The 115,343-nt window shown below is 49.5% G+C and carries 95 protein-coding genes and 1 other RNA gene (2 of these 96 running past the window's edge); 31 read left to right on the top strand and 65 right to left on the bottom strand.

The window, feature by feature from the left end:
* The 3 genes in view from CCE91_RS11185 to CCE91_RS11175 are tightly spaced (at most 17 nt apart) and all read right to left on the bottom strand, a layout consistent with a single transcriptional unit that may run on beyond the window.
* Positions 1-384, bottom strand: partial view of an ABC transporter substrate-binding protein gene (locus tag CCE91_RS11185; protein WP_086435379.1) — the beginning only. It extends 753 nt beyond the left edge of the window; 384 of the gene's 1,137 nt are visible here — the first part of the coding sequence; the start codon lies at positions 382-384; its stop codon lies off the left edge, out of view.
* Complete coding sequence (lpdA, locus tag CCE91_RS11180; protein WP_086435378.1) at positions 384-2,525, bottom strand: dihydrolipoyl dehydrogenase; 2,142 nt, start codon at positions 2,523-2,525, stop codon at positions 384-386. Before lpdA ends, CCE91_RS11185 begins: the two co-directional genes overlap by 1 nt.
* A gap of 17 nt (positions 2,526-2,542) precedes the next feature.
* Entirely contained in the window at positions 2,543-4,948 is a 2,406-nt protein-coding gene (locus tag CCE91_RS11175; protein ID WP_407681285.1) for a TonB-dependent receptor, read from the bottom strand.
* Between the two features lie 209 nt (positions 4,949-5,157).
* Between CCE91_RS11175 and CCE91_RS11170 the strand changes: the two genes are divergently transcribed.
* The 3 genes from CCE91_RS11170 to CCE91_RS11160 all read left to right on the top strand — a co-directional run bounded on the left by CCE91_RS11170 (position 5,158) and on the right by CCE91_RS11160 (position 8,813).
* Positions 5,158-5,892, top strand: coding sequence for a DUF1499 domain-containing protein (locus tag CCE91_RS11170; RefSeq protein ID WP_086435377.1), 735 nt, complete (start codon positions 5,158-5,160; stop codon positions 5,890-5,892).
* A gap of 27 nt (positions 5,893-5,919) precedes the next feature.
* Positions 5,920-7,101 carry a peptide-methionine (R)-S-oxide reductase MsrB gene (gene msrB, locus CCE91_RS11165; protein WP_086435376.1) on the top strand — a complete coding sequence of 394 codons (1,182 nt, stop codon included), beginning with the start codon at positions 5,920-5,922 and terminating at the stop codon, positions 7,099-7,101.
* Between the two features lie 134 nt (positions 7,102-7,235).
* Positions 7,236-8,813, top strand: coding sequence for a GGDEF domain-containing protein (locus tag CCE91_RS11160; protein ID WP_159454943.1), 1,578 nt, complete (start codon positions 7,236-7,238; stop codon positions 8,811-8,813).
* 22 nt (positions 8,814-8,835) lie between these two features.
* On the opposite strand, the gene CCE91_RS11155 is transcribed toward CCE91_RS11160, so the two are convergent.
* The 3 genes from CCE91_RS11155 to CCE91_RS11145 all read right to left on the bottom strand — a co-directional run bounded on the left by CCE91_RS11155 (position 8,836) and on the right by CCE91_RS11145 (position 12,409).
* Entirely contained in the window at positions 8,836-9,261 is a 426-nt protein-coding gene (locus CCE91_RS11155; protein WP_086435374.1) for an MAPEG family protein, read from the bottom strand.
* Positions 9,262-9,279: 18 nt separating this feature from the next.
* Positions 9,280-11,052: a diguanylate cyclase gene (locus CCE91_RS11150; protein ID WP_086435373.1), complete on the bottom strand. Its 1,773-nt coding sequence runs from the start codon at positions 11,050-11,052 to the stop codon at positions 9,280-9,282.
* Positions 11,053-11,152: 100 nt separating this feature from the next.
* Complete coding sequence (locus CCE91_RS11145) at positions 11,153-12,409, bottom strand: APC family permease (protein ID WP_086435372.1); 1,257 nt, start codon at positions 12,407-12,409, stop codon at positions 11,153-11,155.
* A gap of 245 nt (positions 12,410-12,654) precedes the next feature.
* Here CCE91_RS11145 and CCE91_RS11140 point away from each other — a divergent pair, with 245 nt between their 5' ends.
* Together CCE91_RS11140 and CCE91_RS11135 are read left to right on the top strand one after the other, a co-directional pair.
* Entirely contained in the window at positions 12,655-13,914 is a 1,260-nt protein-coding gene (locus tag CCE91_RS11140; RefSeq protein ID WP_086435371.1) for an MFS transporter, read from the top strand.
* A 404-nt stretch (positions 13,915-14,318) separates the two neighbouring features.
* Complete coding sequence (locus CCE91_RS11135; RefSeq protein ID WP_086435370.1) at positions 14,319-15,335, top strand: alpha/beta hydrolase family protein; 1,017 nt, start codon at positions 14,319-14,321, stop codon at positions 15,333-15,335.
* 57 nt (positions 15,336-15,392) lie between these two features.
* Here the strand turns inward: CCE91_RS11135 and gcvP are convergent, their stop codons facing one another.
* From gcvP to gcvT, 3 genes are all read right to left on the bottom strand, one after another.
* A complete protein-coding gene (gcvP, locus tag CCE91_RS11130; RefSeq protein WP_086435369.1) occupies positions 15,393-18,278 on the bottom strand; it encodes an aminomethyl-transferring glycine dehydrogenase in 2,886 nt (961 codons plus the stop codon).
* A gap of 99 nt (positions 18,279-18,377) precedes the next feature.
* A complete protein-coding gene (gene gcvH, locus CCE91_RS11125; protein ID WP_086435368.1) occupies positions 18,378-18,767 on the bottom strand; it encodes a glycine cleavage system protein GcvH in 390 nt (129 codons plus the stop codon).
* A 66-nt stretch (positions 18,768-18,833) separates the two neighbouring features.
* Positions 18,834-19,913: a glycine cleavage system aminomethyltransferase GcvT gene (gene gcvT, locus CCE91_RS11120; RefSeq protein ID WP_086435367.1), complete on the bottom strand. Its 1,080-nt coding sequence runs from the start codon at positions 19,911-19,913 to the stop codon at positions 18,834-18,836.
* 239 nt (positions 19,914-20,152) lie between these two features.
* On the opposite strand from gcvT, the gene CCE91_RS11115 reads away from it, so the two are divergent.
* Positions 20,153-20,989: a LysR family transcriptional regulator gene (locus CCE91_RS11115; protein ID WP_086435366.1), complete on the top strand. Its 837-nt coding sequence runs from the start codon at positions 20,153-20,155 to the stop codon at positions 20,987-20,989.
* Here CCE91_RS11115 and CCE91_RS11110 read toward each other — a convergent pair.
* The 4 genes from CCE91_RS11110 to CCE91_RS11095 are packed head-to-tail and all read right to left on the bottom strand — an operon-like array spanning position 20,986 to position 25,303.
* On the bottom strand, positions 20,986-22,155 hold the full coding sequence (locus CCE91_RS11110) for a UbiH/UbiF/VisC/COQ6 family ubiquinone biosynthesis hydroxylase (RefSeq protein WP_086435365.1): 1,170 nt from the start codon (positions 22,153-22,155) through the stop codon (positions 20,986-20,988). The two genes, CCE91_RS11115 and CCE91_RS11110, sit on opposite strands and share 4 nt — an antisense overlap.
* A gap of 22 nt (positions 22,156-22,177) precedes the next feature.
* The gene (ubiH, locus tag CCE91_RS11105) at positions 22,178-23,368 is read right to left on the bottom strand and encodes a 2-octaprenyl-6-methoxyphenyl hydroxylase (RefSeq protein ID WP_086435364.1); all 1,191 of its coding nucleotides are present in this window, start codon (positions 23,366-23,368) and stop codon (positions 22,178-22,180) included.
* The gene (gene pepP, locus CCE91_RS11100) at positions 23,350-24,705 is read right to left on the bottom strand and encodes a Xaa-Pro aminopeptidase (RefSeq protein ID WP_086435363.1); all 1,356 of its coding nucleotides are present in this window, start codon (positions 24,703-24,705) and stop codon (positions 23,350-23,352) included. Before pepP ends, ubiH begins: the two co-directional genes overlap by 19 nt.
* A gap of 25 nt (positions 24,706-24,730) precedes the next feature.
* A complete protein-coding gene (locus tag CCE91_RS11095; RefSeq protein WP_086435362.1) occupies positions 24,731-25,303 on the bottom strand; it encodes a UPF0149 family protein in 573 nt (190 codons plus the stop codon).
* Between the two features lie 124 nt (positions 25,304-25,427).
* On the opposite strand from CCE91_RS11095, the gene zapA reads away from it, so the two are divergent.
* Together zapA and ssrS are read left to right on the top strand one after the other, a co-directional pair.
* Positions 25,428-25,736, top strand: coding sequence for a cell division protein ZapA (gene zapA, locus CCE91_RS11090; protein WP_086435361.1), 309 nt, complete (start codon positions 25,428-25,430; stop codon positions 25,734-25,736).
* Positions 25,737-25,744: 8 nt separating this feature from the next.
* Positions 25,745-25,926: non-coding RNA, 6S RNA (gene ssrS / locus CCE91_RS11085), on the top strand.
* Between the two features lie 12 nt (positions 25,927-25,938).
* Here ssrS and CCE91_RS11080 read toward each other — a convergent pair.
* Positions 25,939-27,510 carry an amidohydrolase family protein gene (locus CCE91_RS11080; RefSeq protein WP_086435360.1) on the bottom strand — a complete coding sequence of 524 codons (1,572 nt, stop codon included), beginning with the start codon at positions 27,508-27,510 and terminating at the stop codon, positions 25,939-25,941.
* Positions 27,511-27,568: 58 nt separating this feature from the next.
* Here CCE91_RS11080 and CCE91_RS11075 point away from each other — a divergent pair, with 58 nt between their 5' ends.
* From CCE91_RS11075 to serA, 3 genes are read left to right on the top strand one after another with little or no spacing between them, the layout of a single operon-like run.
* A complete protein-coding gene (locus CCE91_RS11075; protein WP_086435359.1) occupies positions 27,569-28,180 on the top strand; it encodes a 5-formyltetrahydrofolate cyclo-ligase in 612 nt (203 codons plus the stop codon).
* Between the two features lie 45 nt (positions 28,181-28,225).
* Positions 28,226-28,891 carry a ribose-5-phosphate isomerase RpiA gene (gene rpiA / locus CCE91_RS11070; protein WP_086435358.1) on the top strand — a complete coding sequence of 222 codons (666 nt, stop codon included), beginning with the start codon at positions 28,226-28,228 and terminating at the stop codon, positions 28,889-28,891.
* Positions 28,892-28,927: 36 nt separating this feature from the next.
* A complete protein-coding gene (gene serA, locus CCE91_RS11065; protein ID WP_086435357.1) occupies positions 28,928-30,169 on the top strand; it encodes a phosphoglycerate dehydrogenase in 1,242 nt (413 codons plus the stop codon).
* Here serA and phoU read toward each other — a convergent pair.
* From phoU to CCE91_RS11025, 8 genes are all read right to left on the bottom strand, one after another.
* Entirely contained in the window at positions 30,166-30,885 is a 720-nt protein-coding gene (gene phoU, locus CCE91_RS11060; protein WP_086435356.1) for a phosphate signaling complex protein PhoU, read from the bottom strand. The two genes, serA and phoU, sit on opposite strands and share 4 nt — an antisense overlap.
* A 17-nt stretch (positions 30,886-30,902) precedes the next feature.
* Positions 30,903-31,721, bottom strand: coding sequence for a phosphate ABC transporter ATP-binding protein PstB (gene pstB / locus CCE91_RS11055; protein WP_086435355.1), 819 nt, complete (start codon positions 31,719-31,721; stop codon positions 30,903-30,905).
* Between the two features lie 23 nt (positions 31,722-31,744).
* Positions 31,745-33,403 carry a phosphate ABC transporter permease PstA gene (pstA, locus tag CCE91_RS11050; protein WP_086435354.1) on the bottom strand — a complete coding sequence of 553 codons (1,659 nt, stop codon included), beginning with the start codon at positions 33,401-33,403 and terminating at the stop codon, positions 31,745-31,747.
* Between the two features lie 15 nt (positions 33,404-33,418).
* Positions 33,419-35,668, bottom strand: a complete 2,250-nt coding sequence (locus tag CCE91_RS11045) for an ABC transporter permease subunit (protein WP_086435353.1) — start codon at positions 35,666-35,668, stop codon at positions 33,419-33,421.
* Positions 35,669-35,873: 205 nt separating this feature from the next.
* Positions 35,874-36,836: a PstS family phosphate ABC transporter substrate-binding protein gene (locus tag CCE91_RS11040; RefSeq protein WP_086435352.1), complete on the bottom strand. Its 963-nt coding sequence runs from the start codon at positions 36,834-36,836 to the stop codon at positions 35,874-35,876.
* Positions 36,837-36,979: 143 nt separating this feature from the next.
* Entirely contained in the window at positions 36,980-38,317 is a 1,338-nt protein-coding gene (gene phoR / locus CCE91_RS11035) for a phosphate regulon sensor histidine kinase PhoR (RefSeq protein ID WP_086435351.1), read from the bottom strand.
* 15 nt (positions 38,318-38,332) lie between these two features.
* A complete protein-coding gene (gene phoB, locus CCE91_RS11030; RefSeq protein WP_086435350.1) occupies positions 38,333-39,019 on the bottom strand; it encodes a phosphate regulon transcriptional regulator PhoB in 687 nt (228 codons plus the stop codon).
* Between the two features lie 91 nt (positions 39,020-39,110).
* On the bottom strand, positions 39,111-40,277 hold the full coding sequence (locus CCE91_RS11025; protein ID WP_234996331.1) for an endonuclease/exonuclease/phosphatase family protein: 1,167 nt from the start codon (positions 40,275-40,277) through the stop codon (positions 39,111-39,113).
* 351 nt (positions 40,278-40,628) lie between these two features.
* On the opposite strand from CCE91_RS11025, the gene CCE91_RS11020 reads away from it, so the two are divergent.
* The 3 genes from CCE91_RS11020 to tadA all read left to right on the top strand — a co-directional run bounded on the left by CCE91_RS11020 (position 40,629) and on the right by tadA (position 44,703).
* Positions 40,629-43,778: a TonB-dependent receptor gene (locus CCE91_RS11020; protein ID WP_086435348.1), complete on the top strand. Its 3,150-nt coding sequence runs from the start codon at positions 40,629-40,631 to the stop codon at positions 43,776-43,778.
* A 189-nt stretch (positions 43,779-43,967) separates the two neighbouring features.
* Complete coding sequence (locus CCE91_RS11015; RefSeq protein WP_086435347.1) at positions 43,968-44,183, top strand: hypothetical protein; 216 nt, start codon at positions 43,968-43,970, stop codon at positions 44,181-44,183.
* Between the two features lie 34 nt (positions 44,184-44,217).
* Positions 44,218-44,703, top strand: a complete 486-nt coding sequence (gene tadA / locus CCE91_RS11010; RefSeq protein WP_086435346.1) for a tRNA adenosine(34) deaminase TadA — start codon at positions 44,218-44,220, stop codon at positions 44,701-44,703.
* 25 nt (positions 44,704-44,728) lie between these two features.
* On the opposite strand, the gene purL is transcribed toward tadA, so the two are convergent.
* The 4 genes from purL to guaB all read right to left on the bottom strand — a co-directional run bounded on the left by purL (position 44,729) and on the right by guaB (position 53,390).
* Complete coding sequence (purL, locus tag CCE91_RS11005) at positions 44,729-48,631, bottom strand: phosphoribosylformylglycinamidine synthase (RefSeq protein WP_086435345.1); 3,903 nt, start codon at positions 48,629-48,631, stop codon at positions 44,729-44,731.
* 219 nt (positions 48,632-48,850) lie between these two features.
* Positions 48,851-50,281, bottom strand: coding sequence for a membrane-bound lytic murein transglycosylase MltF (gene mltF, locus CCE91_RS11000; protein WP_086435344.1), 1,431 nt, complete (start codon positions 50,279-50,281; stop codon positions 48,851-48,853).
* Positions 50,282-50,336: 55 nt separating this feature from the next.
* A complete protein-coding gene (guaA, locus tag CCE91_RS10995) occupies positions 50,337-51,914 on the bottom strand; it encodes a glutamine-hydrolyzing GMP synthase (RefSeq protein ID WP_086435343.1) in 1,578 nt (525 codons plus the stop codon).
* A 6-nt stretch (positions 51,915-51,920) separates the two neighbouring features.
* Positions 51,921-53,390 (bottom strand): IMP dehydrogenase, encoded by a 1,470-nt coding sequence (guaB, locus tag CCE91_RS10990; protein WP_086435342.1) that lies wholly within the window; start codon positions 53,388-53,390, stop codon positions 51,921-51,923.
* Between the two features lie 96 nt (positions 53,391-53,486).
* On the opposite strand from guaB, the gene xseA reads away from it, so the two are divergent.
* Positions 53,487-54,824, top strand: coding sequence for an exodeoxyribonuclease VII large subunit (gene xseA, locus CCE91_RS10985; protein ID WP_086435467.1), 1,338 nt, complete (start codon positions 53,487-53,489; stop codon positions 54,822-54,824).
* Positions 54,825-54,828: 4 nt separating this feature from the next.
* Here the strand turns inward: xseA and CCE91_RS10980 are convergent, their stop codons facing one another.
* The 13 genes from CCE91_RS10980 to CCE91_RS10920 form a co-directional block, all read right to left on the bottom strand.
* Positions 54,829-55,758, bottom strand: a complete 930-nt coding sequence (locus CCE91_RS10980) for an AEC family transporter (protein WP_086435341.1) — start codon at positions 55,756-55,758, stop codon at positions 54,829-54,831.
* A gap of 106 nt (positions 55,759-55,864) precedes the next feature.
* Entirely contained in the window at positions 55,865-56,827 is a 963-nt protein-coding gene (locus CCE91_RS10975; RefSeq protein ID WP_086435340.1) for a porin, read from the bottom strand.
* A gap of 215 nt (positions 56,828-57,042) precedes the next feature.
* Entirely contained in the window at positions 57,043-58,308 is a 1,266-nt protein-coding gene (locus CCE91_RS10970) for a tetratricopeptide repeat protein (RefSeq protein WP_086435339.1), read from the bottom strand.
* Between the two features lie 6 nt (positions 58,309-58,314).
* Positions 58,315-58,923, bottom strand: a complete 609-nt coding sequence (locus CCE91_RS10965) for an energy transducer TonB (RefSeq protein ID WP_086435338.1) — start codon at positions 58,921-58,923, stop codon at positions 58,315-58,317.
* Between the two features lie 2 nt (positions 58,924-58,925).
* The gene (locus CCE91_RS10960) at positions 58,926-59,333 is read right to left on the bottom strand and encodes an ExbD/TolR family protein (RefSeq protein ID WP_086435337.1); all 408 of its coding nucleotides are present in this window, start codon (positions 59,331-59,333) and stop codon (positions 58,926-58,928) included.
* 28 nt (positions 59,334-59,361) lie between these two features.
* Positions 59,362-59,889: a MotA/TolQ/ExbB proton channel family protein gene (locus tag CCE91_RS10955; protein WP_086435336.1), complete on the bottom strand. Its 528-nt coding sequence runs from the start codon at positions 59,887-59,889 to the stop codon at positions 59,362-59,364.
* 2 nt (positions 59,890-59,891) lie between these two features.
* Positions 59,892-61,250: a MotA/TolQ/ExbB proton channel family protein gene (locus CCE91_RS10950; protein ID WP_086435335.1), complete on the bottom strand. Its 1,359-nt coding sequence runs from the start codon at positions 61,248-61,250 to the stop codon at positions 59,892-59,894.
* Between the two features lie 3 nt (positions 61,251-61,253).
* Complete coding sequence (locus CCE91_RS10945; RefSeq protein WP_086435334.1) at positions 61,254-62,045, bottom strand: DUF3450 domain-containing protein; 792 nt, start codon at positions 62,043-62,045, stop codon at positions 61,254-61,256.
* Between the two features lie 178 nt (positions 62,046-62,223).
* Positions 62,224-64,836, bottom strand: a complete 2,613-nt coding sequence (locus tag CCE91_RS10940; protein ID WP_086435333.1) for a TonB-dependent receptor domain-containing protein — start codon at positions 64,834-64,836, stop codon at positions 62,224-62,226.
* A 118-nt stretch (positions 64,837-64,954) separates the two neighbouring features.
* Complete coding sequence (locus tag CCE91_RS10935) at positions 64,955-66,445, bottom strand: hypothetical protein (RefSeq protein ID WP_086435332.1); 1,491 nt, start codon at positions 66,443-66,445, stop codon at positions 64,955-64,957.
* A 148-nt stretch (positions 66,446-66,593) separates the two neighbouring features.
* A complete protein-coding gene (gene arsJ / locus CCE91_RS10930; protein WP_086435331.1) occupies positions 66,594-67,820 on the bottom strand; it encodes an organoarsenical effux MFS transporter ArsJ in 1,227 nt (408 codons plus the stop codon).
* The gene (locus CCE91_RS10925; RefSeq protein ID WP_086435330.1) at positions 67,810-68,823 is read right to left on the bottom strand and encodes an ArsJ-associated glyceraldehyde-3-phosphate dehydrogenase; all 1,014 of its coding nucleotides are present in this window, start codon (positions 68,821-68,823) and stop codon (positions 67,810-67,812) included. The genes arsJ and CCE91_RS10925 overlap by 11 nt, the downstream gene beginning before the upstream one ends.
* A 45-nt stretch (positions 68,824-68,868) precedes the next feature.
* The gene (locus tag CCE91_RS10920; RefSeq protein WP_086435329.1) at positions 68,869-69,210 is read right to left on the bottom strand and encodes a metalloregulator ArsR/SmtB family transcription factor; all 342 of its coding nucleotides are present in this window, start codon (positions 69,208-69,210) and stop codon (positions 68,869-68,871) included.
* Positions 69,211-69,361: 151 nt separating this feature from the next.
* On the opposite strand from CCE91_RS10920, the gene CCE91_RS10915 reads away from it, so the two are divergent.
* Both CCE91_RS10915 and rdgC read left to right on the top strand, forming a co-directional pair.
* On the top strand, positions 69,362-71,092 hold the full coding sequence (locus tag CCE91_RS10915; RefSeq protein ID WP_086435328.1) for a sensor histidine kinase: 1,731 nt from the start codon (positions 69,362-69,364) through the stop codon (positions 71,090-71,092).
* Between the two features lie 48 nt (positions 71,093-71,140).
* Positions 71,141-72,034: a recombination-associated protein RdgC gene (gene rdgC / locus CCE91_RS10910; RefSeq protein ID WP_086435327.1), complete on the top strand. Its 894-nt coding sequence runs from the start codon at positions 71,141-71,143 to the stop codon at positions 72,032-72,034.
* Between the two features lie 12 nt (positions 72,035-72,046).
* Here the strand turns inward: rdgC and CCE91_RS10905 are convergent, their stop codons facing one another.
* Entirely contained in the window at positions 72,047-72,895 is an 849-nt protein-coding gene (locus CCE91_RS10905; RefSeq protein WP_086435326.1) for an HDOD domain-containing protein, read from the bottom strand.
* 123 nt (positions 72,896-73,018) lie between these two features.
* Here CCE91_RS10905 and CCE91_RS10900 point away from each other — a divergent pair, with 123 nt between their 5' ends.
* Positions 73,019-74,707, top strand: a complete 1,689-nt coding sequence (locus tag CCE91_RS10900; RefSeq protein WP_198678030.1) for a dipeptidyl-peptidase 3 family protein — start codon at positions 73,019-73,021, stop codon at positions 74,705-74,707.
* A 14-nt stretch (positions 74,708-74,721) separates the two neighbouring features.
* On the opposite strand, the gene CCE91_RS10895 is transcribed toward CCE91_RS10900, so the two are convergent.
* The gene (locus CCE91_RS10895) at positions 74,722-75,495 is read right to left on the bottom strand and encodes a tRNA1(Val) (adenine(37)-N6)-methyltransferase (RefSeq protein WP_086435325.1); all 774 of its coding nucleotides are present in this window, start codon (positions 75,493-75,495) and stop codon (positions 74,722-74,724) included.
* Between the two features lie 57 nt (positions 75,496-75,552).
* On the opposite strand from CCE91_RS10895, the gene srmB reads away from it, so the two are divergent.
* Positions 75,553-76,785 (top strand): ATP-dependent RNA helicase SrmB, encoded by a 1,233-nt coding sequence (gene srmB / locus CCE91_RS10890; protein WP_086435324.1) that lies wholly within the window; start codon positions 75,553-75,555, stop codon positions 76,783-76,785.
* A gap of 13 nt (positions 76,786-76,798) precedes the next feature.
* Here srmB and CCE91_RS10885 read toward each other — a convergent pair whose 3' ends face one another.
* The 4 genes from CCE91_RS10885 to pomA all read right to left on the bottom strand — a co-directional run bounded on the left by CCE91_RS10885 (position 76,799) and on the right by pomA (position 80,477).
* On the bottom strand, positions 76,799-77,155 hold the full coding sequence (locus tag CCE91_RS10885; RefSeq protein ID WP_086435323.1) for a VanZ family protein: 357 nt from the start codon (positions 77,153-77,155) through the stop codon (positions 76,799-76,801).
* Positions 77,152-78,627 carry a tRNA uracil 4-sulfurtransferase ThiI gene (gene thiI / locus CCE91_RS10880; RefSeq protein ID WP_086435322.1) on the bottom strand — a complete coding sequence of 492 codons (1,476 nt, stop codon included), beginning with the start codon at positions 78,625-78,627 and terminating at the stop codon, positions 77,152-77,154. Before thiI ends, CCE91_RS10885 begins: the two co-directional genes overlap by 4 nt.
* 102 nt (positions 78,628-78,729) lie before the next feature.
* Entirely contained in the window at positions 78,730-79,683 is a 954-nt protein-coding gene (locus CCE91_RS10875; protein WP_086435321.1) for a flagellar motor protein MotB, read from the bottom strand.
* A gap of 32 nt (positions 79,684-79,715) precedes the next feature.
* A complete protein-coding gene (gene pomA / locus CCE91_RS10870) occupies positions 79,716-80,477 on the bottom strand; it encodes a flagellar motor protein PomA (RefSeq protein ID WP_086435320.1) in 762 nt (253 codons plus the stop codon).
* A 226-nt stretch (positions 80,478-80,703) separates the two neighbouring features.
* On the opposite strand from pomA, the gene xseB reads away from it, so the two are divergent.
* The 3 genes from xseB to dxs are packed head-to-tail and all read left to right on the top strand — an operon-like array spanning position 80,704 to position 83,729.
* Positions 80,704-80,955, top strand: a complete 252-nt coding sequence (gene xseB, locus CCE91_RS10865) for an exodeoxyribonuclease VII small subunit (RefSeq protein ID WP_086435319.1) — start codon at positions 80,704-80,706, stop codon at positions 80,953-80,955.
* A gap of 1 nt (position 80,956) precedes the next feature.
* Positions 80,957-81,844: a (2E,6E)-farnesyl diphosphate synthase gene (ispA, locus tag CCE91_RS10860; RefSeq protein ID WP_086435318.1), complete on the top strand. Its 888-nt coding sequence runs from the start codon at positions 80,957-80,959 to the stop codon at positions 81,842-81,844.
* 4 nt (positions 81,845-81,848) lie between these two features.
* Complete coding sequence (gene dxs / locus CCE91_RS10855; RefSeq protein ID WP_086435317.1) at positions 81,849-83,729, top strand: 1-deoxy-D-xylulose-5-phosphate synthase; 1,881 nt, start codon at positions 81,849-81,851, stop codon at positions 83,727-83,729.
* Between the two features lie 16 nt (positions 83,730-83,745).
* On the opposite strand, the gene CCE91_RS10850 is transcribed toward dxs, so the two are convergent.
* From CCE91_RS10850 to yajC, 11 genes are all read right to left on the bottom strand, one after another.
* Positions 83,746-84,222: a phosphatidylglycerophosphatase A family protein gene (locus CCE91_RS10850; RefSeq protein ID WP_086435316.1), complete on the bottom strand. Its 477-nt coding sequence runs from the start codon at positions 84,220-84,222 to the stop codon at positions 83,746-83,748.
* Between the two features lie 29 nt (positions 84,223-84,251).
* The gene (gene thiL / locus CCE91_RS10845) at positions 84,252-85,229 is read right to left on the bottom strand and encodes a thiamine-phosphate kinase (protein ID WP_086435315.1); all 978 of its coding nucleotides are present in this window, start codon (positions 85,227-85,229) and stop codon (positions 84,252-84,254) included.
* A 2-nt stretch (positions 85,230-85,231) separates the two neighbouring features.
* On the bottom strand, positions 85,232-85,651 hold the full coding sequence (nusB, locus tag CCE91_RS10840) for a transcription antitermination factor NusB (protein WP_086435314.1): 420 nt from the start codon (positions 85,649-85,651) through the stop codon (positions 85,232-85,234).
* A gap of 12 nt (positions 85,652-85,663) precedes the next feature.
* Positions 85,664-86,128, bottom strand: a complete 465-nt coding sequence (ribH, locus tag CCE91_RS10835; RefSeq protein WP_086435313.1) for a 6,7-dimethyl-8-ribityllumazine synthase — start codon at positions 86,126-86,128, stop codon at positions 85,664-85,666.
* 63 nt (positions 86,129-86,191) lie between these two features.
* Entirely contained in the window at positions 86,192-86,863 is a 672-nt protein-coding gene (locus CCE91_RS10830; protein ID WP_086435312.1) for a GNAT family N-acetyltransferase, read from the bottom strand.
* Positions 86,863-87,456 (bottom strand): lysophospholipid acyltransferase family protein, encoded by a 594-nt coding sequence (locus CCE91_RS10825; protein WP_234996330.1) that lies wholly within the window; start codon positions 87,454-87,456, stop codon positions 86,863-86,865. Before CCE91_RS10825 ends, CCE91_RS10830 begins: the two co-directional genes overlap by 1 nt.
* A gap of 24 nt (positions 87,457-87,480) precedes the next feature.
* Positions 87,481-88,314, bottom strand: coding sequence for a DUF3014 domain-containing protein (locus tag CCE91_RS10820; protein ID WP_086435311.1), 834 nt, complete (start codon positions 88,312-88,314; stop codon positions 87,481-87,483).
* Between the two features lie 29 nt (positions 88,315-88,343).
* Positions 88,344-89,123: a peroxide stress protein YaaA gene (yaaA, locus tag CCE91_RS10815; RefSeq protein ID WP_086435310.1), complete on the bottom strand. Its 780-nt coding sequence runs from the start codon at positions 89,121-89,123 to the stop codon at positions 88,344-88,346.
* A 117-nt stretch (positions 89,124-89,240) separates the two neighbouring features.
* Positions 89,241-90,188: a protein translocase subunit SecF gene (secF, locus tag CCE91_RS10810; RefSeq protein WP_086435309.1), complete on the bottom strand. Its 948-nt coding sequence runs from the start codon at positions 90,186-90,188 to the stop codon at positions 89,241-89,243.
* An 8-nt stretch (positions 90,189-90,196) separates the two neighbouring features.
* Entirely contained in the window at positions 90,197-92,044 is a 1,848-nt protein-coding gene (secD, locus tag CCE91_RS10805) for a protein translocase subunit SecD (RefSeq protein WP_086435308.1), read from the bottom strand.
* 18 nt (positions 92,045-92,062) lie between these two features.
* On the bottom strand, positions 92,063-92,398 hold the full coding sequence (gene yajC / locus CCE91_RS10800; RefSeq protein WP_086435307.1) for a preprotein translocase subunit YajC: 336 nt from the start codon (positions 92,396-92,398) through the stop codon (positions 92,063-92,065).
* A gap of 237 nt (positions 92,399-92,635) precedes the next feature.
* Here yajC and CCE91_RS10795 point away from each other — a divergent pair, with 237 nt between their 5' ends.
* Both CCE91_RS10795 and CCE91_RS10790 read left to right on the top strand, forming a co-directional pair.
* Positions 92,636-93,250: a trimeric intracellular cation channel family protein gene (locus CCE91_RS10795; protein WP_086435306.1), complete on the top strand. Its 615-nt coding sequence runs from the start codon at positions 92,636-92,638 to the stop codon at positions 93,248-93,250.
* A 2-nt stretch (positions 93,251-93,252) separates the two neighbouring features.
* Positions 93,253-96,645 (top strand): PAS domain-containing hybrid sensor histidine kinase/response regulator, encoded by a 3,393-nt coding sequence (locus CCE91_RS10790; protein ID WP_086435305.1) that lies wholly within the window; start codon positions 93,253-93,255, stop codon positions 96,643-96,645.
* A 20-nt stretch (positions 96,646-96,665) separates the two neighbouring features.
* On the opposite strand, the gene CCE91_RS10785 is transcribed toward CCE91_RS10790, so the two are convergent.
* Both CCE91_RS10785 and CCE91_RS10780 read right to left on the bottom strand, forming a co-directional pair.
* Positions 96,666-97,349, bottom strand: a complete 684-nt coding sequence (locus CCE91_RS10785) for a response regulator (RefSeq protein ID WP_234996329.1) — start codon at positions 97,347-97,349, stop codon at positions 96,666-96,668.
* Between the two features lie 85 nt (positions 97,350-97,434).
* Positions 97,435-99,771, bottom strand: a complete 2,337-nt coding sequence (locus CCE91_RS10780; protein WP_086435304.1) for a TonB-dependent receptor domain-containing protein — start codon at positions 99,769-99,771, stop codon at positions 97,435-97,437.
* A 182-nt stretch (positions 99,772-99,953) separates the two neighbouring features.
* Here CCE91_RS10780 and CCE91_RS10775 point away from each other — a divergent pair, with 182 nt between their 5' ends.
* The 3 genes from CCE91_RS10775 (at position 99,954) to CCE91_RS10765 (ending at position 104,214) form a co-directional block, all read left to right on the top strand.
* Positions 99,954-101,249, top strand: a complete 1,296-nt coding sequence (locus tag CCE91_RS10775; RefSeq protein ID WP_086435303.1) for a GntP family permease — start codon at positions 99,954-99,956, stop codon at positions 101,247-101,249.
* Between the two features lie 63 nt (positions 101,250-101,312).
* Positions 101,313-102,989 (top strand): long-chain fatty acid--CoA ligase, encoded by a 1,677-nt coding sequence (locus CCE91_RS10770; RefSeq protein WP_234996328.1) that lies wholly within the window; start codon positions 101,313-101,315, stop codon positions 102,987-102,989.
* A 31-nt stretch (positions 102,990-103,020) separates the two neighbouring features.
* Positions 103,021-104,214 carry an E22 family MetX-like putative esterase gene (locus tag CCE91_RS10765; protein WP_086435302.1) on the top strand — a complete coding sequence of 398 codons (1,194 nt, stop codon included), beginning with the start codon at positions 103,021-103,023 and terminating at the stop codon, positions 104,212-104,214.
* A gap of 86 nt (positions 104,215-104,300) precedes the next feature.
* On the opposite strand, the gene CCE91_RS10760 is transcribed toward CCE91_RS10765, so the two are convergent.
* Entirely contained in the window at positions 104,301-106,073 is a 1,773-nt protein-coding gene (locus CCE91_RS10760; RefSeq protein ID WP_086435301.1) for a TIGR03545 family protein, read from the bottom strand.
* Between the two features lie 5 nt (positions 106,074-106,078).
* On the bottom strand, positions 106,079-106,585 hold the full coding sequence (locus tag CCE91_RS10755) for a TIGR03546 family protein (RefSeq protein WP_086435300.1): 507 nt from the start codon (positions 106,583-106,585) through the stop codon (positions 106,079-106,081).
* Between the two features lie 212 nt (positions 106,586-106,797).
* On the opposite strand from CCE91_RS10755, the gene CCE91_RS10750 reads away from it, so the two are divergent.
* Both CCE91_RS10750 and CCE91_RS10745 read left to right on the top strand, forming a co-directional pair.
* Positions 106,798-108,261, top strand: a complete 1,464-nt coding sequence (locus tag CCE91_RS10750) for a RimK family protein (RefSeq protein WP_086435299.1) — start codon at positions 106,798-106,800, stop codon at positions 108,259-108,261.
* Positions 108,251-108,727: a GNAT family N-acetyltransferase gene (locus CCE91_RS10745; RefSeq protein WP_086435298.1), complete on the top strand. Its 477-nt coding sequence runs from the start codon at positions 108,251-108,253 to the stop codon at positions 108,725-108,727. Before CCE91_RS10750 ends, CCE91_RS10745 begins: the two co-directional genes overlap by 11 nt.
* Here the strand turns inward: CCE91_RS10745 and CCE91_RS10740 are convergent.
* The 3 genes from CCE91_RS10740 to CCE91_RS10730 all read right to left on the bottom strand — a co-directional run bounded on the left by CCE91_RS10740 (position 108,724) and on the right by CCE91_RS10730 (position 111,662).
* The gene (locus CCE91_RS10740) at positions 108,724-110,091 is read right to left on the bottom strand and encodes a glycerophosphodiester phosphodiesterase family protein (protein ID WP_086435297.1); all 1,368 of its coding nucleotides are present in this window, start codon (positions 110,089-110,091) and stop codon (positions 108,724-108,726) included. The genes CCE91_RS10745 and CCE91_RS10740 overlap by 4 nt on opposite strands.
* 90 nt (positions 110,092-110,181) lie before the next feature.
* Positions 110,182-111,225: a cysteine synthase A gene (locus CCE91_RS10735; RefSeq protein WP_086435296.1), complete on the bottom strand. Its 1,044-nt coding sequence runs from the start codon at positions 111,223-111,225 to the stop codon at positions 110,182-110,184.
* Positions 111,226-111,251: 26 nt separating this feature from the next.
* Positions 111,252-111,662: a hypothetical protein gene (locus tag CCE91_RS10730; protein ID WP_086435295.1), complete on the bottom strand. Its 411-nt coding sequence runs from the start codon at positions 111,660-111,662 to the stop codon at positions 111,252-111,254.
* A gap of 307 nt (positions 111,663-111,969) precedes the next feature.
* Here CCE91_RS10730 and CCE91_RS10725 point away from each other — a divergent pair, with 307 nt between their 5' ends.
* The gene (locus CCE91_RS10725) at positions 111,970-112,308 is read left to right on the top strand and encodes a P-II family nitrogen regulator (RefSeq protein WP_086435294.1); all 339 of its coding nucleotides are present in this window, start codon (positions 111,970-111,972) and stop codon (positions 112,306-112,308) included.
* Between the two features lie 11 nt (positions 112,309-112,319).
* Positions 112,320-113,567 carry an ammonium transporter gene (locus tag CCE91_RS10720; RefSeq protein WP_086435293.1) on the top strand — a complete coding sequence of 416 codons (1,248 nt, stop codon included), beginning with the start codon at positions 112,320-112,322 and terminating at the stop codon, positions 113,565-113,567.
* A gap of 9 nt (positions 113,568-113,576) precedes the next feature.
* On the opposite strand, the gene CCE91_RS10715 is transcribed toward CCE91_RS10720, so the two are convergent.
* Together CCE91_RS10715 and CCE91_RS10710 are read right to left on the bottom strand one after the other, a co-directional pair.
* Positions 113,577-115,100 (bottom strand): methyl-accepting chemotaxis protein, encoded by a 1,524-nt coding sequence (locus tag CCE91_RS10715; protein WP_234996327.1) that lies wholly within the window; start codon positions 115,098-115,100, stop codon positions 113,577-113,579.
* Between the two features lie 168 nt (positions 115,101-115,268).
* A protein-coding gene (locus tag CCE91_RS10710; RefSeq protein ID WP_234996326.1) for an AI-2E family transporter crosses the window boundary here: on the bottom strand, positions 115,269-115,343 show its end. 1,008 nt of this gene lie beyond the right edge of the window; only the last 75 of its 1,083 coding nucleotides appear in the window; its start codon lies beyond the right edge, outside the window; it ends in the stop codon at positions 115,269-115,271.

The following is a 115,343-nucleotide window of genomic DNA, read 5'->3' as shown; positions in this document are numbered from 1 at the left end:
CTCGCTTACATTGGGAATGTTTGAGTCTAACTGGCCGCGCAGCAAACCTGCTTGTTTCAGGGTGCGAAAATTCTCGCCGTTTATCCATAGTAAATCTACCGCACCAGCGGCGTTCGATTGATTCAACACCACAGTTACAGCGGTGGCAATATCGTCTACTTTCACATGCTCTAACCGAATACCATACTGCTGACGCAGCTGCCGTCCAGCCCAGCGCAGGTAATTATTTACCCCTTGCGAGCCACCCCAGGCGTAAAAGTAAACGGTTTTGCCCTGCGCCGCAGTAACTTGCTGTTGCCAGGCCTTGTTCGAACTGTCAGAGCTGTCAGCCCCGGCCATAACCGGCACGCAGGCCATTACCAAGGCGACCAACCAGCGACGCATTAATTACGCCGCCAGCTGTGGAAGCGCTCTACCCATTGCAGCAGCTTTTCCGGTGCATTCGCCCGTTTCCAGTTGCCAGCCAGGTATTTATTGGCTTCCGCCATGGTTGGATAAATATGTATGGTGCCCAGGATTTTGTTCAGGCCAATATTGTGTTTCATGGCCAGCACAAATTCGGCAATTAACTCTCCCGCCTGCGCACCCACAATAGTGGCGCCAAGAATCTTGTCTTTGCCCGGTGCCGTTAGCACTTTCACCATACCAAAAGCCTGATCTTCGGTTAAAGCCCGATCCAGCTCGCCAATATCGTAACGGGTTACTTCGTATTCAATATCTTGCTCTTTGGCGGCCGCTTCCGTTAATCCAACGGTAGCTACTTCAGGGTCGGTAAAAGTGGCCCAGGGAATAACCCGGTAGTCGGCTTTAAAGGTTTTAAACGGACTAAACAAGGCATTCACCGCAGCATACCAGGCCTGATGGCTGGCAGTGTGGGTAAACTGATAAGGCCCGGCTACGTCACCGGCAGCGTATATATTCGGGAAATTGGTTTGCAGCAACTCGTTCGTTACTATGGTGCGGTCGGTTTTAACACCAATATTTTCCAGCCCGTAACCGGTTAAATTGGCTTTACGGCCTACAGCTACCAGTAATTGGTCAAACTCAACTTGCTTGCGCTGGCCATTACTTTCAACTTCAAGGTATTTGCGCGAACCTTCACTTCCCACAGCTACCGCTTTGTGATTAGTCAGCAAGTTAATATCTTCGGCTTCAAAGCGCTGTTGCACTAGGCTGGCAACGTCGCCGTCTTCTTTAATAAGCAAGCGCTCGGTTTGTTCAACAATAGTTACCTTGCTGCCCAGGCGTGAGAATGCCTGCGCCAGTTCACAGCCAATAGGGCCGCCCCCCATAACCACTAACTGTTTAGGTAACTCACGCAATTGCCAAAGGTTTTCAGCCGTCAAATAACCACTTTCAGACAACCCCGGTAAATCCGGAACAAAAGGACCGGCACCGGCTGCAACAATAATGTTTTTGGTGGCTACTTCGCGCTCGCCGTTGGCGTCGGTTACTTTTACTCGCCAGGGCGAAATAATTTCGGCACTGGCCGTAGCCACCTCAACGCCAAGCTTAGTGTAACGCTCTACTGAGTCATGCGGCTCAATGCTTTGAATAACGTTCTGCACCCGCTGCATAACCTTGGCAAAATCAACCTGCGGCTCGTTGCTGGTAATGCCAATGTGGTGCGCTGTGCGTTGCTGCTGCGCTACTTTACCGGCGTGCAACAAGGCTTTGGAAGGCACACAACCGGTATTTAAGCAGTCACCACCCATTTTGTGCTTCTCAACCAACAATACTTTGGCTTTTACCGCCGCTGCTATGTAAGCACTCACTAGCCCTGCAGAGCCAGCACCAATAACCACCAGGTTGTAGTCGAACTGCTTCGGCTGTTCATAGCCCTGGTAAACTTTACGGCGGCGCAAATAGCCAACAATAAACTTCGCAATCAGCGGGAAAATACCTAACAGCGCAAACGACAGCACCAGCTCGAACGAGAAAATACCGCCTAACGAATCCAACTGTGACAATTGGGTACCGGCATTAATATAAACCGCGGTGCCCAACAACATACCCACCTGACTGACCCAATAAAACGTCCAGGCCTTTATGGAAGTTAAGCCCATGGCCAGGTTGATAACGAAAAACGGAAACAGTGGCACCAACCGCAGGCTTAACAGATAAAACGCGCCGTCACGCTCCATGCCTTTGTTAATAGCTTTTAAGCGCTTGGAGAACTTGCTGTGCACCCAGTCTCGAAGAATAAAGCGGGCACTTAAGAATGCTAGGGTTGCACCTATAGTTGAGGCGAACGAGGCCAGTAATAAACCCCAGCCCAGCCCGAATAAGGCGCCAGCACCAAGAGTTAATACCACAGCTCCCGGCAGCGACAGGGCCGTTGCCACTACGTAAATAACGAAGTAGACCGCAAACACCGCCAGCCAGTTTTCCTGCTGGAAGTTCTGCAACTGCTGTTGTTGTTCCTGAAACCACGACAGGGTTAAGTACTGCCCCAGATCAAAGGCAAAAAATATCGCCAGTGCCGCAACAAAAACACCTGCCAGAGCTAGTTTTCGAACATCCAAGGTTGTTCTCCCTGCGTTTAGAATGTGTGCTTAAAGGTTAACTCAAGGTATCGCGGTAACGACGGAAACGCCAGCGTTGAGCCAAAGTAGCCACCTTCAAACACCGGCGACCAGTTATCCTGATCCGTCAGGTTAAATACGTCTAAACGTAAGGTGCTGCGTTGGTTGGCAAAGCTGTATTGAACGTTCGCATTTAACGTGTGCTGATCGCGAATACGCACTGTATTAAGGTAGTCTAATTTATAGTTACCGGTGTAAATGGCATCTAAGCCAAGTGACCACTGCTCGCTTAGCTCATAGCCAACAGCGAAGGACGCACTGTGATCAGGTAAGCCCTGAACCCGCACGCTCGACGGTGCGAAGCCGGCAAAGTTTGGTGCACCAACACCTGTGCCTTCAATAATATCTGGCCGCGAATCATCAAAAGCATCGGCTACCTGAGCTGAATCCTGAAAGCTGGCGCTATTGTCGTAGCGAGCGTCCAGATAACTATAACCTGCACTTACCCACCAACCATCTAAACCGTCGTAAACAACCTGGGTTTCAAAGCCGCGGGTTTTAATGCCACTGTTGCTGCCGTCACGGTTACGCAGGCTGCGGGTTTGATTAAATATAGCGGCATCGGCATACCAGGGGCTGGTGGCCGGCGCGTATTTAATACCCAATTCAACCAACTCATTCTCAGTAGCAAAGTTCAGCTCACTGATTTGGTTGTTGGCACCCAGCACGTTACCGCCGCCCATGCTATTGGAGGTAGATTCCAGATAGCTGACCGTACCGTACAACAACACTGAGTCTTGCAGGCGGTAATTCAAGCTTGCCGCAGCACTTCCCAGTACTTCGCTAATGCTGTCTTCAGCGGCTGCAAAGCCCTCCGGTGGCAAGGCGTCCCGCGCGGTCACGTCGTAATAGTCCAAACGCCCACCCAGGGTGAGCAACAAGCGCTCGGTTAACTGGCTTTCTTGCTGCCAGAACACACCAAGCTGCAAACTTTCAGAATCAGTGGTATCGGACAAGCTGTAGTCACCCACCCCGTCGCCATTGTTGTCATACTGCGCACCCGGTGACACATATACACCAGGGCGTAATTCAACTAGTCGCGCCTGTTGCTCAGCGGTTAATGGAATACGGCGATTACTTAGTGGCCCGGTTAAATCCGTTGGTAAATCAGCTTCAGTGGTGAACTGGCTATAACCCAGCACGTCGTTGTAGCGCACATTAAAACCAAAGGTGCTTTGCTGAGTCTCACTCCAGAACTTTTGCAATTCCAGCCGGTTTTCAAAGGTCGAAGCGCCGTCAATAATTTCCACAAAGCTGTTGGTCGCTACTTCGTCACGTTGCAGGTGCTGGAAATAAGTGCGGTTGGTTAACGCCAGCGAGTCATTCAGCTCAAGCTGATACACACTGTGAACTAAATAGGTTTGCGCATTGTTTGTGGTTAACGGATCGGTCAGCACTTGCGAGCGCGGGATTTCTACTTCACCGGTTGGGCTAACGACGCTAAAAGGGCCTGGCACGGTTGAACCGTTTGGCTGCACACCCTGGCCAGTGATATATAAATTATGGTCAATCAGGTTCTGCGTTGGACGGTTAATACCGGCGTTGTCGGTGTAATCAACATCAAAGAACTCAAAATTAAGACGCCATTCGCTCTTGCTGTTAGGTCGCAACCGGTAAGCCAGCATCAGATTCTCACTATCAAAATGCGCGTAGTCATAGAAGCTGCCCTGACGGCGCACTTCGGCACTCACCCGCACGCCCTGCTTACCTTCTTCCACGGCCGTACCGGCATCTACCTGCGCCGTGTAGCTGTCCCAGCGCCCGGCACTTACTTTCATGCTGGCTTCAGAACCCGTTAACGGGGCTTGCTTCGGCTGCAAATTCACAAAGCCACCCACGCGCTGGGTGCTGCCCAGAATCACTGAAGGCACGCCTTTCACTACATCAATTTGTTCCACGCCGTTGAACGACAACGGAATACCAAAACCGTTATTACCCGCCTGACGGCGCATGCCTGCTTCAAACAGCTCGCCCAACTGACCGCGAATGGTTGGCAGGCTTGGCGCACCAAAGCCACTGGCAGCATAAGTGTTAGGTGCTAACTTAAGAATATCGTGCAAATCATCAATGGCGTTGTCTTCCATCATGGCCGAGGTGATTGGTGTTACCGCCCGTGGAATTTCAAAAATACTTTTGTCGCCACCAAACAGACCACTCAGTTGGGCGTCTTTGGGCGAGGTTAACGCACGTTTGCGGTCACCAAAAACCTGAATTACTTCCACGTCCCTCTGCTCAGCTGAAGCTGTTTTTACATCCGCAGTAGTTGACTGCGCCATAACGAAAGCTGGTGTTGCCAGCAAAATGAGCGTATTTACTTTAAGGTAATTAACAGGCGTGACGCGCGGTCGACGTTTGAATGGCATTATTTTTTTCCTATGTATTATAGTTTTAGCTCAACAGTATACTGATTTTTAAGCCTATTCGTTCAGTCAGAACGCAAACTTTGTTGTTATTAATTCAGTAAACAAATACAAAAGTTGCGTTTTTACGTACTCATGCTTAGCTAGTAAAGCAAACACAGGGCTTTCTGCAGTAAAACCGCCCTTTTTATGATTCACAAGGACTAACAACAATGAAAAAAATTATCGGCTGGATATTAATCTTTGCAGGCTTACTGGCATTATTGGCACTGGCTTTAGCCGGGCCAGCCTACAAATACAATGTTGCTGACCTGTCGGCAGCGTTTTTAACCATGCGTTATGCCGCTTATGTTGGTGCTGGCGCCGCCGTGCTCATCATTCTTTATTTTATTTTTGCCCGCCCGCGCGCAGGCATGTCGGTACTGTTAATACTTTCCCTGGTAGCAGGTGGTATTAGCTTCTACTTGCCTTACGCGCAACTGCAAACGGCGCAAAGCGTACCGCCAATTCACGACATTAGCACCGACACTGAAAATCCGCCTGAGTTTATAACCATTGCACCACTGCGTGCCGATGCTCCAAACCCGGTTGAATACGCTGGCCCGGAAACCGCAGCGCAGCAACAAGAGGCTTATCCTGATCTTGAGCCTATGCGCCACGACTTGCCGGCCAACGAAATATTTGAAGAAGCACTAATGGTAGTTCAGGAAATGGGTTGGGAGCTGGTTGATAGCGACATCGTTTCTGGTCGTATTGAAGCCACCGACACCACCCGTTGGTTTGGCTTTAAAGACGACGTAGTGATTCGTATTAGTCAGGAAGCGACGGGTTCAGTGATTGACGTACGTAGTAAATCACGCGTCGGCCGCAGCGATGTGGGCGTGAATGCCAAACGTATTGAAGCCTTCCTGGATCGCTTAAAAACACGTTTGAAACAGAGTTCGTAACTAGAAGTAGTAACTAGAGGTGGCCTTATGAAAATACAGTCTCTTAAATTCGTTGTGCACTCGGCACGAACCGCATTGCTCGGCGCGGCATTAAGTATGCTCAGCATCGGCGCGGCTGTGGCCCAAAGTGATGATCAGGATGAGGCTGTAGCTACCTTTGCTGGTGGCTGCTTCTGGTGCGTTGAGAAAGCTTTCGAGGAAGTGCCAGGTGTAGCCCGCGTGATTTCGGGCTACAGCGGTGGTACCGAAGAAAACCCAACTTATGAGCAAGTGGCCTCCGGCCGTACCGGTCATACTGAAGCCGTGCAGGTGTATTACGATCCTGATGTGGTTGAGTACGCAGGGCTATTGCAAGCGCTGTGGCACATGATGGACCCAACCGACAATGATGGTCAGTTTGTTGACCGTGGTAAGCAGTATCGTCCGGCCATTTTCTATCATAACGCGCAACAGCAGCAGATTGCTGAGGCAGCGGTTGCCGAACTGGACGCTTCAAATACCTATTCTGATCCGGTCGTGATTCCGATAGAGCCATTTAAAACCTTTTACAAAGCGGAATCCTACCATCAGGATTATTATCGTAAGAATCCAATTCGCTATCGCGTTTATACCTTTAACTCAGGCCGTTTTCAGTTTGTTGAGTCGGTTTGGGGAGACACCAGCGATGTTGACTATACTTCATTTTCAAACGCGGCCTATCTGAACAGTGACGCTGATTCCGCAGTATCCAACCAGGAGAACAGCATGAGCAATGACGATCCGTACGCCAACTTCACCAAGCCATCGGACGCTGAGTTACAAGAAATGCTGACCGATGTGCAATACCGCGTGACTCAGAAAGACTCAACCGAGCGCGCGTTCAATAACCCCTACTGGGACGAAGAACGCGATGGTATTTATGTTGATGTTGTAAGTGGTGAACCGCTGTTTTCATCGGCGGACAAATTCGAGTCAGGCACAGGTTGGCCAAGCTTTACCAAACCTATTACCGAGTCTGCTGTAGTGACAAAAACTGACCGCTCCTGGTTTATGAAACGCATTGAGGCGCGCAGCACCCATGCCGACTCGCATTTAGGCCATGTATTTGAGGACGGCCCGAAACCTACCGGCCTACGTTATTGCATGAACTCAGCAGCAATGCGCTTTATTCCACTGGAAGATATGGCGGCCGAAGGTTACGAAAAATACATTCCATTGGTGAAGGACTAATCACTTTATACCAACTTTCTGTTGGTTTTTTGTGGAAATTTTAGACAAAAGCGTGTCTACTACGGCATTACTAAAAATAAAAATAACAACATAAGTATATGCGCTATTTTCTAATCACATTCAGCTTAGTGACTATGCTGCTTTGGCAAATGCCGTTTGCCAACGCTGCAACCCCAGTGACAGTGCAATTGCGCTGGCTACACCAGTTCCAGTTTGCCGGTTACTACCAGGCCGTTGAGCAAGGCTACTTTGCCGAAGCCGGGCTGGACGTGACTTTGCTGGAAGGCGGCCCCGACGCATTAGAACCTACCGATAAACTACTGCGCGGTGATATTGATTTCGCTATTACCGCCTCCGGCGTGGTAATGCGCAGATTAGAGGGTAAGCCGGTAGTTGCGGTTGCAGCACTAATGCAAACCTCGCCACTGGTTTGGATTACCTTAAAAGAATCAAACATCACCACCCCGCAAGACTTAGTTGGTAAGCGATTGATGATGATGCCACCTCCGGAAAGTGCCGAGTTGGTAACCATTTTGCGCAAAGAAGGACTGCCGGTTGATACCGTACAGTTAGTGCCAAACACCTATCGGCTGGACGACCTGATTGACGGCAAAGTAGATGCTTACGACGGTTATATCTCCAACGAACCCTATGTCCTGAATCAGCGTGGCGTTGACTACAACCTGATTAATCCGCGTGACTACGGGGTTAACTTTTACAGCGACGTATTGGTTACCACCGAAGATTTGGCAAACTCAGATCCTGAGCTGGTGAGCGCCATGAAAGAAGCAGTGGAGCGCGGTTGGGATTATGCATTTAAGAATGTCGACAGCACCATTGATTTAATTCAGGCGAACTATGCCCCGCAAAAATCCCGCGGTCATTTGCGCTACGAAGCCGAGAAAATACGCCAACTGGTGATGCCGGAACTAGTGCAACTTGGGCATATGAATCCGGGCCGCTGGCAAATGATTGCTGAAAGTTATCAGGATTTGAATATGACCCGCGGGAATGCATCGTTGGATGGTTTTATTTTCACCCCGCCGGAGCGAGCTGACTACAGCTATATAATTTACAGCCTGATAGGCGCACTTATTTTACTGGCGATTGTGATGTTTATAATGTGCCGGTTTATTTATCTGTCGCGCTTGCTGACCGAAGAAATTGCGCAACGCCGCGAAGCCGAGAAAGAGCTGCAAGAAGCGAATAAAGCACTACAAACGCTTTCCATTACCGACCCATTAACTAACCTATATAACCGCCGTGGTTTTACCGAGTTGGTGAATAAGGCCATGAGCCGCGCTGCCCGCGAGCGAACCGAGCTGGCTATTCTGGCGCTGGATTTAGACCACTTTAAGAAAATCAATGACGAGCATGGACACCTGGTAGGCGATCACGTACTGGTGCGCTTTGCCGAGCTGTTAACCACAGTGGCCCGCCCCTACGATACGGTTGCGCGGGTTGGCGGTGAAGAGTTTTCTATTCTGATTGAGCGGGTGGATATTGATACCGCCACTAAAATTGCCAAACGCATCAGAAAAGACACCGAGGCGCTGCAGATTATGCACCCCGATGTAGACGAGCCTATTCGAATGACGGTTAGTATTGGTTTAACCCTAAACACCACCAGCGTTATCGACATTTGGCGTGGTGCCGATGAAGCCCTGTATCAGGCCAAAAACTCTGGCCGGAACCGGGTGGTGGTTATTTAAGGCTGACCGTTACTTGGTAAAATTAGCTAAGCAAAGTTATAAATGACAATACTAATAACGCCAGATTTGCTATCCAACCCAGCATAAAGAAATAGCTGCGTGGGCTTGGGTTTTGTTCGGTGGCAATAGCGTAGTAAAGCACCATATGAATAATTCTGGATAGCGCCATAATGGCAATTAGCAGTGTTGTCCAACCCGCGTCAACGCCCACCAAAATAGCTAAAAAGCTGGCGCCAAGCATAGTGCCAAGGTTTTCGACTGAGTTCTGGTGCGTACGCCAGGCACGGAACACAAAATCGTGATGACTTAAGTCGGTAGGTGGTTTTCCCGGAATGGCGCCATTTTGTTTGGCTTTACGGCCGCTGGCAACTAGCCACTGAATTAAAACGGTGGCAATAATCACCGCAATCCAAAGAAAGGCCCCCTGGTAAATATTGGCAATATTCATAACTGGCTCCTGTATTTATTATTCTTGGTTTTGCGTGCCCGGACGATAAATAGTACATCGGTTACCACCCGCAGCACGCGCTTGTTTTAAAGCCGTTTCAGCTCGCACAATAGCTTCCTGCTGAGAAATAAACTTACCTCCTGCGGTTACCTCGGTAAGCCCCGCAGTAAAGGTATGTTTAATAAAGAGCCCACGATACTGAGTCGGCGTTTGTTCAAAATCCTCGCGAATCCGCTCAATCAATTCGTAAGCTGCCCGCAAGGATGGCGCCTGCAGTAACAATACAAATTCCTCGCCAGCGTACCTAACACTAACGTCTTCGTCACGACTTAAACCACGTAAAGTTGCACCAATGTCTTTTAATACCGTATCTGCGGCCTCGTGACCATGCTGTTCCAGCAAGTCATCAAAGCGATCTATCGCCAGCAAAGCCAGGAATTCAGGTGAGCCTTCGCCAGTGAAACGTTTACGCGCTTCCTGATAAGCGGCTTGCAGCTTACGGCGGTTGCCAAGCCCGGTAATTTCATCACTCAAGGCTTCTTTTAAGGCCTCGGTTCGGTCTTTTTCCCAACTAACCAGGCGTTCACCCAGCGCAATAAGCAGGAACACCGCCTCAATGATACTGCCTAGCTGAGCGTAACCCAGTGGGGCCATGCCCCAACCAAAAACATTGGTGCCGGCGCTAATAACGCTCAGCAATAATCCCACCGCATAGAACGACCAGGCAATGGAATACCAGCGCGCGTAAACCAACCCTTTGCGGTACGCACGCCAACCTAAAATAGGAAGCAGAATAAGTGTACACAAAGAGACATAAGATAATACCAAGACTTCTTCATACACACCCAGCAGCCGCAAACCAATACCGGCCAGCATGATGACCTGTAATACACTAATGGTTTTATCCCAGCGCGGCAGCAGCCTTGGCGTTTCAAGAAATACTCTGGAGAATTGCAACGCCGTAATACTAGTAAGCAAAAAGATGATATTGAAACCTTCGTTTTGCATAAACACCGACTGCGGCCATAAGTACTGGTAAGACAGCCCGGTTAGTTTGGCCCACATTAACCCGCTGGAAACAATAAAGAGCGCATAGTACCAATACACCCGCTGCCGCAGCATAACGCCAAATACCACCGCAACCACCAGCAACAATAGCATGACGCCAAAGTACAACCCTTGCTGCAACATGGTGTCCTGCGCCATTTTATTGAACTCAACCGGCGACGCTAAGAATAAACTTAAGCTCATGGTTTCATGGCCGCTGAACGACAATCGCACATATACATCGGTATGGCTTTGTGGCGGAGTTCGGTGGGCAACGGCAAGAGTACGGAAATCAATGGGTCTATCGGTAAAAGGACGGCGATCACTCAGCGAGTGCTGAATCAGATTGCCATCTTTGTTTTGCACGTAAACCGTCATGTAATCCATGTACGGGTGCTCGTGATACAACACCCATTGCCTGGAATTATTCAGGCGGTCGTTCTTCACTCGGAAACGAACCCAAAACGCTTGATCAGTTAGCCCCTGATTGAGGTTCTCTGTACGCAATGGCCGGAAACGATATAGGGGAAGCGAGTCAATGGAAACATTGCGATCGGCCATTAAGAACTCAGCGGGTTGCCGAACTGGCATTAAGCTAAGGTCAGAAATGTTGATAGCCGAAAGGTTGTCGTCTTGATAACCATTAAAATCGCCGGGAATGGTCTTAGCATGGCTTACATTTGCCAGCAGTAACGCAGCAATTAACCAAATAAAATGAACGGGTACAACAGTTTTTAAACCCATAAACTACGCCATCACGAGAAAGTATGCATAAATGTTTCAATCCTGATTTTTTATCAGGTCACTTAGTGAATAGCAAATGAATCACGTAAAAACTTATTGCTTATTTGTTAGCTACCAGATGCAACCGCCAGCGATGCCAAACTAACCCGGCAAGAATCAGTAGCCCGCCCGCCGCTAATACCCGCCATTCAATAAACAGCGTTAAGGCTAAACAGCTGATCAAACCTAACACCGATATTGCGCGTGGTACGAAACGCTGCTGCGCCGGAATCTGCAGGGCCGCCAGATTAGTAATGCCGTAGTACACCAGTACCGTGAATGCGCTGAATGACCAGGCCAGCTCCACACTTCCGGATAAAGCCAGCGCCATCATAACTACTGCCGTTAGCCAGGTTGCCGCTGGTGCTGAGGTCTGGCCTACATTCAGGCCGCCAAATACTGCAGGTAAATCACCACGACGCCCCATGGCCAGAATAACCCGCGACACACCTAAAATAAGATTCAGCATAACGCCCAGCAACGCCACTGCCGCACCTACCAGCACCACAGTAGCTACGGTGTCGTTACTGGCCAGTGCAACCAGCGCCAGCTCGCTCTCATTCACGCCCTGCTGCTGTAAATTGGTGTACTGCAATGCCCAACCCAATAACAGATATAACGCCGTGGTGACCAATACAGTAGCTATTATGGCCAGCGGGATATTACGTTTGGGTGAGGTAATTTCTTCGCCCATAGTGGCGATACGGCCGTAGCCTGTGTAGGCCACGAAGATTAGCGCGGCGGCGGCGAGGATATCGTGCGCAGAACCTGCGTTGGTAGGCGCTGCGACCAGAGTTGGTTCATATGCACTAAAAGTAGTAAACACAAACACCAGCAACGCACCAATGGCCACAGTAACAATAACCGCATTAGCCTGATTAGAGCGCCGCACACCGGCAAGTACCAGCAGCGTCATTATGGCAATGGTTAGCAGTGCCAACGGCACCTGCCAGCCGTGCGCAAGGCCCAATGCCGGCAGCACATACAAACTAAGTGCCAACGCAGCCGTTGCCGCCGAGGCACTCTTCGCCGCAACAAACAGCCAGCCAGCACTAAAACCAAACCAGTGATTCAGGAATTTATAGCCGTATTCATAAGTACCACCACTAACCGGATGCACCGCCGCCAGCTGCGCACTGGAAAGCCCGTTACAAGCCGCCACCAGCGCCGCAATCAAAATAGCAATCAGCACACCGCTGCCGGTAATGCTGGTTGCCATAGCAATACTCACATAAGCACCGGTACCAACAATGGCACCTAAGCCAAGCAAAATAGCACCGGGAAGTGATGTGCCGCGGATTAGTTGTGGTGTTGCCATGTGGTTGTTCCTTGTTGCAAGGTTTGCTGGGTATTGTGCATGATGATTAGCTTTGCGGGCAACCCTCGAGGTGAATCGCCACTAATTCATTAGACACCTCGTAGCCATAGTTGAGAACTCAGTTTTTTGGCGATGCATAAGTGTTATACAGATTAAACGGCCTCATATTTAGTATACTCAAAGGTTTCGTAACCCAAAAATGCGTCCTAAACTGGTAACACAAGTCATCAGTTTAAGACGCACTTATGGGACAAGTCTCAGGCATCCGCTTTGCACTCACAGGCGCTATACTTATTGCTATAAGCTTTGGTTTAGCTCGTTTCGCCTTTGGTTTGTTTGTCCCTCAAATACGAGCTGACCTAGAGATCAGCGCTAATACAATCGGTGTTATCGCCGCACTTCCCCTCATAAGTTTCGTTGTTATCAGTTTAGTGGCTCCTTTAGTCACGAAATATTTTGGTGCGCGTAACACGACAGTGCTATCTGCTTTGTTTAGTGTTTTCGGTCTAGCTTTAGTGAGTCAGGCAACTGGTCCTATTAGTCTCGCCGTGGGGGTATTCGCTTGTGGTATATGCACCGGCTTAATGATGCCAGCTTTAACTTCAGCCATGCAGGCTTTGGTCGACCGCTCCATTCATGGACGTGTCAGCTCAGTAATGAATGCTGGCACAAGCATTGGTGTCGCGCTCTCCGTTCCAGCTGTATTATTTTTAGTTGGGGCATGGCGCTACGCTTATTTATCATTCACGGTAATAGCTATTATCGGTGTTCTTCTTGCCTGGTTTTTAATTCCTTCGGTTTCCAGGCTTACACCCTCAAATGCAGCGCCACCCCCTAAAATCAAAGCTAGACAATGGTGGCGTTTGTTAAAACTGTCTTTATTTGCCTTCGCCATGGGCTTTATTGCTTCAGCTTATTGGACGTTTGGACCGGATTTAGTCACCACTTTGGGCTCATTGTCGTCTAAACAAAGTGGTTGGTTATGGTTAGCACTGGGTATTGCAGGTTTAGGTGGCGCTATTATTAGTGATTTGGCCGACAGAAATAACCCGGCCATCACTCACGCTCTAATGCTCATGATGCTGACAACCAGTTTAACTCTGTTGGCCGCCAGCCCAAGCCAAGTTTACCTTGCCGTGTTTTCAGCGTTGATCTTCGGCTTGGCCTACATGAGCCTAACCGGGCTGTATTTAATGACAGGCATCCGTTTATTGCCAGGACGCCTTTCTATGGGGCCTGTTTTGCCCTTTGTGGCTTGTGCTTTAGGCCAAGCAGCTGGGTCGCCTATTATTGGCTTATTAGTCGGTGAATTTGGCTACGCCGAGAGCTTTTCTATTTTTGCGGCTGTGGGCGTCTTTATCTCACTGATATCGCCATTTTATCCCGGCCATACTGAACATGAGGATGATATTCCTGAAGAGGAAACCGGCCTTCAAGCAGCATATAATTATCAGTTGCAGGATGAAGAAGGCGAGCCTTTAGAAAGTACTAGTACCGAACAGTGATTTACTTCGGTTGACCATTAGCAAGTCGTTATGAACATACAAGGAAGTAGCACATGAAGTGTCCACATTGTTCCGAATCAGTGAGCATATTCTCGAAAGAAATGAACAAATTTGGTAAATCTAAGGTTTGCCCAAAATGCTGCAATCCTATTAGGCTATATGTAAGCCTTAAGTGGGGAGCAATATTGCTTATTCCGGCTGTAGTAACCTCTCTTTTGCTCAAGCCGCTTTTTATTAATGCTGGTCTAAGCGGTTCTTTATCTACCGGTCTAATGTGTGGAATATTAGCCCTATTGTGCATGCGTCTGAAAGTGCCTAAGATTAAAGAAAGTGCATAACCAAGCAATTAAAAATCGCCCACAAATTTGAAGGGATGCTTATAGTTTTTTAAAAGGAACGTCACAATGGTTGTAAAAGGATTTACTATTGCCCTATTGCTCATTGGCCTAAGCGGTTGCGCTTCATTTGTCGCAAATAAAATAACCAGCCCCAAAAATATAAATGTAGAAGGGAATCTCGCAGATTTGATTGTTGAGAGGCAAATTTGTGATAACAGCCCTTACTGTATTAAAACAATGGGCTTGGGTGATTTGGAGGCAGGTGATCTCAGTCTGGCTTTTACATTTAAAATCAACGAGGGCCATAAGGTTTGGCGCTACGAGGCCAAAAGTGACGGTGCTGCAAAGGTCAAACCTCTTGAAAACCAGTTGATAGTGCTTTTCGCTGGATATAGTCAACCTACGCTACTGCTTTATATGCATCAAAGGTGGTTACAACACATAACAGGCGCTAACGTCATTGTTGTACCAAGCGCTGACAATTCAGAGAATTTCAAGTTCGGTCTTGATTATGCCTCCCCTCTTGTTGCTGAAATTCAACGGTTAAAACCTAAAAAGGTACACCTTATTGGTTTTTCAATGGGGGCTTTAGCAGCCAATGCCGTCGAGCAGGAAGTTGACAACGCTCGACTGTATTTATTTGCGCCAATGACAGACTTTGAACATTCAACCAAAGCTATTTACGACATTCTGTATCAAGACACGTTATATGCGAAGTTTGTCTCTAAAAATACGCTTGAGGACGCAATTCAAATTGTTTATGAAGAATCAGGAACAACATTAAAAGACACTGATTTGCTGGCAAAACTTAATGGAGTGAAATCACCTACTTTTATTTATGCTTCGAATACAGATAAAGTAACTGACTATTCTGCTTTAAATACTATTGATAATAAGAATATCAATGTAAGCATTTACGAGAAGTTAGGTCATATAGAAATGGTTGCACTAGCCAGTCAAAATTTACTAACAGAGTTCGTGTCTGATTTACTTGAAAGGCCAGTGTTACAGAGCGAAGTTGAAACCCTAGGTGTACTCTGCGATTTTGGTGACGATGACTGCCTAAATCAGTTACCAAATTAACTTACAAAAAAGCCCTCATTTTTGAGGGCTTTTGCTGTGCACAGTGGCTATTAGCCGCTACCGATAACTATCCACCGCAGGACAGCTACAAATCAAATTACGGTCGCCGTACACATCATCAATACGATTAACCGAAGGCCAGAATTTGTTCACTGCAACTGCTGGTACCGGGTAAGCTGCGGTTTGGCGATCGTAGCCACGCTCCCAGTTGTTATCAATAATATCAACCAGGGTGTGCGGTGCGTTGTGCAGTGGGTTGTCAGACTCACTCCACTCGCCGTCGGCAATTTTCTGCGCTTCTTTGCGAATTGAAATCATGGCTTCAATGAATCTGTCTAATTCGGCTTTAGACTCAGACTCGGTCGGTTCAACCATTAAGGTGCCCGCTACCGGGAAGCTCATGGTTGGTGAGTGGAAGCCGTAGTCCTGCAGGCGCTTGGCAACGTCCATTTCGGTTACGCCACAGCTGTCTTTCAGCGGGCGCAGGTCAATAATGCACTCGTGCGCAACGCGGTCGTTACGGCCTTTGTACAGAATGTCGAAGTGCGGGCTTAATTTTTTCGCAACGTAGTTGGCATTCATAATGGCCACTTCGGTTGCTTCACGTAAGCCGCGGCCGCCCATCATGGCAATGTACATCCATGAAATAGCCAGAATGCTGGCACTGCCGTATGGCGCTGCAGAAACGGCGCCGTTGTCTAAGCCGGTACCCGGAATATGAATTACGGAGTGGTTCGGTAAAAACGGCTCCAGGTGCTTTTTCACACCTATAGGGCCCATGCCCGGACCACCGCCACCATGCGGAATACAGAAGGTTTTGTGCAAGTTCAGGTGCGACACATCAGCGCCAATATAACCAGGCGAGGTAACACCAACTTGGGCGTTCATGTTAGCGCCGTCCAGGTATACCTGACCGCCGTGCTCGTGCACCAGTTCACAAATGGCTTTAATGCCTTCTTCGTACACGCCGTGCGTAGAAGGATAAGTAACCATGATGCACGACAGGTTGTCGCCAGCTTCTTCAGCTTTGGCGCGCAAGTCGTTCATGTCTACGTTACCGTTCTTATCACAGTCAACTACCACTACTTTCATGCCCATCATTTGCGCAGACGCCGGGTTGGTACCGTGCGCAGAGCTTGGAATTAGGCAAATGTTGCGGTGTTCGTCGCCGCGGCTCTGGTGGTATTTGTGAATGGCCAGCAAGCCGGCATATTCACCTTGTGCACCTGAGTTTGGCTGCATAGAAAGTGCGTCGTAACCAGTAATATCAATCAACCAGGTAGACAAGGTTTCAATCATTTCCTGATAACCTGCTGCTTGTTCCAGCGGGCAGAACGGATGCAAGCGACCGAACTCAGGCCAGGTAACCGGAATCATTTCTGCCGTAGCGTTCAGCTTCATGGTGCATGAACCCAGCGAGATCATGCTGTGGTTCAGGGCTAAATCTTTGTTCTCAAGCTGCTTAATGTAACGCAGCATTTCAGTTTCTGAGTGGTAGCTGTTAAATACCGGGTGCGTCAGAATTTCTGACTTGCGTAACAGCTCCGCCGGAATAGATTCTACTTCACCACCAGCTACGCGGCTGTCCAGAGTTTCAATATCAAGGCCGTGATCGGCACCGAATAAAACAGTAAACAAGCTCAAGATGTCGGCGCGGGTTTTGGCTTCGTCCAGGCTCACACCAAATACACCGTTGCCGTCTACGCGCAGGTTAATTTCGGCTTCAGCAGCACGAGAAATTAACGCGTCGGCGTTACCGTCAAACTTAAAGGTTAAGGTATCAAACCAGTGTGAGTTCACCAGCTCCACGCCTTTGTCTTGCAGGCCTAAGGCAACAATGTCGGTTAAGCGGTGAATGCGCGAGGCAATGGTGCGCAAACCTTGTGGGCCGTGATACACAGCGTAAAACGACGCCATGTTGGCTAGTAGTACCTGCGCGGTACAAATGTTCGAGTTGGCTTTTTCGCGACGAATATGTTGCTCACGCGTTTGCATAGCCATGCGCAATGCCTGGTTGCCGCGGCTGTCTTTTGACACACCAATGATACGGCCTGGCAGTGAACGCTTGAACTTATCACGGGTTGCGAAATAAGCAGCGTGTGGACCGCCGTAGCCCATAGGTACGCCAAAGCGTTGCGCTGAACCTAAAGCAATATCAGCACCCATTTCGCCAGGTGACTTCAGTAGCACCAGGCTCATAATGTCGGCAGCAACAGCTACTACGCCTTTTTGATCCTGAATGGCAGCAATGGTCTGTTCCAGGTTATGTAACTGGCCCTGGTTGTCCGGATACTGCAGTAAGGCACCGAATACGTCATGCTGGTTGGCTTCTGCCACTGGCCCAACGATTACGTCAAAACCGAACATTTCTGCGCGGGTTTTCAGTACATCAATGGTTTGACGGAATACGTTGTCAGCTACAAAGTAAGCGTTTGATTTGCTCTTGCTAACGCGCTTGGCCATAGCCATAGCTTCAGCTGCAGCGGTGGCTTCATCAAGCAGTGACGCACTGGCTAGTGGCAAGCCGGTTAAATCAATGGTCATTTGCTGGAAGTTCAGCAGTGATTCCAAACGGCCCTGGGCGATTTCTGGCTGGTACGGCGTGTAAGCAGTATACCAACCCGGGTTTTCCAGCACGTTACGTAAAATAACGTTTGGTACCACAGTGTCGTAGTACCCCATACCTATGTACGAACTAAAGACTTTGTTCTTCGCTGCAATAGTGCGCAATTTCGCTAAAGCTTCACTTTCAGTTTGTGGCTCACCAACGGCTAAAAACGGCTCACGTAAAATGGAGCCAGGCACCGTGTCTTTGGTAAGCGCTTCCAGCGAATCAACGCCAAGCTCGGCCAGCATAGCTGCCGTTTCGTCATGGCTTGGGCCAATGTGGCGGCCAATAAATTCATCGTGGTTTTCTAACTGTTGCAGCGTCGTTGTGGTCATGTACATCATATCCCATAATCGTGGGTTGAATTTCAGGTTTGGGGTAAAACGCAAAACCCCGGCTTGAGTAACCGGGGTTCATCCTTGACTTGCGCTTCCTTATTCTTCGTCAATAACGGCCTGGTAGCCGTCAGCGTCAAGTAAGCTGTCTACTTCACTAGCGTCATCCGCTTTGATGCGGAACAACCAACCGTCGCCGTAAGGGTCGTTGTTTACGGTTTCCGGGGCGTCTTCTAATTCTTCGTTTATAGCAACTACTTCGCCGCCAATTGGGGCGTAAATGTCGGATGCTGCTTTCACAGACTCAGCCACAGCAATGTCGTCACCGGCAGCAACTTTGTCGCCAACGTCAGGTAATTCTACGAACACCATGTCACCCAACAGGTCTTGTGCGTGTTCACTAATACCAATAGTAAAAGTGCCGTCGCCTTCATTGCGAACCCACTCGTGAGTTGCTGCGTATTTCAGTTCTGCAGGGATGTTGCTCATGCTGATAATTCCTCGGTCATTAATTTTGGTTATTCGTTACAAATCAGTTCGCTTCGGGTTAGTACTTTAAAGTACCGACTTCCCGTTGCGCACAAATGCTGGTTTTACTACCGACACTTTAACTAATTTCTTGCGCATTTCCACTTCAGCAGTTTCGCCGAAAGGTTTAGGTACTCGCGCCATGGCAATTGAAAAGCCAAGTGTTGGTGAGAACGTACCTGAGGTAATGATACCCTCACCGCCTTCAACAATCACTTTTTGTCCGTGGCGCAATACGCCTTTGTCTTTCATTACCAGACCAACCAGCTTTTCATAACCGGCTTCTTTTTTGGCTTCCAGCGCAGAACGACCCACAAAATCACGCTCTTGCGGTTCAAACGCCACGCTCCACTCCATGTTTGCAGACAGCGGAGTGATGCTTTCGTCCATATCCTGACCGTACAAGTTCATGCCAGCTTCCAGACGCAAAGTGTCGCGTGCGGCTAAGCCTGAAGGTTGCACGCCAACGTGCAGCAAGTCGTTCCACAAGGCTTCTACTTTGTCGGCGGCAACCACAATTTCATAGCCTTTCTCACCGGTATAACCCGTGGTAGCAATAAAAAGATCATTTACTTGCTGCGATAAAAACGGCTTCATGCCTTTCACTAAGGCAAAGTCGTCTTCGCTTAAAATAAGTTTCAGCTTGTCTTCGGCTTTTGGCCCCTGCAGGGCAATCATGGCCAGCTCAGACTGTTCGGTAATATCAACCTGAAAACTGGAAGCAACAGAGTTGATCCAGTTCATGTCTTTATCACGCGTGGCTGAGTTCACCACTAAACGATACGACTCATCGTTAAAGTAGTACACGATCAGGTCGTCAATAACGCCGCCTTTCTCGTTCAGCATGCTGCTGTACTGCGCTTTGCCTTCAATGGAAAGCTTGGCGACGTCGTTGGCTAACAAATAACGCAAAAACGCTTTGGCTTCACGACCAGCAACATCCACAATGGTCATGTGCGACACGTCAAATACGCCAGAGTCAGTGCGAACCGCATTATGCTCTTCAATTTGCGAGCCATAGTTCAACGGCATGTCCCAGCCGTGAAAATCAACCATCTTTGCGCCAGCTTGCAAATGTGCTTCATAAAGCGGAGTTTTGTTCGCCATGTATCAGTTTCCTGTTGTTTCTGTGCCACTTTCAGCGGATGCCGCTAAAACTGCGGCATGGCTATTATAGCCATTATTTTTGCAGTGAAAGTGGTTACGAAAAATTGACCCGAATTATAGAACTCTCGTGGCGGGTCAACAAATGAATAATACTAATAATTACATTTAAATAATTAATAATTGATAATATTCTATTACAATATCTTATACGTTTCTTAGGTCTCGGGGCATAGTTTAGCATGAAGCAACTTTCGCTGGATGAATTGCGTGCTTTTGTTAGCGTTATTGAGCTGCAAAGCTACACAGCTGCTGGGCAATTGCTGGGCCGATCGCAACCCGCTATTAGCTTGCAGCTTAGGCGCCTGGAAGAACAACTGGGCGCCAGCCTGCTAAACCGTCAGCGCGGCCGTATTCAGCTCACCCAGGCGGGGCAAGACGTACTGGATGTTGCGCGGCAGTTACTTGGCCTGAACGACCAGCTGTTAGCGCGCTTTGAACAACATGCGTTAAGCGGCCGCGTTCGGCTCGGTATTCCCAGTGAATTTGCCAGTAAACTGCTACCTCAGTTACTTGGGCAATATACGCAGTCCTACCCCAACGTGGCTTTAGAGGTGACTTCGGCGCTAAGTAAAGACTTACTTGCCGAGCGCACTACACAGAAGTTTGACCTGGTTATTGCGCTGCAGGAGCCAACCGAAAAGCCTGCCGGGCATGTGTTAAAGCAAGAAGAATTGGTGTGGGTGGGGCGTCAAACTGACTTTAGTGAGCCAGTGCCACTGGTGTTTGCACCCGAGGGCTGTATTTACCGTCGGCGCGCCTTGCAGGTACTGACGCGCCAGCAAATGGCTCAGCGCATTACCTACACCAACGCGGACTTTTCCGGGTTAACGGCGGCTATTGAAGGCGGGCTTGGTTTAACCGTACTGGCGCAAAGCACAGTGCCGGAACATTTGCTGAAGTTAACCAGCCTGCCAACATTAGGTGCGGTAAACATAGTGTTGCAGCAGCATTCCAGCGATAACGCAGCGGCTGATTATTTGGCCAGCTACCTTACCGATTACCTGCAGTCGGCTTAAACTTCGCCTAAGGCTACTTTGGTAAGCCAGCGTTTCAGCGGTGGGGTTTTATTGGCCAGGGTAAAACCAACGCCACGCAACAACTGCAATAGCGGCTGACTGGTTCCGAACCCACGCTTAAATGCCTCCATGGCAGCAATCATAGTTAGCGCGGCGGCCTTGCGCTCGCGCTGATAGGCTTGCAAGGCACGATTGAGTTGGCGCTGCTCGGTGGCGGTAAAAGCTTCAATTAACACGGCTACGTCGGCAAAGCCTAAATTAGCGCCCTGCCCGGCCAGCGGGTGAATACTGTGCGCAGCGTCGCCAACCAGAATCAAACGTTCATGCACCCATTGCTGGGCATATTGCATTTGCAGCGGAAAACTCGCCACGGCTGAATCTACTGTCAGGTTACCCAGTATGCCGTTGCTGGCTACCTGCAAACGACGCTGAAACTGCTCTGGCTGGGTTTGCTGCAGCTGTAATAATTCCTGCGCGAGATCTTCGTCACAAGACCACACCATGGAACACAAATGGGGATCGGCCAGCGGTAACAATGCCAACGGCCCGGTGGGTAAAAAAGCTTGGCGTGCCACGCCCTGATGCGGCAATTCACTGGCAATAACAGCTACCAGCCCGCGTTGTTCGTAGTCCCAGAATGTTACCGGCAGTTCAGCCCAGCTGCGCAGTTGCGAGCGCACGCCGTCGGCGGCAATCACATAGTCACCCTGCAGTTGCTGATCGGCCAGTTGCAATGTGGCGCCTTGGTGGTCCTGTTGCCATTGCTGCACTTTGGTATTGGCAATGATGGTTACGCCAGCTTGTTCGGCCGCATCCCACAGCGCTTGCTCCAGCACCTGATTCTCAACAATAGCACCAAGATCATCTGTGCCAATCTGTTCGGCATGAAAGGCAATATCGGCAAAGCTATTGTTTTCCCACACCTGCATGCCGGTGTAAGGGCCAAGCCGCTGCAGCGGTAACTGTTGCCATACGCCCAGTTCCTGCAACAATGTTCGGCTGGCATGATTTAACGCACTAACCCGCAGTCCGGGTTCAGCGGTCACTTCTGGTCGCGAACCCTGCTCAACCAGAGTTACGCGGCAACCACGCTGACGCAGCCCAAGCGCACAGCTAAGGCCAATTAAACCGGCCCCAACAACGACTATGTGTTTGCTTGCGCTCATAATTGTATCCGCACTGTTAGTGTCATTTGCCCATGGCCTTGCGCGCGAAGGCATGCCGTAATGGCCCGACTTTGTCTAACGCCAGCAACGCCATGTTCCGCGGTCCGGTTAAGGCTGAATAGTTATTTGAGAACCCGTGCACCAGCCATTCGGTTAAGCCAATAGTCACCTGATAATCCTGTTCCCGGCGTTGCCAGTAGTGGCGCAGGCTTTGGTAGGCACCCGCATCATCAACTTGTTTTAGCGCTGTAACTAAGGCCAGCACATCGCGCACACCCAGGTTAAAGCCCTGCCCGGCAATAGGGTGCAAGGCATGGCTGGCATTACCAACCAACACACAGCGGTGGCTGACACTGCGCTCGGCTAACTGCAGTTGCAGCGGAAATGCCACGCGCTCACTCACACCGGTAAAACGCCCGGCGCGAAAACCAAACTCGGTTTGGCACTGCTCAATAAATTCGGCTTCCGGGCAGGTTAATAAGGCATCGGCACGATCCGGTGTCACACTCCATACTAAGCTAGCCACTGCGGTTTCTTGTGGCCCCGGTTGCACCGGCAACAAGGCCATAGGGCCGCTGTCAGTAAAGCGCTCATAAGCCCAGCCTTTTAGGCTTTGCGCTAGTTGCAACCGGCCAATAATACCCACCTGCTGATAATCGGTAGCTTGCATAGCAATGCCGAGTTGCTGCCGCACCTGCGACTTCTGGCCGTCGGCACCAATCAGTAATTGCACCTGCACTGGGTCAGCGTCGCTTAATTCAAGCACAACAGTGTCTTGCTGCTGAGTTACTCCAGTTACCGCCTGGCCACCTAGCCATTGAATATTAGGTTGTTGCTGGCAGGCATCAAACAGCACCTGATTTAACTGTGCGGCGGCTACTACCTGCCCCAGTGCCGCTACCCCTTCGTCGGCAGCGTGCAACCGCACCATGCCGGCGTGGCCGCGGTCACTCACATGAATATGTTCAATGGCGCAAGCATGCTCGGCCAGCGCTGGCCATAGCTGTTCCCGCGCCAGAATTTCCACAGTTCCAGCTGCCAGCGCAATAGTGCGCTTGTCGCGCGCCGGGCCAGCCGCTTGCGGCTCAATCACCAGTATTTGCCAGTCGGGGCGGCTACGCGCCAGCAACACAGCCGCCAGCGCGCCCACTAAACCGCCGCCGGCAATGCCTATGTGCGCGGTTGGCGCGGATGCTACCGCTGTTGCAGCCATGCTTCTATCTCGGCAACAGTTTTGGGCACTGCTGCGGTTAGGTTGTCGTGACCCTGTTCGGTAATCACTATGTCGTCCTCAATGCGAATGCCTATGCCGCGCCAGCGTTGGGCTACGTCGGCATCTGGTGGTATGTAAATACCTGGCTCTATGGTTAATACCATACCCGGCTTAAACCGAATTGGTTTACCGTTTTCGGTATAATTACCAACATCGTGCACATCCAGGCCTAACCAATGGCCAAGTCCATGAATGAAGAACTGTCGATAGCTGGCATTTTCCCAGTTTTTGCTGAAGCTGCCGGACAAAATATCCAGCTCAATTAAACCCTGGGTAATAGTTCGGGCCGCAGCCTCATGCGCTGCCGGCAAGTTACCACCAGGTTTGGCTTCCGCCAGCGCCGCATCCTGCGCGGCTAACACCACTTCGTAAAGCGCTTTTTGCGTATCGCTAAAACGACCGTTGACTGGAAAGGTTCGGGTAATATCGGCCGCATAGCCCTGATATTCAGAACCGGCATCAATAAGAATCAGGTCGCCGTCTTTTAATTCCGAACTATTGTCGGTGTAGTGCAAAATGCAGGCGTTCTCGCCACCACCACAAATAGTGCCGTAAGCCGGATGCAAAGCACCCTGCATAGCGAATTCGTGATGCAGCTCGGCAGCAACCTGATATTCAAATTTGCCGGGTTGCGCAAACAACATGGCACGCTTATGGGCAGCCACACTGATTTCAGCGCTGCGGCGCATTAGAGCCAGTTCTTCCGGTTGCTTAATTAAACGCTGAGCATGCACCAACGGGCGTAAATCAACTAAGGCACGAGGTGGCGCATCGCCTTTTTTAGGCGTTTCGCGTAGCAAATTAAACCAGCCCAGCACCCGCTGATCGAAGTCAGCATATGTACCCTGCGCATAAAACACCGTGTCCATTTGATTCAGCAACCGCGGCATCCGCTTGTCCAGCTCTTCAATTGACCAGGCTGCATCCACATTAATTTTTGCCTCAGCAGCAGCCACACCCAGCCGCTGGCCATGCCAGATTTCTGCATGGGCATCGCTTGGCTGGCAAAATAGCTGTTCCTGCACGTCGGCGTCTGGCGCTAGTACCAGCAGCGCGTTGGGTTCGTTAAAGCCGGTTAGATAGTAAAAGTCACTGTCCTGGCGAAAGGGATACTCGGTATCACGACTGCGGGTTAGCTCCGGTGCTGCCGGAATAATCGCAATAGCGCCCTCGGGCGCGTGTTTCTGCAGTTGCTTCATTAATGCCGTGCGGCGCGCTTTAAAGGTAGCAGCGCTCACGGTTTCATGACCATTGCTGTGCCTGGCTTTAGAATTCATAGATTAGTACGTGTCCACGCTTTGTTTAGTGTAGAGTTTTCGAGGTTCGGCAAGGATTACCAGAGGTCTGGCCCAGTTCGTTGAAACACAAAATAGCCGATACCCGCAGGTATTCTAAGATTTCAAAGTAAGCTTTTTCGGCTTCCTCTTCTTCTTCAATTTCAAAGTCGAGCTTGGCAATTTCAACCATGTCTTCAATAGCTTCTCGCAAGTCTTGCGACATGCTGGCTAAATTAACCTGATTCACCCCAAAGCCAACTAAAAAGGATTGCACCCAGCCAGTTAGCGCTTGTAAACGCTCGTACAGTGGCTCGTGATCACCGGGTAATAACGGCTGATAACCCATATCGGGATCAGCCAATGATCCACAAACGTCGTCATACATAGCACTGAGTTTGTCTTTCACCTGGGGCTGAAACTTTTGTCCTTCATTGGCTAAATCACTCATCAACAATAGCCACTCTTCGCCTTCGGTGGCAGCACCACTGGCTATCATGCCGGTAAGCATGCCCTGCAGCTCGGCAGCGCTCGGCAACAAGCCCTGTTGTTCGAAAAATTCGTTCAAGCGATCGTAATTACGTAAATTATTGCTGGTCATGCCCACTGATCTCTTTATGCGTTATATAGGTAATCCTAACACCCACTTTGCAATGGCGCTAGCTGACAAGTGGGGTTGTGCCATGCCATAATAGCCCATAATGATTCATTAAAAGGAAGCGGTTATGTCTGCGCGAGCCATGGATATTACATTAATGGAACGCTCGTATCGGGTCAGTTGCCCGGCGGGGCAGGAAGTTGCTCTGCAGCAAGCAGCCGACAAGCTGAACGAGCGCTTACAGCAAACCAAAACAGTGACCAAGCTCACCAACCCGGAACAAATAGCGGTGATGACGTCATTGAATTTGTGTCATGAATGGATGCAGCAAGAATCAGAACAGACCAAACGTATTAAAGCGTTGGAAGAAAAAATTAGTTTGTTACAAGAAACCCTTGAACAAGTTATGGCCGAGCAAAGGCCCGGCCGTAAGTAACCAGTTATGATCGCCTGGGATGTTTGCCAGCAGGCTTATGTCCCTGAGCCGATGCTTTTTACTAAGGGGTTCACTGAATGACTATTGCGCAAGCTCAGCTTGTACTGAGAAGCCTACGGTCACTATTTGCGCCCCGCCTTGAACCAATGGGTTCAAGGGCTACAGCCAGCAGCGGCATCCTGGGTGATCACCCTCTCTTCTATTACTTGTTAGCTTCGGCTTTCGCTTCAGCAACCAAACGGCGAACGTCTTCCAGCAATTCTTGCGAATCGTAAACAATACCGTCTTTAATGGTGTACTTAATGCCGTCGGTACGCATTGGCTTATTGTCTTCGCTTAACTGGAAGTGACCAGTACCGTAAAGCACTTTGAAGTTACGCAGCGGGTTTTCGTCCACAATCACTAAGTCGGCTTTTTTACCCGGAATAACGCTGCCAATATCCTGATCTAACCCTAGCGCTTCAGCACCATTTAACGTGGCTGCCTGAATTACTTCCAGCGCATTGAAACCGGCTTCACGTAGTAATTCCAGTTCCCGCACGTAACCAAAACCATAAATTTTGTAAATGTAGCCTGAGTCAGAACCAGTAGTTACCCGGCCACCGTTATTTTTATAGTCGTTTAGGAAGGTCATCCATTTTTGATAATTCTTCTTCCACGCAATTTCATGGTCAGTAGTCCAGTCGAACCAGTAAGAGCCATGCGCATAACGGCTAGGTTCAAAGAAATCCCACAATTGCGGCAAGGTATAATCTTCATGCCAAATGGCCTGACGCTCGCGCATTAAGTCACGGCTGGCTTCATAAATAGTCAGGGTTGGGTTAATGGTGAAGTCCAGTTCAATCAACTCATCGCGAACTTCATTCCACTTTTCGCTGCCAGGCTCAGCAGCTTGCTCCCACAACTCACCGGCAGCACCAAAACGGTCTTGCTCGTTGTTGTAGTTATACTCAGGCGAATAATCCTGAATGGTTTGGTCGGTGAACAGAGCTTCCGGCAAACCATACCAGTGTTCCATGGTAGTCAGGCCCTGACGCGCCGAATCAACCACATTGGTTTGCATCACATTTAACTGCGCGTGGTGCATCATGGTGCCAAGATTTTGCTTGTTCGCTTCATCCAGCGCGGCATTCATAATGCGTGGAGGCGCACCAAAGAACTTAATACCAGCAGCACCTTTTTTAGCAATATGACGCACCCAGTCGCGGGCGTCATCGGCACTGAAAATAGGATCTTCAAAGCCCTGTCCAAAACCTACGTAAGGCACAATTCGTGGCGCTACAATAGTGTTCTTCTCGGCGCGTTCCTGGTGCCACTGCACCCAGTCAAAGCCATTAAAGCTGCCCGGCTCACGAATAGTGGTAATACCGTGGCCAAGCCACAACTTAAACACATACTCGGCTGGAATATTCTCAGCAGAGCCACCAATGTGCCCATGCATGTCAACAAAACCCGGCAGAATAAACTTGCCGCTCACGTCCAGTTCCTGATCGCCTGGCTGTGCTTTGGGTCGCCCTTCCGATTTAATCGGTACGCCCGGATAGCCCACATTCACCACCCGGGTGATGCGATCGTTTTCAATCACGATATCAACCGGACCTAATGGCGGAGCACCTTCACCGCTCACTAAAGTACCGCCGCGTAAAATCAGGCGTTCATAAGGGCCGTCACCCTGGTCGCCGCGAGGCGGAGCTTTCGGTGGTGCTGCCTGAGCAGCCGTAAAGCTAAAAAATAGCAGGGCGAAGAAGGATTGCGCTAGCGTTTTACCGATCATTCGTGGCATGGTTAACATCACTTTTCAGGAATTTAGGTGAACTAAGGATAACAACGGAATGCCCGCACAGCAATCGCCCCAAAATGAGCGCCAGCAATTACGCCGTGAACTGCAACAACGGCGGCTAGCGCTAAGCGAACTCGACCTGGAGCGTGCGGGTCAGCAGGTTAGCGAACACTTACTTAGTTTACCGCAAGTTCAACAGGCCACTACTATTGGTGGCTACTTCAGTGTTAAAAACGAGCTGGCTACCGGCCCGGCACTTGCCAGTTTGCTAGCACAACAAAAACAACTCGCACTGCCGGTATTACACCCGTTTTGTAAAGGTCACTTGCTGTTTTTAAGCTACGATAACAACACCCGCTTTGTTCCCAATCGCTACCAGATACCTGAGCCCGAACTAAACTGTCAGCACATAGTGCCGTTAGCGCAGTTGCAGGTACTGCTGGTACCTCTGGTAGGCTTTGATGCCAAGGGGAATCGTATGGGCATGGGCGGTGGCTTTTATGACCGCACGCTTAGTGGCTGGCAGCAAGGCCGCTACCCGAATTTGCTACCTATAGGGTTAGCGCACAACGTACAGCAGGCAGAGCATATTCCAACCGAGGGTTGGGATGTGCCTTTACCAATGATAATTACCCCTTACAAAATATGGCACTTTAGCGACTAATTTGGGTGTATCATTACTATTCATTCAACAGCATGAGTTCCCCCTATGACATCTGCTCAAGATAAACAAAAACAGCAAGCCGCCGAAGCCGCCATCGAATACGTTGAGCGTGGCGCTGTGATAGGCGTTGGTACCGGCTCTACGGTGAACTTTTTTATTGATGCCTTAGCCGCTATGAAAAATGATATCGATGCCGCCGTTTCCAGCTCCGAAGCCTCTACTGCGCGATTAAAACAGCACGGTATTGAAGTAATTGAACTGAACAACGTGGCCGACTTACCGGTGTATGTAGATGGCGCTGACGAAATTGACCATCACCTGCGTATGGTAAAAGGCGGTGGCGGTGCCTTAACCCGTGAAAAAATTATTGCCGCAGTAGCCAAGAAATTTGTGTGCATTGCTGATGACAGCAAGCTGGTAAAACGCCTGGGCGGCTTCCCGATTCCGGTTGAAGTTATTCCAATGGCGCGTTCTTATGTGGCCCGCCAAATCGTGAAATTAGGTGGCGACCCCGTGTGGCGACAAGGCTTCACTACCGACAATGGCAACGTCATATTGGATATTCACAACTTTGATATCCTGAACCCGGTGCAACTGGAAGAAGAATTGAATAGTATTGTGGGTGTAGTCACCAATGGTCTGTTTGCTGACCGCGGTGCCGATATTGCTTTATTAGCCGGGCCTGATGGCATTACCAAAAAGACCCGTTAGCATAAACACACCATTAAAGTTAGGAAAGGATACCGCATGAGTCAGGTTTCGCTCGCCAAAGACAAAATCCAGATTTTATTACTGGAGGGCGTACATGACAGTGCAGTGCGCATTTTACAGCAGCACGGTTACAGCAATATTGAGTTTCTGAAAACCTCGCTGAGCGAAGCCGAGCTATGTGAAAAAGTGAAAGACGTGCACTTTATTGGTATTCGTTCCCGCACCCAGCTTACCGCTAAGGTATTCCAGGCGGCCAATAAGCTGGCGGCGGTGGGCTGCTTCTGTATTGGTACCAATCAGGTTGATTTAACCGCCGCGCGGGAACATGGTGTGGTGGTGTTTAACGCACCCTTTTCGAACACCCGCAGTGTGGCCGAGCTGGTACTGGCTGAAATTATTATGTTGCTGCGCCGCATCCCTGAAAAAAGCACAGCGGCGCACCAGGGTGGCTGGGACAAGTCTGCCGCAGGCTCCTTTGAAGCGCGCGGCAAAATACTGGGCATTATTGGCTACGGCCACATTGGCAGCCAGCTCAGCGTACTGGCCGAGCAAATCGGCATGCAAGTGCGCTTTTACGACACCGAAGACAAACTGTCACTGGGTAATGCCCTGCAGGTAGCCACTCTGGACGAGCTGCTGAGCATTGCCGACGTAGTGACTTTGCACGTGCCGGAAACCCCGCAAACCCAATGGCTTATTGGCGCTGAAGAATTACAGAAAATGCGCCCCGGGAGTATTCTTATTAACGCCTCGCGCGGCACTGTGGTGGCCATTGAGGCATTAGCTGACGCACTGCGCAGTAAGCACTTAGGTGGCGCTGCCATAGACGTATTCCCGGTGGAGCCGAAAGGCAACGACGAAGAATTTGAGTCACCCTTGCGTGGTATTGCGAACTGCATTTTGACCCCGCACGTAGGCGGGTCTACTCAAGAAGCTCAGGAAAACATTGGAATTGAAGTAGCCGGTAAGCTGGTGCGTTATTCCGATAACGGCTCTACCCTGTCGGCGGTGAATTTCCCGGAAGTGGCACTACCCACCCATGCCGGTTCCAGACGCTTGCTGCATATTCACGAAAACCGTCCGGGCATGCTAACCCGCATTAACCAAATTATGGCGGATCATAACATCAACGTGTCGGGCCAGTATTTACAAACAGATGCCAAGGTAGGCTATGTGGTGGTAGATATTGATACGCCGGCGGAGAGTAACTTAGCAGATACTGTGCTGGCTGAAATGCGGGAAATACCGGGCACGATTCGCGCCCGGGTATTGTATTAGGAAGTACGGCCTCTTACCGTTTGCTCCATAGACTCCGGAGAAACATGGCGTACGTCTTTGCCTTTCACAAAGAAGATAATGTATTCGGCAATATTCTGACAACGGTCGCCAATACGTTCCAGCGAGCGTGCTGACCACAGCACATTCATTACCTTTGGAATGCCACGCGGGTCTTCCATCATGTAGGTCATTAATTGACGCGTCAGGGCTTCGTACTGGCGATCGGCCTGAGCATCTTGCTGGTGTACTTCATAAGCCGCATCTAAGTCCATACGTGCGAACGCATCTAGTACGCGATGCAGCATGCTCAGCACCTGCTGGCCCAGATTTTCCAGGCTAACCAGAAACTCCTGCTGATCGTTGTTGAAGCTTTCCAGCGCTACTTTGGCAATACGCTCACCTTCGTCACCAATGCGCTCTAAATCGGCAATGGTTTTTAAAATGGCAATAACTAACCGTAAGTCGCTTGCAGCAGGCTGACGCTTGGCAATAATCTGCACACAGGCTTCGTCAATTTGCACTTCCATGGCATTGATTTTGTGATCGCTGCGCAGCACGTGCTCGGCCAGTTCCTGATCGGAAGTTTCAATAGCAATTAACGCATCGCGCAGTTGCTTTTCAACTAAACCGCCCATGCTCAGCACTTTATTACGCACCGACTCCAGCTCGTCGTTAAACTTGCCGGAAATGTGCTTGCTTACATTCATTTTATCCATGCTGCATGCTCCTTAAATTAACCGTAGCGACCGGTAATGTAGTCTTCTGTCTGTTTCTTTTCTGGCGTGGTGAACAAGGTATTGGTATCTGCATACTCAATTAACTTACCCATATACATAAACGCAGTTTGGTCAGACACTCGGGCCGCCTGTTGCATGTTATGGGTAACAATCACCACCGTATACTTTGACTTTAGTTCGGTAATTAGTTCTTCGATAGTTAACGTCGAAATTGGATCCAATGCCGAGGTTGGTTCATCCAACAATAGCACCTCTGGTTCAACTGCAATAGCGCGGGCAATAACCAAACGCTGCTGCTGACCACCGGACAAGCTAAATGCGGTGTCGCCCAGTCGGTCTTTTACTTCTTCCCAAAGTGCAGCGCCTTTTAACGAGCGCTCCACTACTTCGTCAAGCACGCGGCGGTCGTTCACGCCTTGCAGGCGCATACCGTAAACCACGTTCTCGTAAATGGACTTAGGAAATGGATTAGGACGCTGGAATACCATGCCAACCTTACGGCGCAAGGCCGCAGCATCTACGTCTTTGTCATAGATGTTTTTGTCATGCAGGATAATTTCACCGCTAGTCCGGCAAATTTCCACCAGATCGTTCATGCGGTTAATGCAGCGCAACAGTGTGGATTTACCACAACCTGATGGACCGATGAAAGCTGTTACCCGGTTTTTTGGGATTTTCATAGACACATCAAACAGCGCCTGCACGTCACCATAATGTAAATTCAAATCGCGAATTTCCATGGCGGTTTGTTCACTGGTCAGATTTTCTAAATCTAACGCTTCAGCAGTTGAGCTTGTCGGGGTTACCGAAATCATAATTAAGACCCTTAGCTACAATATTAGTGCTCTAACGAGCGGTATTTTTCACGTAAATGGTTGCGCACACCAATGGCTGTCAGGTTAAGCCCAACAATCACGGTTACCAACAGGAACGACGTGGCGTAAACCAGTGGTCGCGCAGCCTCAACATTCGGACTCTGGAAGCCCACATCATAAATGTGGAAACCCAGGTGCATAAATTTGCGGTCAACGTGTAAGTACGGGAAGTTACCGTCAACCGGCAACATCGGTGCCGACTTCACCACACCAACCAGCATGAGCGGAGCAACCTCACCTGCAGCTCGAGCAACGGCCAGAATTAAGCCCGTCATAATAGCTGGCGATGCCATTGGCAAAATAATCCGCCAAATGGTTTCAGCCTTGGTGGCACCCAGCGCCAGGCTACCTTCACGCAGCGTACTTGGAATGCGCGATAAGCCTTCCTCGGTAGATACAATCACCACCGGCAGCGTGAGTATTGCCAGCGTAATGGCTGACCACAGCACCCCTGGCGTACCAAAGGTTGGGGTTGGCAATGACTCTGGATAGAAAATCTGATCCAGGGTGCCACCCACCATATAAACAAAGAAGCCCAAACCGAACACACCGTAAACAATGGACGGTACCCCGGCTAAGTTAATGACCGCAATGCGAATAACCCGGGTAACAATGTTTTTGCCGGCGTATTCGTGCAAATAAACTGCCGCAATAACACCAAACGGCGTCACCAGAACTGACATTAACAGCACCATAAATACGGTGCCGAAAATAGCTGGGAACACACCACCCTCGGTATTGGCTTCACGTGGGTCTTCACTCACGAACTTCGCTACCTGAACGAAAAAGTGGCCCCATTTCTGGAGAATATTCATGTCGTTCGGGAAGGTAACATCCAACACCCGATACATGGGCAGCGTTACTTCTTCGCCACGCATGTCGCGCATAACTACAGCGTCACGACCTGCCTGGTCACGCAGCGCAAACAGCTCTTTCTCAATTTCCATGTAGTCTTCACGCAGCGCCGCTTGCTCAGACGCAATACGATCTTCTTCAGCAGGCGTTAACTTACCTTCCAGTTGCAGTCCACGACGTTCCAGTCGTAGTTGCTCGATCTGGTAGTTAATAGTGCTGATTTCATCGTTCTGCAGGTCCATGGCCTGCTCGTTAAATTCTACCGCCCGCTCAATGCGCTCGAATAACACGTCGCGCAAGTTGCTTTGCGACGTCAGCACAGATTCGCCGTTCTCCAGAACATCTACCGGATAACCGTAGAAATTACCGTCTTTTGAGCGTTCAATGACCGCCAAATCTTTCGGCGTGGTATCACTTACTATGGAAGGCTCAAGTACCCAGGTGAAATCCAGCGGTACATATTCGCGGTTACCAACCTTAATCAGGTAGCGCTGCAGCACCGGCGAATCATAGTCCTCCAGAAACACGCCTGATTCATTCAGCCGACTAACCGGAATTTCTTCCGTTTCGTAACGCTCGCCAATCAGTACTGTGGTAGCCCCAGTTGGCGTTTGCACTTGCATCTCATGAATGGGTGCAGGCCAAAAGAAACTTAAGCCGCGCCAGGCGATCATCAGCAAGAGGCCAATAACCGCAATCAAGCTGATACTAACTGCCCCGGCGGTAAGCCAGATCCAGGGCTTGCCTGATTTAAACCAGTGATTCATGGTTAATCCTCTCGCTTACATTGAGCTGTATTTTTCACGTAACCGCTGGCGCACAAGCTCTGCCACCGTGTTAAACATGAACGTAAAGATAAAGAGTACGAATGCCGCCAGGAACAGGATACGGTAGTGAGTACCCCCTACTTCCGACTCCGGCATTTCTACCGCGATATTGGCAGACAAGGTACGCATACCCTCAAAAATGTTCCAATCCATAATCGGCGTGTTGCCGGTTGCCATCAATACAATCATGGTTTCACCAACCGCACGGCCTAAGCCCATCATCACCGCCGAGAAAATACCCGGGCTGGCAGTTAGCAACACTACCTTGGTCAGGGTTTGCCAGGTAGTTGCACCTAGCGCCAATGAGCCATTGGATAAGTGCTTAGGTACGCTGAATACCGCGTCTTCGGCAATCGAGAAAATGGTCGGAATAACCGCAAAGCCCATGGCCACACCAACCACAATCGAGTTGCGTTGGTCGAAAGTAACGCCCAGTTCATTAGTAATGAAACCACGCACATTGCCGCCGAATAACAACTCTTCCACCAGTGGGCTTGCCGCAAACGAGGCCCAGCCAACGAATAGAATAAATGGCAGCAAAATTAACGCAGCGCGACCGTCGGTCAGCTGTTGCCGTATTTTTTGCGGCAGCTTAGTACTAATAAAGGCCAGCAACACAATGGTCAGCGGAATCAGTATCAGCACCGACACTATACCGGGCAAATACTGCTCAATAATCGGCGCCAGCCATAGCCCGGCCAGGAAACCAAGGATAACCGTTGGTAACGCCTCCATGAGCTCGACCGTGGGCTTCACCACTTTGCGCACCGACGGTGACATGAAGTAAGCAGTATACACTGCCGCCGCCAAACCTAAGGGCACCGCCACTAACATAGCGTAAGCCGCTGCTTTAATAGTACCGAATGAAATTGGCACCAGGGAGAACTTAGGCTCAAAATCATCGGAGCCAGAGGTAGACTGCCAGGTATAAGTTGGTTCCGGATAACCTTCGTACCAAACTTCCTGCCAGATACCGCTCCAGCTTACTTCCGGATGCTCGTTATCCAGATCATAGAAGTGCATCTTATTATTTGCTTGCACCATCAGGCTGTTGGCGCGAGGGTCAATAACTGCACGCTCTGCCGCGATATCGGCTGGCCGTTCCTGATACAAGTTTGCTTCCGAGGTGGTGTGGAATACACCCAGCTCGCCGTTCGCATCTATGGCATAGAAAGTACGGCGGTAATACTCCACCACAATTTCAGTAATAGCTGCTTTAGCAGCCTGAAACTTGCGAATATATTCATATTGGCGGCCATCATCGGAAGGTACCTGGAACCACTGACTAATAGCACCACTGTCATGGCCTAACACTAGTGAACTGGCACCAGCTAGCAGCTCCATAGTGGTTACATTACCAAGCTCCTTGGCATTCACGTTCAGCAGTTGCGATTCACTTACGCTGCCGTCTATGGCTACGTCGAACACGTAAACCCGATTCCCCCGGCGCGCAAATACCTGGCGCAAATCTGGTGTTACTTCAAGCTCGTCAACAGTGCCATTAAATTCAACTTCGGTGAAGTTTGATTTCAGCTCTACGGCACCTGTCATAAAGTTCTCAGAACCAACGAACTTATTCACAATAAAGCGGTTGTCGTCAGTTACGGCCGCAAACAGCATAGACTCGCCGTCGTAGTCATACGCCAACTTACGAATAGCCTGACCAGCTTCGTCTACCTGCAGTGGTTCAGAACCGGAAATAATATCAACCACAGGCACAATAGTGCGTAAGTCGTTCGGGAAGCTTACCCGGAACTTCGGCTGTACCACGGTAACGAAGCCTTGCGAATGAGCAAGTGCGTATCTGTTATTTTGTGGCGCTGTCATAGCAAAAGCTGTTGGCGCGGAATCAGTCACCAGTTCGCTCAACAACACATCGCCAATATTGCGATTCAGGCGCTCACTGGCCTCGGTTGCAAAAAATATCAGTTCACCAAGGTCGTTGAAGCGATAGCCAATTTCACTTTGTTCCTCAACACCCATGGCCAAAGTAGAACCACCACCAGGGATATCGAAATCGTATTGCTTTTCAACATCAACTGAGCGGAATATTGGCTCAACCACGTAAAGTAGATAGAAAAATATCAGCAACAGTGCAATTAGCACCATGCCGCCACCAAAAGTGACGCCCCACCGCGTAGCGCGATCTTTAAATAATCGTCCGCGGTTTGCTGCTAACTGACTTTGTTTTGTGTTGGTGGTCATCGACAACCTCAACTCCAGTTCGAAATTCAGTGCAATTTCACTGAGGGTAAATTTTACTGTGCACAGTATAAACTGCAATCATGACAGTATTGTTACAGTGCTGTCATATTTCTGCACTTTTTCTGTCATATTTCCAACTATAAGCACATGCTTAAAACACAAAAAAGCCGGAAGCGTTAGCTCCCGGCTTCTATTAAGCATGATTTTAGTTTAAGCCAAGACGTTCAAGTTCTTGCTCAACTACTGCTTTTGGAACTGGAATGTAACCGTCTTTATCAACGATTTGCTGACCAGTTTTAGACAGAATCATTTTCAGGAACTCAGCAGTGGCCGGGTCCAACGGGTCGTTCGGATGCTTATTTACATAAACATACAGGAAGCGAGCCAGCGGATATTTACCTGCCAGTGCGTTCTCGGTAGATGCTTCAATAAATTCAGCACCTTCAGCCGGCGCGATAGGAACCGCTTTCACACCAGAAGTAATGTAACCGATACCTGAGTAACCAATCGCGTTTACTGAGGTAGAGATTGACTGAACTACCGAAGCCGAACCTGGTTGCTCGTTCACACCGTTACGGAAGTCGCCGTCACACAGTGCTACTTCTTTAAAGTAACCGTAGGTACCAGAAACAGAGTTACGGCCATAAATTTGTAAATCGCGGTTGTCCCAGGCGCCTTCTAAGCCTAAATCACCCCAACGTTTTACTTCCATGTTTGCGCCACATTTACGGGTAGATGAGAAAATTGCATCAACCTGCGGAATGGTCAAACCTTCAATTGGGTTGTCTTTATGTGCGAACACAGCCAGCGCATCAATAGCAACGCGAACTGCGGTAGGCTTGTAGCCATGACGCTTTTCAAAAGCTTCAATTTCTTTCGACTTCATAGCGCGGCTCATTGGGCCCAGGCTTGAAGTACCTTCAGTTAACGCAGGTGGTGCGGTTGAAGAACCGGCAGCTTGCACCTGAATATTTACGCTAGGGTACAAACGCTTAAATTCTTCCGACCAAAAGGTCATCATGTTGGCCAAAGTGTCAGAACCAACAGAAGAAAGATTTCCGGATAATCCGCTAACTTTTTCATATTCAGGTAAGTCGTCGGTTGCCGCATTTGCAGTAAACATGGCACCAGCTAAACCCATTGCAACTAATACATTTTTTAGTTTCATTTTAAGCTCCAGTTCGTCAACACTGTAATTCAGCGTTTTAACAGTCAACGAGGGCAAGTATAGGAGGTCAATGTGACAGTTTAATGACAAATAACTTTAAATTGTCATATTTCAGTAAAAAACTAGTAAACCGACAAAAACACTTAAACGTTAGAATGGCGCATACGCTGCCGAGCCGATCCCGGTTGCTGCACAACCAACTCGCCAGGTACCCGGAAATAGAAGTGACTACCGCGGCCGTAAACAGAGTCTATATGTAAGTGGCAGTGGTGGTGGTCCAGCGCTTGCTTCACAATTGCCAGCCCTAAGCCGGTTCCACCTTTCGCACTGTTACGGTCGTCGTCAACCCGATAAAACCGTTCCGTTAATCGATGTTGATGCTCGTTTGCGATGCCCGGCCCGTTGTCTTTCACACTGAATTCCATTTGATCACCAACCGGACGCCAGGTTACTTGTATCTTTCCACCCGGTGCTGTGTAGTCAATGGCATTCGCCACCAAATTAATCATAGCGCTGCGAATTTCGCTCTCGCGGCCATGCATAGAAATAGGTGCCACTGAGAATGTAAGCTCGTGTTGCTTGTCCTGATTTAACTGCTGCATTTCGGTTTCAATGTTGCTCAACAAGTGCGGCACGTTAATGGTCAGTTCAAATAAGTCCTGTGCAGGCGATTCCATGCGTGATAGCGCTAATAGCTGATCAACCAGATTGCGCATGCGCTGACTTTGCGCACCCATGTCTGCGACGGCTTTTTGCAGCATAGGTGCCGGCACATTGGCTGGGTCTTCAAGCATTTCCAGGTAGCCCTGAATAACCGTTAACGGAGTTTTCAATTCATGTGAAACATTGGCCACAAAGTCTTTACGCATTTGTTCCAGTTGCTTCAACTGGGTCACGTCGCGGGCAATCAGAAGGTACTGGTCTTCACTGTATGGCATTACCCGAATTTCTAGCTCCAAGTCGTCGCGCACCGGCGATTCAATGGTAATGTCGTCGCCAAACTCGGCTTGCTGTATGTACCTGACAAAATCAGGATCACGAACCAGGTTAGACAGGCGAATACCGCTGTCGCCCGGCCACTTCAAACCAAAGTAAAATTGCGCCAGCTTATTACACCACAACAATGAACCGTCACTTTTGAATACAATAGCGGCATCGGGAATGGCTTCTGAAGCCTCACGAAAGCGTCTTAATAAGCGAGCCAGATCACGGCGACGTTTTTGACTACGCCGTTGAGTGCGGTAAATACCATCAAAAATATAACTCCAACTACCGGGCGCAGAAGGAGGTAATAAGGTGCGGCTTTGCCACAACCAGCGAATAAGCTTCAGCTGGTGATGGTAATGCCAGGCCATTAGTACAATTAAACCTAATGCCAGACATAACCAGAACGCGCCGGTTAGTAGCCCCAGCACCAAAAACGGAGCCAGAAAAATAATGAAGCTCCGTAATATAAATAGCACCGAGTATTTTTTATCCATAGCCCGACAAATTCTTTAACGACTGGAGAAACGATAGCCTACACCACGTACGGTCTGAACAAAACGGTCGAAACCATGTTCTGTCAGTGCTTTCCGTAAGCGGCGAATGTGTACATCTACGGTGCGGTCTTCAACGTAAACGTTGGTTCCCCACACGTGATCAAGTAACTGCTCACGACTATAAACGCGCTCTGGGTGAGTCATAAAGAAGTGTAGCAATTTAAATTCGGTTGGGCCCATGTCAATGGACTGGCCGTTACCCGAAATTCGATGTGACACCGGATCCAGCTTTAAGCCTTCAACTTCTAATGGCTCATCTAACACTGTTGGCGCTACGCGACGGAATACAGCGCGCATACGAGCCATCAGCTCTTTTGGAGAGAAAGGTTTGGTAATGTAATCATCAGCACCAACTTCAAGGCCGCGAATTTTGTCTTCTTCTTCGCCGCGTGCGGTCAGCATAATAATTGGAATGTTGCGAGTGAAGTCATCGCCTTTTACTTTCTTGGCCAATTGGATGCCTGAACCACCTGGCAGCATCCAATCCAGCAAAATCATATCCGGAAAAGGTTCAACAATTTTTCCCAGTGCAGTCTGAAAATCACCAGCTTCTATCGCCTGATAACCATGCTGCTCCATTACGAAACTCAGCATTTCTCGAATTGGCGCTTCATCTTCTACGATCAGTATTTTTCTCGACATGTGCATCCACCTAGGGTCCTGTTAGCACCGCCAATTATGGAGTAACTATATGACACTTTTATGAAATTGATACACTTTTGTTAAACTATCTTTAATCCGTTAACTTTATGTCGATCCAAACCAGTCGATGATCGGATGTTGCTTCACGATTTTCAACTAAACGAGCCAAGTCACTTTCTTCGGTAGGCCAGAATACACCGGCATCTTTTACTTCTATACCAAACTTGGAGGGCAGCACGTAGTCAGCCCGTTTACGCCACCCGGCGGTATGATACTTAGCGTAAGCTGATTCCGGGCTATGCGCAGCCCCGCCTTCGCTAGCCGGTATTGGTTCGGCCTGAATCAACGGGCTATTGAGCAATTGCTCAATAGTTCCGGTAACATTTTCATCGCCTTCAACAGACGCATTTAAGTCGCCCGCAATCACAAATCGTTGGTGCTGGGCTAAGCCACCGCTAGTGTTAGCGTCATCGTAAATATACTCGCTCTGCCCCGGCGTTACGTAATCTGCCCAAAACCGAACTTCGTCGTGGTTGCGCTTGCCGTTCCGGTCTTCAGGTCCGTCAAATACCGGTGGGGTTGGATGGCTAACCAATACATGTAATTGCTTGTCACCTACTTGTACCGGTACATCCCAATGGCTTTTCGAACTAAGCGGCATGCTTGCCAGTATTTCATCGGAGTACCAGGCTTCGCCAGTTTCCGGAACTTCGGGTAGCAATGCGCCGGGCATGTCTTGCCAAAGAAAGTGCTGAAAAGTTCGTACTTGATCCGTCACAATCGGATAACGAGACAATACCACCATGGCATAGTGGCCTTCGTAAAAACCAAATCCCCAGGCATCATTTTGGCGGGCATCTTTTTTGCCGTCGCGATTTAAATCAAAGCCAGAGGGAACCCCGGTGTTCACCGGCGCCAAATAGAAATACGGGTAACTAATAGGTTCAGCGCCCTGCTGCGATTGCGCCAAATACTTTTCCAGAAAAACCTGAATACCAACGTCTGCTGGCAAATAGTCGAATTCGTTTAACACCAGAATATCTGGCCGGGTACGTTGAATAACTTCGGCCACCCCGCGTAGCTGAGGATGCCCGTCGGCCAGCGCATTTTTTAAGGCGTCAGCGCCTTGTTCCGCCCACAACTCTGCAGGTAAATAGTTAGTCGCATCCATGCTCACATTAAAGGCCGCAACCCGAATGCCGCTGCTTTTACTCGGGTCTGCCCGATTCGCTTCGGTGCTATTGGCCGCTGCATTCATAAAAAAGATTCCCACTATAAAAAATGCACTAAAAAACTTATTTGGCATTGACGACCTCTGGTACAAAGGGCTGGAGCAGTTGACTGACAACGGCTCATGAAAAAGGTTCCGATTAATTCGAGCTTATCTCAATCTTAACTATGCAATTTAGTCAGAGATCGCTTAAAATACTGTCATCTTACTGCAACATTCGACCCAGATAATGTGCGTTCGATAATGTACACAAAGTTTGAAAAGAAGTTGAGGTTAGTGGTATCAGCTTCATAAAAGTGACATACAAATCGATTAATGTGTACACACTGGTTTAACCAGACTCAGATTTTAAAACAACAACCCTAGGATAGAGCAATCATGTTTACATCGAAACCCTCTCGCATTGCAGCAGCGGTAGCCCTGGCCATCGGCATCTCTGCTTCTGCGTACGCGCAAGACACGGCTTCCAGCCTGCGTGGTGTTATCACCACTGAAGCTGGTTCTACCGTTGCGAACGCTAACGTTGTCGTAACCGACCAACGTACTGGCACCACTCGTACCCTAACTACGAATGATTCTGGTACTTTCTCAGCTCGTGGTCTTCAGGTTGGCGGTCCATACCGCATTGAAGCAACCGACCCTACAACGGGTGTAACCACGGTTGAAGAAGTATTTCTAACCCTGGGTGACACGTCAAACGTGAACATGACGTTTGAATCGCAAAGCGTTGAGCGTATCGCTGTTACCGGTAGTTCAATGATGAACTCAAACTATGGCGGTACTGGCCCGGCTTCAACTTTCGGTTTACAGACGCTGGAAACTGCGCCTGCAATTAACCGCGACATCAAAGACGTTGTGCGTATTGACCCACGCGTTTATGTTGATGAAAGCTTCGGCGACGGCATTCAGTGTGCCGGTGCTAACCCACGTTTCAACAGCCTGACTGTTGACGGTGTGCGCTTAAACGATAACTTCGGTCTGAACAGCAATGGTTACCCTACTGAGCGTATGCCATTCTCTTATGACGCGATTGAGCAGGTTGCCGTTGAATTAGCACCTTTCGATGTAAAATATGGTGGCTTCACTGCCTGTAACATTAACGCTGTTACTAAATCTGGCCAGAACGAAATGTTCGGTGGCGTATTCTATGACTACACCAACGATTCATTACGTGGCGATGAGCTGGAAGGAACGCCAATTGATAACGGCGACTACTCTGAAAAGCGCTACGGCATCAACTTAGGCGGCGCGTTAATTGAAGACACATTGTTCTTCTTCGCAGCCTACGAAAAATATGAAGGTGTAAGCAACTTCACTCGTGGTCCTGGTGGTTCAAACGCCGGTACGCCAGTATTTGGTGTTTCACAAGCACAGCTTGACCGCATTGCAGCAATCGCGCGTGACCAGTATGGTTATGAGCCAGGTAACCCAATTGCTTCTTCACCTGTTGAAGATGAAAAATTATTGGTGAAATTAGATTGGCAGATTAACAATCTTCACCGTGCTGCCTTCACTTATAACTACAATGACGGTGGCTCAGTTTCTCAGTCGGACGGCGACAACGATGAGTACGAGTTCTCTAACCACTATTATAATCGTGGTGCTGAACTGACTTCATACGTTGGTGAGCTTTACTCTGACTGGACTGATAACTTCTCAACTGAAATGCGTGCTGGTTACACTGAGTTAGATAACACTCAGCAAAGCTTAAGCCCTACGCCTTTCGGTGAAGTGCAAATCACTACCTTTAACGACCACGACGGTAACGGCGAAGATTCACGCGCCACCGTTTACATGGGCGTTGATGACTCTCGTCAGGCGAACGACCTGTACTATGACACTTCATTCTTCAAGTTAGCTGGTACTTACTTTGTTGGCGACCACGTAATTTATGGTGGTTACGAATACGAAAGCTATGACGTATTCAACAAGTTCGTACAGCACGCTATTGGTGAATACCGTTTCGATTCAATTGATGATTTCGAAGCTGGTACTCCGGCACGCATCTACTACGGTAGCGGCGCTGGCACCAACAACCCTGACGACGCAGCTGGCGCTTTCGGTTATGCAATCCACACTGCGTACCTGCAAGACGAATACTACATGTATGAGCATGACCTAACCCTGACTTTCGGTTTACGTTATGACTGGTACACCAGCAGCGATTTACCGCGTGAAAACGAAAACTTTGTTGAGCGTTATGGTTTCACCAACGCGCAAAACTTAGACGGCAAAGGTCTGTTACAGCCGCGCTTTGGCTTTAACTGGATGCCAACTCCTGAGTTAGAAGTACGTGGTGGTGTTGGCTTGTACTCTGGTGGTAACCCGAACGTATGGTTAGCGAATAACTATCAAAGAAATGGTATCTCTCAGATTCAGTTACAGGACCGTACACGTCCGGATCTGTTCGATATTCCATTATCTGGCGATGGCCAACCAATTTACGACATCCCGCAGAATTTGTTCGATGGCGTTGCTAATGCATCAGGTGATAGTGAAGTAAACGTGCTTGACCCTAACTTCGACATTCCGAGCGAATGGAAGTACGCCTTAGGCGCAACTTACACCTTCGATAGCGGTTATGTGGTGATGGCTGACTTGCTTTATACCGATCGCCAGGAAGCAGCAACTATTGTTGACCTAGCATTAGAGCAAACTGGTACTGCACCAGACGGACGCCCGATTTACGCCAGCGCGTTTGACGACGGCCGTACTGAAGACTTCATGCTGACTAATACCGACAATGCTGGTAGTCAGTTCTCGTTCTCAACCTCAGTTAGCAAAAACTTCGACTTTGGTTTAGACCTGAGCTTGGCCTATGCCTACACAGAAGCAGAAGACGCATATCTGATGGGCAGCTCGGTTGCGTACTCTAACTACACGCAAACAGCTACCTCTGACATTCAGAATTCACCAATTGCTACTTCTAACTACGAAATCCCGCACCGCTTTACCTTACGTGCGCTGTATCAGAAAGACTTCGTAGATGGCTATACCACAACCTTTAGCCTGTTCGGTTCACGTAACAAAGGCCGTCCGTTTAGCTACGCGTTTGTTGAATCTCCGTTCGGTGACTACGCCTTTGGCCGTCAGTTACTGTACGTACCAACTGGTGCTGATGACACTAACGTAGTATTCGGTCCGGACTTTGACACTGATGCGTTCTTTGACTTTGTTGAACAGTCAGGCCTGGACAAATTCGCTGGTGGTATTGCGCCACGTAACGAATTCGAAGGCAAGTGGTGGACCAAGGTTGATTTCAAGATTTCTCAGGAAATCCCTGGCTTCACCGACGGTCATAAAGCTAAAGCGTTCTTTGTTATTGAGAACCTTGGCAACATGCTGAATGACGACTGGGGTGTATTCTATCAACCAGGTTTCCCACAAATCAGCGATATCGTTGATGGTGGTCTAACTGCTGATGGTACTCAGTTCCAGTTCAACGAATTCTTCCAGCCTGGAGGCCAGTCACGTGTAACCGGTGCTTCATTATGGGAAGTTCGTGTAGGTGTTGAATACAAATTCTAACTTTAGAATTAGCCAAAAGCCCTCGCCTTGTGCGGGGGCTTTTTTTTGGTTAAATCGACTATTTTGTTGCCTAATTCACAAAGGCGATTTGAAAGTATATTTGTAAGTGTATGTTTCAATTATAAAAATAATCTGGCACATGCTTTGCTTTACCAACTACAATAAAAACTAACGCATCAGGAGAACACCATGGATATTACTGCAATTGCCATTGTCGCCATTATTGTTTGGGGCATCGTTGAAGTTTTCGGCTGGAATAAAAAAACCAAAAAAGAAAAAGAAGATCCTAAGCTTGCCGACGAGCTGGCTCGTTTAAAAGAACGCGTGCAAGTGCTGGAAGAAATCGTAACCGACGAAAAGTACAACTTGAAGCGTGAATTCGACGCCTTGAAAAGAACCGGCTAGGCGCTACCGGTTTGGCACGCTATAATTCCCGCCCATGATGACGCATGAAGATTATATGCAACGGGCGCTGGAATTAGCGCAGCTTGCTGAACAAAACGACGAAGTTCCGGTTGGCGCTGTGGTAGTTCACAACGGCGTCATTATTGGCGAGGGCTTTAATCAGGTTATAGCCTTAAGCGACCCTTCCGCGCACGCTGAAGCCGTGGCCATTCGAGCTGCCGGGCAACAACTGCAAAATTATCGTTTAGTTGATACCACTTTGTATGTCACTCTCGAGCCCTGCGCCATGTGCGCCGGCCTGATTACTCACGCCCGCGTAAAGACTTTAGTATACGGCGCGCCCGACCCGCGCACCGGCGCCACTGGCACCGCCATTCAGGTAGTGAACCACGCCAGTATGAATCATCAGGTAGAGGTTATTGGCGGCGTGCTGGAAGCCGAAAGCGCCGAGTTACTGCGCAGTTTCTTCCGCCGTAAACGAAAACAGCGGAACCTGACAAAGCCAGATCCCGCTGTTTAATACTGCTGTTATTACCTGTTAAAGCTTAGGCAATATACACCCGCGCATTACGGAACATACGCATCCACGGGCTGTCTTCACCCCAGCTATCCGGATGCCAGCTGTTCGCTACAGTACGGAACACCCGCTCCGGGTGCGGCATCATAATAGTGACGCGACCATCGCTGTTGGTTAAGCCGGTAATACCTGCCGGTGAACCATTCGGGTTGGCCGGATAGTTTTCGGTTACTTTGCCCCAGTTATCGGTATAACGCAGCGCAATCAGGTTTTGTTGCTCGGCCTGAGTTAGCGCATCACCGTGGAATTCAGCCAAACCTTCGCCATGTGAAACCGCGATAGGCATACGAGAACCGGCCATACCTTTTAAGAATAATGATTTGGTTTCCTGCACTTCTACCATGCTAAAGCGCGCTTCAAAACGCTCAGAGCGGTTAGTCACAAAACGCGGCCAGTGCTCAGTACCAGGAATCAGATCTTTCAAGTTAGAAAGCATCTGACAGCCATTACAAACACCTAAGGCAAAGGTTTTATCACGTTCAAAGAATGCACTGAACTCATCGCGAGCGCGGCTATTGAACAGAATAGACTTCGCCCAACCTTCACCGGCGCCTAATACGTCACCGTACGAGAAGCCGCCACAAGCAACCAGACCGTTGAACTTGTCCAAACTAACCCGACCGCTCAAGATATCGCTCATGTGCACGTCAACCGCAGCAAAACCGGCGCGGTCAAAGGCGGCTGCCATTTCCACGTGAGAATTCACACCCTGCTCGCGCAAAATGGCAATAACCGGATCGCGACCTGTATTGATATAAGGCGCGGCTACGTCTTCAGCCTGATCAAAGGTTAACTCTGCATGCAACCCTGGGTCGTCCATGCGTTGTTTGGCTTTAAACTCTTGCTCGGCGCCGGCCGGGTTATCACGCAATTTCTGCATGTGATAAGTGGTTTCGGCCCAACGGCTGCGGTAGGTGCTGCGCAAATCTTCCAGCACAGGTTCACCGTTGCGGGTAAAGCGAATAGCGTCATCGTTGTTCAGTGGCTTACCAATCACGTGTACGCAGTCTTCCAAACCGGCATCAGCATAAGCTTTTAATACCTTATCCAGATTGTCTTCGTGCACCTGCAATACTGCGCCTAACTCTTCGCTGTAAAGCGCGGCTAAATCGTCACTGCCCAGTTCATCAAGCTCTACTTCAACACCGCAATAGCCAGCAAAGGCCATTTCCGCCACAGTTACGAACAAGCCGCCGTCAGAACGGTCGTGGTACGCAATGATTGATTTGTCGGCTACCAGCTGCTGAGTTGCGTCGAAAAAGCCTTTCAACAATGCCGGGTCGTCAACGTCCGGAGTCACTTCACCCAGTTGGCGATAAACCTGCGCCAAACAAGAGCCGCCTAAGCGATTCTTACCACGGCCTAAGTCAACCAACACCAGCTTGCTTGGCCCCTTTTCAGTGCGTAGCTGTGGCGTAAGCGTACGGCGTACATCGGTAACCCGGCCAAAGGCCGTAATCACCAGACTTAACGGCGCTGTAACGGCTTTATCTTCACCGTCTTGCTGCCACTGGGTTTTCATCGACATGGAATCTTTACCCACCGGAATAGTAATACCCAGTGCCGGGCATAACTCTTCACCAATGGCTTTCACCGCTTCATACAAACCAGCATCTTCGCCCGGGTGACCGGCAGCGGCCATCCAGTTCGCAGACAATTTCACATATTGCAGATCACCAATAGCTGCGGCGGCAATGTTGGTTAAAGACTCACCCACCGCCATGCGCGCAGAGGCAGCAAAGTTCAGCAAGGCCAGCGGCGTGCGCTCACCCATGGCCATAGCTTCACCAGCATAAGTGTCGTAGCTGGCTGCCGTTACGGCCACGTCAGCAACAGGGATTTGCCAGGGGCCAACCATTTGATCACGGGCAACCAAGCCGGTAACTGAGCGGTCACCAATGGTGATTAAGAAGGTTTTTTCAGCAATGGCAGGCAGCGATAGCAAGCGTTTAGCCGCTTGCCCTAATTTTATATTCTCGCGCTCTAATGCCTGACCCGGCGCTTGTTTGGTTTCCACGTTACGATGCATTTTTGGTGCTTTACCCAGCAATACATCTAACGGCAAATCAATAGGTTTATTATTGAAGTGCTGGTCAGTCATTTCCAGCATTTGCTCGGCTGTTGCTTCACCAAGCACGGCGTAAGGCGCGCGTTCGCGCTCACAGATTTCAGCAAACACGTCCATTTTGTCTACCGGCACCGCCATTACATAGCGTTCCTGTGACTCGTTACACCAGATTTCCAGTGGCGACATACCAGGTTCATCATTCGGTACTGCACGCAGTTCAAACTTACCGCCGCGGCCGCCATCACTGACCAGCTCCGGCATGGCATTAGACAAACCGCCAGCGCCCACGTCGTGAATAAAGGCTATCGGGTTTTTCTCACCCAGCTGCCAGCAGCGATCAATTACTTCCTGACAGCGCCGTTCCATTTCCGGGTTGTCACGTTGTACCGAGGCAAAATCAAGATCTTCGGTAGACTCACCAGAGGCCATGGAGCTCGCTGCGCCACCGCCTAAGCCGATGTTCATAGCAGGCCCACCCAGCACGACTAATTTAGCGCCGACCGGAATTTCGCCTTTCTCAACGTGCTGCTCGCGAATATTACCCAGGCCACCGGCCAACATAATAGGTTTGTGATAACCACGAACTTCGTCACCGTTATGGCTTGCTACTTTCTCTTCAAAAGTTCGGAAGTAACCGGTTAACGCCGGGCGACCGAACTCGTTGTTAAAGGCAGCGCCACCCAGCGGGCCTTCCAGCATAATTTCTAGTGCCGAGACAATACGATCTGGCTTGCCGAAGTCTTCTTCCCACGGCTGGTTATACTCAGGAATGCGCAAGTTAGATACGCTAAAGCCCACTAAGCCAGCTTTAGGTTTAGAGCCACGACCCGTTGCACCTTCATCACGAATTTCACCACCAGAACCTGTAGCAGCGCCAGCGTAAGGTGAAATAGCCGTGGGGTGGTTGTGAGTTTCAACCTTCATTAATATATGAATAGGTTCGTGGAAGTAGCTGTACTCGCCTGCCGCCTGTGAACTCTGCGGGTGCGGATAAAACCGGCCAGCTTCTGAGCCAGTCATTACGGCAGCATTGTCTTTATAAGCTGACAGTACGTTTTCTTTGGTTTGCTCGAAGGTGTTCTTGATCATTTTAAACAGCGATTTTGGCTGCTCTACACCGTCGATAGTCCAGTCCGCATTAAATATTTTATGGCGGCAATGCTCAGAGTTTGCCTGCGCAAACATGTAAAGCTCGATGTCGTTCGGATTACGTTCTAAGCGACTAAAATTCTCGTACAGGTAGTCAATTTCGTCGTCGGCTAACGCCAGTCCAAGCTCAATATTGGCATTGTTTAGTGCCTGCCGGCCTTCGGCCAAAATATCGATGCTACGCAGCTCCGTTGGCTCGGCATGCTGGAATAGTTTGCTGGCCTGATCATGGTCACGCAGTACCGTTTCGGTCATGCGGTCATGCAATAGGGCCGCAGCCTGCGCTAACTGATCTTCGCTCAGGTTACCCTCAAGGTAGTAAGCAATACCACGCTCAATACGAAGCACCTGGGTTAGCCCGCAGTTATGTGCAATATCTGTTGCTTTCGAAGACCATGGCGAAATCGTACCAAGCCGCGGCGTAACCAGCAGTAACTGCCCTTCCGGAAGGTGCTGGGGCAATGCTGGCCCGTAGGTAAGAAGTTTTTTTAGAATGGCTTCGTCGGTGTCACTCAGCGATTTTTCGCTCAGTTCGGCAAAGTGCATGTATTCAGCATAAACACTGGTGACAGGCACCCCTGATTGCTGCAGGCGTTCAGTTAGTTTTACAACTCGAAAGTCGGATAAAGCGGGCGCGCCACGTAAGATCTCCACAGACAATTTCTCCAGGGTTGGGAGCCACAAAAAATTGCCGCCATTATAGTCTTTCTAGGCTGATGCTTCTAGCTTAAAGCGCGGATAAAATAACGCGCGGCTAATCGTCGCGCTGAGTTAAGCGAAACCACTTTTGCCGGCGCTCAACCATCAGGTGGTTACGCTTGCGTAACAGGGCTCTGCGGCGTTCTGCGCTAACTAATCGACGTTGCTTATTCATTATTCCACTCCATCTCCACTGCCAATTGGCAGTTCGATATCTAACGGCAGGGTTGGAATTCTGCCACGCTCATCAAGCCACACTAAAGTATCGTAGTATCTGCGAATATTGCCAACATAAGTTACAGGTTCATTGCCGCGGGCAAAACCGAAGCGGGTTTGCCGGTAATACTTTTTCTGCCGCAACAATGGCAAACGCTTCTTCACATCCAGCCAGCGGTCGGGGTCGGCACCTTGCTGCTGGGTTAAACGGCGGGCGTCTTCCATATGGCCAAAACCAACATTGTAAGCGGCTAACGCGAACCAGGTACGGTCCGGGTCTTCAATTCGGGCAGGCACCCGCTGCAGCATGCGCTCGAGATAACGCGCCCCACCCCGAATGCTTTGCTCAGCACTGAGTCGACTTTGCACGCCCATAGCGCTGGCGGTAGGTAAGGTCAGCATCATCATGCCACGCACACCCGTGGGTGAAATAGCGCGAGGATTCCACAGTGATTCCTGATAACTGATAGCGGCTAACAAACGCCAGTCCAGAGTTCCGGCATGCTCGCGGAATAAATCTAAGTAGCGCGGCAGTTTGGTTTGCACGGCTTCAATAAATAGCTGGGTGTCTACGTAGTTAAACTGACTCACATGACCAAAGTGCTGGTCAATTAAATGCGCCAACTGACCACTGTCGCGTAACCCGCCGAAGTATTCTATAACCGCAGCGAAAAGCGAGTCATCCAGGGTGGTTGCCAGCGCCCAGGCCACTGGTGTTTCACCGCGCACGGTAAAAGCCACACTCAAGTCGGGGTAGTAGCGACGCTTTACATCCAGGGTATTGGAATCGGCAATAGTGAAGGAAATCTCGTCGCGCATAATCAGGTCGAGCAGTTCTTCTGCGTCGTGATCATCCGTGGCGCGCCAGTTTAATTGAGGGTAGCGATCACCCAGGCTTAATAAAAATTCATGATGGCTACTACCTGACACCACCACAATTTCGTCTTCAAGTTCGTCGAAGTCACGTGGGCGCTGACGGGTACCCTGCTTGTAAACTAATTTCTGGGTAATGGTTTGATACGCAGGGCCGAAGCGATAAAGGGCGTCCCGCTTTTCAGTGCGGTCAATACCGGCGGCCACCACATCAATTTTGCCGTCTTGTAATAACTGAAACAGGTCACGCACGCTGTAGCGTGGAACCATTTCCAATTCAACTTCAAGCTGGTTGGAAAACTCCCGCGCCAGCTCATACTCAAAACCAGCTTCGCGGTCATGATGCAAATAATAGCTAGTGGGGTTTAGCAGCGTGCCAACACGTAAAGTGCCACGCTCCTGAATATCGTCGAGGGCGGTCGGCGGTGGGGCTGGAGTACAGCCCCACAATAAGGTTATCAGAACAACAATTAACAGGCGCACCATGGACTCTATTCCAACCAATGATGCTGGCATTGTAGCCCGCACTTCGTTGTGGGTGCAACTGCGTTGGTTGCCAGGTATAAGCTAATTATTCCCACTCGATAGTGGCTGGTGGCTTACCGGAAATATCATAAACCACACGGGAAATACCGTTGATTTCATTGATAATTCGGTTCGATACGCGCTCCAATAACTCATACGGCAAGTGTGCCCAGCGTGCGGTCATGAAATCAATAGTTTCAACGGCGCGAATGGCAATAACCCAGTCGTATTTACGGGCATCGCCCATAACGCCAACCGAACGTACCGGTAGGAATACCGCAAAAGCCTGACTTACTTCGTGGTAAAGACCTGCATTGCGTAGCTCGGTAATAAAAATATTATCAGCGCGACGCAGTAAGTCACAGTATTCTTTTTTCACTTCGGCAAGTACCCGCACGCCAAGGCCAGGCCCCGGGAATGGGTGGCGATACAGCATGTCGTACGGCAAACCAAGTTCCAGACCAATTTTACGCACTTCGTCTTTAAATAGTTCGCGCAGTGGCTCAACCAGGCCCAGCTTCATGTCAGCTGGCAAACCGCCTACATTGTGGTGCGATTTAATCACATGCGCTTTACCAGTTTTTGAGCCCGCCGACTCAATTACGTCGGGGTAAATAGTACCCTGCGCCAGCCATTTTGAGTCTTCAACCTTGCTGGCCTGCTCGTCAAAAATCTCCACGAACACACGGCCAATAATTTTACGCTTGGCTTCCGGGTCGGCTTCACCAGCTAAGGCGTCAAGGAAACGGTTCTCAGCGTCTACGTGAATAATGTTCAAACCGTAATGGTCGCCGAACATTTCCATCACCTGTTCCGCTTCGTTCAAACGCAATAAGCCGTTATCTACAAATACGCAGGTAAGCTGATCACCAATAGCGCGGTGCAACAGCATCGCCGTTACTGACGAATCAACACCGCCTGACAGGCCTAAAATAACTTTGTCCTGACCAACCTGCTCGCGCAACCGCTCTACTGCATCTTCAATAATTTGTGCTGGTGTCCAGTTACACTCACACCCACAAATATTAACCACAAAATGTTCCAGCATACGCATGCCCTGGCGGGTATGGGTTACTTCCGGGTGGAACTGAACGCCGTAGAAATGACGCTTCTCGTCAGCCATGGCCGCATGTGGGCAAGTAGCGGTGCGGGCAACCGTGGTAAAGCCCTCTGGAATTTCAATTACTTTGTCGCCGTGACTCATCCATACATCTAGCAGCGAGTTGCCATTTTCCGCAATGCTGTCTTCAATGTTGGTAAATAACGGACATTCAGCAATACGTTCAATTTGCGCGTAGCCGAATTCACGTTCCAGTGAACCCTGCACTACGCCACCAAGCTGCTCTGCCATGGTTTGCATGCCGTAGCACACACCAAACACAGGTACGCCTGCTTCATACACATACTGAGGTGCACGTGGCGAGCCAGGTTCCGGAACCGACTCAGGGCCGCCTGATAAAATAATACCGTTTGGATTAAAATTACGAATGTCTTCTTCCGCAACATCCCATGCCCAGAGTTCACAGTACACGCCCAGTTCACGAACCCGACGGGCCACCAACTGAGTATACTGTGAGCCAAAATCTAAAATCAGAATACGATGTGCATGAATATCTTGTGTCATCAGTAATTAACCCATCCGGTAGTTCGGTGCTTCTTTGGTGATTTGAACGTCATGTACATGCGACTCGCCCATACCGGCCGAAGTCACTTTGACGAATTGCGGTTTGGTGCGCATTTCTTTCATGTTGGCACAGCCGGTTAAACCCATAGCTGAACGTAACCCGCCCATTTGCTGATGGATAATATTGGCAATTGGACCTTTATAGGCAACCCGGCCTTCAATACCTTCAGGTACTAATTTTTCGGCTTCGTTGCTGGCCTGGAAGTAGCGATCCGATGAGCCTTCACGCTGGCTCATGGCACCTAAGCTACCCATGCCACGGTAAGATTTGTAGTAGCGGCCTTGATAGAGCTCTACTTCACCAGGAGATTCTTCAGTACCAGCCAACATGCTGCCAACCATGACGCAATCTGCGCCGGCGGCTAAAGCTTTGGCAATGTCACCGGAAAAGCGGATACCGCCGTCGGCGATAACTGGAATGTCGGTGCCTTTTAGCGCATCAACAGCGTCGCTAATGGCGGTAATTTGCGGCACACCACAACCAGTCACAATACGGGTAGTACAAATTGAGCCCGGGCCAATACCCACTTTTACGGCATCAACACCAGCGTCGGCTAAGGCTTTCGCGCCAGCGCCTGTGGCCACGTTACCGGCAATAATTTGTAGTTTCGGATACGCCTTACGAGTTTTGCTAACCCGGTCCAGCACGCCCTGTGAATGGCCGTGTGAAGTATCAATCAGCAGCACGTCTACGCCAGCTTCAACCAGCGCTGCAATGCGTTCATCGGTACCAGGACCAACACCTACAGCGGCACCAACGCGTAAACGACCTAATTCATCTTTACAGGCGTTTGGTTTGTCTTCTGCTTTGGAGAAATCTTTTAGGGTAATCATGCCTTTCATATGGAAGGCATCGTCAACCACCAGAATTTTTTCAATGCGGTGCTTATGCATTAAGCCAAGAATTTCTTCGCTTTGCGCATTTTCTTTTACGGTAACTAAGCGTTCTTTGCCGGTCATAATGCCAGCCACTTCGGTTTTCGGGTCTTTCTCGAAACGGGTGTCGCGGCCGGTAACAATACCGACTAACTCACCGTTTTTCTCGATAACCGGGAAACCATGGAAGCCATGTTCGGCGGTTAACGCGTTAATTTCACCAATAGTGGTAGAAGGATTCACGGTCACAGGATCGGAAACCATGCCGCTTTCGTACTTTTTCACTTTGCGTACGTGCGCAGCTTGTTCAGCGATGGTCATGTTCTTGTGAACAAAACCCATGCCGCCCTCTTGCGCTAAAGCAATCGCTAAAGACGCTTCAGTAACGGTATCCATAGCAGCGGAAACCATTGGAATATTGAGTTCTATGTCGCGTGTCAGGCGTGTTTTTAAGTCCGCGGTGTGCGGCAGGACAGTAGAGTGACCAGGAAGGAGTAAAACGTCATCAAAGGTCAGGGCTTCTTGAGCAATTCGTAGCATGGCAACATCTCTTAGGCTGTCTTAATGTTGCGGGCAGATTTTACTCGCAAACCGCTTTTCAGTAAACTGATTTTTTTACTTTCTGTAAGAGTCATCATGGCATCGGCAACTGGCACCAACAAGGCAATCTTCTCGGTCTCGCGCTTAAACACTGAGGTGCGGCAATTACTGGAGCAAGGTTTTGGGCAAATTTGGCTGGTTGGCGAAATTTCGAACTTTGCGGCGCCCGCCTCCGGACACTGGTATTTCACTTTAAAAGACGAACGCGCCCAGGTGAAGGCCGCCATGTTCCGTGGTGCTAACCAACGCGCCCGAATTCGGCCACAAAATGGCATGCAGGTGATGGTTCGCGCCAAAATAACCTTGTATGAGCCACGCGGTGACTACCAACTTATTGCTGAACATATTGAAGACGCCGGTGCGGGTTTATTGCAGCAGCAGTTTGAGCAACTAAAAGCTGATTTAGCCGCGCGTGGCTTGTTCGCGCCAGAACATAAACAACCCTTACCAGAGAAAGTGAACCGGGTAGGTATTATCACCTCGCCCACCGGTGCCGCCGTACGTGACATTCTGGCGGTATTAAAACGTCGTGACCCGAGCCTGGAAGTTATCATTTACCCGAGCTCAGTGCAGGGCCAGGCCGCGATGCAAGAATTACAAAGCATGTTGAGAACCGCGGTTCAGCGCAACGAAGTGGATGTGCTGATTGTGTCCCGTGGGGGTGGTTCGCTGGAAGATTTGTGGTGCTTTAACGACCCAACCCTGGCGCAGCTCATTTACGACTGCCCGATTCCGGTTATTAGCGCCGTCGGCCATGAAGTCGACTTTACCATTGCTGACTTTGTTGCCGATGTGCGCGCACCAACGCCATCTGCTGCCGCCGAAATGGTGAGTCGCGATCAAGCCCATCAGCTAGTTCGGGCGCAACAACTGGAACAGCGGGCAACTCGAACCCTAACTATATTACTGCAGCGGCTACAGCAGCAATCTATCCACCAACAACAGCGCTTGCAGCACCAGCATCCGCAACGGCGCTTGCAGGATTACGCGCAGCGTGTAGATGAGCTAAGTGACCGCCAGTTGCGCGCGGTGCAGGGCCGGCTGCAACAAGCCAACACCCGCCTTGATCACCTGCAGCAACGGCTGGAGCAACAGCATCCGGCGCGTGCTTTGAAACAACACCAGCAAACCCTTACCGACCTGCGCCAGCGTCAGGGCGAAGCTATTCGGCGCCTGTTAAAACAGCAGCAGCAAAAACTCAGTCAGTCGGCGCATGCCCTACAGCTAATTAGTCCATTGAATACAGTGGCGCGCGGCTATGCGTTAGTGCAAACCGAGCAAGGGGAATTAGTGCGTTCAGAAACTCAACTGAAAACCGGCGAGACCTTCGCGGTGAAGGTTGCTGCCGGCGAATTTAAAGCGCAAAAACTTTAAGCACTTAGCCTTGCAGCCATTGCAGCAAGGCAAACCACAGCGGCAGCGTAACAAAACACAAAATAACGCCGTAGCCGATAATGGCGGCCGCCAGAGTGGGCGCTAAGCCTGCCATAATGGCCAGTGCGCCAGCGGATATCATAGACGGCATGGCCGCTTCCATTAAACTCACCTGCACCACCAGCGAATCAAACCCAAACGGCCACAACAACAGTAATGCCACCGCCGGCATAACCACCAACTTGGCCGCCAGCGCGAATACCAGCGGCGAACGGTCGCCTTTAGGTAACCGAAATTTCAGCTGAAATCCAACCGCTACCATAATCACTGGCACTAAAGTTAACGCCAGTGAATTAATAAAGTTGTCGGCCAGAGGCGGATAATCAAAGGGCTTTAATGCAAACGCAGCTACCAGCGCAATAAATGGCGGAAAGATAAGAATGCGACGGGTAATTTGCCAGGCTGACGGGCGTTGACCACCAGCTTCGGCGTCGTCTGCGGAATACACTGCGGCAATAATAGTGGCAACCACAGCCAGGCCCAGGAATGAACCAAGCTGATCGTAAAGCACCGCAATAGGTAAGCCTTCGCTGCCAAAAAAGGCTTCAATCATGGGAAAGCCAATAAACGATGTATTGCCCAGTGGAACAATAATGAGCAATGCACCTGTGGTGCTGCGCGACCATTGCCAGCGCCGTGCACAGTACAAAATGACCGGCATCACCATTGCCAGCAACAGCCAGGGCAATAGCGCCGGAATAATGAGCGCTGAGCTAAATTCCAGCCCCGGAACTTTCTGCAACACCAGCGCAGGTAAAGCTACGTAGATAACGTAGGCATTTAACACCTGCCCAGTATTTTGCGGGAACGCACTACTGCGTTGCAGCAGTAAGCCGATGACCAAGTAACCCGCAATGAGTACAAAATTTTCCATAAAAAAAGCCCACAATCATATGATTATGGGCAGTTTACCGTGCGGCACCGGCAGGAACCAGCGCTTCGGGTTATTTCAGCAGTTATTTAATAACTTACGTCAGCAGTTAGAAGTTGTGTTCAATACCAACGGCGAAGTAGTTCTGGTCTACATCACTGATGGTCGAGTTAAACTGTTGATCCAACACAATAGTTTCTAGCGAGCGGCCGGTATACCAGGCAAAAGCTTTGGTTTGAGCGCCTAATTTATAGTCCACGCCACCAGCAAAAGAAACGCTATCGGTACCAATAAAATCTAATGTTTGTACTTGTGCTTTAAAAGTAAACTTGTTTACTGGGTGTGCCAGGCTAACCACAAAACCATCGGCATCAGGCGCATTTTCAACTGCTTCCTGTACTTGATACATAAAGCCCAGCGTAGTGGTGTTCAATTTGGTGGAACCCGAAAAACGCACCACATCATAGCCATCTACTTCTGAGTCTACTGCGGCAGCCAGATAAAAATCAGAGCTCTTTAAGCCAGCATCACCGTAGGTTAAAGACAGTGATACACCATCATCAACAGCTTCATCTTCACTTAAAATATAAGATACGCCACCACGGAACTGACCGAATTTAGGCGTGAAGTAAGTCAGAGTGTCGCTGGTACGGTTTTCGCCTTCAAACAAGGCTTTAATATCACCTTCGTAGTCGCTGAATACGTCGATTTTACCTTGTGAGCTTTTCAGTACGGTGTCACGACGGCCAGCCATGATTTCACCAAAGCCACCACGAATACCAACGTATTGGTTACGCGATTTGATGTTATCTGAGCCGCCGATATCAGCAACGTCAACCTGCCATTCCAACAAATAGAAAGCTTCCAGACCGTGGTCCAGGCTGACTTTACCTTTCAGACCAAACCGGGAGTTATTACTTTCCAGCTCAGTTTCTGAGGTGCTGCCATTGTCATTGTGTTGCAAAGACACGTTAATTTTACCGTAAACGTCAACGGCATCGTCGTTTGCCGAGGCAACAGGTGCAGCCAGTGCGGAGGCAAGGCAAATTGAGATCAATGAGGTGTTTTTCATAATTAAAGCGCCTACAGTTTTTTAGTGAAACACAGATATGTGTAGCACACACATAAAATTCAGGCGCTATAATATGTTACTTATGTGACAGTTTTATGACTTTATGTCATTTTATTTGCACTTTCTTGAATTTAATATTTCCTTTATGTGTCATTTTTAATTCTTATTTATGACAATCAATAAGTTAGCTCATGCTCTGATAGTTAACTCTGCAACTAGGAATTTAATTCTTCCAATAATTCAGCTTGCTGTTTTTCATTGGAAGCAAAGCGTTCCCACTGCACTGCCATTTTACGCACATCATCAAATTTCTTTGCTTCTGCGAATGCGCTCAGGGCATCGTTGTAATTCAATAAATTCAGTTCCGCCATGCCAATAACCAAATGCATAGTGCCAGGCGCATCTAGCCCACCGCGCTGCAACGCTGCTTCAGCCGCTTCAATGGCCTCTTCATTGCGTTCTGCATTCAGTAACACTTGCGCCCGTTGTGCATGTAACTGACCGTCATCACTGAGTTCAGCAGCTTTGGCCAGAGCTACAACGGCTTTGTCCGTTTCGCGCGCCGCAATCCAGCTTTGCGAGAGCATTTTCAGGTTGCGCAAATTGGCTTCAATGTTGCCATCGGCTAACCCTTTCTCAATCACTTGCCCGGCTTTGAAAGGCACTTCATTAAAAAAGTACGCCTGTGCCAGATTCATTAAGTCTTTACCTTCGGTTAAAAAGCCTTGCTGGTAAGCCGCTTCCAGCATAGCCAGTTGCTTCTTGTCTTCACCCAGGTCTGCGTATACACCCGCCAGCTGTAACCAATATTCAGGCTTATTGAAGGCCCGGATCATGGTTTCCAACACCGTGGCTACAGCCCTTGTATTACCCAGTTCAAACTGAATAGCACGAACCAAAATATACCAATTTTCGTCGGCATAACCGCCTTTGGCTTCACGTGCATTAATAGCCGCAGTAATAGGTTCTAACGCTGCTTGATACTCACCCTGCTGGTATAACGCTTGTGCTTTTAACACCTGCGCTTTTGAAGCGTCTGCGTCCGGGCTGGCTTGTTGCCACCGGTCCAGATAGTTCAGAACTTCGGCATAGCGTTCCTGAGTCAACGCCAGTTGCGCCAAGCTAAACAGGGTATTTAATTCCAGCGACTCGGGAATCGGGCTTTCATCAACTACTTTCGCGAAATATTTTATCGCGTTATTTACGTCGTCCTGCTCGTAATACATATAGCCGTAGAAGTTCCACATCATGGCGCGTTCATAGCTATTCATGCTGTCGGCTTTACGCTCAACCTCAGCCAATGCCCGCAAGCCAGCCGGCACATCACCGCCGTCGGCCAGTTCTTGCGCCATCGACAGTTGGTCATATACCTGCGCCCGCAACGCCGGCGTTCGCTTGCGTTCCTGCGCTTCAACACTGCCAAAAGATGCGGCTAGTATTGCTGCCGCGGTCATAGCTACTAGTAAATTGGTTCGCAACATAATGTGTTACCCGTCTATTTCAAAAGTGATTCGATTTTGCACGCCTTCCACTTCTACAGCGTCGCCATCAATAACTCGCGGTTTGTACTTAAACTTCAGCACTGCATCCATGGCCGCCTGATCAAAAATATTCGCTGGCTCTGCTTCCACTACCCGCGGATCTCTCACTGTTCCTTGCCGGGTAACGGTAAACTGCACCACCACATAACCTTCAATGCCGCGCTGTAGTGCGCGTCGCGGATAGCTTGCCTGAACTTTCACTATGGGTAAGTACTCACCATCGCTGGCGTCCAGCGCCATACCACCGCTAAGTCCGGAGTCACTTTGCACATTGGCTGAAAAATCATAACCGCCGTCACTATCAACCACTTCGGAAGTATCCATTTGCTGCTGTGGAGCTTCAGGCGGTGGTTGTTCCGGCTCCGGCGGACGCTCCGGCTTACGTTCTTTTTCCTGCACCGATTCGTCTTGCTTTACCCGAACGAAGTCCAGCACGCTACCGCGCGCCGGTTCGCTCATCGCGCCTTCACCACCGCTGATAAGTGACTGCATCAGATAAAATAATCCGAGCGTTACTACCACAGCTGTTATCAGAGCACCCAGTAACCTCAACATAATCACTCTTCTTGTGCGGCAATTGAAACATCAAAGACACCAGCCGAACGGGCCGCGTCCATAACCTTGATCAGGGTTTCAGTTGTGGCTAACTTGTCAGCCTGAATAACCACCGAACCTTGCGGATTCTCGGCATACAAACGTTCAATATTGGCTTGTACTGCGCGAGCGTCTACCTGGCGTTTATTAATCCAGATTTCACCCGTTGCACTAATAGCCACCAGAATGTTTGCGCGGTCTTTTTGCACGGCAGTAGCTGCGTCCGGACGGTTCACATCAATACCCGCTTCCTTCACGAAGCTAGCAGTAACAATGAAGAAAATCAGCATGATAAAGACCACATCCAGCATCGGGGTCATGTCTATCTGACTTTCTTCTTCGTCCATTAAATTGGCAAAATGTTGTTTCATATCAGTTCCAACTCCAATCGGTAAGCGGTTAGTGTTCCAGCAACAAGTGGTCTTTCAGCTTGCGCCGCTCACGGCGTGCCGTGCGCTGTAGCCAGGTTGCCGCGAACACTCCCGAGAGTGCACCGACCATGCCTGCCATGGTTGGGATAGTAGCTTTCGAAACACCGGCGGCCATAGACCGCGCGTTACCTGTTCCAGCCACTGCCATTACATCGAATACTTCGATCATACCGGTCACAGTTCCCATCAAGCCCAGTAGTGGACATAACGCCACTAACGCCTGAATAATCGGGATATTGCCACCTAACCCCAAAGACACCCGGGAAATCATGGCCTGACGAATTTGCTCTGCGTTCCAGGAGCTTTTATCGCTGCGCGAATTCCAGTCCCGCACCGCTTGTTTCATTTGCTGGCGGTGGCCTTTGAGGTAGTAAAAAATACGCTCGAGTATCATCAACCACATCACGAAAATTAAGATACCTATAACCACCAGTACCTGGCCGCCGGTCTCGATAAAATCCTGTATTGCGTTTAGAAACTCAGCTACAAATAACACGGTTACTGACCCCGCTCAGAGCGCTCTGCGATTACGCCAGAGGCTTGTTCCTGCAGCACGTGCACCACATTCTTGCTACGCGTGTTTAGGGTGGCGAACAGCAGTGTCATTGGAATAGCAACAACCAGACCCAGCACCGTGGTTACCAAGGCTTGCGAAATACCGCCGGCCATTAATTTCGGGTCACCAGTACCAAACAGGGTTATCGCCTGGAAGGTGTTAATCATACCGGTTACCGTACCTAACAGACCCATCAGCGGTGCCACTACTGAAATGATCTTGATAAAGGTCAGGTTGCGGGTCAGCTTAGGTATTTCCTGTAAAATCGCTTCGCTAAGTTTCAGCTCAAGGGTTTCAGTGTCGGCTTGTGGAAACTTATCGCGAACCGTCATTACCCGACCCAGCGGGTTATCCGTGCTCGGCTCAGACTTTTTCAACTGACGCGAAACTTTGTTGCCAACTAAGGTCAGTGAGACAAAGCGCTCTAATGCCAGCAATAAGCCCACCGCGCCTAACGCTAGAATAATGTAACCAACAGTGCCGCCCTGATGAATACGCTCCATTAAGCCAGGTGCCTGAACCAACAGCCCCAGAATAGAACCACCAGTTGGATCCAGTCCGAAAGCCACTACCTGATCACTGCTGGTTTGCAGTTCTTCAGCAGTATCCATGTAACGACCTGCCGGTTGGCGAACCAATTCAGCAACGTTGTCGGTACCGGGAATCAATTCCAGATATTTACCATTTGAAACCAGGTTAAAAGCACCTACTCGCACAACTTCCTGAGTTTGCTTTTCACCGCTGGCCTGAGTTACTTCAGTTTCAAAGCGAGCCAGCTTGCCGGTTTCAGTCATTTCTTGCTGCAAGGTAAACCAAACTTGCTCAATTTCTTCAATCGAAGCTAACTTCGAAGTTGAGCCCATTTTCTGCGCCAGCGCGTCTAATTGCTCACTGCGACCCGGAAACTGTGCGGAAGTCAGTGAATTCTGCAAATTACCTGAGGTGTCACCAGCAACCTGCTGCAACACACCGAAGAGTTCGCGTAGCGAGCCCATGCGTTGCGTTAGTGCGTCAGTTAACCCAGTTAACTCCATTTCATTTTGTTCAAACTGAGTTTCCAGGCGGTCGCTCAAGGCTTCCAAACGTTCACGCTCAGCAATGGCCTCACGCAAAATGCGTTCCTGTTCTTGCGAGCGCGCCGCAAACTCAGCTTCACGCTCTTGGTTTTGCTGGCTTTGTGCAAACTGCCCTTGTTGCAATTGATTCAGCAATTCGTCCAGGTTCACCGGCTCTTGTGCTGCGCTGGTAAAACTGGTTGCTATGGCAACACTCGCGGCAACTAAAATAGTCAGAAATTTCATTGCTTATTCTCCTGCAGCACGAGTAGCTGAAACTATGCTGTCGGTAAACAGCGGTAACATAAGTAAGTCTGGAGCCAGTTGCTTACGAGCAATACGCAGCGCTTCAGTCACGCTGTTGCGGTAGCTGTCGCTCAGCGGCTGCCAGGCTCCGGCGTTCTGATTCCACACCCCTAAACTGGCACCATCACGGGTTTTGTAAACCAGGGCAACCCGGCCAATACGCAGGAAGTCAACGTCCTGTACTTGCCCTTCAACATCCATTTCACCGGTATAAGCTTCAATTGTGCGGCCGTACTCAGCTTCAATTTGGTAGGCTTCCATTACCCGACGGAATTTCTCAGACACATCGACATCAGCCCGGTCCATCAAGTCTTGCAAGGTTGCAACGCGCTCTTCCCGCTCTTCTGGTAGAAACGGCACGTCCAGTTCAACAAAGGCATCTAAACCATCAATCATGCGCAGCATTAATGGGGTGATTTGGCGTTCAACCACACTCACTTCATCAATAGAGCTGCTGAGCTCAGATTTTTCAGTGTTTTGGTTCTGAATTTGTTTTTCTAACTGGCGGGTATAAACCCGTAAGCCGTCAATTTGCTTATTGATTTGTTTGTATTGCTGCATGCGCTCCTGCATGTTGTCAGCAATGCTATCAATAGTTAGCTGGGATTTTTTTGCGGTCTGGTTAATGGCATCAGCAACATCAACCACAGGTTCAAGTGATTCACTTTGTGCCTGTGCCGGCAAACCAAAGCTGGCTGCCAACAAAATTGCACTACCAAGAAAAAAGAGCTTCATATGAAATACCCTATTTGTTGCAACAATATTGCGGAAAAATTGCGGCGAAGAATTTATAGGGGGCACTTTAGTGAATTTTCATGACAGCTTAGTGACGTAAAGATGTCATTTTTGTTGCACGCAATAAAAACGGGAGCCGAAGCTCCCGTTGTAAGGGTTTACCCAGAATAACTAAACCTTAGAAGGAGTAGCTGTATTCCAAAGTAATGTTGGTACCTACTGTTTGCGATTGAATGGTTTGACCGTTTTGCTCGATCTCAATGTCTTCGCCCAGTAAGTTCTGCAGCTTAAGTTTCACGTTAGAGTTGAAGTCAGGGTACCAGGTGTACACTGCATCCAAGCTGTGGAACGGCTGCTCGTAAGCATCATCAATACCCTGGCCACCAAACACTGAACCAGCGAAGGCGATACGCTCACCAAACACGTTGTAAACCAACGAGCCACTGTGTTCACCGTTTACCGAGTCATAGCCTAACTGCAAGTTAACCACATACTCAGAGTGACCTGTCATACGGCGCTTGTTATTGGTTAACTCCACACTACCGGTATTTGAAATGGTAATCTCAGAATCCGACAGGGTCAGGTTACCCGTTGTGAATAAGCCGCTGGTAACGAAGCTCAAGTCTTTTAAGAACTCAAATTCCACACCATAAACTTCACCAGCATCACCGTTTAAGAAGGTAATAACCCGATCCGAATCCGTGGCTTTCGCTTCCACTGACTCAATTGGCTTATCTAAATCCTTATAGAATGCAGCCACTGATAAGTTATCGCCTGATGGCATATACCATTCCCAACGCACGTCAAAATTTTGCACGTCAGAACTTGCCAGGTTCGGGTTACCACGAACTTTGTCGCTGGTTAACGGATCGATGAAGATAACTTCAGTAATTTCACGCAAGTCCGGACGCACCGTGGTGCTGCCGTAACCAAAACGTAACTGCATGTCATCGTTCAGGAAGTACGTAAATGCCAGCGAGTTAAACCAGTCGTCTTCCGTGCGCGAGGTATTGGCAATATCACCGATAATAGTACTTTCAGCCAAATCAATTTGCGCTGATACCTGACTGTACTGCTCCCACCGCGCACCGGCATTTAAACGCCACTTGTCGGTAGAGTAGTCAAACATACCGTAACCCGCTTCAATTTGCTGGGCGGCCAGATAGTTTGGATCGGTCAGTGTTGGTGCACCAAAAACCTGCAGGTTGTTGTCCGGGTTATTCACACTGTCCGGACCAAACAAATCGCTGAACTCAACGTTAGTTAACTGATCGAAAGGAGTACCTTCGGTGCTGAAACCAAATCGACGGCCATAAGACTGACGACCTTTTTTCATCACTTCGCCACCACCGGTTAACACCAGCTCATCACCACCGAAATAAAGCGGAAGCTCTACATCAGCGCCGTAGCTTTGTACTTCATCTTCCAGATTCTGGAATTCTAAAATGGCGGCGTTACGTGAACGCTGGTAGTTCAGGTTTTCTGCTTGCTCACCCAAATCAGCATCAGCGCCCTGGCGAGTAAATACGTTGCCTGGCGCATCACGGCGTGCGGTAGATTCAGTATATTGCCAATCCACGGCAATATTCATGTACTCAGGGAACATGTGTGAACCGCTAATTTGGTTCGAGAACAATTCACGTTCTTCGTAACGAATATCGGTATCGAAGAAAGCTAAGTCCTGTTCGCCAATGGTATCGATTGATTCAGTAATACCCTGCTCGATACGATCCTGTGTGTCGCGCAAGAATAAGGTGGTGGTTTCCAACTTATGGTTATTACCGTACTCAAGACCTAAGCTGAACATACCGCTTAGCTCAACCGAATGCGTGGTAATTTGTGATTCGCTCTGGAACTGGTTCACCAAACTGTCGCCGGCGAAACCTAGTACCCGACGCTGCTCGTCAGAGTTGTCAGTACTGCGGTCGTAATCAACGCCAGCTAAAAAGCCAACGGCCCAGTCACTACCAAACTCATAACGGTCACCATAACTTACCGAGGCCTTCACTTCCGGCGCAATGCTGTCGGAATAAACATCGTAATCGGTGTTTAAGGAATTCATCAGGTCGCGGTTAACTAACCGAGCTTCATCCTGGCTAATTCCTTCGTAATCTGCGATGTCATTGAAGTTCACTGAACCATAAGTTGCCAGCGCGTCTAAAAAGTTCTGCGGCAATGCACGAACGTCATCGCTGCCAGTCCAGTCATTACCACCGTCGTAAGTCAGGCCGTCAGACGAATTTTCAGTATTCCAGCCAGTACCTAGCTGAATATTGAATACTTCTTCAGCAGGAATAGAGGTAGTACGAATATCAACGTTACCACCGCCGAAGTGAGCCGGCATGTCGGCTGAATAAGACTTTTGTACGGATAAGCTTTCAATGATGCTGGACGGGAACATGTCCAGTGGAATGACGTTACGGGTAGGATCCGGTGAAGGCACCTGGGCACCATTCAACTGGGTGCTTGAATAACGCTCACCCAAACCGCGAATATAAATAAACTTACCGTCAACCAGGGTTAAGCCGGTAACCCGTCGTAAGGCTGAAGCAGCGTCGCTGTCACCGGTACGAGAAATCTGCTCTGAACCCAGAATATCAGCAACGAAAGCCTGGGCTTTACGTTCTTCAACTACTGCGGCGGCAGAACCTTGCAACCGGGTTGCCGTGGTTACTACTTCTTCAATTGACTCATCGGCGGCTTGCTCTTGAGCCAACGCCAGTTGGCTGGAGAGTGCCAGCGCAATGGCCAATCCCAATTTACTCTTGCTCATAAAAGGCGTTCTGTTCATGTGGAATGCTCCATAGATGAGGACAAAGCCGGGCACGTGTTAACTTGCTACGTGCAACTGATAAAAAGGCGCTAATGAGCGCCTTTTTGCACGTCCCTGTGCGACTCGCTCTTGATTCTTAGTTGTTCAAATCAAACGCCCAGCCAGCTGTCCAGTCGTCGTCTGCAGATATGGCACCGACGAAATCTACATCATCAAAGAACGGGTTTACTGTGCTTAAGTCAGCTTTTGCAGTGACTGCAACTTCAGCACCAGCTGCATCAAGAATTGGTGATGCAGTGTACAAGCCATTCTCCAACACAGTGGCCGCGTCAGTCAGTGCAACGTTGTTCGCGCCGCCTTCAAACCAATCTTGCGCAGTTTGGTCTGCAAAGTTTTCAGCACAAGCCACTACAGAGCTTTCGATAACCATGTTGCCATCAGCAATGTGATCAGAAGTTTCTGCGTCGTCTAACTCTAGACACTCGCCCATTAATTCAGGACCAGTAATAACGAAGTTATACAGTTCCGCCTGAGTACCGCGACGTAACAATACGCCTTCAGAATCACGGTCAGTGGTGCTGTAGTTAGAACCAACAATAGTCATGTTAGCGATTTGCGGAGAAGTGAAAGGCTCAGCCAGGAAGTTACCTGAGTTGTTGTCACCTTCAATACCACGGTTTGCTAAAGATTCGTTGTGACGAACGTAGATGTACTGACCTGCGCCTGACCAACCGTCAGCCCAATCCAGTGAATCATCGCCGTTACCTGTTAGTACTGCGTGTTTAAAATTAACTGCGCCGCCAAAGAACTCGATGCCGTCATCCACGTTGTTGTGAACCTGAATGTGGTCAACCTGAGTCGCATCGCCGATTGCGTAGAAAGTAATACCGTTTAATTCGTTACCAACGGCAACTTCGAAACCTGCGTACTTAACAACTACGTGGCTTAATACGCCAGAGTCATCGCTGTTGTCACTGCCGCCGTACAAGCCAGCGCCGCCTTCAGCTTCCAGGCTACAGTTCTCTAAGTCAGCCTGATCACATTTGTTTGAAATACCACGACCAAGCAAAATCACACCGCCCCATAAACCACGGTCAGTGTCTTTGTTTACGTCGCCAGTTAAGTCTTCGTCAGCAGTGAAGGTAATTGGTGCATTTGCTTCACCTTCAGCAATAATTTTTGAACCACGTGCGATTTGCACAAAGCCGTCAGCATCCTGGAACGCTAAAGTAGCGCCAGCATCAATAGTCAGAGTTGGACCGTTGGCAGGAATGTTGGCCGGATCGTTTTCCAAACCGTCACCAATGTACAAACCGTTCGGGAAAATGTGCGCGCCATCGTTTGGCAAATCAACGATGCGGATGTCAGTACGGATTGGGTTGTTTGGAGTTGAGAAGTTTGAGCTGTATACACAGTTGTCGCCTTCAACAGAGCCACGAACTGTAACGCCATCATCGGTATAACTTGCACAGTTATTGTCAGTGCTACCGCCGCCACCTGGGTTAGTAACTGAGTTGTCAGTTGAGTTATCGACAGAAGTTGGGGTTAGGTTGATGTCACCACCACAACCAGCCAGCATCAGGGAAGCAGTCAGCGCGCTTAATGCAAAAAGTTTATTCGCTTTCATTGTTATCTCCGTTGGAATTGCGTCAATTTGTAAATTAAGACGATGTGCAATCTACGGAGTTTTTGTGACAAGGCCGTTACATGAAAGTGACGGCTTGGTGAATGCTTTGTGACGTTATCGTGAATGCCTTGTGTTTAGGTCGCTACAGTCAAACGTCAGGTTCTGGTGCGCGCGCGGTTACCGGCAAAGCGAGGGCAAATAAGGCCGCCAATGAAATAAATACGGCTGCAACCAACAAACAAGGTAGCAATCCATAGGCTTGATAAACCCAACCCGAGAGTATGGTACCTATAAGCCTGCCCATGGCATTGGCCATGTAATAAAAGCCCACATCTAAGGATACCCCGTCGCGGCCAGCGTAGCTGACGATTAAATAGCTGTGCAGCGAGGAGTTTACCGCAAATAGTGCGCCAAATATCAGTAATCCAATAACCAGCACTTGCTCAGCCGGCCACTGCAGCCACAGGCCAAGCGCCATTAATAAGGTCACGCTAAGTAACGGCAAGGCCCAGCCAAACGCGCTGCGGCCATCAGGTACTTGTCCACTGCTGGCGCCGGTTAGTTTCGGCGCTATGGTTTGCACCACCCCATAGCCAATGACCCAGACGGCCATGAAGGTACTTACCCCAATTGGATTCCAGCCCAACTGACTGGAAAAATACACCGGAATTGCCACCACAAACCAAACATCGCGTGCGCCGAATAAGAACATGCGAGCACCCGACAGCCAATTCACAGCTGAGCTTTTGGAAAAAATATCCCGGAACTTAGGTTTGCCTTTGGCCTTACCCAAATCCGCTTTCAGGAATATCAGACTGATTATCCACACCGCGGCAAGCGCAACCGCCATAGCCAGCACTGCGCCCTGAAACCCTAACCAGGCCAACAGCGCACCACCAACAAAGAAACCAACGCCTTTTAGCGTGTTTTTCGAGCCGGTTAAGAACGCGACCCATTTGTATAAAGTTGCCTGAGCGTCGTCGGCTACCAATAACTTAATGGCGCTTTTCGCGCTCATTTTATTGAGATCTTTGGCAATACCAGACAATGCCTGGGCGGCCATCACCCAAATAACGCTAAGCATGGTCGAGGGCACCAACAACATACTCAGCGCCACCACTTGCAACGCCAGGCCAATATTCATGGTGCGATTCAAGCCCACCCGGGCGCCCAGCCAACCACCCACCAGATTCGTGACTACGCCAAAAAACTCGTAGAACAAAAACAGCATGGCAATTTGCAGCGGGCTATAACCCAACTGGTGGAAGTGCAAAACCACCAGCATGCGCAGCGCACCGTCAGTAAGAGTAAAAGCCCAGTAATTGCCGGTAACAATTAAATACTGGCGAATTTCAGCCGAAAGCTTAGCCAGCATTGAGTCCGGTACCTACTTTAATAACCAGCTCGGCGGTACGGTTGGCGTAACCCCATTCGTTGTCATACCAGGCATAAATTTTCACCTGAGTGCCATTCACCACCATAGTGGACAGTGCATCAATAATGCTCGAACGTGGGTCAGTTTTGTAATCAATAGACACTAACGGACGGGTCTCGTAACCCATAATACCCTGTAGTTCGTTTTCTGATGCTTCTTTGAGGAAACCATTCACCTCTTCCACGGTGGTTTCGCGGGCAACTTCAAACACCACGTCGGTAAGCGAGGCATTAGCCAGTGGCACCCGCACCGCATGGCCATTCAGCTTGCCCTTTAAGTCCGGAAATATATGCGTAATAGCCGTTGCCGAACCAGTGCTGGTTGGAATTAAGCTTTCCCCGCAGGCACGCGCTCGGCGTAAGTCTTTGTGCGGCGCATCCAGAATAGTCTGGGTATTGGTAATAGAGTGAATAGTGGTCATAGAGCCGTGCTTAATACCCAGCTTTTCATGAATCACTTTTACCACCGGAGCCAAACAATTGGTGGTGCAGGAAGCCGCTGTAATAATGTCGTATTTGTCGCCACTATAAAGATGGTCATTTACCCCCAGCACACACTCCAGCACACCTTCTTCTTTTACTGGCGCAGTAACTACTACTTTTTTAACGCCTTGCTGCAGGTACTTTTTCAGCAATTCCTGAGTTTTCATTTTGCCGGACGCTTCAATCACAATGTCGCAGCCAGACCAGTCAGTTTCATCAATGGTTTTATTCTGCGTCACTTCAACTTGCTGACCATTTACGCGAAAGCCGGTTTCATTAGCTTCGGCCTGTTGCTGCCAGCGGCCATGCACCGAATCAAAATTCAACAAGTGCGCCAGGGTTTCCGGTTTCCCGGCCGGGTCATTCACCTGCACTAATTCTACTTCGCTGTGCGCGGCCAGAATGCGGAATGTCAGCCGCCCCATACGGCCAAAACCGTTCACACCTACTTTAATAGTCATTGCGCTTACCTCTTTTGAGTTCTTTATAGGTTCAGTATAGAACCTTTAACAACAGACGATTCGTTCAGGTCGCCCGGTCATTGCATTCAGTGAATGGAGTGAGCTATTCAGTTCAGTTCTGTTGGCACTTAAAGTTTGCAGCAAAATATCGTGCTGCCATTGGGGTAGCTTGGCATTCAGTTGATAAAACACCCACTGACCCTGGCGGCGATCGGTCAGCAATTGGCACTTTCTAAGTTGCGCCAGGTGCCGCGATATTTTTGGCTGGCTCTCACCAATAGCGGCAATGAGCTCGCATACACAGAGCTCTTCTTCCTGCATAATCAACAGCAGACACTTAAGTCTGGTGGTGTCGGTCAGGCATTTGAAAAATTGAGTAGCTGTCATGGAAACGAGTTAGCTCCGGCTTATATTCGGAATTTCATATATATGGTAATTCATATATCTTGAAATGCAACACGGCTGCCGCTCACGAACTGTTTGCGAATTCACAAAACCTGTATTACCGTAGCGAAAAGCATGCAAGGGATACGCGCACATGGCAACGTCGAGTATTTCTCGTTCCCTGCTTACCAGTGTTCTGTCAGTTTATTTTATCCTGACGTTTATCGTAACCTGCGTACAGATAGTGGGCGAGTACTTCGACACCAAACGGGTGTTAGTAGAAGAACTACAAAACCAGCAGTTAACCTTTAACGGTTCACTGACTCGTTCGCTGTGGGAATTCAACACCGGCCAGATTGAAGCCATTGCCGAAGGTTTGATTGGTATTCCGGCTATTTCCGGGGTAGTCATTCGCTCCGATGCAGGCGAAGTATTAATCCAGCTTGGCGAAGGTGCCGACTTATCCATGCTGCCCGATGAAGCTAGTGAAGGCACAGTATTACCAGAAAAGAATGGTATTTTTGGCTACTTCTCATCGCTGGTCTTTGAATTTTCCGGACATTCTACTCAGGTTGGTGACGTTACCCTGTTCACCACCCGCGATATTGCCATCGATCGCATTAAAGTCAGCCTGTACTTTATTATTGGTAACGCCATTATAAAAAGTACCTTCCTGCTGCTGTTATTCACGCTCGCATTCAGCCGCATGCTAAACCGTCCGTTACTTGATTTAACTGATCAAATCCGTAATTTCCGGCTGGACGATTTGGAACATTCACGCTTACACCTGACCGACCAACGCAATGAAGAATTCGTCATGGTGGAGCAGGCATACAATCAGCTATTGGATAACCTGGAAGAGTATCAGGAAGACTTAGATAAAACGCAGCAACAATTAGTAAAAGCCAACCGCAAGTTGGATGAACAAAACGCTATTTTAGAGCAGGAAGTAGCGCGCAAAACATCCAGCTTAAGCCAGGCCATGCTGGACTTAGAACAACGTAAGAACGAGCTGGAAATGCGCCAGGACAAATTGTCGAAAGAAATTAGCCAGCGCCGCACCATTGAAACTAATCTGTTGAAAACCAATAGCCGTCTTGAGCAATCACTAGATACTCTGCAACAAGCGCAAGACCAACTTATTGAGTCGGAAAAACTAGCCTCGCTGGGCGGGTTAGTGGCAGGTATTACGCACGACGTGAACACCCCTATTGGCATTGGCGTTACCGCAACCTCTTTCTTGCAAGAGCGCTTAAATCAGCTGGAACAATCGCTGGAGAAGAAGAACCTGACACAAAGCCAGTTGCAGCAGTTTATTGCCGAAAGTAATGAAAGCCTGACGTTATTAGACAACAATCTGAAGCGGGCCTCCGAGCTGATTGGCAGCTTTAAGCAGGTGGCCGTGGATCAAACTTCAGAGGCTACCCGCGAAATTAACTTGCGGGAATACCTCACTGAGGTGATTCAGTCTTTGCATCCGAAGCTGAAAAAAACCGACCACAAGATTGAGCTGGACTGCCCGTCGACCATGAATATTCGTTGCCCGGCCGGTGCTTTATCGCAAATATTCACCAATCTGATTATGAACTCGCTTATTCACGGTTTTGAGAATATTTCCGGCGGCCAAATTGAAATTCATGCCGAGCGCCAGGGTAACAACCTGCACTTCCGTTACAGTGACAACGGTAAAGGCCTAACCGAAGAACAAATGGAGAAGTTATTTGACCCCTTCTTCACTACCAAACGTCATTTAGGCGGTAGCGGTTTAGGCACCCACATTGTCTGGAATTTAATTACGCAAAGTCTTAAAGGCCGTATTTCCGCCACTAGCGAACCGGGTAAAGGTTTGCAATATGAGTTCTTTATCCCTGTCACTTTTCTGTGACAACGGGTAACATAAAGCGCTATTTAGCAGTCTGTGTGGAATTAATTTATGTGGTTTCGAAATCTTCGTTTTTACACCTTTTCTGATCGTTTTGAACTTCCTGAAAACTTCGAACAATTACTTGCTGAGCACCCATTTCATGCATGCAGCCGGCAAGAGCTTGCGAGTTATGGTTGGTATTCCCCGTTTGGTGGCGACCATGAAGTGCTAACCCACCGGGTGGGTAACAACGTTCTGCTGTGCGCCCGTAAAGAAGAGAAAGTGCTGCCAGCAAGTGCCGTGAATGCGCAGTTAGAAGACAAAGTAGCGACCATTAGTGCCGCTGAAGGGCGCCCGGTAAATCGCAAAGAGAAGCAAACGCTGAAAGAAGATTTAATTCACGGCATGCTGCCACAGGCATTTAGTAAGTACCAACTAACCTGGGGCTACATTTCACTTGATCAACAGATGATTGCCATTGACGCCAGCAGCGCGAATCGCGCTGAAGAAATGCTGGCCTTATTGCGTGGTTCGCTGTCATCACTGCCAGTGAAGCCGTTGTTAAGTGAGCAGCCAGCCGAAGTAATTCTAACTCAATGGTTAAAAGAACAAGCTCTGCCTGAGGACTTTGCCTTTGGCGACGAAGCTGAGTTGCGCGACCCGGCCGCCGATGGCGCTATTCTGCGCTGCCGTCAGCAAGAGTTAACCACACCGGAAATGCTCGGGCATTTGGAACATGACAAACAAGTGACTAAGCTTGGCTTAGAATGGCAGGAACGCTTAACTTTCGTATTGGAAAGTGATCTGGCGCTAAAACGACTGAAGCTTACTGATGTAGCAGAAAATGACCGCGACGACTTGGTTGACCCAACCCCGGAGCAACGCATTGATAGCGATTTTGCCTTATTAAGTAGTGAAGTAAATGCGCTGTTTCCAGCATTACAAAAAGCTTTTAATAACTAAACTCTGCGGCAATTACATTAATACGGCCAGCACTTCCTGATAACGTGTTTGGATAGCTGGCCAATTCCATAATTCATCGCTTTCCAATAATCCTACCTGCTGATATTCGGCCAAAGTCATCACCTTGGTTGGCACGCAGTGGCCTGTTAGCAACGCGGCCGCATGAACAACGTCGCCATAGCCAATCTGTTCAGCATGCTGCAAACGTTCTGTACAACCTTGTGACCACAAAACCGGAACCGGAATCAGCACCGTACTAAACTGCCAATGCTTCAATACTTCAGTACCAATGCGAGCCTGCAAATGGGCAATGGTAGGTGCAATGAACGTTGGATTGGCAAAGCTGTCTGCGTGTTCGTCTACCACACTCAGAATTGGTAGCGCGCCAATTGGCGCTATTAAGCCGGCTAATAGCGCAATATCCGGATGCATACGTTTACCAACTTTACGCTCCATTAATTGTTCTACCAGCACCACACTGGCAGCAGCCAGCTCCCGGCTGCGTTGCCAGGTTTCATCTAGATAGCCACGCACAATGGAATTTTTCGCGATATACAGTTGCTCAATAGCCAGCGCCAACGCTAGATTACGGATGCGCCGCAAGCCAATGCGCGTGAGTGCCTGCATTAAGGTTTCGGTTTTGCTGCGACCACCTAAGTAAGCACTATTGGCTAACCCAATTAAACGCGCCGTTAAGGCCGGATCGTGCTGAATAATGGTTACTAAGTCCTGCAAATTGCAATTCGGATCGCTAGTTACCTGACGCACCTGTTCGGCGGTAGTGGGTAACCCCGGCAGTTGCAGCGAGTCTTCTTCGAGCTTGTCCGATACAATTAAGTACAAGGCTTTTTCAGCTGACATCTTGCGTTCCTGTTCACTAATACTGAGTCTTGGTTATATAACAAAAGTATCGCTCATGCTTGCAGCAGGCCACTACAAGCATTAGATTAACTAAGTTTCTCATAAAATTGTTAAAGGCGCGTTATGAATTTTCCGAAATCAACGATTCTGTTATCTATCTTTGCTGTCACTTCACTATCACTGACCGGTTGCGGCGATCCCGATAGCGGTGAAGCCAGTTTAACCGATACCGAAAACCAAACTACTTCCTATCAACTGGCTGATAATGCCCGCCAGCGATTAGACATTTACACGCCAGTAGAACTTAGCGCAGGTCTTGATCATTTGTCTCAGCAGCAGCAACAAATGATTAGCTTACTGATTGATGCCTCAGAAATTATGGACCGCCTGTTCTGGCGACAAGCTTATACCGGTGATAAGTCCGTATTACTGGACGCTGTTGAAGACCCGCAGATACGTCGTTTTATTGAAATAAACTACGGCCCCTGGGACCGTCTGAATAACAATAAGCCGTTTCTAACCGGCTTTACCGACAAGCCTGCAGGCGCCAATTATTATCCAACGGATATGAGCAAGTCCGAATTTGAAGCCGCTGAGTTTGACGGAAAAACCAGCTTATACACCATGGTGCGCCGAGATGAGCAGGGCCAGTTATTTAGCGTGCCCTACAGCCTGTACTTTGCTCCTGAGCTGGCGGTAGCCGCTAAGTTACTGCGCGATGCCGCAGCACTGGCCGAGAGTGAAGCTTTCGCAACCTATTTGAATATGCGTGCTGATGCCTTTGAAAGTAACAGCTACCAGGCCTCAGACATGGCCTGGATGGACATGACGGACAACGAAATAGACGTTGTTATTGGCCCCATTGAAACCTATGAAGACCAACTTTATGGCTATCGCGCCGGGTTTGAATCTTACGTGCTGATTAAAGACATGGCCTGGAGCGAAAAACTGGATAAATATTCTCAGTATTTACCCATGCTGCAGGAAGAACTGCCAGTGGCCGAGGCCTACAAAGCCGAACGCCCGGGTTCGGGTGCTCAGCTCAACGCTTACGATGTGGTTTACTACGCTGGCCACTCGAACGCCGGCAGCAAAACCATCGCCATTAATTTGCCTAACGACGAACAGGTGCAACTGGAAAAAGGCACCCGCCGCTTGCAACTTAAAAACGCCATGCGCGCCAAGTTTGATCAAATTCTGCTGCCAATTAGTGAGCAACTGATTGTGCCCGAACAGCGCCAGCATATTACCTTTGATGCCTTTTTTGCCAACACCATGTTCCATGAAGTGGCGCACGGCTTAGGTATTAAAAATCTGGTAAATGGTGAAGGCACAGTACGTGAAGCACTGAAAGAGCATGCCTCGGCACTGGAAGAAGGCAAGGCCGATATTCTGGGTTTGTATATGGTTACCCAGTTGCTTGAGATAGGTGCTATCGAAGAAGGCCAACTGGCCGATTACTACACCACCTTCCTGGCCGGTATTTTCCGTTCCGTACGCTTTGGTGCTGCCAGCGCCCATGGTAAAGCCAACATGATTCGATTCAACTACTTTGCCGAAGCGGGTGCTTTCCAGCGTAATGACCAGGGTCAGTACAGTGTAGATATGACCCGCATGCGTGCCGCCATGAATAGTTTGTCAGAGAAAATACTGACCTTGCAGGGTGACGGTGATTACGAAGGCGTAACCGAATTATTCGACACTATGGGTAACGTTAGCCCAACGCTGCAAGCTGATTTAGATAAGCTTACCCAAGCTGATATTCCGGTTGATATTGTGTTTGAGCAAGGTAAAGAACAACTGGGGCTGTAACTACCCATAACGAATTACCAATTCGTGCCCAAATAGAAATCACGGGTTAGCGTTTTAAAGGCGCTGGTGTAATTTGCACCAGCGCTTTTTTTGATTCCATTGGCAGCGATTTCACCGGTCGCAATAGTCAGTTCCTCGTAACTACTGGTTAGTTGCTCTTGAGTGAATACAAACTCACACAGAATCAGCTTGGCCGCAGCGTTTGGCACTGGCTTTACCCGGCATAAGCGCTGTAGGGCAAACCCGTTTGCATCCATCAAGCCTACGAGTTGCTGTTGGCAGTTCGCCGGTAACACCAAAGCAAATAATGCATTCGGAGCTGCCAGCTGAGCTGCACAGGCGGCTAGATCGGCCAGCGCCAAACTGCCCTGATGTCGCGCCAGTTCCCGCTGGCTATTGGAACTGGGCAAAGCTCCGGAAAAATAAGGTGGGTTGCTAATCAGCACATCATAACTGCCAGGCGCCGACCACTTTGGCCAATTCAGTAGGTTATCGTTAATAATGGCAATTCGTTCAGACCAGACTGACGCCTGGGCGTTCTCTTGTGCCTGCGCGGCGGCAGCGGCATCTAACTCAACTGCGTCAATACTTGCAGGAGCCTCTGCTGAGGCGCTTCGCTGCGCCAGCATCAGTGCCAATACCCCACAGCCACTACCTATATCGAGCACTCGCTTCGCCCGCTGCAGCGGGCCAGCATTCACCCAGGCACCCAGTAACAGACTATCAGTGCCAACTTTCATCGCACACTGGTCATCTTTCAGGTAAAATTGTTTGCATTGAAAGCCCATGACAGTTGTTTCCTCGGCATGTTTATGGCGCACCGCTCTATCTTACAGGAAAACAGCATGACACCGGACTGGGATACCCTGGAACTTGATGACACTTTAATTGAAGTGTTGCACCAACAAAATCTGAATAAGCCTGCCAAGGTTCAGGAAATAGTAATTCCGCTAGCTTTGGAAGGCCGTGACTTACTAGTAAATAGCCCTACCGGAACCGGTAAAACTCTGGCGTTTTTATTGCCAGCGTTACAGCATTTGCTGGATTATCCACGCCGCGATCCAGGCTCTGCCCGGGTTATGGTACTAGCACCAACGCGTGAGCTGGCACAACAAATTGCCGAACAGGCGCAGACCTTTACACCGGCTACCGGTATTAGCACTGTGCTGATTACCGGCGGCATTAACTACGGTACTCAGCACGACATGCTGGCGGCGTCGCACGATATTCTGGTAGCCACGCCTGGCCGTTTAATTGATCTGCTTAACGCTGAGCAATATGAGCTCGACAACATTGAATGGCTGGTTATTGACGAAGCCGATCGCATGCTCGATATGGGCTTTGCCAGTAGCGTGAAGCAAATTGCCACGGCTGCTCATGCCTTGCGCCAAAAGATTCTGCTGTCAGCAACCTTAGACAGCACTGGCGTTACCCGCTTTGCTGACGAACTGCTGCACGAGCCAGAGCACATTACGGTAGACCCGTCGAAGCGTGAGCGCGGTAAAATTCTGCAACGTATGTATCAGGCCGATACCACCACCCACAAGCTACAACTGCTGGTGCGGGTGCTGATTGATAATCCGGGTCGCCGCGTGGTGTTCGTGCGTACGCGTGAGCGAGTGGCTGAGCTATCTGGCAAGCTGGAAAGTCAGGGTATAAAAACATTAACCCTGCGTGGTGACATGCCGCAGTCGGATCGCCAGAAAATTATTGCCCGCATGGAAAAATTCAGCGACAGCGTATTGATTGCCACCGACGTAGCCGCGCGCGGATTGGATATTGATGATATTGCACTGGTAGTGAACTACGACCTGCCTAAGCAGGCTGACGTTTACCTGCACCGGATTGGGCGTACTGCCCGGGCCGGAAAATCAGGCGTGGCTGTGGCACTAGTGGAAGCCCACGATGCGCAATTATTAGGGCGTATTGAGCGCTACCAGAAAGAGAAATTAGAACGTCGCGTATACGACGACTTACGTCCGCAATACAAATTCCCGGACACGCGTAAGTCGAAAGCGAAGAAGAAAAAGAAGAAGGCAGCCACTAAAGCAAAAGGCGTTGGCAAACGTAAAAGCTAAGTCTGCCCAGGTGCTAGCGGCGCTTATGCAGTTGGCGCCGCTGACGCCAATTTTGGTACACCCAGTGCACCAGATAATAACTCACCACTCCGGCGGCATCGGCCACTAAATCCATAACTTCGGCGCTGCGGTATGGCGTTAAGCTTTGCGCTATTTCAATCGCAACGCCATATAAGGTCAGCACCAAAATTCCCGCCCATAAGGGTATGGGGAACGCTCGATGAAAAGTGAACGCCAGAACGAAGAACGCACCAAAATGTACGAGCTTGTCGAAGTGCGGAACCGTTGAGCCACTTACCGGGCCGAACCGCCACAAAAACAACACCGAGAGCGTAACCAGTACTACTGCGAATAAAACTCTGGCCGTCATTCGGCTCTCCTTGTATCCCTTGTGTAAACGGCAACGTTCTGATGCCCGAGTTCCTGTAAGTATAGCGCCTGAATTTTACTCATCACGCCCTTGTCACAATACAGTAGATACTGCTTCTGTGGATCAAGTTCCGTGAATTTTTGCGCGAGTCGGAAAAATGGAATATGTAGCACCGGTACATCCAGCTCCAGCGGTTGCCGTTCCTGCTCATCAACGCTTCGAATATCAATAACGGTAGCCCCTGCGCCCACCTCAGCAGTGGTGGTTACTTCAGCAACCTGAGCAGCGGTTTCTTCGGCAATAGTTTTCATATCCAGAATGCGACACGACCGGACTACCTGCTCCAGTAAGTCAGGATTAAGCTTAGCTTCTTCTTCGTGAATTTTTTCAGGAACCGCTTTCACCGTAGGTTTGTTTGAAATAACGCCACAGTACTCAGGCATACTTTTGGCAATGTCTTCGGTACCTATTTGCCGGGAAATATTAATAATGTCCTGCTTATCCATGGTAATAAGCGGCCGCAACACCAAGCGTTCGGTCGCCTGGTCAATTACCTGCAAGTTACTCAGGGTTTGGCTGGAAACCTGCCCCATGGCTTCACCGGTAACTAGTGCGCTGGCACCCAGATAAGCGGCAACGTGATCGGCAGCGCGCAGCATTTGGCGCTTTAGAATCACGCCCATTTGACCGTTATCAACGTTCGTCAAAATATCTTCTACTACCGGGGCGAAATCAATGCTCACGAACTTCAACGGATGCGAACGGCTGTATTGCTGCCATAAATAATATGCGGTTTGGCGCACGCCTGTTTCATGCTGGGCGCCACCTAAATTGAAGAAACAAAAATGCGTACGGGCGCCGCGGCGAATCAACTGGTAACTAGCCACACTGGAGTCATAACCACCGGAGAGCAGGCTCACTACGGTTTCCTGAGTTGGTATCGGGAACCCGCCTAAACCAGGTTGCTTATGCCCGAATACGCGCACTGTAGGCCCGTCTACTTCAATCCGAACTTCCTGCTGCGGCTGATTCAGTTTTACCCGCGCGCTTGGCACCTGCTGCAAAATACCTGCACCCAAAAAACGCTCTAAGTCACTGGAGCGGAACTCGTGCGTACCTTTGCGTTTTACCCGAACCGCAAAACTTAAGCCAGCCAACTGGTGCTGCCATTCCTCAAGTACTGCTGACAAAATGGAATCAAAATCAGTCAGGGGTTGTTCAATGGATTCGCTAAACCAGGCGATGCCCGGAATACGTTGCAGTTCATCTACAACTTGATCATGCAAAGTTTGCGAGCGCAAACCCTCGGCAAAAGTAACCTCAATGCGATCCCACAACCAGCGTACTTTAGGAGTTTCAGGCAAATCACGCAGTAATAGCTTCAGGTTATTCACCAGAACTTTGCCATGCCGCTTGCGCACAGATTTACTTTTAATGGTAATTTCCGCGTGTAAGCGAATAATGAATTTCATAACTGCGGGGTTTCCTGCGCCGACCAAGCCACGAACCGGGGTACCAGTTAATGGCTCTAAAAAAGGCGCGTATTATACTCAGTTGGCAGCAACAGTGCCAGTTTAGTCGCCCGTATCAGTGGCCTGATCGGTTGCCTGAATTGGCTGCGACTCTTTTGCCTTACCTTGCATGATAGCAATTTCAACGCGGCGGTTACGCTCGCGATTTTCACTGGAGTTGTTTGGCGCTAAAGGTTTGGTATCGGCATAGCCGGTTACCATCATGCGATCTTCCACAAACCCTTCTACCTGCTGCATTTCTTCCGCAACAGCAACCGCCCGGCGGCTGGATAAATCCCAGTTTGAGCTGTACATTTCCGACGGCTCCCACTGATTATCGGTATGTCCGGACACGGTTATTTCACCCGGAATATTTTTCAGAACCTCAGCTACCTGCTGTATTATCGGGCGGAACTGCGGCTGTAAAAATGCTGAGCCGGAAGGAAATGAGCCTTTTTCTTTCACCCGAATCAGTATTTGTTGACCGAGCTGCTCTAACTCAAGCGCACCATCTTCAACCTGATCCTGCAGTTGTTCGCGAATCCGCTTCATTAGCTCGGAAATATCTTCCTGCTGTTCAGCCGACGAGCTGCTTTCGGTCTCTTCCATCACGTCGTCTTCTTCACTGCTACTGGCAGCACCACCACGCTCACTCATGGGTCCGCCGGCGAAGTCTGACTCACCGTCCTGGAACTCCAGCATTTGCTGGGTCATATCCATGGTTTGCTGTTGAATAGTTTCAATTGGGGTAGGATCGGGTTTACCAGGGCGGAACTCCTGCGCAATAACGCTGGTACCTTTGGGAATATCTTTTACTTCTATTTTGTTCTGCACACCCAGCGCAAATTTCATCGAGCCGGCAATCTGCTTAAATTTAAGTACATCCATTTCTGAAAACGACAGCAGCAACACGAAGAAACACATGAGCAGTGTCATCAGGTCGGCAAACGTCATTACCCAAGCCGGGAGGCCCGGGGGTGGACATTTGCACTTTTCCTGTTGTTCGTTTGCAGCCATAGTGATGCTCTAGTTAAATAGGATCGGGTAGCTTAAGCCGCTTCCGGCTCAATACGCTTAGATTCAGACAGGTAGTTACGCAGAATACCTTCAATAACCCGAGGGTTCTGGCCGTCCTGAATACCTAAAATAGCGTCCAGAATAAGCATCCGGTTCAGCTTTTCCTGTTCAGCACGTAAGCTCAGCTTATTCGCGATAGGGATACAAAATACGTTGGCAATGAACGCACCATACAAGGTTGTTAACAGAGCAACCGCCATTGCGGGACCAATGGCTTTGGGATCATCCATGTTGGACAACATAGCTACCAGACCAATCAAGGTACCCATCATACCCATAGCCGGAGCCACATCGCCCATGACTTTAAATAACCGGGCGCCTTCTTCGTGACGTTCGGTAGTCATCGTAATATCTTTCTGTAGGGTTTGGCGCACAACATCAGCATCGTGACCATCTACCAGCATATCTATGCCTTTACGGAAAAAGCTGTTACTGATTTCAGCTTCTTCTAACGCAAGAAATCCGCCTTTACGAGCGGCATCGGCCATTTCTACTGCTTTATCAATCAATTCTTGCGGCTGTTCAATGCGGAACATAAAGGCTTTTACAGCAACTTTGCCCGCGCCCAGAAATTGGGCCAGAGTGAAATTTGAGAGGGTAACGAATAACGTACCACCGAACACGATAAACACAGATCGCACATCGATAAACAAGCCCAGATCGCCGCCAAGGATCATCGCGATCACCAGCGCCGCGACAGCTCCTATTATTCCTACCAGCGTTGCTATATCCACGAAACTCTCCTCTAATGGCCACCATCTGGGTAGCTAGGTCGCAAAACTGTACCCTGACTATTCTCAACGATCACTGTGTGACTGACAAGCCCGACAGAAATTTAAGCTTGAATCGTTAGTCAGTTCATCGGCATTAATGCGATAATCTTTACTCGGATCGCAATCAATTTGACCCTTTTGCGCAATCAGAGTAATTTGTGCGCCATCAAAACAAGCAGGTATATGTATGAGCAAGCAAGCTGCAACTGAACTCTCCTTCGAGCAAGCCATGCAGGAACTGGAAACCATTGTAAAGCAGTTGGAACAAGGTGAACTGCCGCTGGAACAGTCGCTGGAGAAATTTGAACAGGCCGTGCGCCTGTCACGCCTGAGCCAACAGAAGCTGCAACAGGCTGAGCAAAAAGTGAGTGTATTGCTGCAACAAAATGGTACCGCTGAGTTAGCCGACTTCGACGCCCCTGCGGCAAGCGAGGACTAACATGGCGCTGGCGCAGTTGTTAAGCCCGTATCAGCAACGTGTTGACCAATGTCTGCGTGAAGCGCTGGTACGCTGGCCGTCAGCTGATCATGAATTACAGCAGGCCATGGAATACGCGCTGTTATTGGGTGGTAAGCGCGTTCGACCAGTGCTTACCTATTTAACCGGTGAAGCCTGTGGCGCAGGTTCTGCAGCGCTTGATTCAGCGGCAACCGCAATCGAGTGCATCCATGCGTACTCGTTGGTGCATGATGACTTGCCCGCCATGGATGACGACGCCCTGCGCCGCGGTAAACCGACAGTTCACATAGCCTTTAACGAAGCTACCGCCATACTGGCCGGCGATGCCATGCAAACCCTGGCGTTTCAGATTTTAACTGAGCCACTAGCCGAACTGGCTGCCCCGCGGCAATTACAGTTGGTTGCAGCACTCGCACAGGCCAGCGGCGCAGCAGGTATGTGCGGGGGCCAAGCTCTAGATTTGGCCGCCACCGGTAAACAACAAACTGAAACTGAACTGGCCACTATGCATCGCTTAAAAACTGGCGCGCTAATTCAGGCGGCTATAACCATGGGTGTGCTCTGCGGCAGCGATGAAGCGCAGCAGTATCAAACTGATTTTGCCGAGTTTGGTGCACATTTGGGTTTAGCGTTTCAAGTGCAGGACGACGTGCTGGACGTTGTTGGCGATACCCAAGTGCTTGGTAAACCTCAGGGTTCAGACAGCGCCGCCGAAAAATCGACCTATGTGCAACTACTAGGTCTGGACGGCGCCCGAATGCAAATGCAACATTTACACGACAAAGCACTTCAAGCACTGGCCCGAATCCCTTACAATACCGATAAGTTATCCAAACTAGCCAACATTCTGTTGACTCGAGATCATTAATACCATGACGTCAAAGAATACGCAGGCAACTCAGTATCCGTTGCTTAGTAAAATCGACTCCCCGGCAGACTTACGCAAATTAAGTGCACGACAGTTGCAGCAAGTTTGTGACGAAGTTCGGGAATTTCTGCTGACCTCGGTAAGCCGTAGCAGCGGGCATTTGGCGTCTGGGCTTGGCACCGTCGAGCTTACTGTTGCCCTGCACTATATTTTTCAAACTCCGGTTGATCAGTTGGTGTGGGATGTTGGCCATCAGGCCTATCCGCATAAAATTCTAACCGGACGCAAAGACCAGTTGCATAGTATTCGGCAAAAAGATGGTTTGCATCCGTTCCCATGGCGCGAAGAAAGTAACTACGACACCTTATCTGTTGGCCATTCCAGCACCTCTATTAGTGCCGCATTAGGTATGGCTATTGCCGCCGAACGCGAAGGCCGTTCCGAGAAAGTGGTGGCAGTAATTGGTGATGGCGCTATTACCGCGGGCATGGCGTTCGAAGCACTGAATCATGCCGGTGACATTAAACCCAACATGCTGGTGATACTGAACGACAACGACATGTCGATTTCGGAAAATGTTGGCGCGCTGAATAATCACTTCGCCCGGTTAATGTCCGGCAAAATGTATACCTCGCTGCGCGAAGGCAGCAAAAAGTTATTGCGCGGTATGCCAAGTATTCATCAACTAGCCAGCCGTGCCGAAGAGCACGTAAAAGGTATGGTTGCACCGGGTACTATTTTTGAAGAACTTGGCTTTAACTATATTGGCCCTATTGATGGGCACGATATTGACGTATTAGTGGATACGCTGCGCAACATGCGCGATTTGAAAGGCCCGCAACTGCTGCACATAGCTACCCGCAAGGGTAAGGGTTATGAGCCGGCCGAGAAAGACCCCATTGGCTATCACGGTGTGCCTAAATTTGACCCGCTGCAAAGCCAGTTACCCGATAAACCGCCATCGTCAACACAGTCTTATTCCGCTGTATTTGGTGATTGGTTGTGTGACATGGCCAGCGTCGACAACAAGCTAATGGCGGTAACACCTGCCATGCGCGAAGGTTCAGGTATGGTTGAATTTTCGCAGCGCTATCCGAAACAATACTTTGACGTAGCTATTGCCGAGCAACACGCGGTAACCTTTGCCGCAGGTTTGGCTATAGGCGGGCACCGTCCGGTGGTGGCGATTTACTCTACTTTCCTGCAGCGTGCATACGATCAGCTTATTCACGATGTGGCATTACAAAACCTGCCGGTACTGTTTGCCATTGACCGCGCCGGAATTGTGGGCGCCGACGGCCCGACTCACCAGGGTGCTTTTGATCTTAGCTACCTGCGCTGCATACCTAATCTGGTAGTCATGACACCAAGTGACGAGAACGAGTGCCGGAACATGCTGTATACCGGCTATCAGCACAACGGCCCGGCGGCAGTACGTTATCCGCGCGGCAACGGCGTTGGTTGCGGTTTCGATAAAGAAATGCAGACTCTGGCTATTGGTAAAGGACGTATTTTGCAAGACGGCAAAGCAAGCAAGTTAGCCATTTTGAACTTCGGTACTTTGTTACCAACAGCTCAGGCCGCTGCTGAGGCGTTAAATGCCACGCTGGTAGACATGCGCTTTGTGAAGCCTCTGGACACTGAATTATTGGATTCGTTAGCCAAACAGCACACGCATTTCGTCACTATTGAAGAGAATGTCATTGCCGGTGGCGCCGGTAGTGCCGTGAGCGAGTACTTACATCAGCAACAAGCTGACACTAAGTTATTACAGCTTGGCCTACCCGACAGCTTTATTAAACATGGTTCGCAAACAGAAGTAAGGGAAGAGTTAGGTTTAGACGATGCCGGCGTGCTGAGCCGCATTCAGAGCTGGCTAAAATAACATACCGGTGGCGTTATCAGGCCACCAACCAATAACCTGCGTGAATCAGCACGCAGGCCGCAATACCGGCCAACACATCATCGGCCATAATACCAAGCCCACCATGCAGCTTTTTATCACACCAGCCAATGGGCCCGGGCTTTAAAATATCAAACAAACGAAACAACACGAACGCCAACGTCAAATTGAGTAAGGTTGGTGGTAATAGCGTCATGGCAATGGCATAACCGGCAATCTCATCCCACACAATCGCCGGATGATCATGCTCGCCCATAGCTGTAGCGCTATAAGCGCAAATCCAAATGCCAACCACAGTAGCAACCGCGGTTACTGCCACATAAATTCCTACCGACAATTGCGCCAACAACCACACCAACGGAATCGCGACTAAGGTTCCCATAGTGCCGGGAGCCTTAGGGCTTAATCCACTGCCGAAGCCAAGCGCCAGCAGATGAACGGGATTTAGTAAGGATAGCTGTTGTGCTTTGTTCATACTTGTTTGCTCATAGGTAGGCGCTCAAACTAATCAGCCTTGAAATGATCAAAACCTGATTGCGCAGGTGCCTGCCATGGCTCGCCATCAAGTAGTAGTTGAATTTGCTCGGTCTGCGAGGTTAACCGACCAATACACACCGGCTTCACGGCCGTATGCGCTAATGCCGTTTCCAGCATACCCCGGCGTTCATCTGGCACCGTAAAGCAAAGCTCATAGTCATCACCGCTACTTAAAGCGTAATGCAAGGCCTGTTCGTATTCCAGAGTTTCAATAAGGGCCAACGACAACGGCATTTCATTCAACTCAAGGCGTGCGCCAACCTTCGAGGCCTTAAGAATATGGCCAAGATCGGCCAATAAGCCATCGGATACATCTATTGCTGCGCTGGCAATACCACGCAGGCCGATGCCTAAGGCAACCTGAGGTGTGGGAAAATGTAACCGCTCTTGTACCCGCTGCTGATGATGCGCCGCCAGAGTCACTTTATTTTGACTGGCAGCCAGTGCCAGGCCAGCATCTCCTAAAGCTCCGCTTACATAAACCCAGTCACCGGCCTTAGCGCCGCTGCGGCGAATACCAACACCAGCAGGAGCCTGACCTTGCGCTGTTACGGTTAAGCTTAAAGGGCCGCGGGTGGTATCGCCACCAATAAGGGCACAGCCGTAGTAACTACAAATTTCGTGTAAGCCGGCAGCAAACTCGTGCAGCCAGTCGGTATCCATTTCAGGTAGGGTAATAGCTAAACTCAGCCAGGCGGGTTCGGCACCCATAGCCGCTAAATCACTTAGATTTACCGCCGCTATTTTGTGCCCAAGTGCCCGGGCCGGTGTGTTTTCGTCGAAGTGAACCCCGGCCACCATGGTATCGGTTGCTACCATTAACTCGCTGTTGGCCAGCGGCTGCACAATGGCGCAATCATCACCAACGCCCAGCACTACATCACGGCGAGTACTGCCGAGCTTGCTAAAGTAAGCATCGATGAGATTAAACTCGCCGCGGGACATAACTATTGGCGAGTTGGTCGCAGGGTGTCTATGGCTTTATCAAGTACGCCGTTCACGAAGCGATGGCTATCGTCGGCACCAAATGATTTCGCCAGTTCAATGGCTTCATTAATAGCAACTTTGTAAGGTACGTCTGGGCGATCACGCAATTCATAGCTGGCTAAACGCAGCACTGCGCGTTCAACATGATCAAGATCTTTCGCCGGACGGTCCAAAAATGGCTCAATAGCGGTGTCTAGTGATTTTGCCTGACTAGTGACGCCACGTACCAAATCCAGAAAATAATCAACGTCGATTTTACTCACGTCGTTATCGGTTAAAAACGTTGCTTCAATGTCCACCACACTGTTTTCAGACAGCTGCCATGAATAAATAGCTTGTACAGCAAGTTTTCGTGCTTTGCGTCGAGCCGCAGGTTTCATGCTCAGTCCTTTTTACAACTGTTCAAAAACGTTAACCATTTCCAGCGCACTAAGGGCTGCTTCAGCGCCTTTATTGCCCGCTTTGGTTCCGCTTCGTTCTATAGCTTGTTCAATGCTGTCGACGGTAATAACGCCGAATGCGACCGGAATACCGAACTCAAGTGCAACGCGACCAAGACCGCTGTTGGCTTCGCCAGCAACAAAATCAAAATGCGGTGTACCACCGCGAATCACCGCACCAATAGCAATAATGGCATCATATTTTTTCGACGCAGCCAGCTTCTGGGCAGTAACCGGAATTTCATAAGCACCAGGTACTTTTACCACAGTAATATCGTCAGCACTTACCTGGCCGTACTGCTTTAAGGTGCCGATAGCGCCTTCTAGCAGGCTATCAACCACAAAGTGATTAAAGCGTGACACCACAATAGCGAATTTTTTACCCGGGGCAGCAATGCCGCCTTCAATGACATTCATGACATTATCCTAATTGGGTTATCTAAACGTGCGCGATAATAGCACAAAATTATTTGAAAAACGTTAGTTGCCGAGCCGCAGCTCATAAAACGCGATATTTTCATCGTTATCTGTGGCAATGGGGCTGAAGCCCGCATTCTCTAATGCTAATAGCGCTGGTGTATTGGCTCTGGAAACTGGAATAAGCAAGCTCTGCCAGGGGCTTTCTTGCTGCAGCCAGGCGAACAACCCCGTTAAGAAATGCTCATAATGCGCCTGTTCCCGAGCGGCATCGGTTAACCACCAGCTGAGCTCAGCCTGAAATTGACTCGCCATTAATCCCGGCACGCCCTGGCGTTCCCGCAGCACCGGCACCAGGTACACAGCCCCGACTAACCGCTTCACATCGCGGCGGTCGCGGCTGGCAATCAAATAGGTAAAGGCATTTTCAGCATCATGCTGATTTTGATGAAAACGCACCAATTCGGCATTTTGGTCTTCATCGGGTATAACTGGCGGCCAGCCCCAGCCCAGGCGATTTCGTAGCGCTTCGGGGTTGCTCTCATAGGCACCAAAAAACTGCTTGGCATTTTCTTCACGTAACGGCGCAAATTCATAGTGCTCGCCGCTGAAACCAGCCGGTGGCTGCCACTCGGACTGCCAGAACTCGGCGGCGTTGGCAGTTCCAATAAATAGGCTTAGCATTAGCGCCAGAGTAACCCTGAAAAGTCGCAGCGCTGCCACAGTTGATTTCATCAGGCATGCTCCGGATTGCGGCCAACAGCATGAGCCACGGCGGCTTTTACCCGCACTAATTCGGCTTCAATATCGCTGGCAATCATCATAGGTTTGGCAATATCCACCGAACGTCTGGAAAAATCAAAACATACCGGAATGACAGGAATCCTGGCCTGATGAGCAATATGTAAAAATCCGCGCTTCCACTCAGTTACTTTTTTACGGGTCCCTTCAGGAGCCAAAGCTAACACCAGCTGGTCGCGGGTTTTAAATTGCTCAACCATTTGCCCGACAACACCCTGAGCGGCAGAGCGATCAATCGGAATACCGCCCAAGCGACGCAAAATGCCATTTACCGGGAACCGGAAAATAGTGTGTTTGCCCAGAAAGTTAAGCCGCAAACCTAGTGCAAACATCACGAATATACCCACAAAGAAATCCCAGTTGGACGTATGTGGCGCTACCGGAATAATGGCCTGGCGCAGCTCGGGCAGCTCGCCGTTTATCTTCCAACCGCCCAGCACACGCATTCCCAACCGACCAAACCAGCGGGTGAATGCGTTGCCCCGGCGGGGCAACTCACCATACAAATGCTCAGGTATTTTATCCATCTGCCCTGCTTGTCTCAGCTACAATTATTGATTAGCCAACTCGGTGCGTAACGCCCGCAGCTTTTCTTTCACTTGCGTAGCATTGGCGTAACCCATGCGCAGTAATTGCTTTTGAATTGGCGGTAATGCTTCTAGCGACGGATCGGCATAGGTGTACATCACTTCATCGTCTTCCACCTGAATCATGCCTTCTACCAACGGCGTTGCCAGCACCACATCAATAGCTTCAATGAAAGCGGCATCAATGTCAGCATCAGGATATCCAATTTCACCGTAGGCATCACGTAACAGCGGCTTGTAGGTCTGATAGATTTGTAGCAAGGCATCAACATCCAAACTAACCGCCCAATCTGCTACCGCGTTGTAACGGTCATAGCTGCGCTCATCAATAAACAGCTTGTCATCCATTTCAATAACGCTAAACCGGCCGTCAGGTCTGCTTACTAAGGCTTTGTCATTTAACATTAAGCCATTACGAGCATTGTCCACGAACACCACTAAGTCACTAATAACTGAACGGCTCGCAACCGGTTCAACAATCACTTCCTGCTCTTTTAAGTCAGCCAGCAGCACATCGGTACTTTGATTCAGCGGTGGCAGCTCAGGTTCAGGCTCGGGTTCAGGTTCCGTGGTTGGTGGCTCTACTTCTTCCACTGGCATTGGGTCCAGCTCTGGTTCCGGATCCGGGGCAGGCTCAGGTTCAGACTCACTTTCAACCTGAGGCTGCTCAACTTGCTCACGCACAGGTTCAGGCTCTGAGCTGGTTAACCACCACGCCAGACCAACAATAATAACTACCACGATTAATCCACTTACGATTAAACCTGTTTTACGGGTTCCATTTTGGTCATCACTCATAGCCTATCTCCTTCAGTGAGTTCTGCTGCCTACTGATCTTTTTCTGCGCGCAAAAAGACCAATTGGTCACCACTAGATTCTTGTTCACTATAACGGTATCCGGACGCTTTAAAAGCTTTTAAATCAGACACCTGTTGGGGTCTTTCGTTCAGTACAAAGCGCGCCATCAAGCCGCGTGCTTTTTTCGCCCAAAAACTAATGACTTTATACTGGCCATTTTTCTCGTCTTTAAATACCGGCGTTACAATGCGGGCGTTTAAACGTTTCTTCTGCACACTACCAAAGTACTCATTCGATGCCAGATTGATCAATACATCACTGTTGATTGCGGCCAGGTCATTATTCAAAGTGTTGGTAATAGTATCGCCCCAGAATTCATACAAATTCTTGCCACGCTCAGTAGTTAGCTTAGTACCCATTTCCAGGCGGTAGGGTTGCATCAAATCTAACGGGCGCAGCACCCCATATAAGCCAGACAAAATACGCAAGTGATCCTGACCATAGGAGAGCGCCTCGTCATCCAGTTTTTCCGCCGCAAGCCCGGTGTATACGTCGCCATCAAAAGCATAGGCCGCCGGGCGGGCGTTTGCTGGGGTAAATGGTTGCTCCCACTCGGCAAACCGGGCGGCATTCAAACCAGCCAGTTTGTCGCTAATACTCATCAGTGAACCTAACTCAGCTGGAGACAGCTGCGCGCACACATTAACCAGTTGCTGCGCGTCGTCTAACAACCGCGGCACTGAGTAAGTTGGTTTCGGTAACTCACTTTCGTAATCTAAATTTTTAGCTGGAGAGATAACTGCTAACATGCTGCTTTATACCTTCACTTGAAACAGAGTTAAGCATACTTAATTTAGTGCCAGAAACAAAACAGGCTGGTCAATTAACCAGCCTGTTTATTTTCATAGCATAGACCAAGTTGCTGGTTATGGCATTGGATCCAGGTCTTCACCTTCTTTTTCTACCGGTGGCGGCATCAAGTCTTCGCGGCTAACACCCAGCATCAACGCACCTGAACTGGCCACGTAAATAGAAGAGTAGGTACCTATCAGCACACCGAACAACAGTGCTGTAGCAAAGCCGTGAATAAGCTGGCCACCTAAGAAGAACAACGCCAGTAGCACTAAAATAGTAGTTAATGACGTGATTAGCGTTCGACTCATGGTATCCGTTAAAGAAATATTAATAATTTCTTCTGAATCGCCTTTGCGATACTTACGGAAGTTCTCCCGAATTCGGTCACACACCACCACGGTATCGTTAATGGAGTAACCTATAACCGCCAGCAGTGCTGCTAACACCGTTAGGTCGAACTCAAGCCCGAGCACCGAGAATAGCCCCAGAGTGATGATCACGTCATGCGCCAAAGCGCCAACAGCACCTAGTGCCAAACGCCACTCAAACCGGAATGCCACGTAAGCCAGAATACAAATAAGCGCGGTTAGCATGGCCAGACCGCCCTGCTCAGTTAGCTCATCACCGACGTTAGGACCCACAAACTCGATACGGCGCATATCCACCTGGCCGTCAGCGCTTTCACGCAACAAGCTCAGAATTTGATTGCCAAGCTCTTCCGCTTTTACGCCCTCACGCGGCTCTAACCGAATCAGCACGTCTTCCTGCGTACCAAAGTTCTGCACTACGGCATCGCCATAACCGTTTGCATCCATAGCCTGACGAATCTGGCTTAAGTTTGCTGGTTGGTCATAGCCCACTTCAATAACAGTACCGCCGGTAAAATCCAGCCCCCAATTCAATTGGTTAACCGCCAGTGACACAATAGATGCAAGCATAAGTAACGCACTTACAATCATGGTCACGAAGCGATACTTCATGAACGGGATAGTTTTCTCTGTTCTTAATATCTCACGCATGACAACTCCTAAATCGACAGCTTGCTAAGGCGTTTTCCACCCCAGACTGAGTTGACAATGGCACGGGTTCCGATAATAGCCGTAAACATTGAAGTGATAATACCTATCGCCAGTGTTACTGCGAAACCTTTAACCGGACCGGTACCTACTGAGAACAGAATAATAGCGGCAATTAAGGTAGTGACGTTGGCATCGGCAATGGTTGATAGCGCGCTATCGTAACCATGATGAATAGCCTGCTGCGGACTACGTTTTGCTTTAATTTCTTCGCGTATGCGCTCAAATATCAGCACGTTCGCATCAACCGCCATACCAACAGTTAATACAATACCCGCCATACCTGGCAGCGTTAGGGTTGCCCCCGGAATCATCGACATTACGCCAATAATCAGAATCAGGTTCGTAGCCAGCGCTGTATTAGCAACAAGTCCGAATTTCTTGTAATAGAACACCATGAAGGCCAATACCAACACGAAGCCCCACATAATGGCCTGAATACCTTTATCAATGTTTTCCTGACCCAAACTTGGGCCAACAGTACGCTCTTCCACAATCTGAATTGGTGCAATCAAGGCACCAGCGCGCAACAGCACTGACAAATTTTGCGCTTCTTGCTGTGAGCCTACGCCAGTAATGCGGAAGTTTTGCCCTAACCGAGTCGTAATAGTAGCGGCACTAATAACTTCAGCGTTGCGTTCAAAGATAATTTTGCCTTCTTCGTCACGCTTACCTGTAGCTTTGTATTCAATAAATACAGTTGCCATTTGCTTGCCAACGGCATCGCGACTTGCCAGCGACATCTTGTCACCACCGGCACCATCTAACGAAATGTTCACCTGTGCCATGCCATTCTCATCAAAACCTGAGCTGGCATTCACAATATGGTCACCGGTTAGAATCACACTTTGGCTAAGCAGAATGTTGCCGCCTTCCCGACGCGGGAACAGCTCACTGCCAAAGGGTACCCGGCCAGCTTCAGCATCACGAATATCGTTTTCCGTATCAACCAAACGGAACTCCAGGGTTGCCGTAGCACCCAGAATTTCCTTCGCCTGCGCGGTGTCCTGTACGCCCGGTAACTGCACCACAATGCGGTCAGCACCCTGACGTTGAACCAGCGGCTCAGCAACACCGAGTTCATTTACCCGGTTACGCAAAATAGTGACGTTTTGCGAAATCGCATAGCTTTCGGTTTCGGTCAGCTTCTGATCGGTCATTCGCAGCGTAATAGTGCGCGAATCACTGTCAGTTGAGTCGGTATAACCTTCGTAGCGATTGTTCATAAAACTGTCAGCACGCTCAAAATCATCTTGCGTGCGCAGTGTTACCACTACGTTATTGCCGTCACGTTCAACCTGGGTGTAACGAATACGCTCTTCCCGCAAATCACCGCGAATAGAGTCTACTAACTGGTTTTGAATTTTGCGGATCGCTTCCTGCATATCCACTTCCATCAGGAAGTGCACACCACCGCGCAAATCAAGCCCCAGCTTCATTGGCGTGGCGCCAAGACCGTTTAACCAGTCCGGCGTAGCCGGAGCCAGATTTAAGGCAACCGTATAGTCGGTGCCAAGCTCGCTAAGAATTAAATCACGGCCGCGCAATTGATCGTTGTCAGAACTGAAACGAATCAGTATCTGATCATCAATCATGGCAACACTTTTAGGTTCAATCTCAGCTTGGTCTAAAGCGTCACGTACGCGGTCAACCGTGGCCGTGGTTACTGTCGCGTTGCGACTTGCGGAAACCTGCACGGCAGCGTCTTCACCATAGAGGTTAGGCAACGCATAAAGCGCTGCCACCGCTATAACAAGAACCACCATCAGGTTTTTCCACAACGGGTATTTATTCAACACGTTGCGATCCTTCCATGTTTACAGTGACTTCATTGTGCCTTTTGGCAGCACGGCGGTAACCGCAGATTTCTGTACGGTAACTTCAATTTCTTCAGTCAATGCAATTGACATGAAATCTTTTTCTTCAGAGATTTTGCTGATACGACCAACCATACCGCCTTGCAGTAAGATTTCGTCGCCTTTGGTCATACCGCCAACCAATTCTTTGTGCGCTTTAACGCGTTTAGCTTGTGGACGGTAAATCATGAAGTAGAAAATCAGACCGAACATAACCAGCATGAAAATCAATTCCATACCGCCGCCACCGGCTGCTTCCTGACCTTGTGCGTAAGCATTGCTAATAAAAAAGTCCATTCATATTCCCCTTTCGAAATGCGCGACTTAGGCGCAAAAATTGTTGTAATACCTGATACAAGTGGGGGCTGATTTAAATACTTACAAGCCCTCACCACATAAATCCTGAATTTTGAACGCCACATTGTAACGAATAACAGCGCAAATAGGGAGTCTTGTTCATCGCGCAGACACTAGGCATCCATCGCGAACCATGCCACACTCACACTCATGAAAAAATAGGCGACAGAGATTGCCATGGAAGCGATTTTTTACACTATTGATCATTTGGGTGTTGCGGTATTCGCAATTTCCGGAACCCTGCTGGCCTTCCGCAAAAAAATGGACGGCTTTGGCGTGGTGGTTCTTGCCTCAGTAACAGCCATTGGCGGCGGTACTACGCGCGATCTTATTTTGGATTTACCGGTATTCTGGGTAGCCGATCCAAACTACCTGTACACCGTGTTAGCAGCAGCCGCGGCTACCATTATCTGGATGCGCTTTCGCGACTTTATCCATACCACTACCCTACTGTTTGCCGATGCCGTTGGGCTGGCGTTTTTCACCATTATGGGCGCACAAAAAGCGCTGGAAAATGGCTTCCCACCAGTAATTGCCGTGGTTATGGGCACTATCTCTGCCTGTTTCGGGGGGATGTTGCGCGACGTGCTGGCACGCGATATCCCACTGGTGCTAAAAGGTGAGCTTTACGCGACCACTTGTCTGGCCGGTGCCAGTGCTTATGTACTAGCGGTTCAGATTGGTCCCTTGTGGGCACTGGCCGCGGGTTTTGCTACAACCTTATTTTTACGTCTTGCTGCCATTAAATGGCGCTGGTCACTGCCGGTTTTTCCTGAGCACGGAGATCACTAACCATGCTTAGTGTGCCGGTAACGCTGCTGGTTGCCACCGTTTATCTGGTTGTGCTATTCACCATCGCTTATCGCGGCGATCGCAAGCCCCCGAATCAGGTAAAACCCTATCGCTACGCCCTGGCTCAAGGTGTGCATTGTACCTCCTGGGCGTTTTACGGCACCGTTACTCAATCTGCTCATTATGGCTGGTCATTTGCGCCCACCTACGTCGGCGCTATTCTGGTGTTTCTGTTTGTCCATAGATTGCAGTTAAAGCTACTGCACTTATGTAAACAGCAAAACATTACGTCTATTGCCGATTTGGTCGGCCACCGCTACGGCAAATCCCCTATTTTGGGTGCCACCGTTGCCATTATCGCGCTGGTTGCCGTAGTGCCTTACATTTCGCTACAGCTGCGTGCGGTAACGGCAAGCTTTGCTGCAATTACCGGCGTTGCTGAGCGCCCCGAGTATTGGTTCGGCGACGTGTCGGCACTGGTTGCCTTAGCCATGATAGGTTTTGCTATTTTGTTCGGCACCCGGCGGCTAAGCCTGGCCGAACAACACGCTGGCTTAATGGACGCTATTGCATTTGAATCAGTTGTGAAGCTGCTAGCGTTCATGGCCATGGGCTTGTATTGCAGCTATGTGCTATTTGACGGGCTGGGTGATTTGGTCATGCAAGCCGCGCAGGATCCGGTAGCTCAACGCGCCTTAACCGGGCAGCCCAATGGCGGTTATATTTATGCCACCCATATTTTACTGGGTGCGGTGTCTATGTTCTGTTTACCGCGCCAGTTCCATGTGGGCTATATCGAGAATACGCACCCCGATGAGCTGCGTGCGGCACGTTGGGCGTTCCCATTATATCTGTTTGCCATTAACTTCTTTATTTTACCTATTGCGCTGGCCGGCCTGTTATTAACCCCCATGGCTGCCAACAGTGACACCTTAATGTTGGCGCTACCCATATTCCATGACCGCCCTGACATAGCCTTAATCGCCTTTGTAGGCGGTTTATCAGCAGCCACCAGCATGGTTATCATAGCCACGCTGGCACTCAGTATTATGATGTCGAATGACGTTATTATGCCGTTGTGGTTGCGCATTACCCGCAAACGACTACGCCAATTCAGCTTCAACCCGGGTCGTATTCTGGGCATTCGCCGCCTTACCGTGGTGCTGATTATTGCCTTGTCTTACGGCTACCACCTGGTGACTCAGGCAACCATGCCGCTGGTAAATAGTGGCCTGATTGCTATATCTCTGCTGGCCCAGCTGGCACCTTCAATGCTCGGCGGTTTGGTGTGGTCCAAAGCTAACAAAGCGGGTACGGCAGCAGGGTTACTGGCCGGTACCACCATTTGGTTTATCTACTTACTACTACCCACACTACAAACCGACCGTGGCCTGTCTGATTTAGCTATTAGTAACGGCTTGCTGTTAAGTTTGGGCGTTAATATTGCCCTCTTTATACTGGTGCCTATGGTGCGCCCGGCTGGTGCTGCCGAGCGCCGCCAGCAACAGGCATTCTTACAACCCCACTTAATGACCACCGACGTTGGAGGTGCACCAACAGTGAACTGGGGTCGCTTACGAGCCACTATTGCGCGCTTCTTTGATGCGGTGGAAACTGAAAAGTTAGCCCAACGGCTGGGCTTAAATTTAACCTCTGCCCCCAATGAAGCGCTGGTGCCGGCGCCTATTTTAGGCCGTATTGAACGCGAGTTTTCAGCGGTTATCGGTAGTGCCGCCAGCCGCTTGCTACTAGATGCGGTGGCGCAACAACCCAGCGTGCCAATTTCGCAAGTGGTGAACTGGGCCACCCAAGCCTCGCAGTTATATCGCTTTAACCGCGAGCTGCTACAAGCGTCGGTAGAAAACATTCCGCAAGGCATTAGCGTGATTGACCGCGACTTGCGCCTAGTAGCCTGGAACCGCCGCTATTTAGAAGTATTTCAATATCCCGAAGGCTTTGTTCAAGCTGGCATGCCGGTGGCCGAACTGCTGCGCTACAATGCCGAACGCGGCATGTTCGGTAACGGCACTGACGACAGTCAGGAGCAACTAGAAGGTGAAATCGACAAGCGCCTGAACTACCTGAAAGCCGGCAGTAGTTACCGCTACCAGCGCCAGCAGGGCGAACATGTGATTGAGCTGCAAGGCAGCCCGATGCCCGGCGGCGGCTTTGTAACTACCTACACAGACATTACCGACTTATTTAACACCCAACGTCAGTTGCAGCGCATGAATGCGGAGCTGGAGCAACGGGTTGATGCCCGCACCTACGAACTACTGCAAGCCAAACAGGCCGAAGAGCGCGCCCATCAAAGTAAAACGCGATTCTTTGCCGCCGTTAGCCACGATTTAATGCAGCCATTTAATGCCGCCACCTTATTTTGTGAAATGCTAAGCCAACGGCTACAGGGCGATAACCGGCAACTGGCCGATCATATTCATCAGTCGCTGCATCACGCTGAAGAGCTACTTACTATGTTGCTGGAAATGACGCGACTGGAAGCCGGCAACTTACGCGTTAATCAACAACAAGTGTCATTGCACGATGTGCTGCAGCCATTGGTGGATAACACCCGGGTACTGGCGCAGGACAAACAGGTAGCGCTTAGCTATGTTGCTTCTTCAGCTGTTATTCATACTGACCGGAAGCTGCTTGGCCGTATTGTACAGAATTTGCTTTCTAATGCCGTTCGGTACACCGAAAAAGGCCATATCCTCATTGGCTGTCGCCGCCACAGCCAGGGCGAACAACAGGTCACACTGTGGATTGCTGACACTGGTGTTGGTATTCCTGATGATAAAAAAGACGATATTTTCCGCGAGTTCCATCAGCTTGAAAGTAATGGTGATAACCCAGGTTTAGGCTTAGGTTTGGCGATTGTTGAGCGTATGTGCCGGCTGCTTAATATACCGCTCACCTTTTCGTCTCAGGTAGGCCGCGGCACTTGCTTCAAGCTAACCTTGCCGGTGGTAAGCTGGCAACGTCCCACAACCGCTAAGCCGGTACGAAGTGCGCTCACCGATAGATTCTTAGAAGGTAAGCAAATACTGGTCATTGATAACGATCAGGCGGTACTTAATGCAATGCAGGGCTTACTGGGTGACTGGGGTGCAACCGTGGCCACCGCCAATAGCGTAAACAGTATTCGTTTCTCAACCTTGCAAAAACCTGACGTAATGATTGTTGATTACCACTTGGATCATGGCGAAACAGGAATTCACGTGTTGGACCATGTGCGTAAGTACTTCCACGCCGACATTCCGGCGGTGATTAACTCGGCAGACCCTGACGACGGCATTCGCGAACAGGCCGTGGCAGCACGTGCCAGCTTTATTCCAAAGCCGGTGAAACCAGCAGCATTAAAGCGTTTGTTAAAACGGGTGTTGGCGGGGTAATAGCAAGTTTAAACTAATGATTAATCGGTTTCAGGAGTGCTTAACATTTGGCGAAAAACAACGCCGGCCTGAGTTCGGTTAATCACTTCCAGCTTGCGTAAAATAGCAGATACGTGTTGTTTAATGGTGGTTTCCTGCACGTTCATATCATAAGCAATTTGCTTATTTAACATGCCGTCAGCCAGGCATTGCAACACCTTAAATTGTTGCGGTGTCAGCAATTCCAACCGGCGCGCAAAGTCATCGGTTTGTGGTGCACTATTGGCTGCCACTACATCACGTAGATCATCCGGTAACCAGGTATCACCAGCCAGCACCGCTTCAATGGCATGCTTCAGCTCTGGTAATGGCACTGATTTAGGAATATAAGCGCTGGCACCAAATGCCATTGCCTGACGAATGACCTGCACTTGTTCATTGGCAGACACAATAACAACTAATACATTCGGAAACTGATTGCGTAACGAGGTGAGTCCGGTCAAACCTTTATTGCCCGGCATGGACAAATCCAGTAACACCAACTCAATATGAGGAAGTTCCAACAACATGCTTTCCAACTGCTCAAAACTAGCCGCTTCTTTGATATCGCTTTCTAGCGTTTCACTTAAAGCTTGCTTTAGGGCAGCACGAAATAAAGGATGGTCATCGGCAATGATAGCTCGCGTCATGGTAGTACTTACATCAGTGAATGCATAGGAAGTCATGCTAACGCGTCCATCACAAAAAGTCAGTTATTACCGAAAGCTGCAGCGTGAATGCCACAGCCCCGGTAATAACTGGGTAGGGTACTTAGAACTTATACCCCACAGTCAGGGAGATAGTACGTGGGTCGCCGTAGTAACCAGTTAGCGTGGTATCACCACCCAAACCTGGTTGATACAAGCTCACGTCACTTGGGTCACTTGGATCAGGCGTTACGAACTGGTAGCCACCAACCAAATACTCTTCGTCGGTCAGGTTTTTACCATGTAAGCCCACTGTCCATTTACCGCTGTTGCTATACCAAACCACACCCGCGTTCACGATACCGTAGCCGTCTTGTGTTAGTAAGCTTGATTCTTCGAACAAGTCATACTCGCTACGGTAGTAGTAGTTACCGTTAAACACTAAGGAGCCTGAGTTCAGATTCACTTCATAAGTTGCGCCTAAGTTGGCAGTAACTTCCGGAGTGTTTGATACGGTAAAGCGGTCGGCTTTGTTAAAGGTTTCGCCAGTATCTGGATCCGTGTCTATTACTTCATCAAACTGCGAATCAATATAACCAAACGCAGCATCAAAGGTCAGGTTGTTGCTGGCCACGTATTGCAGTTCCAGTTCAACACCCTTCGAGCTTGATTTACCAATATTCGCCAAACGTTGATTTAAATCAGCTGCGCTGTCACCAGGAAGAATCGAAATATACTGACGGTCCTCAAAGTCCAGTGAGAATAAAGTCACGTTCGCACGTAATCTATTACCCCAGTCACTTTTCATACCCAACTCAATTGAGTCCACTAATTCAGGATCGGCAGCCGGTTCGTTGGTGGTTGCACGTGGATTGAAAGTGCCTGATTTAAAGCCTTCAGCATAGCTGGTAAAGAACATCACATCGTTATTGTATTGATACTCAAAGCCAACACGAGGCGTGAAGCGTGACCAGTCTGCCTTTTTAGGTGCATCTAATACACCGTCACCGTCGCTATCGGAACCCAGCACCATAGGCGTGGCCGCAGCAATGGCAGCTTCATCACGAACGAAGCCATCAACCCAGCCATCTTCAGGATAGATATTGTCAAAAATCAGACCGTTGGTTACATAGGCTTCTTTCTCATCTTCGGTCTGACGCGCACCTAAGGTCATCGATAACTTATCCGTTATATCGAATGAACCTTGCACATAAGCCGACAGACTTTTTGAGTCACTGCAACCAGAAACCTCACGAGTAAGGCCCGGCGCACCCAATGAATTGCCTAGCACGGTCAGAATTGCATCAAACCGACCACAGGATTCTGATTCATCTGAATACAATCCACCGACCACACTGTAACCGTTACCCAGATAGGTTAACTGAAGTTCATGCGATGACTGCTCATCATCATAAATAGCTGGTACGTCAAATATTTGCAGTGGCGTGCTATCGAAATCGATGTTGGTTGGCGAGTAGCTTTCACGCGCAGCACCAACATACTTCAAGGTCATTGCGGAATTGATATTCCACTCGGCCGTCAGGCTGTAACCTTCCAGCTCAACCTTGTTCCAAGTCGGCATACTGGTGTACGAGTCAAACACGCTGTCCGGTACTTCCGCATCCGTTAATAATGACGGCAGTAAACGATAGCCACCTTTTGAGTTTGATTCATCGTCGGTTTTATCCCAGGCGAAACGGAAAAATAAATCCGTGGTCGGCGTAAACTCGATAGTTGCACGCGCAGCCAATACGTCTTTGTTGTAATTTTCTAAGTCCTGGCCCGGAATCGCTGATTCCAGGTACTCACCGAAACCATCACGATTCAAGTCACCAACGCCGAATCCGACGTAAAGCACATTATCGATAACCGGTAACTGACCAGTCACTTTTATATCACGCTGACTGTAGCTTCCAACTGTGCCTTCAATTTCCAGTTCGGTGTCGCCAGTCATGCGACGAGTAATATATTTAACCGCACCACCGACAGTGTTTTTACCGTACAGGGTTCCTTGTGGGCCACGCAAAACTTCAATGCGTTCTACGTTTAACAAATCAAGCACTGCACCTTGCGGACGCGCCATGTAAACGTCATCAATGTAAATACCAACGCCTGGCTCATAGCCCCACAGCGGATCCTGCTGACCAACACCACGAATAAAGGCAGTTAGTGTGGAGTTAGTACCACGGCTGTTCTGTAACGTGGTGTTTGGTGAGAATTGCTGAATTTCCGTTAATACGGAAATGCCTTTCTCTTCCAGTTCCATGGCGCCAATAGAGGTAACGGCAACCGGAACCTGTTGGATGTTTTCTGCCGTTTTACGCGCGGTAACTTCAATGCGCTCTAACGTGCGGTCTTGTGCGGCTTCATTATCAGCTTCTTGCGCTAAGGCAGGTGCGCCTGCTAAAAGCGACGTGATAGCTACTGTTAACAATGAGCGGCGGAATTTGGGCTGACTCATGTCGTGCTCCCTGAATTATGGTTATGGTTTTACAGATTACGGCCGTGTTTTTACGAATCTGATTTATAAGGCCTAGTTAACTTAGACGAAAGTGGAACAATTTAAACCTGTACGTTAGTACTATGTTAAAACGAGACACCTTCGCGCAAACTGTGACGCATTCACTATGAACGAGGATTGTTATGTTAAGCATGATCGGATTAATTGGCGGGCTGGTCCTGCTTATCATCCTGACCCTACGGGGGATGAACTTGTTTATCAGCGCACCATTATGCGCGTTATTGGTCGCTTTAAGTAGCCAGGTTCCTATTTTTCAGGGCGACATTAATTTCGTCAATGCCTATATGAACGGCTTCGCCAGTTTCGTTGCGTCCTGGTTCTTCATGTTCTTGCTCGGCTCTATGTTCGGTAAATTTATGGAAGACACCGGCGCCGCCGACAGCGTGTCGCGCTGGATTATCGGCAAACTGGGCCGTCAGCAAGCCGTACTTGCAGTAGTACTGGCCTGTGCCATCTTAACCTACGGTGGGGTAAGCGTATTCGTGGTAGCCTTCTCGGTTTACCCAATGGCCTTAAGCTTATTTAAAGACGCCAACCTACCGCGGCGCTTTATTCCAGCTGCCCTGGCGTTCGGCTCTGTTACCTTCACTATGACCTCAGCGGGTTCGCCGGAAATTCAAAACTGGATTCCAATTCAATACTTAGGCACCTCACCTTACGCGGCCTGGGAAGTGAGCATAGTGGTAGCGGTGTTAATGGCTGCCATTGGTTACTGGTGGCTAAAAAAATTAATAACCCGTGCGGTTAACAATGGCGAGAGCTTCGAAGTTCGCAAAGGTGATCCTGAAGTACCAGAGCGCGATTTGCCACACCCATTAAGTGGTTTATTCCCGCTTATAGTGGTGTTAAGCCTGAGCTTTATGTTCCACCAGGACCTAAAACAAAACGCACTTATTATTGCGCTTTCCGGTGGCGTGCTCGCCATTGCCGTTATTAACCGCAAGCACTTTCAGAATATTAGTCGCGCTATTAGTGAAGCCTCAACCGGTGCCTTAGTTGCGATAGGTAATACCGCTGCGGTAGTTGGCTTTGGCAGCATTGCCAAAGTCACACCAGCATTTCAGGAAGCGGTAGTTGCAATGACCAGCCTGCCGGGTAACGAATTAGTTGGTGCAGCGGTTGCGGTAAGCGTAATCGCCGGCCTGACCGGCTCAGCCTCAGGTGGTCAGGCTATAGCACTGCCGGAAATTGGCCCCCACTATTTAGAGGCCGGGGTTAACCCGGACCAATTACACCGCATTGTGGCTATTGCTTCCGGCGCCTTAGATTCGCTGCCGCACAACGGTTATGTGGTAACCACTATTCGCGCTATCTGTAATGAAACGCATCAGGCTGCTTATTGGTCAGTTGCAGCGGTAACTGTAGTGGTGCCATTAATTGGCTTGGCCACTGCTATTGGTTTGTTCATTTTCTGGTAAGCGTTACTTAATAGAAAGAACCACTTGCTGGTAACTGTTGAAACATGCAAAAGGAATAACACTGTGAATGCTGTAGTAGCTAAGCAAACACCAGAATTAAAGGGTCTTGATGGCCAAATGATGCGTACTCCGCTGCTCATTAGTTCGTTGTTGCAGCATGGCGCCAGCCGTCATCCTGAGCAGCAAATTGTGAGCCGGGCCCAGGAAGGTACTATTCATAGTTATAGCTACCTGGACTGCGCTAAGCGCAGCGCACAGCTTGCTAACGCCTTGCAGGCCAATGGCGTAGCTGCGGGTGACCGTATTGCGTCACTGGCCTGGAATACCTATCGCCACATGGAACTTTATTATGGCGTCAGTGGTATTGGCGCGGTTCTACACACAGTAAATCCACGTTTATTTGGCGAGCAAATTCAGTGGATGCTGGAACATGCCGAAGACACCTGGGTGTTTGTGGATTTAGATTTTGTTGAGCTACTGGAAGGCATTGCTGATGACTTAGCCAACATTAAAGGCTTTGTGGTGCTAACCGATGCCGAGCATATGCCCAATACCAGCTTACCTAATGTGCAAAATTACGAAGACTTTATTGCCACACACGCCAGCCATATTGAGTGGCCACTGATTGACGAAAATGCCGGCGCCTTGCTGTGCTATACCTCAGGTACCACCGGTAATCCAAAGGGCGTGTTGTCGTCGCATCGGGCTATGGTATTGCATGCGCAGGCTACGGTTAGCGCTGAACTGCTGGACCTGCGCCCCGATACCGTGCTGATGCCGATGGTTGCTATGTATCATGCCGGCGCCTGGGGTGCTCCTTATGCTGCACCATTAGCAGGCTGCAAACTGGTACTGCCGGGCAACGGCATGAGCGGTGCCGCCATGGCGGAGCTTATTGACAAAGAAAAAGTGACCGTTGGCTTAGGCGTACCTACTATTTGGTTAACCCTGCATACTTACTTGCGCGACCAGGCTCCCAAAGATTTATCAGTGGCCTCACTGCAGCGCGTTTGCGTGGGTGGTGCCGCCTCACCAATGGGCCTAGTACAAACTTTTGCTGAGCAGTACAACGTATACTGGCAGCCTATTTGGGGCATGACTGAAACCGGCCCGCTGGCTTGTTCAGCACCACCTACCCCGCAACTTATGCAGCGCCCAACGGCTGAACGCTATGCCATTCAAACCACCGCCGGCCGCGCCTGCTTTGGCGTCCAAATGCAAATAGTAGATGCCGACGGTAACGCCCTGCCACATGATGGTGAAACCAGCGGCGAGCTGCGGGTACGAGGCCCCTGGATTGCATCTTCCTATTATCGCCGCGACAACGACGACTGCTTTGCCGATGGCTGGTTAGCCACTGGTGACATTGCCGTGATTGATGCCGACGGCTATATGAAAGTAGTGGACCGTAAAAAAGACGTGATTAAAAGTGGTGGCGAATGGATAAGTTCGCTGGAAATTGAAAATCTGGTAAGCCAGCACAAAGCCGTAAACGAAAGCTGCGTGATTGGCGTGAAACATCCGAAATGGGACGAACGCCCGCTGCTGCTGCTGGTGCTGAATCAGGGTCAGCAGCTTACCAAAGAAGCTGTTTACGAATTTCTACAAGGTAAAATTGCCAAATGGTGGATGCCCGACGACGTGGTTTTTGTTGACTCGCTTCCGCATACTGGCACGGGTAAATTAGTTAAGAATGAACTGCGTCGCACCTATGAAAATCATTTGGTTGCGAACGATTAAACAGGAATTAATCAGGAACAAGGACAACATCATGAAGACTATGTATCAGATTATGCTTTGCCTTAGCTCTGGTATTTTATTAGTTGCCAGTTTAGTGAATACCGCGCAGGCGGACACTCTGCTCACTGAAAAACGGGTATTTACCTTACCTGAATACACCACTGTTGGTGGTGAAACTATTACTGACGTACGCGTTGGCTGGGAAACCTATGGCGAGCTTAACGAAGCGCGCGACAACGCCATTTTAATCACCCACTTTTTTAGTGGTAACAGCCATGCTGCCGGCAAGTATCAGGAATCTGATGCGCAACCCGGCTACTGGGACAGCATTATTGGCCCTGGCAAAGCCATCGACACCAACAAGTATTTCGTGATCAGCTCAGACACCCTGGTAAATGCCAACCCGAATGACCCCAATGTAATTACCACCGGCCCGGCCAGTATTAACCCGGCAACCAGTAAACCTTACGGGTTAGATTTTCCAGTGGTAACTATTGGTGATTTCGTGCACGTGCAACATGCCCTGGTAAGCAGCCTTGGTATTGAAAAACTACATGCCGTAGTTGGTGCCTCTATGGGGTCACTGCAGGCCATTGAATGGGCGGCCACTTACCCGGACATGGTTGAGCGTATGGTGTCGGTGATTGGTGCTGGCGCTATGGACGCCTGGACTATTATGTCTCTGGAACAATGGGCGCAACCTATTAAAAACGACCCGAACTGGAACAACGGTGACTACTACGAGGGTGAAGCACCGCTGGATGGCGTCACTCACACGCTGGCGTTAATTACCCAGCAAGCTATGCACCCAATGATTATTAACCAGTTAGCGCCGAAGCAGGAAACCTTGCCAGCCAAAGCTCTGGAAAGCGTGACCAATAACCTGCCAGCAGTAGATTGGTTATTTAACGCCAGTCGTGCCCGTGCCAGTGTGGCCGACGCTAACCACTTGTTGTATCTGGTGCGTGCTAATCAGCTATTTGTGGCAGGCCACGAAGAAACACTGAAAGAAGGTTTGGCGAAAATTACTGCCAAAACTCTGTTTATGCCGGCAGCCAATGACTTATTGCTAAAGCCATATCTGGCAAAAGCCGCGGTAGCCGAGCTTAAAGAGTTAGGGAAAGAACCACAATACGAAGAAATTAGTGGCCCATGGGGCCACCTCGATGGTGTTTATACCATTCAAAGCAAAGCTGAAACGCTGCGCGAATTCATTGAAAACTAAGAGCTGAGAACGAACAGCTCACAACGAATCCCTAACGCATGGAAAGACAACGAAAGGCAACTTAGGGTGGCGCTTAGTCTGAACGACTAACCGCCACCAATTTTTTTCAGCAGTCGGTCTTTAAGTTTATCTTTCAATTTATCTTCCAACTGCGATTTCAGTAAGTCTTCCAACTTCGCATCTTTACTAGACGCCAAACCTTCAAGATCTACCAACCCAGCCAGTTCAGGCGATTGCTCAGCAATCACCGCATTCACTTGCGCGGTTAAGTCTTGTTGCAGCTTAGCCAGCTTAGTTTGCGCCGCATCTGTTGCAGTAGAACGTAACGCATCACCAAGTTGACGGTCTAAATCAGAATTCAGACTTAGCGTTGGCGCAGTCAGTTCACCACCAATTTCAGTGCGAATGTCCAATCGGTTTAATTTACCCAGCGCCTGACTTAATAGCTCCGCCCAACGGCTGTCACCGCTGGCGTTGATTTTAAGCTCAGCCAAACGTACTGAGGCGTCGCCATCTAGCAAGCCATTGCGCACAGCTACTGAGCCTTCGCTATCAAGTAAAGTTGCCGCCATAGTGGCCATAAATTCAGCCCGGTCGCTTAAGCCGATGTCATTTAGCTTGGCGCCTTTCAACTGCCATTGCTGACGTGCATCAAAGCCATTGTCTTTCAACGCCATTTCGCCAGTTAAATTAAACGAATCCCAGATCGCGGAATTATCGGCACGGGCCTGAAAGGTAGTGGGTTGACCTAACTGGGTGTGTTGATGCGTAATATTCTGCCAGTTCACATCCAATATAGTTTCACCAAAAGCAAATTCGGTAACCGCATTGCGAACTAAAAACTCCGGTGGTGCATTGGCTTCCATAAAGGTGAACCAGACACCTTCACTGCGCAGCGGACCTTCCTCGGCCGTATCATCAGCGCGCTGCATCATTGGAGCCAACTGTTCATAGGCCAGCAGTACGTACTTACTCCAGCTGCGAATCTGTTCACCGAAAATAAGTGCGGTGATGTTCTCAAGCCCCGTGGCATCAAAGCTCATAAAGCTTTTAATTTTAGCCAGATCTTCTTCTGGCGCTTTGCGTAGTGCGCTAATGTCGCTTTGTACTACGTTTTTTGCTGTTTCAACCTGAGTTTTAAACGCCTTCACACTGTCGCGATCGGCGCGGAACTTAGCTTTCAATTCCTCTAGTTGCTCGCGTCGCTCGGCAAGTTCAGTGGCACTTTCAATATCGCCTTCCAGTAACTCTTTTACTTTGGTTTCATACTCAGCCAACTGCTCGCTGGAAGGTAAAGCCTCGCGCGTTTGTTTCAGCTGTTGTTTTTGCTCATCTAGATTGCTTTTCGCGCGCTCAATAACAGTATCGGTTTGTAACTCCACCTGCGCCATGACTTCGTCCATAGACGGCAATTCCATTTTCAGCGCTTCCCAGCGCTCACCGGCGGCCTTACTTACTTCGTCTTTACTGAGTTTGGTATACACCTCACCAGGGCTTTGCCGAGGTTGATTGACCCGTATTCCGGTAGCATTCACTTGATCAAAAATTACCCGGCCAACCAGTAGCTCGCCTAAATCCAAATCACCCCGCAACTCACCAACCACCACCCGGTTATTTTCAGGCTGCGCGGGGTCGGTTACCTGCACACCGCTAACGGTAAGGCTAAGTGGAACCCAACCATGCTCAACCGAAGCAATGTTTACTTCAGCCCGGTTTAAGGTGCCCAGTGAGCTTTCCAGCGTCCATTTAATAATGGTGTCGAGCAACAGGAAGGAAAAACCCACCAGCAAACCAATAATAATGAAGAAGGCGCCGACTCCAGGCCAGCGAATAGTACTTTGACGTAACTGTTTGGTCATGTCGATTACCCCCGCAAGTCTGAATAGATGGCCCAGAATTTATTGGCGCGAAGCGCCTGCACTATTTTGAGCTTTAAGAACCATTTCTGAATACGTAACCGGTAGTTCACCACAATAAAGTAGCTACCAACCGCCACCAACGGGGCCAGTGCCAGCGATATCACTATGCTACCCAGCGTAATCGAGTGATGGAACTGGGTAATGCGCCACCAGGGCGAGCTGTACATGGCTTCCCACACACCGCGCCAGCTTTCGCTGCTGAGCCAGGCCGAACCCACGCTATGAAATACCGGGTCCAGTAAATACGCAATACCAGTACAGATTAAGATCGACACGATAAACGCGGACAAGTTAATCCGAAAAATTAACGCGAACAGTAAAATCAGAATATTGTGTACCCGCCAAAATGGTGTAAAACCAACCATCATGCCCAATACGAAGGCAAATGCGAGTGCCCAGGCGCCGGTTTCCGAATTCAGCGCTTTAAGCAATTTTGCCAGTAACGTTAGCATATCCAGTGCTCCTTGCAGCTAGCCCGGCGGCGCTTATAAAAGTCGCCTACTTGCGGGAATGCTGATGTTGATAAATACTTGAATAAAGAATAGCTTATTTCTGTGAAAGGCTCTTGCGTTTTTTCGTAAAGCCAGTTAAATATGCGCACCGCCAATGCTCCTCAAACTAGCACACCGGTCGCACACAATCTTATGTTCCTTTTGGAGTTTCAATGCAAAATTCAGCGCTCGTAATTCTTGACGATATTACTGACTGGCAACCCTATTATCCTACACAGTCAACGGTCACGACCGATGAATACTTGCTGCAACAATCCAGCCGCACCCGCTCGCATATCTTAAACTTGTGCGGCGACTTAAGTTATTTGTCGACCGGTTATTATGTGAGTCTGCTGGCTGAAGCTCGTGGCCAGCGAGTAATACCATCGGTTTCCACTATTAACGACTTAGCCAACTTCTCGCATTACCAGTTATTACTGACTAATACGGACAAACAGCTAACTAAGTTTTTAGCTGACAAGCCGCAATCGGAATCAGTGCGTATACTGCTTTGCTTTGGTATGGCGCAGCAGCCACAACTGGCCGGCTTTGCCCGCCAAATATTCGAGCGTTACCCTTGCCCTATTTTATGGGTAGAGTTCTCGTATCAGGGCCGTTGGTTTATCAATAAACTAGAATCCGGCGCCATGAACGAACTCAATGACGAGCAGCAGACCTTCTTTGGTGAGTCTTTGGACAACTTCAGCAAGCGCGTATGGCGCAAGGCGCGTACCCGCAAAGAGTACCGCTATGATTTGGCGATATTGCATGACCCGGATGAGCCAATTCCAACCAGCGATAAAAAAGCGCTGGCCAAGTTTTTGAAGGCTGCCAAAGAAGCTGACATCGAAGCTGAACTCATTACCTCTGCCGACTTTAACCGGTTGTTGGAGTTTGATGCGCTGTTCATTCGTGAAACCACGCGAATAAATCACTACACCTATCGTTTTTCGAAAAAAGCCGAAGCCAACGGCATGGTGGTTATTGATGCACCGAACTCGATTTTGCAGTGTGCCAACAAAGTGTTTTTGAAAGAGCTGTTAGATAAGCACGAGATTCCAACGCCACGCACTGAGCTGTTGTTAAGTCAGCAAAAAATTGACTACGCCGCTATTGGTGAGCGTATGGGCTATCCGGTAGTGCTGAAGATTCCAGATGGGTCTTTCTCTATCGGTGTGGAAAAAGCCGAAAACGAAACCGAACTGCAGGAAGTAGCCGAGAAGCTATTCAGCACCTCGACTATTTTGTTGGCGCAAGAATTTGTGCCAACCGACTTTGACTGGCGTATCGGTATTTTGAATAACCGTCCTATTTACGCCTGTAAATACTACATGGCCCGCAACCACTGGCAGATTTACAATCACGGCAGTGAAACCAGTCGTGCCAAAACCGGTGGTTTTGAAACCGTTGGCGTACATCAGGTGCCAAAAGAAGTGGTGAAAACCGCACTGCAAGCTACCCGTTTAATTGGCGATGGCTTGTACGGCGTGGATATGAAAGTAACCGACAAAGGGCCGGTGATTATTGAGATTAACGATAATCCGTCGATTGATGCGGGCGTTGAAGATTTGCTGCTAGGTGATGAGCTGTACCGCATTATTATGAACGACTTTGCGCGCCGCCTTGATGAAAAGTAAGGTCGACTGGGAAATTCGGTTGGGTACGCCGGCTGATGCCGGCTTGCTAACCGAACTGGAAGCTAAGTGTTTTGATTACAGCCGCATTGGCAAGCGCAGCTTTCAGCGCTTGCTAACCAGTAAAAGTGCACATATTCATCTGGTTACCAATCAACAAACCCTGCTGGGCTATAGTTTATTGCTAACCCGCAGCAACAGCACTAACTGGCGCCTTTACTCCATAGCTATGGCGCCTGAAGCGCGCGGGCAAGGTATAGCCAAAGCATTAATGGAACACATTATTGAGTATGCCCGCACTATGCAGGCACAATCCATGTCACTGGAAGTGAAAAGTGATAACCGCGGAGCTATTGCGCTATACGAGCAGCTAGATTTTGCCGTAGTTGATGTATTGGTACAGTATTATGACGATGGCACCGACGGCTATCGCATGCGCCGCCCGTTAAGCCCATCAACACCCGTTTAAAGATCAGGCGCGTCGGTAAAATAACCATCAATACCCGCATCCAATAACCAGGTACGCAGCGTTTCATAGTCAGGAGCAAAGTCAGGCAAGTCGTCGGCTCGTAGCGTATACACGTGCACCTTCAGTCCGGCTTTGTGTGCGTTTTTCACCAAATCCGTGTACCGCGGATTACCTTCGTCGTCTACCCCTGAAATAACATGCGGAACCCACACGCCAATGGCGTGGGCCTGATTTGCAGTCGCCTCTAAACCGGCTGAAGTACGCATACTCGAATAATCAACACTAGCCTCATTCCAGCTATTCTCACCAATCAGTTGCACCATGGTAGCGCGCGTTCTAAATTCACGATGCCAGCGGCGTAAGTCTTCAGGATCAAAGCTTTGCAAGAAAATGCGGGTTGGCATGGGGTCATCATCGTAGCCATGCCGGGCCAGCACTGTCATAACCTGGGCCATTAAGTCGTAGCCCTGCTGTTGGTGCCAACGACTGGATTTCAACTCAATATAAACACCAGTGTCTTTTCCACGCGACTGGTTCAATCCGTGAATAAGATCCAACTGCTCAGCCAGAGTCATAATACCAAAGCGGCCTTGTTGCACTGGAAATCGCTCTGGGTATTTAGGCTCTGCAATTTTATTAGCGTAGTGGTGTTTACGCTGCTTAGCTTCGTCTTTAGCAATTTGCTCAACTGACTCTTCCATCGACTGCAATTGCTCTGCAGAGCCCGCAGTTTCAGTACTATCTATTTCTGATTCGGCGGCTTCTGACTCGGCTTCCTCTTCAGCCTTAGGCTGTTCCGGTTTGCGGAACACTACCCGTTCGTTCAGCCGCAGTTGTCTGAGCTCGTCCAGGCTAAAATCCATCACATAAAAGTGACCATCGGGACGCGTTCGTTGTGGGAACACTTTCGCCACGTTACTAATATGGTCCAGGCGAATATCGTGCAACACCACCGGAATACTATCGCGGGTTAGCACCACGTCTTGCTCAATGAAATCAACGTTGAAGGCATGCGCCATAGCCACACCTTCAGCTGTGTGCTCGGGAACATAGGCTGGTGCGCCACGATGAGCTATTTTAATAGGTTTGGCTGCGGGTATGGGTGGCCCGAAAGGTTCGCCTATAATGGTGTCGTTTTCGACAACCTCAGGCTTTTCTGTTGAGGCGCTTTCAGACTCTTGTTCAGATGCTTGTTCGGAGGTGGTCTCAGACTCACGCTCAGCGCGCTCTTTCGCCTGACGCGCAACGTCATAGCCAAACTGCGCTTCTACCGTTTGCGGCTCATCGCTGGTAGGTTGTTGCGCCAGAGTTACCGACGAAACCAACAGTAAGCAAATACTAAGAGTCTGCAACAAGCGATGCATTATCGCTGCCCCTTCAAGCGTAAATGTAAAGATTCAGTTTGCCACAGTGGTACCTAGGTGCAAGTCTCAAAAGGTTATCTTTACCGAGCCTTAACCATTCCACCAAATGCTATCGCCAGCATCTTTGTAGCGCGCGAATAGTTCGGTGATAGGTTCCAGAGCCATACTCAAACCGCGATTTCGTAAGTACTCAGGATTGTACAATTTACTACTGGAACGCTCGCCTAAGTCACACGCAAAAGTGACTATGGTTTTGCCGGGTCCGGATTGCGCTGCAGCACACAAAGCACCCGCCACATTCAGCGCCGAGCTACTGCCCAAAACTATGCCATCACGGTCGCGTACGTAGCGCGATAAGGCTAATAAATCTTGATCGGGCAAATTCACCGCCGCATCCACTTTCGCCTGCTTGAAGTTTTCCACCAGGCGCATAATGCCAATCCCTTCGGTCATGGAGCCGCCAGCTGCTGCAACAAATTCGCCATTGCGCAAATAGCTGTACAAACCAGATCCGTCAGGATCGGTTAACCAAACCTGTAAATCAGATTTTTGCTGCTTTAAGAAGCGTGAATTGCCAGCAATAGTGCCGCCCGTGCCAGCTACCGACACTAGTATGTCGATAGCGCCTTTGGTTTGTTCCCAAATTTCCGGGCCGGTTTGTAACTCATGGGCGCGCGCGTTACTGGTATTTTCAAATTGGTTTGCCCACCAAAAATCGCTGCGTTGTTCAGCCATTTTCCGGGCGGTATGGTAAAAATGATTTTCATCGCGAAACGGCACCGGGTTTACCGTTCTAAGCTCTGCGCCATGCAAGGCAATCATGCGCTCTTTTTCAGGCGCCTGATCGTTTGGCATTACCGCCAACATATTAAAACCCAGTGACTTAGCCACCAGTGCCAGACCGATACCCGTGTTGCCGGCAGTACCTTCAACAATAGTCATGCCTCGTTCCAGCGCTCCGCTACTAACGGCATCCTGCACCATTTGCAGCGCGGCGCGATCTTTAATCGACCCGCCCGGATTTTGAAACTCGCACTTCAAAAAGATATCGCAGCCGGTAAGCTGCGATAACGAGTTAATTCGTAACAGATCAGTTTGCCCAATCAGGTCGGTTGGACGCGAACCAGTGCGCATAGCCACTACTCCCTAAAAGTCGGCGTTTAAAACCAGATATCGGGTTTATCCAATGGTGAGTTCGATGATTGCTGCTGTTTGCGTTGCTCTTCGTCTACCACGTAACCAGTACCGTCGCACTGAATTGCAGCATTGCACTGATTTAGTTCAACGGTCTGGCAGTGAGTAAGCACTACCGCATTACCACCTGCATTTAGTACGTCGGCCTTTAGTGCCAGCAATGCACTGCGTTGTTCAGGTGCATCATCATTCCAGCCTTGCTGGCAGTCAATGCCGCGCGCCGAACCTAACAGTTGTGCTTCAAAATCAGCATTATAAATTTCGTACGGACGATAAAACTGTACTTGTTCCAACAGCACTTCATCTAAAGATGCGCGTTTGGGTTCTGTATCAGATAAAAAAGGAATGTTCTGACAACCTGCTAATAACAGCAGCATTAGCCCGCCAGTAACTCGAAAAAGCCATCCTTTTTGCATTAATTTACACACCCATTTTGTTCGTCTGTGAAGGCTCACAACGATAATTTTTTGTGCTGCAATTGTCCAGTAAAAAGGCGCTTTAGCGCTGGGATTTACGCACCAATTTGGTGCACCTACAGCCCCATTGCTCAACAATGATGCAACAAATCACCTACCCCAAAACCACGATTCTATATAAATCATGAGCTTACCTGTTTGGCACGATTACTGAAGAGTCTACTCGTCATGCCGCGGGCATGTTGCTTCACGGGTCAGGAGAAAAACCATGAAACTAATCACTGCACTCATCAAACCTTTTAAGTTAGATGACGTTCGTGAAGCCCTTGCTGAAATAGGTTGTCAGGGGCTAACGGTAACTGAAGTGCGCGGCTTCGGCCGACAGAAAGGACACACCGAGCTGTATCGCGGGGCTGAGTATCGGGTTGATTTTTTACCTAAGGTGAAAATTGAAATCGCCACCAGCGATGCCCTGGTTGAGCGCGTGGTTGAAGCCATTACCGAAACCGCTCACACCGGCAATATTGGTGATGGCAAAATTTTTGTCACAGCGCTGGAACACGTGGTTCGAATTCGCACCGGCGAAGTCGACGATGACGCAATTTAGGGAGTCTTACCATGGAAACAACTCAACTAAGTACCACAGTAACGGAGTTGCGCTTTGCTCTGGATACCTTTTATTTGCTGCTGTCTGGCGTGTTAGTTATGTGGATGGCCGCGGGCTTTTCAATGCTTGAAGCGGGGTTAGTTCGCACCAAAAACACCACCGAAATTTTGACTAAGAACATTACCTTGTACGCCATTGCCTGCACCCTGTTTTTGCTGGTGGGCTACGGCATTATGTACACCAACAATACCGAAGGTGGTTGGTTACCGGGCTTGGCGTTGGGCTATGGTGAAACCGCCAGCGATGCCACTCATGCGAAGGCCGCCGACTTTTTCTTCCAGGTGGTGTTTGTGGCCACCGCAATGTCTATTGTTTCGGGCGCGGTTGCCGAGCGCATGAAACTCATTAGCTTTTTAGTGTTTGCAGTAGTGCTAACGGGCTTTATTTACCCGGTTGAAGGTTACTGGACCTGGGGTGGTGGTTTTATTAGTGAAGCGGGCTTCGTGGATTTCGCCGGCTCGGGAATTGTGCACATGGCAGGTGCAGCGGCAGCCTTGGCTGGCGTACTATTATTGGGACCTCGCTACGGCAAATACTTCAAAGACGGCTCTATTCAGGCTATTCCAGGTGCCAACATGCCACTGGCCGCCTTAGGTACACTTATTTTATGGATGGGCTGGTTTGGCTTTAACGGCGGCTCACAGCTACGACTGTCGGATACTGAGAATGCTCTGGCCATTGCCGATGTATTCGTAAACACCAACGCCGCGGCTGCCTGTGGCGCCATTAGTAGCCTTATTCTAACCCACCGAATTTGGGGCAAAGCCGACCTGACCATGATTTTAAACGGTGCCCTGGCTGGTTTAGTGGCTATTACCGCCGACCCAGCTTCACCCTCACCGCTGTTAGCCGCGTTAATTGGCGTTGGCGCTGGTTTATTGGTAGTGGTTTCTATTATCACCATAGACCGCCTGCGCGTTGATGACCCGGTAGGTGCGATTTCGGTGCATGGGGTGGCCGGCCTGTTCGGTTTATTGCTGGTTCCGCTTAGCAACCCAGAAGCCAACCTGTGGACTCAGTTATTTGGTGCCTTTTGTATTTTTGCCTGGGTATTTATTACCAGCCTGGCGGTGTGGTGGTTATTACGCAAAACCATAGGTATACGCGTTAGCGCACAGGCTGAGTATGAAGGGGCTGATGTTACCGAATGCGGAGTTACCGCCTACCCTGAGTTTGTCAGCGGCAAATCGAACAGTTAACAATAAGGCTTATAAAGGGTGGTAGCCAATACGGAAGCCACCCCAATGCTTACCATTTACATGAATGGGCACCGACAAGTCATGCATGACTTCGCCGGTGTCACGTTTATAGGTTTGTAACAGCAGTTTGTGTGTATGCGAACCACAACGGCGGCCAGTTTTATCGTCAAACATACGCCGTGAACGGTTACCCACCAGATCTTGCTGTTGATTACCGGTAAGCGGCTGATTAAACGCATTATTGTGGCGTGCCACATAACCATTAGGGTCGGTGGTAATAGCAAATACCACATGAGAATTTTGCTCTACCGCTGCTTCCTGAATACGGGGTAATTCGCGATCGAAAAACTCGGTATAAGGCGTTTCGAATTTCTTCGGTTCTACTCCGGCAACCGTTGTGTAATTTCTCGAAAACAGCTGTGCTTCGGTTAACTCACCGCTTTGCAGGGCGGCAGTTAACAAAGCTTCTACCCGATCCGCTGAATGCCGCGCAATATCGTAAATTTGACGGTGCGGAGAATTCTCATCTGACTCCACCAACAGCGCCAGTAACTGCTCCGCCTGAGCTTCAAGTCCGGTTGCCTGACTAGTCACTGTATCCATTTGCTGCTGCTGATTCAGTAACTCAGCTTCAACCTCAGTTAATAATTGGGCGTTTTCACCAAGGTCCTGCTGATTGTCACCAACGCTGCTGGCAATGTTACGCAGCTGCGCTTCCATGGTTTCCGCCTGACCGGCAATGTCGCCCAATTGCGTTACCATGGTGCCGGTAGTAGCGGATTGCCGTTCAACCTGTTCCGACAGCAAATCCATAATACTGGCGGCACTGGTGGTTTCCTGATGAATGGCTTCCACCAAATCGCCAACTTCAACCGTTGCGGTAGAGGTGCGCGCCGCTAGTGAGCGTACTTCATCAGCCACCACTGCGAAACCTCGCCCATGCTCACCCGCTCGCGCCGACTCAATGGCGGCATTTAGTGCCAATAAGTTGGTTTGGTCAGCAATGGAACGAATAACGTCGGTAACTTTAAGAATTTGATCGGCCTTGTCGCGTAAACCGGCAACCGTGGTGGCGGCCCGACGGCTTTCTTTTACCATTTCAGCAATCTCTGCCGTTAACTGCTGCACCTGACGCTGCCCGGTAACACTAATTTGCAGGGTTTGCTCGCCTGCCGCAGCAACCTCACTGCTGAATTGGTAAATGTCCTGAGCACGTTCGCTAACAGTATTGGAATTACGCACCGCATTACCTAAACGGGCAACGGAATTATGCAGAACTTTGTTCAGGGAGGTAATGGTATGGCTGAGTTCAGCCGTTGAAATGGCGTTACTACCGGAATTTTTCGCCACATCAGCCAAACGGCTGTTAGCGTCTGCTTGCCCGGCAGCACCAGCATTGGTTTGCACCTCAGCAGCATTATCATTGCGGGCTGTGTACCACTGGTTCAGTAGCACTATTGCCGCCACAATCACCAGATTACACAATAGCTGTAGCCAGGGTGTTTCCAGCAACCACAGTGTTAAGGCTTGCAAAACCAGTGCAAGCCCAAGTGTAATTAGTAAAAATCCAACCCTAGTATGCTTCATGGGAGCCCAACAATAGTTTACCGTGAGTAAGAGTTAACTTAGTCAGTCTCTATTGTTATCGGTCAATATTCCAGCACCTTAAGCTCATACTATAGTCGTAAGCCGGGCTCGGGCTTAGTTACTCCCGGAGTTATCGCTATCTCTATTATCGGGGTCCGCATTAAACTCCCGCATAAAGATGTCCCAGGA

Source organism: Pseudidiomarina planktonica (assembly GCF_900177775.1).
Taxonomy (GTDB): Bacteria; Pseudomonadota; Gammaproteobacteria; order Enterobacterales; family Alteromonadaceae; genus Pseudidiomarina; species Pseudidiomarina planktonica.
This window is presented reverse-complemented; position numbering and strand designations above follow the sequence as displayed.

Coding starts and splice junctions, on each gene's coding strand:
- CCE91_RS11175 (WP_407681285.1), bottom strand. CDS start 4,948: ATGCCATTCAAACGTCGACCGCGCGTCACGCCTGTTAATTACCTTAAA.
- CCE91_RS11170 (WP_086435377.1), top strand. CDS start 5,158: ATGAAAAAAATTATCGGCTGGATATTAATCTTTGCAGGCTTACTGGCA.
- msrB (WP_086435376.1), top strand. CDS start 5,920: ATGAAAATACAGTCTCTTAAATTCGTTGTGCACTCGGCACGAACCGCA.
- CCE91_RS11160 (WP_159454943.1), top strand. CDS start 7,236: ATGCTGCTTTGGCAAATGCCGTTTGCCAACGCTGCAACCCCAGTGACA.
- CCE91_RS11155 (WP_086435374.1), bottom strand. CDS start 9,261: ATGAATATTGCCAATATTTACCAGGGGGCCTTTCTTTGGATTGCGGTG.
- CCE91_RS11150 (WP_086435373.1), bottom strand. CDS start 11,052: ATGGGTTTAAAAACTGTTGTACCCGTTCATTTTATTTGGTTAATTGCT.
- CCE91_RS11145 (WP_086435372.1), bottom strand. CDS start 12,409: ATGGCAACACCACAACTAATCCGCGGCACATCACTTCCCGGTGCTATT.
- CCE91_RS11140 (WP_086435371.1), top strand. CDS start 12,655: ATGGGACAAGTCTCAGGCATCCGCTTTGCACTCACAGGCGCTATACTT.
- CCE91_RS11135 (WP_086435370.1), top strand. CDS start 14,319: ATGGTTGTAAAAGGATTTACTATTGCCCTATTGCTCATTGGCCTAAGC.
- gcvP (WP_086435369.1), bottom strand. CDS start 18,278: ATGACCACAACGACGCTGCAACAGTTAGAAAACCACGATGAATTTATT.
- gcvH (WP_086435368.1), bottom strand. CDS start 18,767: ATGAGCAACATCCCTGCAGAACTGAAATACGCAGCAACTCACGAGTGG.
- gcvT (WP_086435367.1), bottom strand. CDS start 19,913: ATGGCGAACAAAACTCCGCTTTATGAAGCACATTTGCAAGCTGGCGCA.
- CCE91_RS11115 (WP_086435366.1), top strand. CDS start 20,153: ATGAAGCAACTTTCGCTGGATGAATTGCGTGCTTTTGTTAGCGTTATT.
- CCE91_RS11110 (WP_086435365.1), bottom strand. CDS start 22,155: ATGAGCGCAAGCAAACACATAGTCGTTGTTGGGGCCGGTTTAATTGGC.
- ubiH (WP_086435364.1), bottom strand. CDS start 23,368: ATGGCTGCAACAGCGGTAGCATCCGCGCCAACCGCGCACATAGGCATT.
- pepP (WP_086435363.1), bottom strand. CDS start 24,705: ATGAATTCTAAAGCCAGGCACAGCAATGGTCATGAAACCGTGAGCGCT.
- CCE91_RS11095 (WP_086435362.1), bottom strand. CDS start 25,303: ATGACCAGCAATAATTTACGTAATTACGATCGCTTGAACGAATTTTTC.
- zapA (WP_086435361.1), top strand. CDS start 25,428: ATGTCTGCGCGAGCCATGGATATTACATTAATGGAACGCTCGTATCGG.
- CCE91_RS11080 (WP_086435360.1), bottom strand. CDS start 27,510: ATGATCGGTAAAACGCTAGCGCAATCCTTCTTCGCCCTGCTATTTTTT.
- CCE91_RS11075 (WP_086435359.1), top strand. CDS start 27,569: ATGCCCGCACAGCAATCGCCCCAAAATGAGCGCCAGCAATTACGCCGT.
- rpiA (WP_086435358.1), top strand. CDS start 28,226: ATGACATCTGCTCAAGATAAACAAAAACAGCAAGCCGCCGAAGCCGCC.
- serA (WP_086435357.1), top strand. CDS start 28,928: ATGAGTCAGGTTTCGCTCGCCAAAGACAAAATCCAGATTTTATTACTG.
- phoU (WP_086435356.1), bottom strand. CDS start 30,885: ATGGATAAAATGAATGTAAGCAAGCACATTTCCGGCAAGTTTAACGAC.
- pstB (WP_086435355.1), bottom strand. CDS start 31,721: ATGATTTCGGTAACCCCGACAAGCTCAACTGCTGAAGCGTTAGATTTA.
- pstA (WP_086435354.1), bottom strand. CDS start 33,403: ATGAATCACTGGTTTAAATCAGGCAAGCCCTGGATCTGGCTTACCGCC.
- CCE91_RS11045 (WP_086435353.1), bottom strand. CDS start 35,668: ATGACCACCAACACAAAACAAAGTCAGTTAGCAGCAAACCGCGGACGA.
- CCE91_RS11040 (WP_086435352.1), bottom strand. CDS start 36,836: ATGAAACTAAAAAATGTATTAGTTGCAATGGGTTTAGCTGGTGCCATG.
- phoR (WP_086435351.1), bottom strand. CDS start 38,317: ATGGATAAAAAATACTCGGTGCTATTTATATTACGGAGCTTCATTATT.
- phoB (WP_086435350.1), bottom strand. CDS start 39,019: ATGTCGAGAAAAATACTGATCGTAGAAGATGAAGCGCCAATTCGAGAA.
- CCE91_RS11025 (WP_234996331.1), bottom strand. CDS start 40,277: ATGAATGCAGCGGCCAATAGCACCGAAGCGAATCGGGCAGACCCGAGT.
- CCE91_RS11020 (WP_086435348.1), top strand. CDS start 40,629: ATGTTTACATCGAAACCCTCTCGCATTGCAGCAGCGGTAGCCCTGGCC.
- CCE91_RS11015 (WP_086435347.1), top strand. CDS start 43,968: ATGGATATTACTGCAATTGCCATTGTCGCCATTATTGTTTGGGGCATC.
- tadA (WP_086435346.1), top strand. CDS start 44,218: ATGATGACGCATGAAGATTATATGCAACGGGCGCTGGAATTAGCGCAG.
- mltF (WP_086435344.1), bottom strand. CDS start 50,281: ATGCCAGCATCATTGGTTGGAATAGAGTCCATGGTGCGCCTGTTAATT.
- guaA (WP_086435343.1), bottom strand. CDS start 51,914: ATGACACAAGATATTCATGCACATCGTATTCTGATTTTAGATTTTGGC.
- guaB (WP_086435342.1), bottom strand. CDS start 53,390: ATGCTACGAATTGCTCAAGAAGCCCTGACCTTTGATGACGTTTTACTC.
- xseA (WP_086435467.1), top strand. CDS start 53,487: ATGGCATCGGCAACTGGCACCAACAAGGCAATCTTCTCGGTCTCGCGC.
- CCE91_RS10980 (WP_086435341.1), bottom strand. CDS start 55,758: ATGGAAAATTTTGTACTCATTGCGGGTTACTTGGTCATCGGCTTACTG.
- CCE91_RS10975 (WP_086435340.1), bottom strand. CDS start 56,827: ATGAAAAACACCTCATTGATCTCAATTTGCCTTGCCTCCGCACTGGCT.
- CCE91_RS10970 (WP_086435339.1), bottom strand. CDS start 58,308: ATGTTGCGAACCAATTTACTAGTAGCTATGACCGCGGCAGCAATACTA.
- CCE91_RS10965 (WP_086435338.1), bottom strand. CDS start 58,923: ATGTTGAGGTTACTGGGTGCTCTGATAACAGCTGTGGTAGTAACGCTC.
- CCE91_RS10960 (WP_086435337.1), bottom strand. CDS start 59,333: ATGAAACAACATTTTGCCAATTTAATGGACGAAGAAGAAAGTCAGATA.
- CCE91_RS10950 (WP_086435335.1), bottom strand. CDS start 61,250: ATGAAATTTCTGACTATTTTAGTTGCCGCGAGTGTTGCCATAGCAACC.
- CCE91_RS10945 (WP_086435334.1), bottom strand. CDS start 62,045: ATGAAGCTCTTTTTTCTTGGTAGTGCAATTTTGTTGGCAGCCAGCTTT.
- CCE91_RS10940 (WP_086435333.1), bottom strand. CDS start 64,836: ATGAACAGAACGCCTTTTATGAGCAAGAGTAAATTGGGATTGGCCATT.
- CCE91_RS10935 (WP_086435332.1), bottom strand. CDS start 66,445: ATGAAAGCGAATAAACTTTTTGCATTAAGCGCGCTGACTGCTTCCCTG.
- arsJ (WP_086435331.1), bottom strand. CDS start 67,820: ATGCTGGCTAAGCTTTCGGCTGAAATTCGCCAGTATTTAATTGTTACC.
- CCE91_RS10925 (WP_086435330.1), bottom strand. CDS start 68,823: ATGACTATTAAAGTAGGTGTGAACGGTTTTGGCCGTATGGGGCGGCTG.
- CCE91_RS10920 (WP_086435329.1), bottom strand. CDS start 69,210: ATGACAGCTACTCAATTTTTCAAATGCCTGACCGACACCACCAGACTT.
- CCE91_RS10915 (WP_086435328.1), top strand. CDS start 69,362: ATGGCAACGTCGAGTATTTCTCGTTCCCTGCTTACCAGTGTTCTGTCA.
- rdgC (WP_086435327.1), top strand. CDS start 71,141: ATGTGGTTTCGAAATCTTCGTTTTTACACCTTTTCTGATCGTTTTGAA.
- CCE91_RS10905 (WP_086435326.1), bottom strand. CDS start 72,895: ATGTCAGCTGAAAAAGCCTTGTACTTAATTGTATCGGACAAGCTCGAA.
- CCE91_RS10900 (WP_198678030.1), top strand. CDS start 73,019: ATGAATTTTCCGAAATCAACGATTCTGTTATCTATCTTTGCTGTCACT.
- CCE91_RS10895 (WP_086435325.1), bottom strand. CDS start 75,495: ATGGGCTTTCAATGCAAACAATTTTACCTGAAAGATGACCAGTGTGCG.
- srmB (WP_086435324.1), top strand. CDS start 75,553: ATGACACCGGACTGGGATACCCTGGAACTTGATGACACTTTAATTGAA.
- CCE91_RS10885 (WP_086435323.1), bottom strand. CDS start 77,155: ATGACGGCCAGAGTTTTATTCGCAGTAGTACTGGTTACGCTCTCGGTG.
- thiI (WP_086435322.1), bottom strand. CDS start 78,627: ATGAAATTCATTATTCGCTTACACGCGGAAATTACCATTAAAAGTAAA.
- CCE91_RS10875 (WP_086435321.1), bottom strand. CDS start 79,683: ATGGCTGCAAACGAACAACAGGAAAAGTGCAAATGTCCACCCCCGGGC.
- xseB (WP_086435319.1), top strand. CDS start 80,704: ATGAGCAAGCAAGCTGCAACTGAACTCTCCTTCGAGCAAGCCATGCAG.
- ispA (WP_086435318.1), top strand. CDS start 80,957: ATGGCGCTGGCGCAGTTGTTAAGCCCGTATCAGCAACGTGTTGACCAA.
- dxs (WP_086435317.1), top strand. CDS start 81,849: ATGACGTCAAAGAATACGCAGGCAACTCAGTATCCGTTGCTTAGTAAA.
- CCE91_RS10850 (WP_086435316.1), bottom strand. CDS start 84,222: ATGAACAAAGCACAACAGCTATCCTTACTAAATCCCGTTCATCTGCTG.
- thiL (WP_086435315.1), bottom strand. CDS start 85,229: ATGTCCCGCGGCGAGTTTAATCTCATCGATGCTTACTTTAGCAAGCTC.
- nusB (WP_086435314.1), bottom strand. CDS start 85,651: ATGAAACCTGCGGCTCGACGCAAAGCACGAAAACTTGCTGTACAAGCT.
- ribH (WP_086435313.1), bottom strand. CDS start 86,128: ATGAATGTCATTGAAGGCGGCATTGCTGCCCCGGGTAAAAAATTCGCT.
- CCE91_RS10830 (WP_086435312.1), bottom strand. CDS start 86,863: ATGAAATCAACTGTGGCAGCGCTGCGACTTTTCAGGGTTACTCTGGCG.
- CCE91_RS10825 (WP_234996330.1), bottom strand. CDS start 87,456: ATGGATAAAATACCTGAGCATTTGTATGGTGAGTTGCCCCGCCGGGGC.
- CCE91_RS10820 (WP_086435311.1), bottom strand. CDS start 88,314: ATGAGTGATGACCAAAATGGAACCCGTAAAACAGGTTTAATCGTAAGT.
- yaaA (WP_086435310.1), bottom strand. CDS start 89,123: ATGTTAGCAGTTATCTCTCCAGCTAAAAATTTAGATTACGAAAGTGAG.
- secF (WP_086435309.1), bottom strand. CDS start 90,188: ATGCGTGAGATATTAAGAACAGAGAAAACTATCCCGTTCATGAAGTAT.
- yajC (WP_086435307.1), bottom strand. CDS start 92,398: ATGGACTTTTTTATTAGCAATGCTTACGCACAAGGTCAGGAAGCAGCC.
- CCE91_RS10795 (WP_086435306.1), top strand. CDS start 92,636: ATGGAAGCGATTTTTTACACTATTGATCATTTGGGTGTTGCGGTATTC.
- CCE91_RS10790 (WP_086435305.1), top strand. CDS start 93,253: ATGCTTAGTGTGCCGGTAACGCTGCTGGTTGCCACCGTTTATCTGGTT.
- CCE91_RS10785 (WP_234996329.1), bottom strand. CDS start 97,349: ATGACTTCCTATGCATTCACTGATGTAAGTACTACCATGACGCGAGCT.
- CCE91_RS10780 (WP_086435304.1), bottom strand. CDS start 99,771: ATGAGTCAGCCCAAATTCCGCCGCTCATTGTTAACAGTAGCTATCACG.
- CCE91_RS10775 (WP_086435303.1), top strand. CDS start 99,954: ATGTTAAGCATGATCGGATTAATTGGCGGGCTGGTCCTGCTTATCATC.
- CCE91_RS10765 (WP_086435302.1), top strand. CDS start 103,021: ATGAAGACTATGTATCAGATTATGCTTTGCCTTAGCTCTGGTATTTTA.
- CCE91_RS10760 (WP_086435301.1), bottom strand. CDS start 106,073: ATGACCAAACAGTTACGTCAAAGTACTATTCGCTGGCCTGGAGTCGGC.
- CCE91_RS10755 (WP_086435300.1), bottom strand. CDS start 106,585: ATGCTAACGTTACTGGCAAAATTGCTTAAAGCGCTGAATTCGGAAACC.
- CCE91_RS10750 (WP_086435299.1), top strand. CDS start 106,798: ATGCAAAATTCAGCGCTCGTAATTCTTGACGATATTACTGACTGGCAA.
- CCE91_RS10745 (WP_086435298.1), top strand. CDS start 108,251: ATGAAAAGTAAGGTCGACTGGGAAATTCGGTTGGGTACGCCGGCTGAT.
- CCE91_RS10740 (WP_086435297.1), bottom strand. CDS start 110,091: ATGCATCGCTTGTTGCAGACTCTTAGTATTTGCTTACTGTTGGTTTCG.
- CCE91_RS10735 (WP_086435296.1), bottom strand. CDS start 111,225: ATGCGCACTGGTTCGCGTCCAACCGACCTGATTGGGCAAACTGATCTG.
- CCE91_RS10730 (WP_086435295.1), bottom strand. CDS start 111,662: ATGCTGCTGTTATTAGCAGGTTGTCAGAACATTCCTTTTTTATCTGAT.
- CCE91_RS10725 (WP_086435294.1), top strand. CDS start 111,970: ATGAAACTAATCACTGCACTCATCAAACCTTTTAAGTTAGATGACGTT.
- CCE91_RS10720 (WP_086435293.1), top strand. CDS start 112,320: ATGGAAACAACTCAACTAAGTACCACAGTAACGGAGTTGCGCTTTGCT.